Consider the following 115343-nt stretch of genomic DNA (forward strand, 5'->3'; position numbering starts at 1 on the left):
GCTGAAAAATTTTCTAATACGTATTTACCATTCTCTAAAACTTCATAACCAACTGGGTGTTGCATCCATGCGTTAGTAGCCAATATAAACCAGCCACTTGCCCAAGAGCCCAAAAACACTAAAAATCCTGTAAGAAAATGTAATTTTTGTCCCATTAGTTTTTCGCCAAAAATAAAGAGAGCCAAAAATGAAGATTCTAAGAAAAAAGAGAACATGCCTTCCATGGCCAAGGTTTGACCTATAATACCTCCTGTAAGCTCTGAAAACTTTGCCCAATTAGTACCAAATTGAAATTCCATAGGAATTCCTGTTATAACTCCCATGGTGAAATTAATCGCAAAAATTTTCATTAAGAACTTTGCAGCGTCGTTATACTTTTCTACTTTTTTTCTTAAATACAACCCTTTTAGAAAAACTATAATTAACGATAACCCCATAGTTAATTGGGGGAAAATGTAGTGGAACGTGATAGTAAATGCAAACTGCAACCTATCATAAAATATCATATCTTCCATAGTTCAAATTTATGAAAAGATTTATTGAATTTTGATTAAAGCTTATACCAATTTAGCTTGTTTTACTAACATTTTATGATAAAAAAATAAAAGTCAGCAAGATTGGAAAAGTGTTTATATTAGTTTGCAAATACATTTGTGGTATTAATACATAACAATGAAACAAAAACAAAGTAACAAAGCCTTTTACGATGAGAAATTAAATGTAATTATTGAGTACATTAATAATAATTTAGATAGTAAAATTGACGTAAAAACGCTTGCTGAGATCTCACATTTTTCACCGTTTCATTTTCATCGTATTAGTAGAGCTCTTTTAGGCGAACCCATTGGCGCATATATTTCTAGAACGCGACTAGAAACAGCTGCAAAAATGATTCGATACTCCACTTTAAACATTGAAGCCATTGCCTATAATGTTGGTTTTGAAACACCATCATCATTATCAAAAGCTTTTAAAATTCATTTTGGAATATCGCCTACAGAGTATCGAAAAAATAAATTATTCAATTTTAAAAAATCGAACATTATGAATGCCACATTAAGTATTAAAAAGCCAAAAATTCAAGACATTGAAAACCAACAGTGCTTGTATTATCGAATGCAAGGTGCTTACCAAACACTAGACTATACGGGTGCATGGAAAAAACTTTGGAAACAAGTAAAAGCACAAAAACTATTTACTAAAGGGATACAACATTTTGGATTACCACATGACGACCCGAAAGTTACTGACGAAGATAAAATAAGATACGACGCTTGTTTAATTATACATAAAGATGCTAAGCCTGATGGAGATATTGGTGTAAAAACTCTAAGTGGTGGAAAATTCGCTGTGTTTTTATATCAAGGATCGTATAAGTATTTTGCTGATGTATACAATCATATTTTTAACGAATGGCTTTTAAATACGGATTACGAGCTAAGGGGCGAACCAGTCAGAGAACGCTACATTAGCAACCCAGAGCGTGTTGCGGAAGACAAACTTAAAACAGAGTTTTATATTCCTATTAAATAGCTTACAAGTGTATTTTTGATTAAAAACGTTACTTTAGAGACTTATTTATCAAAAATATGAATAGAGGAAGAATAGCATCAATAGACATTCTGAGAGCAATCACCATGGTTTTAATGATATGGGTAAACGATTTTTGGACACTAAAAAATGTTCCAAAATGGTTGCAACATGCTTCGGCCACTGAAGATTATCTGGGGTTTTCTGATGTTATTTTTCCTCTCTTTTTATTTATTGTTGGCTTAAGCATTCCTTTCGCTATAAAACAACGCCAAAACAAAGGAGACAGTAACGTATCTATTGCAAAACATGTTATAATTAGATCTGTATCGCTTTTAATTATTGGTGTATATATGGTGAATTATCCAAGCGCTCATGTAAGCCTGGGAATTGGAAAATATTGGTGGTGCATTCTTATGGCACTAGCAGTAGTTCTCATTTGGATGCACTGGAAAAAAAGCCCTGTACCAAAAAAATGGCATCCTATTTTACAAGGAATAGGTATTTTAATTCTTATTTACTTAGCTATTATTTACAAGGGTGGTCCAAATGGAGATATTTTGATGAAAACCAAATGGTGGGGTATTTTAGGGCTTATTGGATGGGCCTATTTAATAAATGCTTTGGTATATGTTTTTTCTAAAGGAAACTTATACATCATGTTAGGGTTACTTCTTTTTTTCAATGCATTAGCAGTTTTAGATCATACAGATTTACTTCCTCCACTTAATAAAAACTTAAGCTTCATATCTGTAATATATACAGGTACAATACCAGCATTAACTACAGCAGGAATAATAGCTACTTTACTTTATAAAAAAATATCTGTTAGTCATAACAAATGGGCATTTATATCACTTACTATTATTGGAGTTATGTTTATTAGCTACGGATTATTAACACGACCTATTTGGGGAATTTCTAAAATACAAGGTACACCATCGTGGGTAGCTATATGCTCTGGTATTGGTTTTGTATCTTTTGCAGTTTTATACTTTATTGCAGATATAAAAAAACAGGTGGATTGGGCAAAAATTATTGCACCAGCTGGAACTGCAACCCTTACTTGTTATATGATTCCTTATTTTGCTTATCCTTTAAGAAATATTACAGGCATTAGGCTTCCTGATTCTTTAAACATTGGTGTTATAGGACTCATTGGGTCTTTTGTTTTTGCCTTACTCGTAGTTGCTTTTACAGGTTGGATGGAGAAAAAAGGTTATAAATTAAAACTTTAATTGCACAAATTTACATTCCAATTTCCTTTTCTATTGCCAAATAGTGAGTGGTTTTATTATTATCTTTAATAGGATAGATTTCTATTTCGCAATTATATGGAGTACCATCTTTTTTATAGTTTATAATTTGTTCTTTAAACTGTTTTCCTCTATTCAAATTTTCCCTAATGGCTTTTTTTGTTTGTTCTGAAGAACCCTCTCCTTGTAAAAAATTAGGCTTTTTTCCTTTTGCATGATTAGCGGGGTAACCTGTCATTTTAGTAAACCCTTTATTTACCCATTGAATGTGTTGATTATTATCTGTAAGTACAAGTGCTTCAAAATCTTTCTCTGCAAATATTTTATCAATATCTAATGCCCAACCAAACTTTTCTTTAAATGCTTTTAAAATGCCTAATTCAGTCTCTCTATTGAAGTTTACAGCCTGTTCAGTTAGATGCATTGCATAAATATCCCAACATAATAATGGTCCTCTTAATAATCTTTCTTTGGTTTTCATAGCTTCTTTTTTTTTGGTGCAGTGGTATAAAGAAGCAAGACATTAACTATTAAAACCAGTTTAATAATTAAGAAAAGTATCTTGACTTGGCTTTAAATCGCGAAAGCACTGTTTGTCTATTATAAAGGAAGTATCTGGCTTATAATTAATATTATTTACAGTTGCGCGACAGCTTGTGATTTTAACACAATTCCTTTTTAGCTAGCAAATGCTAAACCTTTATAATAATAAGTCAAAGGTAGTACTTTGATGACTTACAAGCAAATACTATAAATCTTTTTGGTAACGCTCTACCATAGCTTCGCGTGTTTCTGGTGCTTCTTTAGAACCTAATTGATCTTTAAGCATTTGTCCCATTGTTGGGAATTCATCACGATTAATTTTTGAAGACTCGTCCCATAATTTAGAACGCAATAAAGCTTTAGCACAATGTAGAAATACTTCTTCAATAGAAATAACAATACAACTTTTCGGAGGGTTCTTCTCAGTAATAAATAAATTTAAATAATCTTCGTCAGTTGATAAATATGCATTTCCGTTAATGCGCAAAGTCTCATCAATACCAGGTACTAAAAACAGTAATCCAACTTTTCCTGTTTCAACTATATTTGATAAACTATCTACTCTATTATTACCTTTAGAGTCTGGAATAATAATTTCTGAATCGCTTATTACTTTTACAAAGCCTAAAGCTCCACCTCTAGGTGATGCATCGTGCTTTCCCTCTTTACTTGATGAAGATAAAATTAAAAAAGGGCTTTTATTTATAAAGTTTATGGCATGCTTATCTAATTTAGAAAACACTTTATCTTTTGCTCTTCCACTAGCATAGCCGTATAACTCTCTAAGTTGTTTTTCTGTACTAATCTTCATATTGGTAATATATTCTAATTCATAGCTAATTTAATTTAAATATTGGTCAATAATCAAATAAAAATGTATTTCATCAAATATTTATCAAAGCTATAGTATATATTACTTACAATTACACTTAAGCAACCAAATATCAGTCATTTATGAAATCATTAATTTTAATTTTAGCAATATTTTTTATAAGTTTATGCAAAGCACAAACTATTACTGCAGACCATAAACTACACTTTGGTGCAGGAGCTTTAATCTCAGCAACAACTTATACTATAGTTTATACAACTACAAAAAACAAAAAGAAAGCCTTTTGGTATAGTTTAGGAACTTCCGCATTAGCAGGTCTCGCAAAAGAAGTTTACGATAGTGGAAAAGAAAATAATAGATTTAATACAGGTGAACTAGCTGCAACAACCTTAGGAGGTCTTACTGCAAGTACAACAATTAGTTTGTTTGTTGGAAATAACAAAAAAAGGAGGGCTAAAAATGTGGCCTTAGTTAATTAACCAAACGACTAATAATATCTTTTGTTGGTGAAATTTTCTTGGTATGTTCTATACTAGGGCCAGCAACCCAAACCGTTTTATAAGTGGCTTTGGTAGCTGCGTTTTTCGTGGCATTCATTCCAATTGAAAAACGAATCATTTTCACCCATTTTTTGAGTTTCTTATTTTTATTCAAAACAGATTCTAACCAGGTTTGCTTAGTTCCAATTTTCTGAACATAAGGCGTGTTAATAACAGTACATGGCGTACCAGAAATACGTTCAGTCATTACAATATCATCAGCACCATAATCTACACAAGCTTGTTTGTATTCGTCAGTGACACTCGCCTCAATTGATGCAATAAATGGGCTTCCAACCGAAACACCTTCTGCTCCATAATTTATCATTTCATCAATATCTGCTTTACATCCCACACCCCCAGCAGAGATTATTGGAATGTTACAATTGGCAACCAATTCTTTAATTAAACTTTCTGGTGTTGCGTTACCCCTATGCCCTCCAGCCTCATTATTTACTGCTATTACCGCATCGGCTCCTAAACCTTCAACTTTTTTTGCAAACTTTAAATCAACTACATCACAAAACACCTTGATTCCTACTTTATGAGCTTGGTTAATGGTTTCCTCAGGGCTTCCTAAAGAAGTAATAATAAAATCACAGCCTTCCTCACAAATCACACCTAATTGATCTTTATATTTGATATTAGATTTGTTTACAATAAGATTAAAACCAAACGAGCCTCCTTCAATTTTATTAGCATTAAGCTGTCTGATAGCAGCTCTTAACTCTTCAAGAGTTCTATAATTAAGAGCTGGAATACATCCTGCAATTCCACCTTTCATGGCTTCGGTAACCATTGTAACATTTGATACCAAAAACATTGGTGCTTGAATAATAGGGTGCTTAATTTTTAAAAGTTCAGTAAGCTTTGTATTCATCTTAAAAAATTGATTTCAACAAATATAATCAATAATTTATTATGCGCGCATAATAGTTTAAATTAATCAAACTTATAATATCCACATTTTAAATAAGCGCCTTCTGGAAAATTTATAGGGTGATCAATATCATGATATGTCTGTAAAATATTACTGAATTTTCTATTTTGATTTATTAATATTCGATTATTAATATCAAAAAAAGATTGGGCTGTAACTCTTGAAGAACAAGAGGCCAAAACTAATGTGCCTTTATTGGCTGTTAACTTTTCTCCTAAAGCTGCCAACTGTCCGTATTTTTTTTTAGCAAGCTCAATATCAGACTGTTGTTTAGCAAAACTTGGTGGATCAATAACAACAACATCATAAGTTTTACCCTTATTAATAAGCTTGCTTAACTCATCAAAAGCATCACCAGCAATAGTTTTATGCTTACCAGAGTAATTATTCAATTTTCCATTTTGCAATGCAATTTCTAAAGCTTGTTTACTAATATCTAAACTGGTAACTTCATCTGCTCCATTAGACAGGGCATGCACAGAAAACCCTCCAGCGTAAGAAAAAACATCTAACACAGTTTTGCCTAAACTCCAATCGCCTACCTGTTTTCTATTTGCTCGATGATCTAAAAAATAACCTGTTTTATGTCCTTTGATAACATTCGCTGAAAAATTAACACCGTGCTCTACAAATTCAACAATTTCATTTTCTAATACTCCAAAAACTATATCTCCATCCTTTAAATGGTGCCTCTTTGATTGCTGCAATCCTCGACTTAATCGAATAACAATAGTTTTTGCTTTTGAAGTTTTTTGTAGACTGGATATTAATGTTTGCAAATATGGTAACCAAATTTCTGAATATAGTTTTACAACCAAAACCGTATTGTAAACATCTGCAATCAACCCAGGAAAGCCATCATTTTCGCCAAACAATAAGCGATAACCTGTGGTATTAGTTTTTAATAAAGAGAGTCGCTTAGTATAGGCTTCTTTTATTTTACGTTCAAAAAATTCTGCATTGATTTCTATTTTTTCTGAACTACTATGAATCATTTTTATACGAATAGGAGAATTAGGGTCGTATAAACCCAAACCGATAACCTTGTTCTTATTCTTACTAAAAATTATTGCCAAATCGCCAGTTGTCGCACCATTATTAATCTTAACAATATTATTAGAGAACACCCATGGGTGCCCTTTTACAACAAACTGCTCTCCTTTTACATTTAGCTTAACTGCTAGTCGTTTTGGTTGATAATAAGAGTTTATTTTATTAGAAAATTGCATTCTTAATTTTTGTTCATTTTAAAAGGCAAATAATATTATTAATCCAATTCAAATGAAAACGAATTAAATGGTGTTTTACTCCATGCTTTTTCTTGAGTTTCAGGAGAAATAGCAAAAAAAGGAGAGAATGTATAGACCTTCACAGTCTTTTTATCTGGCATGAATTCAAGTATACGAAGCCAACCATTTCCTCCGTTTCCATGCCAACCACCTCCTAATGCCTGTGCGTTAAACGTTATTTGATTAACTTTTTTACCTGAATTATTTGTATCTACTTTATAGGCTACGTGAGCTTTAAAATCGTTTACTCCTCCAATGTGTCCAGAAAAAACCATTTGAATATTTGTAGACGGTTTAACTAATTTCTCCCAAATAGCCTTTCCATAATTTCCATCTGTAATAGGATAATTCTCATTTTCGATATGCTCATTATTTGCATTTAAATACGAATGCGTTAACAAAACCAAAGTATGGTCTTTATAATCCTTCTTTTTAGAAACCTTATTAGCCCATTCTATAACAGCGTTTCTTGGTGCAAACTCTAAATTGAGAAAAAGAAATTTACGCCCATCGGGCGAAATAAATTCAGAAGCTGCATTTTCAATAGTTGGCAAACCATCAATGTTATTTGTAACTTCTCTAAGTAATTTAGCATTTAATATGTTTCGATGCGCAGGGAAATATTTGTTGTAATTAGATTTTCTATTTTCAATATTTTTATAACCAAAATCATGATTACCAGCTGCTAAAATATAAGGTACTTTTCCATCTAATTTGTCAAACGCTTTTGATATAGAAATCCATTGATCTCTACTAGGTTTATTACCGTTCGTTTTATCGGCAACTAATAATTCATTCTGCTCTACCAAATCTCCTGTGCATAAAACCATTTTTATATTTAAAGACTCAATATTTTCTTCAATCCACCCAGTCATTAATTCAAATATTCCCTGATTTCTACCAAACTTCATATAAGTTTGAGGATCTGGCAATAAAACTAACGACCATGAATCTTCATTTGAAAGTTTAGGGGGTGTATAGTTTTCTTGACCACTTATAGTATTCCCTATAAAAAAGGTACACAAAAGCACTAGTAGATACTTTAAATAAGTCATAATTATTTAAGTTTAATTGATGTTGGTAATTTATCCTATAAATATAAGAATGAAATACTATAACAATACATTGCTAGGATAATAACTTAATGAGTTTTGGCAAACTCTTATAAAGAAAATATTACTCCTGCAATCCAGGAATCTCAACTATTTCATTTACATCCTTATCGTAATCGATACCATCTACTTTAAAGCCAAAAAGGTTAAAAAAATCAGTTTCGTATCCTTTTAAATCTCCTATTCTTGGTAAAGTTTCGGTAGTAGCTTGTTTCCAAAGTTCTAAAACCTTCGCCTGAATATCATCACGCATCTCCCAATCATCAACTCTTATTCTACCTGATTCATCTAAAGGCATCTTTTCAGCATATAATCGAGCGTTAAATAAACGCTCAATTTGCTCGATACAGCCTTCGTGAATACCTTCTTCTTTCATTACCTTATACAATAATGAAATATATAATGGAATCACAGGAATAGCAGAACTAGCTTGAGTTACTAATGCCTTATTAACTGATACATAAGCTTCTCCATTTATATCTTTTAAAGTATCTGTAATTTTAAAAGCGGTAGCTTCTAAATCATCTTTTGCACGACCAATAGTCCCTTTTCTATAAACTGCTTCGGTTAAAGAAGGTCCAATATACGAATAGGCAACAGTTTTAAAATCTTCAGATAAAACTTCAGCAGATTTTAAAGCATTAATCCACATTTGCCAATCTTCGCCTCCCATTACGGCAACAGTGTTTTTAATATCGTCCTCTGTACAAGGTTCGATAGAAATTTCTTTAACTTCTCCTGTATGAAAATCTACAGTGTTATCGGTGAATGTGCTACCTATTGGTTTTAAAACCGATTTAAAACGTTCTCCTGTATCTGGATGTTTTCGTACTGGTGAAGCTAAGCTATAAACTAGTAAATCAATTTCTCCTAAATCTTTTTTTATTAAATCGATAGTTTGAGCTTTTATCTCGTTAGAAAAAGCATCTCCATTAATACTTTTTGCATACAAACCATCTTTATGCGCTTGTGCTTCAAAAGCGGCACTATTGTACCAACCTGGGGAAGCAGGGCGACCTTCGCTTGGTGGTTTTTCAAAAAATGCTCCAATAGTAGCAGCATTAGATCCGTAAGCACTAGTAATTCTTGACGCTAAACCAAAACCTGTTGAAGCTCCTATAACTAATACTTTTTTGGGACCGTTTTTTACTGGTCGTTCTTTAATATACTCTATTTGATTTAATACGTTTTGCTCACAACCTTTTGGATGTGATGTTAAACATATAAAGCCTCTTGTTTTTGGTTCAATTATCATAATTTAAATATGTAATGGTCTATTATCAGTGGCTGCTAAAGCCGCTTCTTTAATAGCTTCAGTAAATGTTGGGTGGGCATGAGACATACGCGATACATCTTCAGCAGATGCTCTATATTCCATAGCCACAACTGCTTCAGCAATCATATCTGCAGCACGAGCTCCAACCATATGTACACCTAAAATTTCATCTGTAGTTTTATCAGCTAGAATTTTCACAAACCCATCTAAATCCATACTCGCTCTACTTCTACCTAAAGCGCGCATTGGAAATTGTCCAACTTTATAATCTACACCAGCATCTTTAAGTTCTTCTTCAGATTTTCCAACTGCAGCAACTTCTGGCCATGTATAAACAACCCCAGGAATTAAATTATAATCGATATGTGGTTTTTGTCCAGCTAAAGTTTCCGCAACAAAAACACCTTCTTCTTCTGCTTTGTGAGCTAGCATTGCTCCTTTTATAACATCGCCAATAGCATAAATATTTGAAGCTGAAGTTTGTAAATGCTCATTAACTTCAACTTGTCCTCTATCATTCAATTTTACTCCAGCTACTTCAGCATTTAACCCATCAGTATAAGGGCGACGGCCAACGGATACTAAACAGTAATCCCCTTTAAACTCAACTTCTACTCCTTTTTTATTATCTGCTTTTACAATAACTTCATCTCCTTTTCTTTCAACAGATTTTACTTTATGCGAAGCATTAATTTTAAATTTTTGTTTCTTTAAAACTTTATTTAATTCTTTAGATAAGCCTGCATCCATTGTTGGAATTATTCTGTCCATATATTCAACAACACTAACTTCGGCACCTAACCTTTTATATACTTGTCCAAGCTCTAAACCAATAACACCACCACCAATTACAATTAAGTGTTTAGGAATTTCTTTAAGCTTTAAAGCTTCGGTAGATGTAATTACGCGTTCTTTATCTAATTCAATAAACGGTAAATTTGATGGTTTACTTCCTGTAGCTATTATAGTGTTTTTTGCTTCAATTTCAGTAGTTTCTTTCCCAGAAATTAAAATATGAGTCGCATCTTTAAAAGAGCCTAGACCTTGGTAAACATCTATTTTGTTTTTCTTCATCAAAAAATCGATGCCGCCTGTAGTTTGATCAACCACTGATTGCTTTCGGGCAATCATTTTTTCTAGATTTACTTTTACATCACCAGGAATTTCAATACCATGCTCTTCAAAATGCTTTACAGCATCTTCGTAATGATGAGATGAATCTAAAAGGGCTTTACTTGGAATACAACCAACATTTAAACATGTACCTCCAAGTGTTGAGTATTTTTCAATAATGGCTGTTTTCATGCCTAATTGTGCGCATCGTATTGCTGCAACATATCCACCAGGACCTGAACCTATAACTGCTACATCGTATGAATTCATAAGAATATTTTGTTTTCTATTTTTAAATCGAACACAAAAATACGAATGTTTTATGGGAAGACCATAAAAAACAGAACTCTTAATTTTCTATAAATGCTTAAACTTTTTTTGCAATTAAAGTAAGCTCGGGTTCGTTAATGGTTAATGACTTTACAATATCATTTTCAACTTGAAATGTAATGGAAACAGAAGATACACCATTATATAAAAATCTATTATCGCCAACAGGATTTAAACCTCCTCCAAACTCACCTAACTTACCTAAAGATAACATTTTTCGCATATTCTTTTTAACTGAAAATCCATCCTTCTCTCCTTCTCCATAACGGTAATCTCCAAGGTACTTTTGCATTTTATCTTCTTCTAATTTTGCATAACTTTCTCCACCAGCATTACCCAACTTTTCTAAATATTCAATTAGCTTTTCAGAGTTTTCTATTTGACCTTCTGTCATTTTATCTTTCATTCTTAAACCTGCTCTAGCATGTGTTAACAAGCTAATACCATGTGGACCTAGTGTTTTTTGAATATTTGGTGTCATTTCTATCATAGACTTTACAATATTGAATGCCCCAAGCATAGCATAAGTAAACATTGTTGGTCGCGCCCCTTTGCTAATTAAGTAATTTACAATATCTCGCCTACCAACATGCGAAGCAGCCCCAATTGCAGATTCCCAATCGCCAAAACTCCAATCCCAACTTGCCCGAGCTAGCTCTGTGCGCTTATCTACTAGTTCTTTAACACGATCTAAATCGAAATGTGATTTGCCTACCACTTCGTTTACAATAGCATCATCAATTGATGGGTAACGGTGGAATAGTTTTGGATTTATTTTTTCTGTATTGAATATTTCTTTTGCATAAGAAATATTAGGAATTGAAACTGCTAGTAAACCAAAAACAGAGCTTTTAATAGCTGTTCTTCTTGTAAAGATAGTTTTAGACATGACTTCAAATTTTTCAAAAAAGATACTTTTTTAAAATTAAAAAATAAGAGCCTTTAACATACTGTTATGTTAAATGTTAGCCTAAGGTATAAGTTAAAAGCTAATTCTTTTTTTCAATATCATTTAAAGCCCATTCTAACTCGGTATCAATATTTAGTTTTCTATCATCAATAGTTGGAGTAATTTTAATATCTGGCTTTACACCGTAGCCATCTGGACTTTGCTTTTGTGGTGCCTCAATTTGCATTAAACCCATTCTAACTTTTAGCTTTGATGCTGGCAATTGGTATAGTTTATAAATCCCTGCAACTGTACCATTATAAGCACCTCCAGTTTCTTCTCCTACAAAAATAGCTCGTTTGTTTGCTTTGAGATGAGTTGACAAGATAGAAGAGGCTGAAAACGAATTTCCATTAATTAAAACATATATAATCCCTTTATAATGTAAAGGGTTTGGTTCTTTTACTTTTGAATATTTATTGAATCTATAATATAACTTTCCGTCTTTCTTCTTTGTCTTTAATAAATTATGAGTTAGTATAAATGGCGACAATATACCAGAAACAACTTTTAATCCAATAGAGCTAGTATTACTCATTAGGTATTTAAAAAAAGGCGTTCTGCTATTAACTTCACTTTCAGTAATAAATTGATAGTTCTCATCTGTTAAATATGAATATAAATTATCAATCTCAGAAATGCGCCCACCTCCATTATCTCTTAAATCTAAAATGAAATGTTTTGTCTTTGCAGAATCTAATTTTGTAAAACTTTCTTTATAGAATTCTTTAAAACTACCATTACTAAACCCTCTAATTTTCATATAAGCAACTGTGCTATCTTTTCCTATAAATTTAAGGCTTCTAGTATATTGCTTTACACTAGGCATATAGCCATGTTTATTATTATATTTTCGCCTTTTCTTTGCTTTTAATTTCTTTGCCTTTTTTTCTTCCTTAGTTAATTTTTTAGGCTTAACAACTTTAGTAGAATCTATTAATTCTGATTTTTCTTTTTTATCTTCCTTTTTTAAGCGTTTAAATGTCTTTATGAAAACAGAATCTTCATTCTTAAAAGTAACTTTTAAACTATCAACAAAACCTTTATTTCTGTAATAAAAACTTTTAAAGTTCTTGCCAACAAATCTATTATGTAAGGTGGTATTATAGCCATCAGAAGCAAATTGTGTTTTAAACTCTTCTACTAAATTCGCTGCTAAATCGTTATCAATTTTAACCACTTCACAACCAACAAGTGCAGAGTCTTTACCTCTTGTGTTTTTTACCCAAAGTTTATTCTCTAAATACTCAAAATCTAAATCGTAAAACTCAAATTTTTTCTTTTTTAATAATTTTCTTTCTTTTCGTGTAAATCGTTTGTTAGCTGATCCTACTGAAACATGCCCTTGCCTTACATTAGCTACAACAGGTGCAAGCTCTTTATAAAATACTCTAGATGTCATAGGTTTTTTAATTGAAGCTTTTAAACTATCAAATTTAAAATCTAAATCTTTTTTTGAAGTATATTGATATAATTTAGGGTGGTTTTTTTTAAGTTGTTTATAAAGTTTATCTACATCATTTTGTAAATCTTCAACAGTATGTAAAGATGTAATTTGCTCGTTATAAGTTTTTACACTGCTACAAGATGTAACAACAAGTAAAATAACAAAAACAGAAAGGAGTTTCTTCATTAAAAAAATAATCTTATTAATAAAGCTACTAAAGTAATTGTAATTATTTTAATTTATATTGTATTAATTAATCTTTAACTTTTAAGTAAAATCACGTAGTTTTGTGCCCCATGCAAAAAACCATTAACATACAAAATAAAAAAGCGCGCTTTCTATATGAGATTTTGGATAAGTATACAGCTGGAATAGTGTTAACTGGAACCGAAATCAAGTCTATTCGAAATAGTAAAGCTTCTATAGCTGAAAGCTTTTGTGAGTTTAATGAAAAGGGAGAACTTTTTGTAATTAATGCCACTATTGAAGAATATGCTTTTGGGAATTATTACAACCATAGACCAAAAGCGGAAAGAAAACTTCTTTTAAATAAAAAAGAATTAAAAAAACTTAATAAAGAAGTTCAAAACACTGGGCTAACCATTATTCCGTTGCGTTTGTTTATTAATGAAAAAGGGTTTGCTAAATTAGATATAGCCTTAGCAAAAGGAAAAAAACTATACGACAAGCGCGAAACCATAAAGGACCGCGATAATAAACGTGATTTAGATAGAATTAAAAAGACTTACAAATAGTTTCTGATTATAATCTTTTATATTCATCTAATAAGGATGATATTTTTATTGAATACATGTATAAAGTTTTCTTAAATTTAAGAAAGTCTTAACGCTTCAACCACTTCCAATTTTCTACTTTGTGGCTTTAAAATTTCTAACATGAAAAAATTAATTACATTACTTTTTATCTGCTTATTAATGTTTTCTTCAAATGCACAGGAAACAGCAGAAAAGCCTAAGGATTATTCCAGCAAAGTAGAAACATTAGATAGCACTATTAAAACACTTTATGCTGTTATTTCCGGTGAAAAAGGGGAAGCAAGAGACTGGAAGCTTTTTAAGTATCTGTTTAAACCTGATGCCAAATTAATTCCATCAGGAAAAGATAAAGAAGGTGTTTATAAAATACGATACATGAAACCAGACGATTACATTAAAAGTTCTGGTAAATGGTTAGTAGAAAACGGATTTTTTGAAAAAGAAATACACCGAAAAGTTGATGTTTTTGGTAATATTACTCAAGTATTTAGCACATACGAGTCTTTTAAAAGTGAAACAGATAAAGCCCCTTTTATGCGTGGTATTAATAGCATTCAATTATTGAATGATGGTAAACGTTGGTGGATAATTAATATTTATTGGACACAAGAAACTAAAGAAAACCCTATACCTAACGAATATCTTCCAAAACAATAAAACTCATGACAAATTTTTTAAAATTAAAATCTATAATCTTTTCTTTCTCTATCTCAATTATTACGCTTTTTTCTGGTTTTGCTCAAGAAAAAACAACTCCAATTTTTCAAGATGGAGAAGCTCAAATAGTTGAAGCATTTAATACGCCAGATAAATGGATTCGTCATGATTTATTTGTTGAAACCGAATTTGACACCGATGGTGATGGTAAATTAGATCGTGTGCATGTTAGCGTTACTAGACCATTTCAAACAGATACTGAAGGTTTAAAACTACCAATAATTTACGAGTCTAGCCCATACTATGCTGGAGTTGCTCCTGACGTTGATGGTGTATTTTGGGATGTCAATCATGAATTAGGTGAAACAGCACAAGAGCGTGCACACCCAGAAGTAAAAAGACTAGGTGAAAGACCAATTATATCAAATTCACAAATTAAAACTTGGGTTCCTAGAGGCTATATTGTTGTGCATTCATCATCTCCTGGAACAGGACTATCACAAGGATCTCCTACTGTTGGTGGTGATAACGAATCATTAGCACCTAAAGCTGTTATAGATTGGTTATGCGGACGCGCAAAAGGTTATACTGAACCTTATGGAAATAAAACCGTTGAAGCATTTTGGAGTACAGGTAAAGTTGGTATGACAGGAACATCTTATAATGGAACAATTCCGTTGGCAGCAGCTACCACAGGTGTTGAAGGTTTAGAAGTTATTATTCCAGTGGCGCCAAACACTTCATATTACCACTATTATCGTTCAAACGGATTGGTACGTTCTCCTGGTGGTTATTTAGGTGAAGATATAGATGTGTTATACGATTACATTCATAGCGGCGGAGAAGAGCCTCTTATTCCAAATAGTGATTTTAAAGTTAACGATGCCAATATTCCTAAAGGATATAAATCTAAAAGAGCATACAGCAATGCAAAAATTCGTGATACTGAAATGAAAAACGGTATGGATAGAATTACTGGCGATTATAATGATTTTTGGGCAGGACGCGATTATTTAAATGATATGGGACCTATGAAAGCTGCATTATTAATGTCGCACGGGTTTAACGATTGGAATGTTATGCCAGAGCATAGCTACCGTATTTATAAAAGGGCAAAAGAAATGGGGTTGCCTACTCAAATTTACTATCATCAATTTGGTCATGGTGGACCTCCACCAGTTAGCATGATGAACAAATGGTTTACACATTATTTACACAATGTTGAAAACGGAATTGAAGAAGAGCCAAATAAAGCGTGGATTGTTCGTGAAGGTGATAAAATGAGCAACCCAACGGCATACAAAGATTACCCAAATCCTGAAGCTAAAGACATTGTTTTACATTTAACTTCTGGTGCTCCAAAAGCAGGAGGTTTAACTAATACAAAAGCATTAAAACAAGGTAAAGAGACTTTAATAGATAATTATTCATTTTCTGGTGAAGCGTTGGCAAGAGCAGAGATTACAAATCACCGTTTGTTGTATATAACACCTAAGCTGGAAAAAGATATTCATATTTCTGGTGTTCCGAAAATTACAATCAAATTGGCAAGTAATAAGCCTGCTGCTAATTTATCGGTTTGGCTAGTTTCACTACCATGGGATGAAAGCAGAAGAGCAAAAACTACTGATAACATTATTACTCGTGGTTGGGCAGACCCTCAAAATCATAAATCGATAACTGAAAGCGCTCCTTTAAAACCTGGTAAGTTTTATGAAATGACTTTTAATTTACAACCAGATGATCAAGTTATAAAAGCTGGACAACAAATAGGGTTAATGATTTTTTCTAGCGATAAAGAGTATACTTTGCATCCAAAACCTGGAGCAGAATTAACTATTGATTTGGATGGAACAACATTAACATTGCCTGTTGTTGGTGGTGTTGAAAATTTTGTAAATGCTTTGGGTAAATAGTATTGTTTAAAAAATATCCAATTATTTTAATTTAAATATTTTACTTAGACTATTTAAACTCAAAAGTTGTTATTACCGCTGCATGATCAGATGGGAACATAATTGGATGATAGTCAATAACTTTCGATTCAATTGGCTTTAATGTGCCTTTGTAATAAATATAATCTATTCGGTCCCGCAATCCATATTTTGTTGATGATGTACTTGCTCTAGGAGTCCATGTTAAACCTGGATCTAGTAACGGATTTATATGTAACTCTCTATAACTGTCTTTAAAACCAGCCTTTTCCATAGCTATACTTACCGGCCAGTTAACAGTATAATTAAAATGAATAGATTTAGTTTGGTCTGTCCAATCTAAATGTGAACCAACATTAAAATCACCAACCATAACAACTGGTATATCATTAGTAATTGGCTCAATTTCTTTTAATATTTGTTTCACTTCTGCATGTCTTGTTTTTTTCTCCTCTTTGATTAATTCATCTTCAGGCAGTTTCTTTTCTATTATAGAGTCGCCATAATCTGGCAAATAATGTAACCATGTATCTAAAAACATCAGTTCTTTACTATTTCCAAGATCTAATACTACTCCTCCAAAATTAAAAGGGCGAAATGCTTTAATGGTTTCTTTAATTGGAAAACGACTCATAATACTTAAGTTTGAACTTATTAAATAAAAATGATACCCTAAAGCATCAGCAATAATTTCGCCAGATCCATAAGTTTCAATCAAACCAACAACATCAGGTTGAGCTTCTACAATGGTTTCAATAACTCTTTCTACACCAACATGTTTACCATATCTCCTACCCCCATGCCAAATATTCCAAACCATTGTTCTCATAAGTGTCACAGGTTTTTCTGATGAATCTATTTGTTTAAATCTTTCATAGTCTTCTTTAATAATTTTGTTGTTTTTATAATTGGTACTTATAGAGACTTCATCTAAAAAACCATTAAATGCTGTCCATTGACCTTGAGAACCATATTCCCAATATTGATCTGTACCACCAATTACTGTTCTTTTTTTAGATTTAAATCCTCCTAAACTTGGCGTATTATATATAGCTACATTTTTTCCATCAAAATAAAACCAAACCTCTTCTTTTTCTCTGTTAAAACTAAAAGCTAATTGATGCCAATTACCATCATTTATAGCTTGTCGAGCTGCCGTTGGGTTATATGTGTAAGAATTGTTTCCGTCAGATATATTTACACCCCAAGCACCAGACTCTTGTGAGTATATCATCCAGCCAGAGGTTTTAAAATCACCTTCTTCCTTATTACTAATAATCACAGTGCCTTGTTTGGCATTTTTAATTGTTTTTACCCAAACTTTTACTGTTAGAGAGTTACTTTTAGTATAGTTAGGCGTAGACAAGCTATCTATAACCATAGGCATTCTTAAAACTGCATTTTCAGAAAGATCTAATGCCTTTCCTTTTATCCCTTCAACAAATTGTGGTCGTTGCTGTTGTGTAACGTAAACACTTTCACTGTTTCTTGTTTTGGGGTAATATTTTTCCATATTAGTATCAAATCCAGTGTAAAAATCATCTTGTGCATAACATAATGTAGTTAGCAAACTAAAAATAATCATTGTTTTTGTTTTTGTTTTCATTTTCATTTAGAATATGATTTATAAAAAGATCAATTATATTGAATTTCTTCAAAAAACATTAACACTTAATTCTTATCCTCCAACAACGGCACAAATCGAAACTCACCAAACTCATGTTGTTCAAACTCTTTTTGTCTCTTTCTAATAAAAAGCGTCATAATTTGCACATCATTGCCCACAGGAATAACGAGCCTTCCTCCTATTTTTAACTGCCCTAACAAAGGCTTAGGCACAAACGGTGCACCTGCTGTTACTATTATACTATCAAATGGAGCTTCTTCAGCTAAACCTTTATAACCATCACCAAAAATGAGCTTTTTAGGACGATACCCCAATTTTGGTAAAAACTTACTGGTTTTTTTAAACAATTCTTGTTGGCGCTCAATGCTAAAAACTTTTGCTCCTAACTCACACAACACTGCAGTTTGGTAGCCACTACCTGTACCAATTTCTAAAACTTTATCACCTTTTTTTACTTGTAATAATTCGGTTTGAAAAGCTACCGTATATGGTTGTGATATAGTTTGATCTGCCGCAATAGGAAATGCTTTATCTTGGTAAGCATGGTCTAAAAAACCAGAATCCATAAATAAATGCCTTGGTATATTTCCAATAGCCTTTAAAACAGTTTCGTTGGCTATCCCTTTGTTTACTAAAATGTTAACTAGCTGCTGTCGCAGTCCTTTGTGTTTAAAAGTATCTTTCAATGGTTGGGTTATTTACAAAGCTAAAATTAGTAAACATTTTTAATCAAAAACCATTTTATTAGCAATTTCTTTTAAGTATTAATTAAGCAAAAAAATTAGGCTCAAATAATCAATTTCATATACTAAATATCTTATTTTTGTTGAAAACGTAAAAATATGCTAAACGCTGGTGTACTAGGTGCTGGTCATCTTGGGAAAATTCATTTAAGACTTCTTAATCAATCTAATAAATATAATTTGGTTGGTTTTTATGATGCCGATGCAGATAACGGTAAAAAAGTAGAAGAAGAATTTGGTTATAAATTTTTCAATTCTATTGAAGCCCTTATTGATGCTGTAGATATAGTAGATATTGTAACGCCAACATTATCACATTACGAATGTGCAAAACAAGCAATTGCAAAAGGAAAGCATATTTTTATTGAAAAGCCAATAACTAATACTGTTAAAGAAGCAGAACATATTAGAGAACTTTTAGCTGAGCACGATATTCGTGGGCAAGTGGGGCATGTTGAGCGTTTTAATCCAGCCTTTATCGCTGTAAAAAATGATATTAAATCGCCAATGTTTATCGAAACACATCGGTTGGCAGAGTTTAACCCTCGAGGTACAGACGTTCCCGTAGTATTGGACTTAATGATACATGATATAGATATTATATTGAGCGTTGTTAAATCAAAAGTTAAAAACGTTTCTGCAAGTGGTGTATCTGTTATTAGTGATACTCCAGATATTGCAAATGCTCGTATTGAGTTTGAAAATGGTTGTGTTGCCAATTTAACAGCTAGTAGAATTTCTTTAAAAAGTATGCGTAAAACACGTTTTTTTCAAAAAGACGCTTATATCTCAGTTGATTTTTTAGAGAAGAAATGTGAAGTAGTTAAAATGAAAGATGCTCCGGAAAATCCAGGTGATTTTGATATGATTTTACAAAATGCTGAAGGCATTAAAAAGCAAATCTATTTTGACAATCCTGAAATTGCAAACAATAATGCCATTTTAGATGAATTGGAAACCTTTGCAGATGCTGTTAACAACAACACAACACCAGTTGTAACATTACATGACGGCACTGAAGCATTACGTGTTGCTACACAAATAATTAATTGTTTTAAATAAATAACCTTAATTCCTTCCTTCAAGGGAATTATTAAAAAACATTCAATGAAAAACATCGCAGTAATTGGTGCAGGAACTATGGGAAATGGTATTGCACACACTTTTGCACAAAGTGGATTTAAAGTAAATCTTATAGATATTAGTGAAGCATCACTTAAAAAAGGCATTGAAACCATTACTAAAAATTTAGATAGAATGGTTGCTAAAGAAAAAATTACTGACACAGATAAAAATGAAACATTATCAAATATTTTAACATTTACCAATATTACAGAAGGTGTTAAAAATACGGATTTAGTTGTTGAAGCTGCTACTGAGAATATTGATTTAAAATTAAATATTTTTAAGCAGTTAGATGAAGTCTGTGAAAAGAACACAATTTTAGCTACAAATACCTCATCTATTTCTATAACTCAAATTGCAGCGGTTACATCTAGACCAGAAATGGTTATCGGTATGCACTTCATGAATCCTGTACCAATCATGAAATTAGTCGAAATTATTCGTGGTTATAGCACGAGTGACAGCATTACAAACACCATTATGCAGCTATCAAAAACTTTAGGTAAAGTTCCTGTAGAGGTAAATGATTACCCCGGTTTTGTAGCCAACAGAATATTAATGCCAATGCTAAACGAGTCTATTGAAACATTATATAATGGTGTAGCTGGGGTTGAAGAAATTGATACAGTTATGAAGCTTGGTATGGCACATCCTATGGGGCCATTGCAGCTTGCAGATTTTATAGGTTTAGACGTTTGCTTATCTATTCTAAATGTGATGTATGATGGCTTTAAAAACCCTAAATATGCTCCTTGCCCTTTATTAGTAAATATGGTTCGTGCTGGTAAATTAGGCGTAAAATCTGGCGAAGGTTTTTATGATTATTCGGAAAGTAGAAAAGCAGAAAAAGTTGCGAAACAGTTTGTAAAGTAATTTAAAAAACGTCATTACTAATCACATTTTTATGTGATATAGCAATCTCTTTTTAAATAAACAGATAACTACATCGTAAAAACTCCTCGTAATGACAATTCCGAATAAATCATGGCAAAAATAAAACCTTTTAAAGCGGTAAGACCAACCAGAGCCATAGTAGGTTTAGTTGCTGCTCGCCCATACCAAAGCTACACTGTTAACGAACGAGAATCTCGAATGGATTATAATCCTTATAGCTTCCTTCATATTGTAAATCCAGGCTATAAATACGATCAAGTCATTACTGGCGAAGAGCGATATAAACTGGTTAGAAATCGTTATTTAGAGTTTAAAGAAGATGGCGTTTTTATTCAAGATAAAAAACCTTCATTTTATGTCTACAAAATAGTAAATAGGCATGGTCAAGAATTTAATGGTATTATCGCTGCAACTAGTGCTGAAGATTACGAACAAGATGTTATAAAAAAACACGAAGACACCATAGAAAAGCGTGAAAAAACATTTAAAAGCTATTTGCAAACGGTAGGTTTTAATGCTGAGCCTGTGCTGCTTACATATCCTGATAACAGTGTTATTGCTTCAATAATTAAAGAGACTCAAAAAAACCATGCTGAGTTTGAGTTTACCATGACCTACAGAGATACTCATTATTTATGGAAAATAGATAATGGAAGCACAATTGCATCAATTCAAAATGAATTTGATCAAATGAAAACCATTTACATTGCAGATGGTCATCATAGATCAGCATCCTCTTATTTGTTATATAAAGATGAAAAAATTAAAAATGCAAATCATAATAGTGATGAATCATATAACTTTTTTATGTCTTACCTCATTCCTGAATCAGATTTAGTAATCCAAGAATTCAATCGCTTAGTTAAAGATTTAAATGGTTTAACTAAAGAAGAATTTCTTATTCGTTTAGATAGTTTTTATCGTATTGAAAATAGAGGACCTGTACCATACACACCATCAAAACCACATCATTTTAGCATGTATTTGGATGGTGAATTTTATTCTTTATATTTAAGAAAAACAAGATATAGTTTCAACACAGCGTTAGATAATCTTGATGCTCAATTATTATACAAAACCATACTGCAACCTATTTTGGGTATTAATGATTTACGAGACGATAATCGCATTGAATATGTAAACGGCAGGCACGAAATGATAACGATTAAAAGTAGTGTAGATAACGGTGAATTCAAAGTTGGTTTTGGTATGTGTCCTGCAACTATTAAACAAATGAAACATATTGCAGACGAAGGTTTAAAAATGCCACCTAAGAGCACTTATATATTGCCAAAACTAAGAAGTGGCATAACAATTTATGAGTATTAAAATAATGTATTATGGATGCTATTAAAATTATTTTATTAAATTTTTCTGAAACTCGAAGACGAAGTTTAAAACTCTGGAGAGGAATTCCTAAAGAACATTTAAACTGGAAACCAGACGACAACGCTTTAACAATTATAGAGATGATTAGGCACGTGCTTGAAGCGGAGCATTTATTCCATAAAATAATAGAGAATAGAGGTAATTTAGGCAACTATAAATCTCCTTGGAAAAACTTACCTTATCAAGGTTTGGAACATGAAATTGATTTTTCTAAAACTTATAGAACTAAGTTTATCAATATGATTAAAGCTATAGAAGAATCTGATCTTGAAAAAATAAAGATTGAGAGAAGTGAAGTAAATCAAAGTAAAGTTTTAGGAGATTATTTGAATAGAATAGCTTATCATGAATCTGTACATACAGGGCAATTATTAGATTATTTAAGAACCATTGGTACAGAAAGACCAAGCATTTGGGATTAACAAATATGAGTATACAACAAAATCTAGATCATATAAAATCTACATTACCAGAGCATGTTACATTGGTTGCTGTTTCAAAAACCAAACCCGTTAGCGATTTAATGGAGGCTTATAATGCTGGGCAACGTGTTTTTGGAGAAAACAAAATCCAAGAAATGGTAGAGAAACATGAAGCCATGCCAAAAGATATTGATTGGCATATGATTGGACATGTACAACGCAATAAGGTTAAATATATGGCTTCGTTTGTACGTTTAATTCATGGTGTAGACAATTTTAAATTATTAAAGGAAATAAATAAGCAAGCCAAAAAATATGATAGGGTTATAGATTGTTTGCTTCAAATAAAAATAGCTTCAGAAGATTCTAAATTTGGAATGTCAGTAGAAGAAGCTTCAGAAATTATTCAATCTGAAGATTTTTCAGAATTACAACATATAAAAGTTGTTGGCGTTATGGGAATGGCTACTTTTACTAATGATTTGCATCAAGTAAAAAAAGAATTCACTTTATTAAAAACATCTTTTGAAGATTTAAACATGCTGAAAACTGCAAATTGTGAGCTACAAACTATTTCAATGGGAATGAGTGGTGATTATGAATTAGCTATTGATTGCGGAAGTAACATGGTTCGTGTTGGAAGTAGTATATTTGGCGAACGTAATTACAGCAAGCAGTAAAGAAAACTATACTTTTAACTTTTAACTTTTAACTTTTAACTTTTAACTTTTAACTTTTAACTTTTAACTTTTAACTTTTAACAAATTTACGCAATACTAGACATAGAAACTACTGGAGGGAAGTATAATGAAGAAGGCATCACAGAAATTGCAATCTATAAATATGATGGACATGAAGTTGTCGATCAATTTATAAGTCTTGTAAATCCAGAGCGCGAAATACAACCTTTTGTCGTTAACCTTACTGGTATTAATAGTAACATGCTGCGTCATGCTCCAAAATTTTATGAGGTTGCCAAACGCATTATAGAAATTACCGAAGATTGTATAGTTGTTGCTCACAATGCTCAATTTGATAATAGAATATTAAAAACTGAATTTAAACGATTAGGTTTTGAGTTTGAACGCAAAACACTTTGTACTGTTGAGCTTGCAAAAGATTTAATACCTGGGCAAGCATCTTATAGTTTGGGTAAATTAGTCCGCTCACTTGGTATCCCAGTTACCGATAGGCACCGTGCATCTGGCGATGCATTAGCTACTGTGAAACTATTTAAAATGCTGTTAGATAAAGACACGACTAAAAATATAATTCAACAATCTATTCGCCTAAACCCAAAACACCAGATGGAACCTAGGCACATAGATATTATAGAGCAAATACCTTCAATAACTGGTGTTTATTATATTCATAAAGCTGATGGTGAAATTATATATATAGGTAAGAGTAATAATATAAAAAAACGCATCAATCAGCATTTTACAAATACCAATCAAAAATCAAAAAAAATTCAACAGCAGGTTGCTACAGTAACTTATGAAGCAACTGGTAGTGAATTGGTTGCACTTTTAAAAGAAAGTGAAGAAATTAAGCGTCTTAAACCTATTTACAATAGAGCGCTTAGGCGTAATATTTTTACACATGCCTTATACAGCTTTAAGGATGAAAACAATTATATTAATTTAAAAATTGATATAGCTGATGGTAGAAAAAAATCCATAACTACTTTTAGTAACAGACAAAGTGGAAAAAGTTTTATTACCAAAGCTGTTGAGGATTATGAGCTTTGTCAAAAACTCACAGGGCTTTATAAAACCAAAACCAGTTGTTTTAACTATGATATTAAAACCTGTAATGGAGCTTGTATAAATAAAGAATTACCAGAAGTTTATAATCAACGTGTTGAGGCATTAATCAATAAAAACAGTTACAAAAACAAAAACATGGTTATTATTGATAAAGGTAGAGATATAGATGAGCGTAGTGCCATTCTTATTGAAAATGGTATTTTTAAAGGTTTAGGCTACTTCAATCTAAACTACCAAATAAATAACATTGGGGTGCTTGAATCTATTATAACACCTATGGCAAACAATAGAGACACACAACATATTATACAAAATTACTTGAGGAAAAATAAGCATTTAAAAATTGTTACTCTTAATTAAAGCATGAAAAAACAATACTTCTTTTTATTATTTATTACATCATTTTTATTTTCTTTTTCTCAAACAGATGACAAATTATATAACTATAGAGTTAATCTTAGTGAATTAAAAATGAAAACTTATGAAAAAGATTCGACTGCAAATGCTTTAGTTTTATATGAATATGGTAATAGTTATGTAGAAAAACAAAATTTTAATTTAGTAACAGAAGAAAAGCATAAAATAAAGATATTAAATAGAGAAGGGTTTAAAAATGCTACAATAACAATATACCTTTACAATACAAAAAACAGAAGTGAAAAAGTAAAAGACATTGTTGCTACTACCTATAATCAAACAAATGGCAAGGTAATTAAAACCAAGTTAAATGATAAAGACATTTTTAGAGAAAAATATGATGACAATCGTACTTTAGTAAAATTTACTTTACCAAATATTAAAGAAGGCTCAGTAATAACTTATAGTTATAAATTAATATCACCTTTTATGTTTAATTATAAAAGTTGGAGCTTCCAAAGCGATATCCCAAAACTTTATAGCGAATATAGGGCTAGTATTCCTGGCAATTGGGAATATAACATCAAGCTTGTAGGAACGCAAAAATTATTCATTGATGAATCAGTAGTTAAAAAAAATTGCTTATCTGCAAATGGTGGTTATTCACATTGTTCTTACTCAACCTATGCTATGAAAGATATTCCTGCTTTTATAAAAGAAGATTATATGACTAGTAAGTTTAACTACCTTGCTAGAATTGAGTACGAACTTAAAACATTTAAAGGGTTTGATGGTAGAATTAATAATTATACAAAATCTTGGAAAACTGTAGACAAGGAGTTTAAAACAGATAAAGATATTGGAAGACAGCTTTCAAAATCTGTTAATTTAGAAGAATTTTTAAGCAATAATATTATTAATGAAGTAGATAATTACAAAAAAGCTGATGCCATTTATAAATATGTTCAAGAAAATTATACTTGGAATGGAGAGTATAGAATATTTAAAGATGTATCAGTAAAAGATTTAATTAAAAATAAATCAGGAAATGTCTCCTCTATAAACATTTTGCTACATAATTTATTAAAAGAAGCAAATATTGAGACTAAGCCTGTTTTAGTTTCTACTAGAAATAATGGTTTTCCAACAAAGATTTATCCAGTTATAACTGACTTTAATTATCTAATTGTTCAAGTAATTATTGATAATAAAACATATTTGTTAGATGCTACAGATCGCTATTTAAGCTTTGGCGAAATTCCTTTTAGGTGTTTAAATTCCTATGGCAGGCTTATGGATTTTAAAAAGGGAAGCGAATGGATAGATATTAATCCTAAAGAATTGTCTACAATTCAATACAGATTAAATTTAAACTTGGATGAAAATGCAAACATCACTGGCAAAATTAGTTCTAAAACAACAGGTTATCATGCCCTAAATAAAAGAAAAAAGTATTTTCAGAATAGTGACTCATACATAACGAACTTAGAAGATAAGTTTCCAAACACTGAAATTGTTAATCATGACGTTGTAAAAGGCGGAAAAACTAACCCACAGTTTATTGAATCGTACGATGTAGAATACAGTTTTGATGAAACTGGGGAAAACATATATTTAAATCCATTTTTTATTAAATTCTTTTCTGAAAATCCATTTAAGCTTCAAGAACGGACCTACCCTATTGATTTTGGATACAAAGACTCTTTTTTCTATGTTTTAAAACTCAATTTTGGCGATGAATATACGCTTCTTGAAAAACCTAAAGATTTAAATTTAACTTTACCCAACAATACAGGAAGCATCATATTTAGTAGTATAGTAGAAAATAATTATTTGCAGATTTTATTTAAAATCAATTTTAAAGACTCAATGTATCTACCAGAATATTATCCATATTTAAAAGGTTTTATGAGTAAAATTGTTGATATACAAACTAACTCACTTGTACTACTAAAGAAAAAATAACAAATCTTTTACTACTTTTGAGTTTATGAGTAATTACAAAACAAACAAGTGGAGGTTAAAACTTCAGGAAATTATTTATGAAGCCGATACACCAGCTGGAAAGCTATTTGATGTTGTATTATTAATAACAATTCTGGCTAGTATTATATTAGTTATGCTAGAAAGTGTTGATAGTATTGATAAAAACTTTCATGATTTTTTAAATATTTCTGAATGGGTAATTACTATTTTATTTAGTTTCGAGTACATTGCAAGAATTCTTACAGTTAGAAAACCGCTAAATTATATTTTTAGTTTTTACGGTATTGTAGACTTACTTTCTACTATTCCAAAATACATTTCATTAATTTTTGGAGGTGTACATGCTTTAGCAGCTTTAAGAGCTTTACGCTTATTACGTGTTTTTAGAATATTAAAATTAGCTCGTTATTTAGGTGCATCAAATACTCTTATAACCGCCTTAAAAGCTAGTAAAGCCAAAATAGCCGTATTTCTATTTGCTGTAGTTATTGTTGCAATTATATTAGGAACGATAATGTATTTAGTAGAAGGTGAAGAAAACGGTTTTACCAACATTCCTAAAAGTGTATACTGGTGTATAGTAACATTAACTACTGTTGGATTTGGAGACATTGCACCACAAACACCTCTTGGGCAGTTCATAGCCTCTTTAGTTATGATTTTAGGTTACGGTATTATTGCAGTTCCAACAGGTATTGTTTCGGCAGAATATACCAATCAGAACAAGTCTGATAAAAAAAACGAGCCAAAAAACAATAATACTCCTATACAAATTAACTCTCAATGTTGTTCAAATTGTTTAAACGAAACGCATCGTGATGATGCTGAGTTTTGCTTTAAATGCGGATGTAATTTACACCATGAATAAGTATCTTATTTCTATAGTTGGCCCAACTGCCATTGGCAAAACAGCTCTTAGTATTAAACTCGCTCAACATTTTAATACAGAAATTATTTCAGCAGATTCTAGACAATTTTTCAAAGAGATGCAGATTGGAACCGCCGCTCCTACCAAAGAAGAGCTAACTCAAGCTAAACACCATTTTATTCACCATAAATCTATAAAGAATAGCTATAATGTAGGCGCTTTTGAAAAAGATGCTTTGCAATGTTTAAATACACTTTTTAAAACTAAAAACATTGTTATTATGGTTGGTGGTTCTGGACTATATGTAGATGCTATAAGCAAAGGTTTAGATTATTTTCCTGATATAGATAAAAGTATACGTAAAGACTTAAATAAAAAATTTGAAGAACTAGGTATTTCTGTTTTGCAAAAGCAACTAAAATTGTTAGACACTAAAGCTTATAATTCTATCGCTATTGATAACCCACATCGTGTTATTCGTGCATTAGAAATTTGCATCGGTTCTGGTAAACCTTATTCGTCTTTTTTAAACCAAGGAAAAGCTAATAGAAATTTTAAAACTATTACGGTTGGACTTACAGCTGAAAGAGACATTATTTACAACCGTATTAATCAGCGTGTTGATATTATGATGCAACAAGGCTTACTAAACGAAGTTAAGACTTTATTACCCTTCCAATCATTAAATGCATTAAATACAGTTGGTTATAAAGAACTTTTTAATTACTTTAATGGTGAGTGGACTTTAGATTTTGCAGTAGCAGAAATTAAAAAAAATACACGCCGTTTTGCTAAACGACAATTAACATGGTTTAAAAAAAACGAGTCCACTTTATGGTTTGATTATAAAACATCAGCTAAAGAAATTATTAAAGATATAGATAACACATTTTAGTAATGCTAATACCAGAAGATACTTTAGATAATCCTGTTTGGTTCTCTTTAACAGATATCCATTTTAATGAAGCCATAGACTATGGAGGTGTGAAATTTTTTCATCCAGATTATGCCCCTTTTGGTGCTTTCATTAATAATACTGATACAAGCAATGCTATTGAAAAACACGCTAAGCTAATTAATGATTTTTTTATTGTTGGCGATAAACCTAAAATGCCAGCTCATTTTAAAGAGCCTATTGAATACATAGGCTTACAAATGATTATTTATAACAAAATAAACTTTCCAATAACTGAAAATATTGTTGAGCTTACAGAATCTCATTACGACAACTTAATAGGTTTAATAAAACTTGTTTACCCAGAATATTTCAAGCCTAAAACTAACGCTTTAGGTCAATATTTTGGAATTTATAAAGATGGTAAATTAGTTGCCATAACTGGCGAACGTATGCAAACTAAGAATTTCATTGAAATTAGCGCTGTAATTACTCATCCTGATTATACTGGTAACGGTTTTGCTAAACAACTCATTGCTCATACTGTAGAAGGCATAATTAAGAAAGGTAAAACCCCTATTTTGCATGTAGATCAAACAAATTTGGGTCCAATTAAGTTATATAAAAAACTTGGGTTTAGCATAAGAAGAAAATTTAGTTTTTGGAAGATTACTATTTAAAATAGATTAAACCAATTATTTATTAAACACTAGAGTAAACATAGTATATTTTCCAGGTTCTGAGCTAACTAGTAAATTACCATCATGTTTTTTAAGTATGTTTTTTGATAAGCTTAAACCAATACCAGATCCATTTTTTTTAGTAGTGTAGAAAGGTATAAAAATTTGATTCATTATCTTTTCTTCTATGCCTTTTCCATTATCGTAAACAGTAATTATTGTTTTATCTAGTTTTACTTCACAATTTAGTTTAATAACAGGGTTTTCAATTCCTTTTAAAGCGTGAATACTATTATTAATTAAGTTAATTATTACTTGCTCTATTAGCTTACTATCAGCTAAAATTGTTGCGTTTGCAGGAATCTGTAATATGCTCAAATTAATATTAGCCGCTTCAATTAGTGGCTTCATCAATAACTGAATTGTAGATAAAAAGCTTTTTACATTAATTTTATGCAATTGTGGTACAGGTATATTAGATATTGTTCTATAATCTTTCACAAAAGCTAACAACCCATCAGAACGTTTTTTAATAGTCGCAGCGGCCATATTAATATCTAATATATCGTCTTTATCTAGTTTAGACAAACTAATAAGTTTTCCATTTTCATCTTCAGTAATAGACTTCATTGTGGAAGCCAACGAGCTAACAGGTGTGAAAGAATTAAGCATTTCATGAGCCAAAATCCTTATAACATTATGCCATGCTTCTATTTCTTTTTGTTCGATTTCTGATCGTATATCTTGAAAAGTAATAATTAAATAAGGCTCATTGAGTAATTGTATTTCAATTACTTCTAGCGACAGTTGTTTTCTTTCTATTTCATCTCCAAAATCAACCAAAACCTTCCCTCCATTGGCAATGCTTTTAATTTTTTCAACTAACCACGGAACTTGATTTGCAAATCTGTGCCAGTACTTATGTTTAGGTAACTTAAGTATTTCACTAGCAGCTTTATTTAAAAATAAAATTTCCTCGCTAGATAGCTCTTGATATAGATCTTCTTTCTTAATAGAAACTATCCCTAAGTTTACATGCTCTATAATATATTTAAAATACTTATACTGTGCTTCTTTTTCTATTTTGTTTCTTTTAAAAATTTTAATTATTAAATTAAAATCGTCAAAAACTTTTGCAAAAGAGTCTCCTTTTTTTGAAGGTGAAAAATATACCGAGTAGTCTTCGTTCTTTAAAGCATCTAAAAATTTTACGAGAGAATAGTTTGTATTATTTACATACTTTATTAAAAAAATAACTTGTACAGTAATTAATAAACCTGTTCCAACAGTGCTAAACCAAAGTGCTTTATTGAAAAAATATGAAAACAGAACACAAAGAAATAAAATTATTAAAATGCGTATTACTACTTGTAGTGTAAATTTTTTAATCAATTTTAAAAATATTATAAATTAAACTTTTCTAACCTTCGATAAAGCGCAGCTCTTGTTAAACCCAATTCTTTTGAGGCTTTAGATATATTTCCATCATACTTTTCAATTGCCTTTTTAACCAATAGTTTTTCTATTTCTTGCAAATTTAAATTTCCATAGTCACTAATATTTGCTGTATTAGCTGTATTATCTGTTTCAATATTTGATAGGTTAAAGTCTGAAGGTTTAATAACATTATCGTCACACATAATAACACCACGCTCAATAGTGTGTTGAATTTCTCTAATATTTCCTGGCCAATTATGTGTTTTTAAAACGCTTAGTGCTTCATCTGTAATTGTTAAATGGGATTTTTGATACTTCTCTTTAAACATATTTAAATAATGAATAACAAAATCTGAAATATCTTCGGGTCTATCTCTTAATGGAGGAATTTCAATCTCTACAGTATTAATTCTAAACAATAAATCCTGCCTAAATTTTCCTTCAGAAACCCACTGATTTAAAGGTGCATTTGTTGCAAATAATAATCTTGCGTTAAAAGGCCTTTCAATACCTTCGCCTAATCGCGATACTTTTCTGTCTTGCAGAACGGTTAATAATTTTGATTGTAAATTATAAGGAAGGTTTCCTATTTCATCTAAAAAAAGGGTACCATTTTCAGCCATTTCAAAACGCCCAGGTTTATCTTCATAAGCATCAGTAAATGCTCCTTTTTTGTGTCCAAAGAGTTCACTTTCAAAAAGAGATTCTGATAAAGCTCCTAAATCTACATGAATAAATGGTGCGTTTTTATTTGATGAGCGCTTATGTATTTCTCTTGCTAAATGTTGTTTTCCTGTACCGTTTTCACCTAATATTAAAATATTTGCATCAGTATTACTAACCTTTTTAACCACATCCATAACCTTAGTCATAGCACTAGAGTTACCAATTACTGGTCCAAATCTTATATCGTCGTTTTCCAATAAAGCCTTGTTAGTATGCTTTAAAATAGATACTTGCTTATTAGATTTACTTAATTCTAAACCTGCATGTACCGTAGCTAAAAACTTTTCGTTACTCCATGGTTTTAATATAAAATCAAAAGCGCCATTCTTAATAGCATTTACTGCTAACTCTACTTCACCGTAAGCAGTCATTAGTACAACTACCATTTTGGGTTTTATATTTAAAATATGCTTTAACCAATACATACCTTCCTTACCATCATTAAAACCTATTCTATAATTCATATCCAACACAATCATATCTATGTGTTCTTTTGAAATAAGCTGATTAATTTCTTTCGGGCTATTCCTTGTAATTATATTAGTGTAATATTTTTTAAGCAATAATTTAGCAGAAAGTAAAACATCTTCGTCATCATCAATAATTAAAATTGTTGCTGGATTTTTTATCATTTGTATAATCCTAATTAAGTTTTGTCTAATGTACAAAATGTTCACTATCGAACAATGTTTTGTTCGATAGTGAACACTTTTAAAATTCTGCTCAAAACCTAAAGCAATGATTATCAATATTTTAACAAAATAAAAATATTTGGCACCAGCATTGAGTATTACACTTCAAAATTCATCAATCAAAAAACGATCAGTAAAAACAATCATTATCAATCAATATAAAAATCAGACAATAACATGGTAGCATTAATTATAGAAATAACAGCTTTTATTACAGACATAGTTTTATCAATCTTGGTTTAAATTTAATCGTTATGCAACAAATTGGAATGGATAAAAGAGTAGAAAAAAAGAAATGGACGCAAACTAAAAAGTTATATATAGCAGGAACCATTGTTTTTTTAATCCTTGCTTTTTTTGGCTTTAAAGCTATTAACAAAAAAACATATAAAGTTAATGCTTCAAAAATATCAGTGAAAAAAGTTATTGAAGGAAATTTTCAAGACATGATTTTAATTGATGGCGATGTAGAACCTATTAATTTGGTTCTAGTAAACACCCTCGAAGGTGGTACTGTAGAAGAAATATTTATTGAAGATGGTATTAGCGTTGAAAAAGGTACACCTTTATTACGTTTAAGCAACCCAGCTGTAACGCTTGGATATATGAATCAAGAAACAGCCATTGTTGAGCAAATCAATAATCTAAGAAATTTAAAATTATCTCTTGAAAAAGATCAGCGAGATTTAACAGAATCTCTTATAGATAGTGAGAATAGCTTAGCAGATATTGAACGTAGCTATAAAGTAGATTCTGTGCTGTATACAAAAGATATAGTTGCTAAAAACGATTTTATTGATCGAAAAGAATCTTATAAATACTTAAAAAACAAACGCGATTTAGTAGACAGAAATGTAAAAAAAAGCAGACAGGATAACAAAATTCAAATACATCAAATAAATAAATCTATAGGAATGATGCAACGTAACTTAGAGATGATTCATGATAATATTGATAAAATGTTAGTTCGTGCCCCGGTTTCTGGAATGTTATCATCTTTTGACCCAGTAATTGGCGAATCGTATGGCAATAACCAAACCGTTGCAAAAATAGATGTTCAGTCTGGTTTTAAAATTAAAGGGCAAGTTGACGAATATTATTTAAGTATGGTTAAGCCTGGTCAATTAGCACGTTTCTCTTTTGATGGTGAGCTGATTGATTTGAAAGTAAAAAAAGTGTTACCAGAAGTGGTAAGCAGGCGTTTTGAAATCGAATTAGTTTTTGTAAATACACCTCCAAAAGCAATAACCATTGGTCAATCGCTTCAAGTAAGGCTAGAATTGTCAAAAGCACAAAAATCTTTAATGATACCAAGAGGTAGCTATTTTCAATCATCAGGTGGGCAATATGTATATGTCTTGGATGGAAATGGAGAAGCCAATAAACGATATATAAAATTAGGCAGTAAAAATCCTAGTTATTACCAAGTATTAGAAGGATTAAACGTTGGTGACGAATTTATTTCTTCTTCTTATGACGACTTTAAAAATTATGAATCAATCAAAATCAATTAAAAACTAAAAACCATGATTAAACTAAATCAATTAACTAAAGTTTACAGAACAGACGAAATAGAATCTACAGCATTAAATGAAGTATCTTTTGAAATAGAAAAAGGAGAGTTCGTATCTATAATGGGGCCTTCAGGATGTGGAAAATCAACACTTTTAAACATCTTAGGGCTATTAGATAAACCTGAGAGCGGAAGTTATGAGTTTTTAGGCAACGAAGTTGCTCACTTAAATGAGAAAGGGCGTTCAGATATTCGTAAAAAGAATATTGGTTTCATTTTTCAAAATTTTAATTTAATTGATGAGTTAACTGTCTTTGAAAATATCGAGCTTCCTCTACTCTATAACAAAGTGCCAGCTCCTGAGCGAAAACAAAGAGTAAATGAAATTATTGATAAGATTGGAATCTCACACAGATCATCACATTTCCCTCAACAACTATCTGGTGGACAACAACAACGTGTTGCTGTTGCAAGAGCATTAATTAATAGACCTCCATTAATTTTGGCTGATGAACCAACAGGAAATCTAGATAGCTCGCATGGTAACGAAGTTATGGAGCTATTATGCGAACTACACGAAGCTGGAACCACTATAATAATGGTAACACACTCTGCACATGATGCGAGTTATTCTGGAAGGATAATTAATTTACTCGATGGTCAAGTTGTATCAGAAAGTAAAAATAAAATAGCTAAAGCTATTGTGTAATTTTAAATATAGAAATCATGATTAAAAATTATATAAAAGTAGCTTTTAGAAGCTTAAATAAAAATAGAGTCTATGCTATTATAAACATTTTAGGGTTGGCTTTAGGACTTACTGTTACCATTCTAGTTTTTCTTTTTATTAATGATGAAACAAGCTACGAGAAGCATTGGGATGGATACGAGCGTATATATAGAACTGGAATTAAAGCAGACATGATGGGGCAAAAAATGAATGCGCCAGTTTCTTGTAGCCCTATGGCTAATGCGTTTAGAACCGAGTTTACTGATGTAGAAACAGCAACACGTATTCAAACTATTAACCAAGAAATTTTAATGCGTCATGAACAAAACAAAGTTTATATACAAAAAGGAGTAAGAGCCGATAGTACTTTTTTTAAAGTATTTAATTATGAATTTGTTCACGGTGATGCCGAAACTGCATTAAAAGAAGACAATGCTCTTGTGTTAACTGAAGAATCTGCCCGAAAATTATTTGGCGATAAAAATGCCATAGGTGAAGTTGTAAATTATGACAATAGACAAGATTATATTGTAAGAGGTATAGTTAAAGAACCTAAAGGACATGCTCACTTTCAATTTGATATGTTTTTAGCAGATCCTCAAATTCGAAATGTATGGATGAATAATGGTTGGTATACATACGTAAAATTAAAAGAAGGGGCTAATTTTAGTGCCTTTGAAGCAGAAATGAAGCGTAATTTTATGAAAAAAATTGCGCCAGATGTAGAACGCTACATGAAAATTACTGTTGAAGAATTTCTATCACAAGGGAATGCCTTCGAGTATCAATTACAGCCTCTAAAAGATATTCACCTTCATTCACAAATGGATTTTGAAATAAAGCAAAACGGAAACATTATATACATTTATGTATTTATAGGCATCGCCTTATTAGTTATCTTAATTGCTGGAATAAATTTCATGAATTTATCTACCGCTAGGTCTGGAAAAAGAGCAAAGGAAGTTGGAGTAAGAAAGGTTACTGGAGCTTCAAGAAAAATGCTAATCGCTCAGTTTTTAACAGAATCTGTTATCCAAAGTTTTATTGCATTATTTCTAGCCTTTATACTAGTAGAACTTTTCCTTCCTGGTTTTAATAATATTATGGAAACCAACCTTACACTTTTTAATGATTATATTGGAAAAACTGTTTTATTCGCATTATTAGTAACCCTAATTTATGGGTTATTTGCAGGAAGTTATCCTGCATTTTTCTTATCAGCGTTTCAACCAATTGCAGTACTAAAAGGAGATCTCACTAAAACTAAAGGCGGAGCATTATTAAGAAAAGTACTTGTAGTTATACAATTTACAGCATCAACAATATTAATTATTGGTATGATAATTATTTTTAAACAGATTTCATTTTTACATAATAAAGATATTGGCTTTAACGGAGAGCAGGTAATAGTAGTTCCGCTTCAAACAGATGCTATGACACAGAACTTTAGAAATTACAAAGATATATTTCTAAAGAATAGTAATGTTTTAAGTGTTACAAGAGCATCTTACTATCCTGGAGATAATCCAAACCAAAACATGTACGCCTTAGAAGGGAATGAAGAACAATTACCGCTATGGAATATGGAAGTTGATTATGATTTCATGAAAACTTTAGATATTGAGCTTCTCGAAGGACGCAAATTTGACAGGGAAAAGGAGTCAGATTCTGTTCCATACTATATATTAAATGAAACTGCTGTAAAAAACTTAAACATTGAAAATGCAGTAGGAAGACGTTTAGGCAGGTACACAGGAAATGACGGAGGCTTAGAATATGGCAATATAATAGGAATTGTTAAAGATTTTCACATAGAAGGCTTTAATCAACCCATTCGCCCAATGATACTCACTATAGAAAATTTTGTTTGGTTTGCTTCTTTTAAAATTGCAAAGAATGACATGAATGCTACTATCGATTATATTGAAACTGAATGGAACAAATTAGAGCCATCACATCCTTTTAGATATAAGTTTTTAGATCAAAAATTTGGAGCATTATTAAGACAACAAGAAAACTTTGGCACCATGTTTTTATTCCTAACTATACTTGCCATAATAATATCTGCAATGGGATTATACGGTTTAGCTTCATATACAGCTGAGCAACGTACAAAAGAAATAGGTATAAGAAAGGTTTTAGGCTCTTCTGTGCCTCAAATTATGAATATGCTTACCAAAGACTTTATTAGATTAGTATTAATTGCAAATATCTTTGCATGGCCTATCACCTATTTACTTGCCAAAAATTGGTTAACAAATTTCTCATATCAAATAGATATGCCATTATTACCATATTTCTTTGCTACTTTTTTAGCTCTAATAATAGCATTGATTACAGTAAGTTCTCAAGCATATTTAGCGGCAAATTCAGATCCTGTAGATGCCTTGAAGTATGAATAATTATAAATTAATCAACCAAAACCAAAAAGCCCTTGAAAGTTTTCAAGGGCTTTTTAATATATAAAAATCAAGTTTTAAAATAAAGTAATCTGTCCTTCATCATCAGTTTCTAAATCATTTGGTTTGCTTTCAGAATTATTTTCATCTGTATTTGTTTCAGTATCGTTAACAGAAACTTCAGTTTCATCTACTACTTCCAATTCATCTGCATGAACTTCTTTTGGTGCTTCAAAAGGAATTGGATCTAATAAATTGATTTGATTTACTTTGTCTTTTGTAAGTTGGTTTCCTAAGGCACTTATTCCTTTAACGTTAATAAATTCTTCAAGATTAACTTCTAAATTATCTTTTCTATCCTTACCACGCTCTTTAGCATAAACTATTTCTGCCATAGGTTTCCAATCGGTTGAAACAATTTCTAATTGTGAGTTTGAATGATCAGAAATAAAGGATTCTTCTCTTCCTTCATTCTCAATTAAAAAACGCTTAACGTAATACATCTCTTTTTCACCATTAAAATAAATAGCCGAAATTGGCTTTTTTGGCACCCACTTTTCCATAACAATCATATCGTTGTCAAAATGCATAGTTACTTCTGGCGTTACAGTTTTAACCATTCCAGATTGGGTTATTATCAAGAGTTTGTCTTCTCCTCTAAACTCGCCAACTAACTCTCCTCTACCATCAACATTTAAACGCTGAACTGCATCGTCAAACCAAATTTTGCGAGGTTTTAGTGTAGAAACTCCTTTTTCTTTTAATTCAACACGCTTAATAGAGTATTTAGTAACCAAATTTCCTTTTGAAGTACGTCCTTTAATTAATATATCAGCAAAATCAATATCCCATTTTAGTTTTTTAATACTGCCTGCTTGTCTCAAATTAACAGTTACAACTTCGGCCTCACCATTTGGGTTTGCAGAGAAATAAAGAACAACTGAGCTTTTATTTCCATTAGTTAAGTCGTAATCCTTATCACGTGTAATACTGGTAACTGCAAATCGTTTTATATATGATGGTCCTCCCTTTCCGTCACGATAAATCATATTATAAATAGTACGCTTGTCTTTCTTTTTAAACACAGCAACGTGAATAATATCTTTACCAATAAAGGTTTTAGTACCAACTTTGGTAACCATCATTTTACCATCTTTAGTAAATACAATAATGTCATCAATATCGCTACAATCGCAAACATATTCGTCACGTCGTAATGAAGTACCTATAAAACCTTCTTCTCTATTTACGTAAAGTTTCGTGTTACGGATAACAACTTTAGTTGCATCAACATCATCAAAGATTCTAATCTCAGTTTTACGTTCACGTCCTTTCCCGTAATCCTTTTTCAATCTTGTAAAATAAGCGATAGCATAATCTATAAGGTTTGCTAAATGGTGTTTTATTTCGGCTATTTGATCTTCTAAAGCATCAATTTTTTGCTGAGCTTTATCAATATCAAATTTTGATATACGCTTAATTCGGATTTCGGTTAATCGTACTATATCATCTTCTGTAACAGCACGTTTTAAATGTTTTATATGCGGCTGAAGCCCCTTATCAATAGCATTAATAACTCCTTCCCAAGTTTCCTCTTCTTCTATATCACGATAAATTCTATTTTCAATAAAAATACGTTCTAATGATGCGAAATGCCATTGTTCTTCATGCTCTTTTAGCTTAATTTCTAATTCTTGCTTTAAAAGTTGTACAGTATTATCTGTAGAGCGACGCAACATTTCTGTAACTCCTACAAATAATGGTTTATTATCTTCAATAACGCAGCCTAAAGGAGAAATAGACGACTCACAACTTGTAAAAGCATACAATGCATCAATAGTTTTATCTGGTGATAAACCAGAAGGAAGGTGGATTAATATTTCAACCTCAGCGGCGGTATTATCTTCAATTTTTTTAACCTTGATTTTACCTTTATCATTAGCTTTTAAAATAGAATCTATAAGTGATGATGTAGTGGTTGCGTAAGGAATTTCGGTAATCGCCAATGTGTTTTTATCAACTTGTGCTATTTTTGCGCGAACACGCACCTTACCCCCTCTTAAACCATCATTATAGTTTGAAAAATCGGCTATACCAGCAGTTGGAAAATCTGGCAAAATAGTAAATCGCTTACCCTGTAAATGCTTTATTGAAGCATCAATAAGTTCAATAAAATTATGAGGCAATATTTTAGTAGATAACCCAACAGCAATTCCTTCTCCTCCTTGTGCCAAAAGCAATGGAAACATAACTGGAAGATTAACAGGTTCTTTACGCCTTCCATCGTATGAAGCTTGCCATTCGGTTATTTTTGGGTTGTAAACAACATCTAAACCAAATTTTGAGATACGTGCTTCTATATAACGTGATGCTGCTGCTCTATCTCCTGTTAATATGTTTCCCCAGTTTCCTTGTGTATCAATTAATAAATCTTTCTGGCCAATCTGTACCATTGCATCTGCAATACTTGCATCTCCATGAGGGTGATATTGCATGGTATGGCCAACTATGTTTGCTACTTTGTTATAACGTCCATCATCTAAATCTTTCATAGAGTGCATAATACGACGCTGTACTGGTTTAAAACCATCTTCTATGGCAGGAACAGCACGTTCTAATATAACATACGATGCATAGTCTAAAAACCAATCTTTATACATACCAGTAACTCTGGTTATGGTTTCTTGGGGTTGTTCGTCTTGTTCGTTGGTTAAATCGTCGTTCTCTTCTTCTATCATGCTGTATTAGGCTTTCTCTGCTTCAATTAAATCTAATTCTACTTTTAGATTTTCAATAATAAATTCTTGTCGTGTTGGTGTGTTTTTTCCCATATAAAAAGATAATAACTCTTCAATAGACATATTATCATCTAGCATTATGGGGTCTAAACGAATATCTTCGCCAATAAAATGTTTAAACTCATCTGGTGATATTTCACCTAGTCCTTTAAATCGTGTAATCTCTGGCTTAGGTTTTAATTTTTCAATAGCATTAACGCGCTCTTCTTCAGAATAGCAATAAATAGTTTCCTTTTTATTTCTTACTCTAAACAGAGGGGTTTGTAAAATATACAAATGGCCTTCTTTAATCACTTCTGGAAAAAATTGAAGAAAAAATGTAATCAACAACAAGCGAATGTGCATACCATCTACATCGGCATCGGTTGCTATTACAACATTATTATAGCGTAAGTCTTCTAAAGATTCTTCAATGTTTAAAGCCGCTTGTAATAAATTAAATTCTTCGTTTTCGTAAACAATTTTTTTTGTTAAACCGTAACAATTCAAAGGCTTTCCTTTTAAGCTAAATACAGCTTGTGTATTTACATCACGTGATTTAGTAATACTTCCCGATGCAGAATCTCCCTCGGTAATAAATAAAGTAGTTTCTAAATTACGTTCGTTTTTAGTATCTCCAAAATGCACACGACAATCACGTAACTTTTTATTGTGTAGACTTGCTTTTTTTGCTCTATCTTTAGCCAGTTTACGAATGCCCGATAACTCTTTACGTTCTCGCTCAGCTTGAAGTATCTTTCGTTGAATTTTTTCGGCAGTATCAGCGTTTTTATGTAAATAATTATCTAAATATGTTTTTACAAAATCGTTAATATAAGTTCTTACTGTTGGCAAATCGCCTCCCATATCGGTTGAACCTAATTTGGTTTTGGTTTGACTCTCAAAAACTGGTTCCATTACTTTTATGGCAATGGCACTTACTACTGATTTTCGAATATCTGAAGCGTCATAGTTTTTACCAAAATATTCTCTAATCGTTTTAACCAAAGATTCTCGAAATGCATTTAAATGCGTTCCCCCTTGTGTTGTATTCTGTCCATTAACAAACGAATGGTATTCTTCACTATACTGCGTTTTACTGTGAGTTAAAGCTATTTCGATATCATCGCCTCGTAAATGTATAATGGGATATAACCTATCTGATTCATTAATATTTTCACTTAATAAATCTTTTAATCCATTTTCGCTAAAATATTTTTCGCCATTAAAAACTATAGTTAAACCTGGGTTCAAATACACATAGTTTTTAAGCATTTTAACGATATATTCGTTTCTGTACTTATAATTTTTAAAGATAATATCATCTGGAATGAACGATACTTTGGTCCCTTTTCTACGAGATGTATCATCCAGTAAATCTTGATTCATCAAATTACCTTGCTCAAATTCTGCAGAAGCGCTTTTACTATCTCGCGTAGATTCTACACGAAAATAAGATGACAATGCATTAACCGCTTTGGTACCAACTCCGTTTAATCCTACCGATTTTTTAAAAGCTTTAGAATCGTACTTCCCACCAGTATTCATTTTAGAAACCACATCTACCACTTTCCCTAGAGGAATGCCACGTCCATAATCGCGAACTGTAACTTTAGTACCTTGAATAGAAATTTCGATAGTTTTTCCAGCTCCCATAACATACTCGTCAATAGAATTATCGAGTACTTCTTTTAAAAGGATATAAATACCATCGTCTGGAGACGACCCATCTCCCAATTTACCAATATACATTCCTGGACGCATACGAATATGTTCTTTCCAGTCTAAAGAGCGTATGTTATCTTCGGTATAATTGGATTGTAGAGCCATAGAATAGAGCTAAATTTAATGATAGGATGCTAATATAACACAACGCTATAAAAAATAAAATAGCCTTTACACAAAGTAATTAACAATATAGAATTGTTTTTGTTGAGAACATTAAATCATCAACTATTCTCTTTTTTTAAAGACACTAATAATATGCCAATAATTACTACAAAAGCCCCAATTAATTGTAATGTTGTTAAATATTCATCTAAGAAAATTGTAGCTAAAATGATTGTTGATATGGGACCAACACCAGCTACAATTGCAAAATTTGACGAATTAATCATTTTAATAGACATAGATACTAGATAAGATGGAATTACAGTAGCAAAAACAGCTATTAAAAACCCTAATATATAAACCTCTATAGCATGACCAAAAATACTAGATTCAACAGAAAAATTAAAATGAACAAACACACAAAAACAAGAAACTAACATTGCATAAGATGTAAATTTTATTACTCCAAATTTCGGAATTAACCAACCGCTACCAACTAAATAAGAAGCGTAAGTAATTGCACTTAATAAAATAAAGAATCCGCCTAAATAAGTGTTAGTGCCAGATATAGCAACCTCATCCCAAAATGCAATAATAATGCCTAAGTAAGTTAATATAATCGCTCCTATTTGCAATTTATTGATTTTCTTCTTTAAAAATATTTTATTAAAAATGAGCACGATAGTTGGGTATAAGAAGAGAATAATTCGCTCTAAACTTGCCTTTATATAAGTAAGCCCAACAAAATCAAAATAACTTGCCAAATAGTATCCCACAAAGCCAAAAAACAAAACCCATAAAAAATCATTTTTAGTTGTTTTTACTGAGGAGTTTTTTTTTCTGGATGACAGTGCTATTATTAAATAAAAAGGAAATGAAAATAACATTCGTAACAGTAGTATACTAATGGCATCTACATTGTAGTTATAAGCCAGCTTTACCATAACCGCTTTTGAAGAAAATAAAACTATTCCTAAAACCCCTATTAATACTCCGTAAATAAAAGATTTGGTCACATTCATGAAACGAATATAAACTAGTGAGTTTTAGCTATTACTCGAAACAATATATAATTACGATGTTCAAGTAAAAAGAAGATTAAATAGACTCTGCCTTTTCTTTTAGGAATTGGCTTCTTGTTTTTAAAAGTTTACTCATATACCTTTTTAAAAACAACCAATTTGCTAATTTGCCAAAAATACCATAGGGCGATTCAAAATTAAATTTATCAATCATTATGGTTTCATTTTCGCTTTCGCGGAAGATATGTTCGTGACGAAACGATTTAAAAGCACCAAAAACCATTTCATCTACAAAATAATTAGGTGAATCAAATTCTGTAATTTTTGAGGTTAAATGCTGTACAAAACCTAGATGTTTAGCTTCCCAGCTTACCCATTCTCCTAATTCTATTAAACCAGATATTTTTCCTGCAATAGCTTTTTCATTAGAATGCTTTAAAGATTCTTGATGAGAATCAATATTACGAGCTAAATCGAAGCAAGTTTTAATGTCTGCTTTAATTTCAGTTTCAATCTCTATTAATGGCATTCTAGTCGAATTTAAGAGAACGAAAATATTAAAATTCTTACGATTAAAAAATAGTTAAGAAATTATTAAGTTTTAAACATTGAAAAGAAAGTGCATTACATCACCATCTTTAACGACATAATTCTTTCCTTCTACTCTCATTTTTCCAGCTTCTTTCACCTTTGATTCACTACCAAATGCAACATAATCGTCATAAGCAATAACCTCAGCTCTAATAAAACCTTTCTCAAAATCGGTATGAATTACACCTGCAGCTTGTGGTGCAGTGGCTCCAATATCAATAGTCCAAGCGCGAACCTCTTTAACACCAGCTGTAAAATAAGTTTGTTGATTTAATAATTTATATGCTGAACGTATTAATTTTGCCGAACCTGCTTCATCAAGCCCTATATCTTCAAGAAACATTTGACGCTCTTCATAGTCATCCAATTCATTAATATCTGCTTCTGTGCCAACTGCTAGCACTAAAACCTCAGCGTTTTCGTTTTTTACCGCCTCTTTTACTTGTTTTACATAATCGTTACCTGAAACTGCCGAACCTTCATCTACATTACAAACATACATTACTGGTTTATCAGTAATTAATTGTGATGGTTTTACAAAATCATTATAATCATCTTCAGAAAACTCTAAAGCTCTAACCGATTTTCCTTCTTCTAAACCTGTCTTTAAAATTAATAAAATAGCCTCTTCTTTTTGAGCCTCTTTATTTCCTGTTTTAGCAGCACGCTTAACCTTATCTAGCTTTTTTTCAACTGTCTCTAAGTCTTTAAGCTGTAATTCCATATCAATTGTTTCCTTATCTCGAATTGGGTCAATCGTTAAATCTACATGAGTAATATTTTCGTTATCGAAACAACGTAAAACATGAAGTATGGCATCAGTTTCACGAATATTAGCTAAAAACTGGTTTCCTAAACCTTCTCCTTTACTTGCCCCTTTTACCAAACCAGCGATGTCTACAATTTCTACAGTTGCAGGTTGAACGCGTTCTGGATTCACTAACTCTTCCAATTTTTCTAAACGCGGATCTGGTACATTTACTACACCTATGTTTGGTTCAATAGTACAAAAAGGAAAGTTTGCACTTTGCGCTTTGGCATTAGATAAACAGTTAAATAACGTTGACTTTCCTACGTTTGGTAATCCTACAATTCCGGCTTTCATTGAATTCTTTTTTCTTAATTCCCTAGTAGAAGAGAATCTTTTTTATTTGCGAGTGCAAATATAGTTGTTTGTATTAAGAAATCTATTAGCTATTTCTCAGTTTTAATTTAATATGAAAATAGCATTTCTAATCTATATAAAAAATAATCTATATTTGTTGAAATCTAAATTTAACTTTGTTAATCATTTAGATTGCTTACAAGCTGATTATGAAAAACTTAACAGATTATGATTTATGGGTTTCACTAAAAAGAGGTGACTTAAAAGCATTTTCTACTTTGTTTAAAATTTATTATCCATTATTACATAATTACGGGTTAAAGCTTTCTAATTATAATGAGCAATTAACCGAAGATTGTTTGCAAGAGTTTTTTCTTTATGTTTATGAACACAGAGAAAATTTAGCTGATTTAAATTCGATAAAACCGTATTTATATGTGTCATTTAGGCGGCATTTATTTCGTGAAATAAAAAAAGCTTCAAAAATGATTAACTATGATGAAAAAGAAAACTTTTTTGTCGAAATAAATTTTTCTGCTGAAGATGTTATTATTCAACAAGAAATTGATGCTTTAAAGCAAGAAAATTTAGCTAATCTTTTAAATGAATTACCTAATAGGCAAAAAGAAGTTTTGTACTTAAAATATTATAGCGATTTAAATATTGATGAAATAGCAAAGGTTTTGGAAATAAATTATCAAAGCGTATTAAATTTAGTACACAAAGGCATTAAAAAATTGCGCCAAGACGCATCACTTAATGAGCTTTTAAAAGATATTGTATAAAAAATAAATAAATACTTAAAAAAGAGAGTATATAAAATGTAAATGACTCTTATAATAAGTATAGAAAAGAAGATTTTTGAATAGTCTCTCAGTTTATGGAAAATAGAACATATACAAAAATAGAAGATTTAATAAATGATGCTTCATTTGTTAATTGGGTGCATAAAAAACAAATGGCTGATGTTGATTTTTGGGATAATTGGCTTCGAGAAAACCCAAGTAAAAAACAACTTGTATTTGATGCAAGAGATATTCTCGTTGGTGTTAAGTTTAACAAATCTTATGTTTCTGAGGAAAAAACCCTTGATGCATGGGAAAAATTTGAGCAAAACGTAACTAATACTAATAAAGTTTATAAAATTCCTTTCTATAAAAACATAAAATACCAAAGTATTGCTGCGACTATAGTATTGCTTATTTCTATATCTGCTTTTTATCTAGCAAGCAAGCCCACTACTGTTACCCATAAAACAGCTTATGGAGAAATAATTGATATTACACTTCCAGATAGAACTAAAGTTAAATTAAACTCAAATTCTTCTCTATCTTACAATAATGATGATGTTAGAGAAGTTATTTTAGAAGGCGAAGCGTTTTTTAATGTAGAGAAAAAACCTGCCACAAATGCTAAATTTTTTGTAATAACTGAAGATTTAAAAGTTGAAGTTTACGGTACTTCATTTAATGTAAACAATCGCAATACCAGAACTCAAGTATTTTTAGAAGAAGGAAATATTGCTCTTAAACTAAATAATGGTATACAAAAAAAGATGATTCCTGGAGATTTAGTTTCTTATTCGTATAAAGCAGATAAAATTATTGAAGAAAAAAGAATTCTTAGACCAGAATTACAAACCTCATGGAAAAATGGGTCTTTAATCTTTGATCGTGCTACCTTAGAGACTGCTATGAGTAAAATTGAAGACACCTATGGTATAACAGCTGTTTTTGAAGATGACGCTAGTAAAACTGTATTAATAACTGGTGCTGTCCCTACTCAAGATTTAGAAATTTGTATTAAAACCATCGAGAAATCTGCACAAGTAACTATTGTTAATCAAGATAATAAGTTATACATTAACAAAAATTAGGTTCTAATTTGCGTAAAATGTATTCTAATAAACCTTTGAAAGTAATCTTGACAATGGTCTTGGTTATAATATATAGTTTTGGTTTAAATGCACAGAATACCGAAAATCAAAAAATAAAATTAACACAGTTTTTATCCAAGTTAAGTGAAGAACAACAAGTGTTTTTTACATATGATGTAGACTTACTTGAAAACATTGAAGTTGATACAAATCAATTAAACAATAAAGATTTACAAGTTATAATTGATTATTTAAGGGTAAAAACCAATCTTCATTTCGATAACTTAGGAAATAATTACTATGTAATTTATAATGATAGCGAAAAAGGGAAAGCATCGTTTGAAAAAGCAAAAAAACGCTTAAATGAAACCATTGCTACAATTTCAAATTCAAATGGCTTTACCAATCATGTAATAAGAGGAAAAGTTGTTAATCTACTTAATGAGCCTTTAGTTGAAGCTAACATTATTGAAAATGGTTCCATTAATGGTACTACTACAGACACAAACGGAAACTTTAGTTTAGAGACAAATTCGCTAAACAACCTATTTATTACTGTAAGTTATGTTGGCTACACTTCAAAAGTAATTGCTATTAAAAATGAAAATGATATAACGATTGTATTAGAACAGGGAGAGTCTTTAAACGAAGTTCAAATTGTAGGTTCTAGAAACGCAAATAGGTCAGCTCTAGACACACCCTCGGCAATAGATATTGTTCAATTACAACAAGCAACTAATAGAACTGGGCAAATAGAAATTAATCAAATACTTCAATTTGTTATCCCTTCTTTTAACGCTTCAAAACAATCTGGTGCAGATGGCGCAGATCATATTGTTCCAGCAACATTAAGAGGCTTAGGCCCAGATCAAACCTTAATACTAATCAATGGAAAAAGAAGACATCAGTCATCTTTAATTAATTTGTATGGTACTCGCGGAAGAGGGAATTCAGGAACCGATTTAAACGCCATACCAGCTTCAGCTATAGAAAAAATTGAAATCTTACGTGATGGTGCCTCTGCTCAATATGGCTCAGATGCAATAGCTGGAGTTATGAATATTGTTTTAAAAGACAAAGTAGACACCTTTAATGGAAATATTACCTATGGTTTCAACAATGCTAATGCCAAAGGAAATTTTACAAACCCTACTTCTGGTATAGATGGAAATACTATGAAACTATCTGGTAATTATGGAATGAAGGTTTTTGAAAAAGGGTTTATCAATTTAACAACCGAATACTTATCGAAAGAAAAAACTTTAAGACCAGGAGCAGATTTTAGAGAAAAATATGGCGAAGCTGGTTTGAATGAATATAGTATTTTTATAAATACAGAAATTCCAATAAACAACCATTCAAGTTTCTATGCTTTTGGAGGCTATAGCTATAGAGATTCAGAATCTTATGCCTTTACAAGACCTGCTGATAGTCCTAGAAATGTACTCGAAATTTATCCTAATGGGTTCAACCCATTAATAACAGCAAAAATAAAGGATAACTCTATTTCTACTGGTTTTAGAACTCAATTTAATGGTTGGAACGTAGATATTAATAATACATTTGGTAAAAACAACTTTCATTATTTTATTAAAGAAACACTAAACGCAACTTTGCTTTCTCATTCGCCTACAAGTTTTGATGCTGGTGGGCATATACTAAATCAAAATACTACAGGAGCAGATTTTACAAGGTTTTATAAAAATATTCTTAACGGAATAAATATTGCTTTTGGAACAGAATATAGAATAGAAAATTATAAAATATTTGCTGGAGAAATAGGTTCATATGCAGCTTTTGATATTAACAACAATATAGTTAACCAGAATACTCCAACTAGTGATATAATAATGCTAAATGGTTTCCCGCGCCCTAGAGGGTCTCAAGGGTTTCCGGGATATGCTCCAGAAAATGAAGTAGACCAAACTAGATCTAATCTAGCTGTATATGTAGATACTGAATTCGATTTTACAAATAAATTTATGTTTGGCATTGCAGGGCGTTACGAAAACTATAGCGATTTTGGTAGCACATTTAATATTAAATTATCATCAAGATATAAAGCCAATGACAACTTTAATATAAGGAGCTCATTTAGTTCGGGGTTTAGAGCACCTTCACTAGCTCAAATTTATTACAACTTGAAATTCACAAATTTTATTGGTAGTGAACCATCAGAATCTTTACTAGAATTAAATGATAGTCCAATTACAAGAAGTTTTGGTATTGGAAACTTAATTGAAGAAAAGGCAATTAATGGTAGTTTTGGTTTTACTGCAAAAACTAAAAATTTTAAAGCCGCTGTTGATGCCTATTATGTAAACATAAAAGATAGAATTATATTAACAGGAAACTTTGACGCATCAAATCTTAATTTAAATGTAAACGATGTACAGTTTTTTACTAACGGAGTAAATACAAGCACAATAGGTATAGATGTTATATTAACATGGAAAAAGAACATTATGAACAATAATTTTATAGTGTCCTTTGCTGGAAATGTTAATAGAATGACCATTGATAAAATAAAAAATAAAACTCTAGATGAAGAAACCTTTTTTGGCATACGCGACCAATATTTCTTATTAGCATCTGCTCCAAAAAGTAAGTTTAATTTAAATTTAAACTATTCTAATAAAAAGATTAATACAAACCTAACTCTTACCAGTTTTAGTAAAGTAACACTAGTAGATTGGCAAATCTATCAGCCTTTAATTATTGAAGATCCAAATTCAGAATACATTGACGAAATAGATAGATTGCAAAAGGCAACTGATGTTTATAATTCTAAATTAACTACAGACTTTAATATTGGTTATGCTTTAACTGATAAAATTGCATTAAAATTAGGCGCAAACAATATATTCAACATATACCCAACTGCCCAACAAAATAATTGGACGGATAGTGGCGGATATTGGGATTCTGTACAAATGGGAACAAACGGTTCTTTTTTCTATTCAAATATTTCATATAAGTTTTAAAAATTAAACAATTGATTTTCAGGTTTTTAACTTAAATAATTTTTATGAGTTAAAAAAAAGTTAAGCTTCAACGAGTATATTATAAGGTTTATGTGCTTATAACTTATATAAGTAACTAATTCTTTATAATAACTAAACAATTCTTTTATGAAAAACACAATTCTTTTATTTTTATTAATTTTTAGTGTCTCACTTACTTTTGCACAGCAAGATGTAACTGGAAAAGTTACCGACCAAAACGGTATTGGTGTTCCAGGTGTAAATGTTATAGAAAAAGGCACTACAAATGGAACTACTACAGATTTTGACGGAAACTACACTATAGTTGTAGACAGTAACGGTACTCTAGTATTTAGCTATGTAGGCTATTCAACCAAAGAAGAAGCTGTAAACGGAAGAACTCAAATAAGTGTATCGTTATCTGATGGTGAAGCATTAGCAGAAATTGTACTAGTAGGTTCTCGTACAGCACCAAGAAGTAATGTTGATACACCTTTACCTGTTGATGTTGTTGGAGTTAAAGAATTAACTTCTACAGGTCAAGCTACTTTTGATAAAGCACTACAATATAGAATCCCATCGTTTAATACGGTACAAACACCTGTAAACGATGCAACCTCTTTATTAGATCCTTATGAAATTAGAAACATGGGACCAAGTAGAACATTAATTCTTATTAATGGTAAACGTAAAAATTTAAGTGCTTTATTGTATACACAAACCTCTCCAGGTCGTGGTGAAACTGGTGCAGATATTTCTGCAATTCCAACGGACGCTATTAAACGTGTAGAAATACTACGTGATGGAGCATCTGCACAATATGGATCAGATGCTATTGCTGGTGTAATGAATATTATACTTAAAGATTCTCCTAACAATGGTTCAGCTACTTTAAGAGGAGGAATGACGTCTGAAGGTGATGGCGAAATGTTTGGTATTAGTGTTAACAATGGTAGTACTATTGGAGATGATAAAGGATTCATAAATTATACTATAGACTTTTCGAAAGTAAACTTAGCTAACAGACCAGGCACAGTAAATGCTGCTGGTGAAGCTGCCGATTTTGGAGCTAATATTGCAGATGTAGAAGAATTTTTATCGCGCCGCCCAGATGCAGGAAACATAAATGGGTCTCCAGAAACAGCTGCTTCAAAATTTTTGGTAAATGGTGGTTTTGATTTAAGTGATAATACTCAAATGTATTTTAACGCTGCTTATGTTTATAAAAAAGTAAACAGTTTTGCAAACTACAGAACACCATATTGGAGAACAGTTACAGATTTTCCATATTTAGCAGACTTTTTCCCAGGTAACCACCCAACTAACCCAGGTGGATATGATGGTTATGTACCAACATTTGAAGGTTTATTAAATGATTACAATGGTACAATTGGTATTAAAACTAAAATTAACGAATGGAATGTTGATTTAAGTTATACTACTGGTGGCAATACCCAAACATATAAAGTAAATAATTCTCATAATAGAAACTTAGTATACTCTCCGTCAACATGGGTAGATGCAAATAATAATGGGTCTGTTGATGATGGTGAAATTACTGCAGGTTCTGAATTGTACAGATCTAACAGTGCTCAGTCATTCGATCCAGGAGGTACTCGTTTTACTCATAATGTTGGAAATATAGATATTAACAGAATCCTTTCTGATAAGGTAAGTATTGGTTTTGGTGCTGAGTTTAGAAACGAGGTTTTTGAAGTAATTGAAGGCGGATTAGACTCTTATGACGGTGGTGGTGCCGATTCTTTCTCAGGTAATAGCCCTGAAAATTCAGGAAAATTTAACCGTTATAATATTGGTGGATACTTTTCTTTGGATTATGATGTAAGCGAAGCTTTCTTACTAAGTGGAACAATAAGAACAGAGAACTATTCAGATTTTGGAAACACATTTGTATACAAATTAAGTTCTCGTTTAAAACTAAGCGACAAACTTACAGCAAGAGCTTCTATCTCTTCAGGATTTAGAGCGCCTACATTACATCAAATTTACACTCAAAAAGCACAATATAGTTTTATTCCTGGTCAAGGTATTCAAGTTGGTGGTTTAGTAAACAATGTATCTACTCAAGCTAAATTATTGGGACTTCCAGAATTAGATGCTGAAACATCTAACAACTTTACTATAGGTGTAGGAGGGAAATTAACAAGTACATTAAGTTTTACTGTAGATTATTATAGTATTAATGTTGAAGACAGAATTGTATTAGGTTCTGAGGTTACTCCTCCAAACTCTCCTGCTTTTGCTGGATTATCAGATTTAAGTTTCTTTGCAAATGCATTAGACACTAAAACATCTGGTTTGGATGTCGTTATTAGTCAAAAAAATATTTCACTTGGTTCTGGAGAGTTAGATCTTAACTTATCTGGTAATTACACTATTACAAACGAAAGAGATGGTGCTGTAAAAGATCCAGCATTTTTAGCAGCTGGTCAAACTATTGTAACACCTACTCAAGAAGCTTTATTCTTTACATCTAGACCAAAAACAAAATGGATTTTAGGTGCAAATTATGATATTGGTAAATGGGGATGGTCTCTTAATAACACATACTTTGGAAAAACAACTTTCAAACAACAAGGTATGAGTAATGACTTAAGAACAGAATTTACGCCAAAAATAGTTACAGATTTAGGTATTAACTTTAATGCTAATGATAAATTAACTATTGCATTAAATGTAAACAATTTATTAAATGTGTTACCAGAATGGAGTTTTAAAGCAGAAAATGCTGCTGGACAAGCTATTTTAGCAGATGCTGCACAAGTACAAAATCAATCTAACTTAATTACTTTTAACCAACGTTATTCTCAAATGACATACGATGGTTATCACTTTAGTCAATTAGGAACTATGTTTAACTTATCGTTAAACTATAAATTTTAACAATTTTGAGTAGTTAATTATTAAAAGTGCCGCTTTTTTATAGAGTGGCACTTTTTTTTTATATCTCAAATTACTAACTTGAAATAAAATATAAAGATGAAAATATTAATTATTGGAGGTAACGGCACCATTGGCAGCAAAGTTTCTAATCATTTCTCAAAAAACAATGAAGTAATTATAGCAGGTAGAACTTCAGGCGACATAAAAGTGGATATTGCAGATAGCAAATCAATAAAATCAATGTTTGATAAAACAGGATTAGTAGATGCTGTTATTTGCATTGCTGGAGAGGCAAAATGGGCTCCATTTAATGATCTTACAGAAGACGACTACTACATTGGGTTAAAAAGTAAATTAATGGGTCAAGTTAATCTAGTTCGTATAGGTCAGCATTATTTAAACTCCAATGGTTCTATAACATTATCTACAGGAATATTAGCAGATGATCCTGTTATGAAAACCACTAGTGCAGCTATGGTAAATGGAGGAATACATAGCTTTGCACAAGCCGCTGCTCTTGAAATTCCAATTGGAACTAGACTAAATGTAGTTTCGTTAGGTATGGTAGAAGATGCTTATGAAAAATATAAAGATTATTTTCCTGGTCATAATCCTGTGCCTATGAAAAAAGTGATTAACGCATATGTAAGAAGTGTAGAAGGAAAAACCAACGGTAGCATTATTAAATATTACGAATAAAATACTAAGCCATGCAAAGTCTCTATAGTAATGGTTTTGAAAAAGTTTATGATGAAATGTACCAATCTTTTATTGATTATGACGATGAGTATAAGTTTTACTCTAACTTAATTAATAAACACAAAAAAAGTAATGTCTTAGAGATTGGTTGCGGTTCAGGAAATCTAGCTAAACGTTTTATAAACTCAACATTAGGCTATATCGGTTTAGATTTAAGTGAAGATATGGTTCGTCTTAGTAAATTAAAAAACCCCAGTGGTACATTTATTCAGGGAGATATAACAAAATACGCACTTAAAAAACCTTTAGAATCCACAATCATAACTGGAAGAACTTCAAGTTATCTGTTAAGTAATAAAACAATACATAGTGCTTTAAAAACTATTCACAATAATTTAACTGTTGATGGTATACTGTGTTTTGATTTTATTGATGCCAATAGATTTATTAAAAGTATAAAAGGAGGAAAAAAAGTATATCATGAAGCATACTTTGATAACAAATGCTATTATAGAGAAAGCTATATGAAAGATAATAATTTAGATAATTTCATGTTTAATTGGGATTCGGCTTATTATCAAAAAACAAAATCAGAAACTATAAAACTAACTGAAGATAAGTCTATTGTTAGAGCTTTTACAAAAAACGAATGGGAGCTTTTCCTTTATCTAAATAATTTTGAACTTCTAGAATTCATAGACCGAAAAAGCTATGCTTTTGACACTTATGTAGTAGTTGCAAAAAAAATATAATTCAGGAAACCATTTATTTATATTATGACCTGTTACATCATTTTTACTAATATTTCTTTCATCATTTTTGCGGCTAAAAAAGCTGTCATATTTTGAAAATCTCTATTAGGGTTATATTCCACAATATCTGCTCCTACAACCTCAGCATCTATATTTTGAATTAAACTAATTACTTCTCTTGATGATAAACCACCAGGTTCGTGATGTGATACTCCAGGTGAAAATGCAGGATCGAAAGCGTCCATATCTAAAGAAATATAAAGCGGGTTTTCAAATTTAGATATTGTAGTTAAATCTAAATTTTTCATTTGGTGAATTTCTACACCAAACTTCTCTGCTTGCCCCGCTTGATGAGTATTTAAAGTTCTAATACCAACTTGTACTAATCTAGCAGCAAAATCATTTTCCATAATTCTTGCAAACGGACAAGCGTGAGAATACTTATCCCCTTCATAATTATCATACAAATCTGAATGAGCATCAATATGAAGAATATCCAACTTATGGTATTTCTTATTATAAGCTTTAATTATTGGAAATGTTATGGAGTGATCACCTCCTAATGTAAAAACTTTTGCCTTATCATCTATATGCTTCTTTGTAATACTTTCAATATCAAAATACTCAGTAATTTCAAAATCTCCTTTATCTTTAATAAAATCGTTTTCTATAGTTATTCCGTTTTCAGCAAATAAATTTAAAGAACCACTATGTAAAGCCTTTCTAATTAATGGTGGTGCTAGTTTTGAGCCTTTTTGATATGATGATTTCTCATCAAACTGTATTCCTTGAATAATTATTTTTGTCATTTTATTAATGGCTATTATATTCAAATTACGAATAATTTTGTACTTAGTAAAGATAATCCTAATAAAGCCTATAAACAACAAAACCCAAGTTTTCACTTGGGTTTTGTTTTATAATTTAATACCAATTATCAATTTAACCATCTGGATGCATAAAACGTTGTTTAGCTAACAATTCATCCTCAGTTTCAACAACATCTTCATCAGGTACACAACAATCCACAGGACAAACTGCTGCACATTGTGGCTCATCATGAAATCCTTTACATTCTGTACACTTGTCTGGTACAATGTAATAAATCTCATCACTTACAGGCTCTTGTGCTTCATCAGCATCAACTTCTTCACCATTAGTTAAAACTACGGTACCGTTTAAACTTGTACCGTCTTTGTAGCGCCAATCGTCTGCACCTTCATATATTGCTGTATTTGGACATTCTGGTTCGCAAGCACCACAATTTATACATTCATCTGTTATTATAATTGCCATAGCGTTTTTTCTCTTGAGTTTGCTTAAATTTGCAGACGCAAAAATAAAGCCAAAACCATTCATAACCAAATATAGAATGAATTTAGAACAAAGAATTAACGCTTTTGTGAAATTAGGCGATTTTATAAGTCAATTTTCTAATGAAGCTGTCCAAAAAAAGGATAATGTGAAACATAATGATATATTCTTTGATGGTTTTAAACATCAATTAAAATTAGCCGAAGAGTACAATGGATGGTTTACTCAAGAAAATATAAAATTTGCATTAAGTGGATGGTCAAATTCTTTAACTCTTGAAAATCTATCAAAATGGCTAAAACCTTACCAATTAGATGCTGTTTCTCCTAAAAAAATTGCAATAATTATGGCCGGAAACATACCACTGGTTGGGTTTCATGATTTTTTATCGGTTTTAATTTCTGGGCATAATGTATTGGTTAAGCAATCATCAAACGATAAACACCTACTACCTTATTTAGCTAAATATTTAGAATATGTTGAAAATGATTTTAAAGGAAAAATCAATTTTACTGAAGAGAAAATCGAAAATTTTGATGCTGTTATTGCCACAGGTAGTAATAATACAGCACGTTATTTCGAGTATTATTTTAAAGATAAACCATCAATTATTAGAAACAATAGAAATTCAATTGCAATTATAAATGGTAAAGAGTCAAATGAAGATTTAAAAAACCTTTCAGAAGACATTTTTAGATATTACGGATTAGGCTGCAGAAATGTATCCAAACTTTTTGTGCCAAAAGGCTATAATTTTGATGCTTTTTTTGAAGCAATGTATCATTGGCATCCAATAATTGAAAAAGCTAAATATGCTAACAATTATGACTATAATAAAGCCGTGTATTTAATGAGCGAATTTGATATGCTTGAAAATGGTTTTTTTATGATTAAAGAAGACCAAAGTTATGCATCACCTATTGCAACTTTGTTCTATGAATATTATGATGACATAGAACAACTAAGGAAAAAAACAAAAGTAGAAGCTAACCAAATTCAATGTATAGTTTCAAAAGGATTTTCAGAAAATGAAATTCGATTTGGAGCCACCCAAAAACCACAACTTTGGGATTATGCAGATGATGTAGATTCTATTGCATTTTTATTAGAAATATAGCTTAAAAATTATCAATTTTATAACACATAATCGTCAATTAATTAGCAACTTTGCATCTTAAATTTCACTACAAAATGAAAAAACATAACTTTAGTGCCGGACCATGTATTTTACCTCAAGAAGTTTTACTAAAAGCATCAGAGGCAGTCGTAGACTTTGATAACAGCGGTTTATCGTTAATTGAAATCTCACACAGAAGTAAAGCTTTTGTTGATGTTATGGAAAAAGCCAGAGCACTGGCATTGGAATTACTTGGATTAGAAGGCAAAGGCTATAAAGCACTGTTTTTACAAGGTGGTGCAAGTACCCAATTTTTAATGACTGCTTTAAACCTTTTAGAAAAAAGAGCAGGGTATTTAAATTCAGGAACTTGGTCAGATAAAGCTATTAAAGAAGCCAAAATTTATGATGACATATATGAAGTAGCGTCATCCAAAAATGCAAATTTTAATTATATTCCTAAAGGTTACGATATTCCTTCAGATTATGATTATTTTCATTGCACATCTAACAATACCATTTTTGGAACACAAATGAAATCATTCCCTAAATGTGATATTCCTATGGTATGTGATATGAGTAGTGATATTTTTTCCCGCACACTAGATTTTACTCAATTCGATTTAATTTACGCAGGAGCGCAAAAAAATATGGGACCAGCTGGTACCACTCTTGTTGTAATTAAAGAAGATATTCTTGGTAAAGTATCGAGAAAAATTCCATCAATGATGGATTATAAAACACACATAAGTAAAGGCAGTATGTTTAACACACCTCCTGTTTTTGCCGTATACACATCGATGTTAACCTTAGAGTGGCTAAAAAACCTTGGTGGTATTGCCGCTATTGAAGAAGAAAACGAAAAGAAAGCCCGTTTAATGTATTCTGAAATTGATTTAAACCCATTATTTAAGGGTTATGCTACTAAAGAAGACCGATCTAACATGAATGCAACGTTTACTTTAGAAAACGAAAACCTAAAAGAAACCTTTGAAACGATGTTGAAAGAAGGAGGTATAAATGGTTTAAATGGACATAGAAGTGTTGGTGGTTATAGAGCATCAATGTATAATGCATTACCGTTAGACAGCGTTAAAGCATTAGTAGAAATAATGAGTGAATTAGAAAGTAAAGCATAAAAATTAATTAGTTAATCATCATTAAAAACGAAGTGAAGGTATCTTACCAAAAGATTACGACAGCATACTTCTACTTCTAAGTAATGATAAAAAAATAAAAAATGAAAGTATTAGCAAACGATGGTATTTCTCAAAGTGGAATTGATGCTCTTGAAAAGGGTGGTTATGAGGTCATCACAACAACTGTTGCTCAAGAACAATTAGAAAACTACATCAACGAAAAACAAATAAATGTTTTATTGGTACGTAGTGCAACTACAGTACGTAAAGATTTAATTGATGCCTGCCCAAGTTTAAAGATTATAGGTCGCGGTGGTGTTGGTATGGATAATATTGATGTTGAATATGCTAGAGAAAAAGGGCTTTCTGTTATAAATACTCCAGCTGCTTCATCTCATTCTGTAGCAGAATTGGTATTTGGGCACCTTTACGGATTATCTCGTTTTTTACATAACTCAAACAGAGACATGCCTTTAGAAGGAGATAGTAATTTTAAAGGATTAAAGAAAGCTTATGCTAAAGGTACTGAATTAAGAGGAAAAACTTTAGGCGTTTTAGGTTTTGGACGTATTGGTCAAGCTACTGCAAAAGTAGCCCTTGGCGCTGGTATGAAGGTAATTGCTTTTGATCCATTTTTAGAAAAGGCAAATTTGGAGCTAGAATTTTTTGATGGACAAAAAGTAAATTTTGAAATTCAAACCATTTCTAAAGAGGATGTTTTAAAACAATCAGATTTTATCACATTGCATGTTCCAGCTCAAAAAGATTACGTTATTGATGAAGCTGAGTTTAACATAATGAAAGATGGTGTTATAATAGCCAATGCAGCTCGTGGTGGTGTTGTAAACGAAGTAGCACTTGTAAAAGCTATTGAAAATGGCAAAGTAGCAAGAGCAGCATTAGATGTTTTTGAAAAAGAGCCTAAACCAGAAATTCAATTATTAATGAACCCAGCATTATCCCTAACACCACATACAGGTGCTGCAACTAATGAAGCACAAGATAGAATTGGAACAGAATTAGCGGCACAAATAATTAATATTCTTGGATAGAAAACCTCTTTTAGAATAAAATGTGACCAAATCAATAAATTGGAGTCCTAACTATATGTTGGGACTTTTTTTGTACCTTCAAATCAAATTTTATTAACCCATTTAAATTAAAAAAAATCATGTCAGGAATTTTAGATTTATTAAATAGTGACTTAGGGAAAACAATTATTAGCGGAGTTTCTAACCAAACTAATCAGCCTCAAAATAAAACGCAAGATGTATTAACCATGGCTTTGCCAGTACTAATGCAAGCTATGAAAAGAAATGCTTCAACACCACAAGGTGCCGAGGGCTTACTTGGAGCTTTAAACGGAAAACACGATGGCAGTATTTTAGATAATTTAGGAGGCTTGTTTGGTGGAGGAGTAGATTCAAATGTTCTTGAAGATGGTGGAAAAATATTAGGTCATGTTTTAGGAGGAAAACAACAGCACGTTGAAAATGCTTTAAGCCAAAAGTCTGGAATGGATGCTGGTTCTATAGCACAAATATTAAAAGTTGCTGCTCCTATTTTAATGGGTGTTTTAGGAAAACAATCTAGACAACAACAGGTAAGTAGTCCAAGTGGTATAGAAGGGTTATTAGGAGGGTTACTTGGTGGTAATTCAAAACAACAAGAGCAAAGTTTTTTAGAATCTATTTTAGATGCTGATGGAGATGGTAGCGTTATTGATGATGTTGCAGGAATGGTATTAGGAGGTAATAAAAAGAAAGGCGGACTTGGTGGATTATTAGGTGGTCTTTTTGGAGGAAAATAAACAACTTTAAATTATAAGTTCAAAATGTCAAACCATATGGTTTGGCATTTTTTTATTAAAAATATTTAAAATCAGACTGTTACAAGGCAGGTTTTTTGTATTTTTAATAAAAAAACTTTAGTTATGAAAACGTTTGTATACTTACTACTTGTATTAGGTTTCCTAATTGGATGCAATACATCAAAACAAATTTCGTCAAATAGCAATAACAATGAGGAGCAAAACAAAATGGTATCTAATGATACTGTTAAAATTGCTAATGATGATTTAGAGTACGAAATTATTATTATTGAGCCCGGTTTTAATTTCTGGCTAACTAGCAGAGCAAGACCAGAAGGTTATTATTCGCAACAGTTTTTAGAAAATAGAAATTATCAATTTGTAATAGAATGGAATCAAAGAGTACTACAGCCTAATCGCTTTAACTCTAACCTATATGAAATGCAAATTGATTACCAACCAGGAATAGATTACGGGTATGATGTAAATTATAAATTGTATAACTACTTTATTTACTTTCAGTTAACCTACAATCAAAGATTAGGTAATTTTGTTCCTAGAATTTAAATCTCTTTTAACTATTTTTGCAATCAAATAGTTTTTTGTGAAGAAATTAAAAGAGCGTTGGGGAATTGAAAATAATTGGCAAATTATTATTATTCTAATTGTATTTGCTGTTACAGGCTCTACTGCATCTTATATAGGTAAACCTATTTTAAATTATTTGAACATTTCTAACGAAAATTTTGGAGCATTTGGATACTGGACTATTCGCATAGTTGTTCTTTTTATAATGTATCAATTTATGCTTGTTTTTTTTGGCTGGATTTTTGGTCAGTACAAGTTTTTTTGGAACTTTGAAAAAAAGATGCTTCGTAGAATTGGTTTTAAACGTTTTTTCGATTAATGCAGCATATAAAAGAACATATTATTTTTAGGCTTTGCACACTATTTATAGCTGCATTGCTTTTAGTACCAATTGCTGTAAAATTTGCTCATATTTTTGAGCATCATAACCATATTGTTTGCAAAGGAGATAACTCAACGCATATTCACCAAGTAGATTTAGAATGCGAGTTTTATAAATTTAAGCTTAATAAGAATTTTACTTACTCGCTTTTCAACGTAGATTTGTTTTTAGAAAAAAGTGAGGCTCAACAAATCATTTCTCAGTATCATTTTTTAAGTGAATATCAACGTTTACAAACTTCACTTCGCGGACCTCCCGTTTTAATTTAATATTTTTTATCAATTCTGGATAAACATATTCAGAATCTAAACTATTAAATTAATAGATTTTCGCATTTTTCGAAAATCTCAATTACACTTATTAATGAAATTATTTTTAAATACATTGCTATTAATAGCAGTCACTAGTCTATATAGCCAAAATACAATAAAAGGAACAGTTATAGACGCAGATACAAAGCAAGGTTTAGCTCTTGTAAATATTTATTTAACCGACATAGAAAAAGGAACTTACACAAATGAACAAGGCTTTTTTTCTATTGAAAATTTACCCTCCGGAACATACAATATAGTCGTTTCAATTATTGGGTATGGAACTAAGTCTCTTGATGTTACAATTCCAATAAAGGATAATATTAGTATTAGTTTATCCCCATCCGCTATAGAAATGGAAGATATTATCATATCTACTCCATTCCACAAACTACAAAGCGATAACGTGATGAAAGTAGAACGGAAAACCATAAAAGATTTAAAGTCTAGTGGTAGCGTAACATTAGCAGATGGTATTACTAATATTGCTGGTGTTGAAAGTATAACTACAGGGTTAGGTATAGGCAAACCTGTAATTAGGGGTTTAAGCTCTAATCGTGTATTAGTATATACGCAAGGAGTTCGATTAGAAAATCAACAATTTGGGGCAGAACATGGTTTAGGTATAAGCAATTCTGGTATTGAAAGTGTTGAAGTCATTAAAGGCCCTGCATCCCTACTTTATGGGAGTGATGCCCTTGGAGGTATCTTATATTTAAACCCAGAACGATTTGCAAATAGCAATTCTTCATCAGGAGATTTAAGTGCAACTTATTATAGTAATACCCAAGGTTTTAGTACTAATGCAGGTTATAAATCTTCCGTAAATAATTTTAAATTTTTATTTAGAGGGAATTTAACTGAACATTCTGATTATAATACAAAAAGTTATCGTGTAACTAATACAAGGTTTAGAGAGCAAGACTTTAAAGCAGGTATTGGCTATCAAAACAATGCATTTAAAACTGATTTTAGATATAATGTAAATAATTCTAAATTAGGAATTCCTGAGGAAATTGGTGAGCAGTCAAAAAACAAAACACCTTTATTACCATTTCAAAACATAACAAATCATGTGTTTAGTTCGAAAACATCTATGTTTTTTAATGGCTCAAAATTAGATGTTAATTTAGGATACATTTATAATGATAGAAAAGAGTTTGAAGAACATCATGACCATGATGAAGATGAGCATGAAGATGAAGAGCATGAAGATGAAGAGCATGAAGATGAGCATGAAGAGGATGAAATTTTAGAAGCTGCATTACACATGAAATTGAAAACGTTTAATTATGATGTTAAATATAGCTTACCTAAACTAGGCAAATTTGAAACTATTGTTGGTATTCAAGGCATGAATCAAATCAATTCAAATTATGGAGAAGAACAATTAATTCCAGATGCTACAACCAATGATTTTGGGATATTAGCAACATCTCATATCCACTTTGAAAAAGTAGATATTCAACTTGGTGCACGTTATGATAATCGAAACATCGATGTTTTAAATGGAATTAATAGAACATTTAACAGCTATAATGGAGCTTTTGGAATAAAAAAGAGTATTACACAAAATATTACAGCCAGAATAAACTTAGCTACTGGTTTTAGGGCACCAAACTTATCTGAACTAACATCTGATGGGACTCATGAAGGTACTAATCGATACGAAATAGGAAATAATGATTTAAAAAGCGAGCAAAACTTTCAAACTGATATCGCTTTAGAATTTAAAAACGAGCATTTTGAGGTTTTTGCCAATGGTTTTTACAACAATATAAACAATTATATTTTTCTTTCTCCTGATGGTAATATTATTGATAACACTCCTGTTTATTTGTATTTACAAAGTGATGCTAAGCTTTATGGTGGTGAATTTGGATTGCATTTACACCCACATCCCTTAGATTGGTTACATTTTGAGTCGAGTTTTGAAACGGTTACTGGGAAACAAAAAAATGATGATTATTTACCTCTTATTCCAGCAAACTCAATAAGCAATATTATAAGAGTAGAATTTGATAATGATTGGATAAAAAAGGGCTATGCGTTTGCTAAATTAAAATCTACATTTAAGCAAAATAACATTAGTGCTTTTGAAACAAATACTCAAGGGTATAACCTATTAAGTGCAGGTATTGGCGGAAGCTTTTCAGTTTTTAATAACGAGTTAAGCATCGCGTTATCTGGAAATAATTTAACTAATAAATCTTACATAAATCATTTATCACGTTTAAAACCTGATGGAATTTTTAATATGGGAAGAAACATTAATCTAGAATTAACATATAACTTATAGTCAAAAAAAAGCCTTTCAAATTTGAAAGGCTTTTTTTATTTCCTAATATTTTTGTTATTCATTCCCCACTTCAACCTCAACTACAATTGGTTTTTCTTCTTTTTTAAATACATAGGTTAAAAACCACATAATAGTAAACGTAGGGATAATGTCAAAACCTGGAATGGCTTCTTCAATAAAAGATACCACACCAGCAATTTTTCCTTTAGTCCCTTTATACATTTTGCTTATTAAATAAGCAGATGCTGGAGCCCAAATTATATCTATAAAGGTAACCATGCCAATAACATCAAATAATATACTTAAAGCAAGTTTTTTATTTTTACTTAAATTTTCTAAATTCATAAGTGTTTATTTATAAACAATATAACGCAATAAACATACCAAAATTACTTTCCAATTAATTTTAAAAACTCATTTCTAGTTTCAATTTTCTCAAACTGCCCTCTAAATCCAGAAGTTGTTGTAATAGAATTTTGTTTTTGTACACCACGCATCATCATACACATATGTGAAGCCTCAATAACTACAGCAACACCTTGAGGTTTTAAAGTATCATTAATACAATCTAAAACTTGTTCTGTTAATCTTTCTTGTACCTGTAAGCGTCTTGCAAACACGTCTACAATTCTAGGTAATTTACTCAAGCCAACTATATGCCCATTTGGTATGTATGCAATATGGGCTTTCCCAAAAAACGGCAAAATATGATGCTCACAAAGCGAATACAATTCAATATCCTTAACAATAACCATCTCATTGTAAGACTCCTTAAACATGGCACCTTTAAGAATTTCAACTGGATCTTGATGATATCCTTGTGTTAAAAACTGCATAGCTTTTGCGGCACGTTCTGGTGTTTTTAACAAACCATCTCTATCTGTATTTTCACCTAAATCTTCAATAATATTCTTATATCTATCCTTAACATCATCTGTTACTTGTATATTATACTCTTCAACCTTTTTATATGGCATTTTTTAACTTTAATAGTTTAAATAAAAATAGGCAAAAAATATTAGACGTTCTATTCTAACTATAATTTCAAAAAAATGTTAACAATTACTTCGGTTTTTTAACGTTTAGTTATGATTATTACATTTTCAACAACTGTAGTTTTGTTAAAAGTGTAACATTTACTGATAAAACTGGTCTTTGATTTATCAACCAAAGAAAACTAAACTAACTTTAATGAGGCAATTAACTGCGCTCTGCTTTATTTTATTATTCTCTTTTTTAACCTATTCACAGGATAAAAAAACTCTAAACATTGTAAGAACAAACAAAGCACCAAAAATTGATGCAATCTTAAACGACAACGCATGGAAAAATGTAGATGAGGCTAAAGATTTTACTCAATTTAGACCAGAAATGGGTGTTGCAGAAAGAGCACATCAAAAAACAATTGTTAAGATAACTTATGATGACAATGCCATTTATGTTGCTGCATATTTAAAAGATAAACCCGAAAATATTCAAAAACAATTTACAAGTCGAGATAATTTTGGGCAATCAGATTTTTTTGGTGTTGTATTAAATCCAAATAATGATGCACAAAATGATACAGAATTTTTTGTTTTTAGTTCTGGCACTCAAGCTGATGCTATTGCTTCTCCTAGTATTGAAGATGGTGAAGACTTTGGTTGGAATGCAGTTTGGGACAGTGCTGTAAAAATTGTTGATGATGGTTGGATTGTTGAAATGAAAATACCATATAGAGCACTTCGATTTTCCAACGATGATGTTCAAACATGGGGCTTACAATTTCATAGACGTTTTAGGATAGACAACTCGCAATATTCGTGGAATCCCATTGATAGATCAAAGGGTAACATTGGAATTTATCATGGAGAATTAACAGGTATTAAAAATATTAAGCCCCCAACTAGACTAAGTTTCTATCCATTTGTATCTGGAATATCTACATCTTTTGATGGCGAGCATGAAACAGATTTAAACGTAGGTCTAGATGTTAAATATGGCATCACAGAAAACTTTACATTAGATGCTACTCTAATACCCGATTTTAGTCAAGCAGCGTTTGATAATGTAACATTAAACCTTGGTCCATTTGAACAAACTTTTAGTGAACAGCGCCAATTTTTCAAAGAAGGGGTTGACCTATTTAATAAGGGTGATTTGTTTTTTTCAAGACGTATTGGTAGTTCGCCAATTGAACAAGAAAGTATTGAAGACGAACTAATCAGTAACAATAATATTAATGAAGAAATTATAGATAACCCAAGTACAGTTAAAACGCTAAATGCTGTAAAAATTTCTGGGCGTACTAAAAAAGGGTTAGGAGTTGGTTTTTTTAATGCCGTAACAGAAAAAACAGAGGCAAGAATTAAAACTACTGAGTATATTCGAGATCAAACTACTCAAACCATAACAGATAGCATTATTTCGTATAGAAATAGAGTTACAGAATCGTTAGCCAATTATAATATTTTGGTAATCGATCAGCAATTCAACGGGAATTCATCAGTAAGCCTTATTAACACCAACGTTACAAGAAACGGAAGCTATAGAGATGCCAATGTTACAGGGCTTTTAGCAGACATTTCTAATAAGAGAAACACTTACAATGTTAGAGGTCAGGTAAAAATGAGCAATGTCAATTTAAGAGAAGGGAACAGTACTGGCTTAAGTTCTTTTTTTATGATTAGAAAAACGCATGGTAAGTTTAGATATAGTTTCGACCATAGTTTTGCTGATGAAGAATATGATATTAACGATTTAGGGTTAAACAATAGAAACAACTTTAATAACTTTGGTGTTGATGCTTCTTATCAAATATTCGAACCAACAGAGAAATTAAATAGCTTTCGCATTAATACATGGGTAAACTATCGCAGATTGTATAACCCAAGTACGTTTACAGGAACAAACTTTGGTATTCGTTTCAATGCACAAACAAAAAAACTTATGTGGTTTGGTGCTAGAATTAATTTTGAACCTGGTAAGCAATATGATTATTTTGAGCCAAGAGATTTTGAAAACAAACGTTTTTTTATTTATAAAAATGTTGGATTTATTAGTACTTGGCTAGAAACTAATCAAAATAAAACATTTTCTATTGAAACAAGTATAGGAACTTTTACTCTTTTTGATAAGGAACGAGATTTATTTGGTTATAGTTTTGAAATTGAACCTACCTTAAGACTAAATGATAAGTTTAGAATCTCTTATGAGTTAGAATATGAAAACAATAAAGGAAGTCGAGGCTTTGTTGATAATATCAATGACGATATTATATTTGGTGAGCGCGATGTTGTTTCTATCGAAAATGGTCTGTCTGGGGCATATAATTTTAATCCGTTGCATGCATTAAGTTTAACTTTTAGAAACTTTTGGAGTACTGTAAATTATGATTATGACCTATTTGCACTTGAAAGTGATGGCCGTTTATCAACATCCGATGGTTATAATACTGATAGCTTAGAAGAAAGTCCAAATATTAATTTTAATACCTGGAATTTAGATTTGCGTTATTCGTGGCAATTTGCACCAGGTAGTCAATTAACGGCTCTATATAGAAACTCTCTATTTAATTCAGATTCAGCATCTACAGACGACTATTTTAATAGTCTAAGCACTTTATTTGATCAGCCGATACAGCACGTATTTTCGTTGAAGCTTCAATATTTTATTGACTATAATAATTTAAAGAACGTATTCAAGAAGAAAAGTAATAGTTAATCATTGTCTATAAATCTATAAAGTAGTATTTTCATTGTCTAATTATTTTTTATGATTAAAGCGAATAATGTCCATAAATACTTCAACGATTTACATGTTTTAAAAGGTGTAAATATTCATGTAAAAAAAGGTGAGATTGTATCTATAGTTGGTGCTTCTGGTGCTGGAAAAACAACACTATTGCAACTTTTAGGAACCTTAGATAGAGCCTCTTCAAAAGAAGATTTTAATATTACAATAAACAGCACTAATATTAATACACTAAATGATAAAACTTTAGCTAAGTTTAGAAACGAGCATATTGGTTTTATTTTTCAGTTTCATCAATTATTACCAGAATTTACAGCTTTAGAAAACGTATGCTTACCAGCGTTTATAAAGGGAACTAAAAAATCTGATGCCGAAAAACGCGCCAAGGAACTTTTAGATTTTTTAGGACTGTCTCATCGTTACGACCATAAGCCAAATGAACTTTCTGGTGGTGAACAACAACGTGTTGCCGTTGCGAGAGCTTTAATAAACAATCCTGATTTAATTTTTGCTGATGAGCCTTCTGGTAATCTTGATAGTGAATCTGCTGAAACATTACATAGTCTCTTTTTTAAGCTTCGAGAAGAGTTTGGGCAAACGTTTGTAATTGTTACGCATAACGAAGAACTTGCAAATTTAGCCGATAGAAAATTAACCATGGTAGATGGAAAAATTGTTTGATAAGAAAAAAATTATTAAAAAAATATCTTATCTTTTTATTTTAACTGCTCTATGAGTTTTAGCACTTTTTCGAGCGGCTTCAAGAATTTCCATAACAATCATATTATTTTCTAGTGAAGATAAATTAAATGGTTTCAAAACTACATCTTTATTAATAACTGCAGCCAATAACGAAAAAGGATCATTGAAAGGAGGTTTCCTATAATCTAATTTGAATGATTCCTCTTCATAGCCACTATATCCTTCCGAAATACGAATTCGAAAATCTTTATCATTATCCTGATAAATAACACCGTTAACACCATAAATTTCCATGTCCTTTCTTCCTATTGGCCAATTCCATGAAGCTTGAATTATAGCAGTTGAATTATTATAAGTTAAAATTATAGTCGCATCATCATCAACTTCAGGGTTATTTTCTGGCTGCTGCTGCTGGGTTATAGCAGTAACAGATATTGGCTTTTTACCATCATGCAACCAAGTTACAAGGTTAGCACCATAACACCCAAAATCCATAATAGCACCTCCTCCATTTTGAATTGGGTCAATTAACCATTCAAGAAATTCACTATTTACGCCTATTCTTTTTGGTCCTTTATGCCCATCTCTAACTATTACTTTTCTTAGCTCACCAACTTTACCAGATTTTAAAACTTCATAAGCCTTGTGGTTTGTCGGATACCAGGTAGTTTCATAATTGGTAAGTAAATGTATATTATACTTTTTAGCAAGTTTTTCCATTTTTTTAGCATGTTTCAAACTTACTGCCAACGGTTTTTCTACCATAACATGAATTCCTAACGGAGCACATATCTCAACTACTTTTAAATGTCCATAAATTGAATTAAAGGCTGTAACTGCATCTGGTTTTTTAACAGAAATCATTTCCTCAATAGTATTATAAACTATGTCCATTGAATAATTATACATTTTTGAATACCTTTCAGCTAAATCTCTATTAGGCTCTACAATACCAATAATTTGAATATCTCCAATATTTTCTCTTCCTAAAATTTGGTGAACATGACTATGCGATAACCCTACAATTCCAATTTTAATTGCAGTTTTTTGAGCTACAATTTTTGAAGAACATAAAAGAAGTAATAAAAACAGAGAATTAACTAATAAGCTTTTTGTTTTAATAATCATTATAAGTTTATATTTGATTGAATGTACAATTGACAACGTATTTCGCTAAGTTAAAGAATTAAATTTTTCACATTGAATAAAAAAGAGCTTAAAGAGTTTTTAGATACTAAAGTAGTGCAATACAATAACCCTAGGTTTATTGAAAGCGATCCTATTAAAATACCTCATCAATTTAATACAAAAGAAGATATTGAAATTGCTGGATTTTTAACAGCAACAATAGCTTGGGGGAATCGCAAAAGCATTATTAATAATGCAACTAGGTTAATGGGTTTACTTGATAATGCGCCCTACGATTTTGTTTTAAACCATACTGAAACAGATTTAGCAAAACTACAATCTTTTGTACATCGCACATTTAATGGCAATGATTGTATTCAATTTATAAAGTGCCTAAGGCACATTTATTTAAATCACTCTGGTTTAGAGCCTTTGTTCAATAAACACGCCGAAACCAATTCACTACAAAAATCTATTTCAAATTTCAAACTCGTTTTTTTTGAAATTGAGCATTTAAACCGTACTCAAAAGCATGTGAGCGATCCTCTAAAAAACTCAGCTGCTAAACGCATTAATATGTTTTTACGTTGGATGGTTAGAAATGATAATACTGGTGTTGATTTTGGTATTTGGGAGAGTCTCTCTCCTGCTCAATTATCTTGTCCTTTAGATGTACATTCTGGAAATGTTGCCAGAAAATTGGGGCTTTTAAAAAGAAAACAAAATGATGCTAAAGCACTACTAGAGTTAGATACTGCACTTCGTAAGCTGGATGCAAAAGACCCTGTTAAATATGATTTTGCGCTATTTGGTTTAGGTGTGTTCGAAGGCTTTTAGTTTGCGTTAGTGATTGAAACGGCATCCTTTTGCTTTTTTGCAAAAGATATAGTGTAAAGCGCGACCCTTTTGGGTAACGCCATAAAAAAACGATTGACAAACTAATAGTTCATCAATCGTTAATATTATATTACAATTTAAAAGCAATTAGCCTTTTAGCCATGCTTTTCGCAATGCTTTTTGTTCATCGGTAGCATTTTCATTTGGTAAAATACCTTTTCCAGTTGTATACGTTTTAGTTGTTTTTGTTTTAATAACAACTTCTTCTTCTCCTCTATTTAAAACAACCTCTATCTCTTTTCCTGGTTTCCAAGAAAACACCTCTTGTAAAATAGTATTGGCATTTTGCAATGTTAATGCAGTGCCGTTAATAGTTTTTATAACGTCGTTAGGCTGTGCACCATTGTCTGCCCAAAAACTGTTTTTCAATACCATATCTGTAAAAAATATAGTCCCTTTTTGTCCATCTCCACTAACTATTGGTGCACCATTCATTAATATATAATTGGTCTCTACTTTACCCTCTCCAATTTTTAATCCTACTTTTTCGAAAAACTCATTATAGTTTATTGGTATATCACCAATTACATGATCGTTAAAAAAGGTTCTTAGTGATGGATATGTCATAGCTACAATTTCGTCTATAATTTTGTCATCATCAAACGGTTTATTTTTTCCATATTTATTTGATAATTCTTTCATTAAAGATAAAATACCTCGATTACCATTACTTTCTTCGCGCATTAAAATATCTATGCACATCCCAATTAAAGCGCCTTTTTGATAAACGTTTATATATTGATCTTTATATGGTGCTTTTAAAACATTTTCGCTCATGATAGTAAAACTCATGGCGTCGTTCATTTGAGAGGCAGCTTGAATTTTACCCATCATTTTATTATAAAAAGAGGTCTCATCTACTAACCCTTCGCTAATTTGAAATAAAGAGGCAAAATATTCAGTAACGCCCTCATACATCCATAAATGCTTAGAGAATGTTGGGTTGTTATAATCAAAATAATGCACATCTTCAGAGTGCACACTTAGTGGAGTTACAATATGAAAAAACTCATGAGATACAACATCAATCATACCTTCATCAAGAGCTTCTTTGGACATTGACTCTGGCATAACAACTACAGTTGATGTATGATGCTCTAAAGCTCCAAAACCTTTTGGAGAAGTTTCTTTTCCATCAGATAAGTACAAATAAATGTCGTAACGTGGTGTTGTATTAACATCTCCTAAATAAGCCTTTTGAGCTTTCATCATATTATAAATCGTTTCTTTTAACGATTTAGCTGAATGCACCTTGTTTGGTGAGTATACGCTCAAAACTATTTTAATATCGCCTACTAAAAACTCTTCAACATCCATATTTCCATACATCATTGGATTATCTGTAATGTCAAAATATCTAGGGGCAAAATAACTTGTTATTGTGTTTTTACCATCCTCAGTTTGCTTAGAACCGATATTTTGTAATGCAGATGTGCGCGCTAAATCAGTTTTGGCTGTGACATCTAATTTGTATTGATTATTTTTTAGTGAATCAAAATATCCAATAAAACCATGTAAATTCAATACATAATTATTTTCTTCAATATTAGTTCCCGATGGTGAAAACGGAGTTTCTTTGCCTATACCTCCTTCAGCTTCAATATCAAAAGTATCATTTACTAAATAAGTTATTTTATCAAGTTCAGTAGCATTAGCAATCGTCCAAGAATTGTCATCAACTTTAGTAGCTACCATTTCGTTTCCTTTATAATCAAAAGCTTTGAAATCATCAACATAACTTCCAAAATTACTTACTGAATAAGTTCCTTGAACAACTTTTGGTAGTCGATATGTTACCGTTTCAACTGTAAAACGCCCTGGGTTTATGGTAACTGGTGCTTTATCGTCTACGACATTATTTAAATCTATTGCTGTTTCAATTGGTAAGCTTGTTGCTAAATCGTTAACATTATTTTTTGTTGAACCACAACTTGCTAATAAAATACCTGCAAATAATGCAGTTAGTGTTCTATTCTTCATCTCTTTATAAATCTATGTTCTGTTTATTGACGCCGAAAATACCATTATGTTACGACGTCCATTCTTAAGATTCTGTTAAAAAAAGAGGATTTATGTATATTCGTCGCATGCAAAAACCCCTAATAAGTATATTAACACCTTTTAAAAACACAGAAGCGTTTTTAGAAGATTGCCTAAATTCTATTTTGAAACAAACTTATAGCAATTGGGAATTACTGATTGTTGACGATTCTTCTAGTGATTCTAGTAACAAAATAGTTCAATCATTTTCTAAAAAAGATAGTAGAATCATCCTTTTAAAGAATTCTGGAAATGGTATTATTGATGCCTTAAAACTAGCTTTTAAAAAAAGTAAAGGCGAGTTTATTACAAGAATGGATAGTGATGATGTAATGCGGCCTAACAAGTTAGAAGTGTTAGCAAATAAGCTTTTAGCTCACGGAAAAAAACATGTTGCCATAGGTTTGGTTAATTATTTTTCCGAGGAAGGTATAAAAAGTGGTTATAAAAGTTATGAAACTTGGCTGAATGGCTTAACTAAAACTGGTAAAAATTATTCTGAGATTTATAAAGAGTGTGTGATTCCTTCTCCTTGTTGGATGATTCACAGAACAGATTTAATAGCTTGTGATGCTTTTAATCCAAACACCTACCCTGAAGATTACGATTTAGCTTTCAGGTTTTATAAATATAATTACAAATGTATCTCATGTAATGAAGTAATACATGACTGGCGCGATTATAGTTCGCGAACTTCAAGGACACATATACATTATGCCGAAAATCATTTTATAGATTTAAAACTCCACTATTTTTTAGAGCTAGATTACAACACAAACAAAAAGCTTGTGGTATGGGGAGCAGGAAACAAAGGAAAAACTATTGCTAAAAAACTGATTAAAGAAAATATCTCATTTGAATGGATTTGCGATAACCCAAACAAAATTGGACGTGATATTTACGGAAAAATGCTACATTCCTTTAGTTTTTTAGCAACCATTAAAAACCCACAAAGCATAATAACAGTAGCTAATAAAAGTGCCCAAAAAGAGATTAAAGCTTATATGAATAAATTGCAAATGAAGCCTGTTAATGATTATATTTTCTTTTGTTAATTAGCTATAAGCATATTTAAAAATTCATTTGCATTTTCTATATTAGCACAATCTAAAAACGCTATGCAGTTTAAACACCCAGAACTTCTTTACGCACTATTTTTACTGCTAATTCCTATTATTGTTCATTTATTTCAACTCAGAAAGTTTAAAAAAGTAGCTTTTACCAATGTGGCATTTTTAAAAGAAGCAACACTTAAAACACGTAAAAACTCTCAAATAAAAAAATGGTTAGTGTTATGTACAAGGTTGCTGCTATTAGCTTCTATTATATTTGCTTTTGCACAACCATTTACTTCAAAAATTGATGCAATAAATATAAAAAAAGAAACCGTTATTTACTTAGATAACTCTTTTAGTATGCAAGCTAAAGGTAATAAAGGAGAGCTATTAAAACGTGCTGTTCAAGACATTATAAACAACGTGCCAGAGAACGAAAACATCTCATTATTTACAAACGATGCTGTTTATAAAAACACAACCATTAAAGCTATAAAAAATGATTTGTTACAGCTAGATTATACAGCAAATACTTTAACCATAGAAGCAGCATTATTAAAAAGTAATACATTGTTAAAAAATAAAACTAATAGTTTAAACAACATAGTTTTTGTTTCTGATTTTCAATATAATACAAGTGACTTAACTATTAAAAATGATTCATTAGTAAATCTACATTTTGTTAAGTTACAACCAGTAAATTCAAATAACATTTCTATAGATAGCACTTATATTTCTAATATATCGCCAACAAATATTGAGCTTACTGTACAATTAAAGAAAAACGGAGAAAAAATTGAAAGTGTTCCAGTGTCATTATTCAATAATGATAATTTAATTGCTAAAACTTCAGTAGAGCTTAATGATAAAGCTTCTACTATATTTACACTTCCTACCTATAATTCCATTAAAGGAAAAATTGTTATTGATGATATAAACTTGAGGTTTGATAATAGCCTGTATTTTAGCATTAGTAGTGAATCAAAGATTAATGTGTTGTCTATTAATGAAAATGACGATTCATTTTTAAAACGGATATACAATACTGTTGAGTTTAATTACACATCAACTTCAACAAATCAGTTAAACTACAATCTTATAGATAATCAGCACATCATTATATTAAATGAATTAAGTTCTATTCCAAACGCATTAATTTCTACAATTAAAGCTTTTACAAATCAAGGTGGGTCTCTAATTATTATTCCTTCAACAGGCATTACAAAATCATCTTATGATGCCTTACTTTTAAACTATAATACCTCATTTAACAATTTAATAGAAACTAAAAAACAAATTACAAATATAAATTACTCACATCCTTTATATAGCAAAGATGTATTTGAAAAACAAGTGAGTAATTTTCAATATCCAAAAGTAAATAGCTTTTACAATGTGTCTTCAAGTGGTGCCTCAGCAGTTTTGAGCTATGAAGATGACAAAGCATTTTTGTATCAAAATAAAAACACTTTTATATTTTCAACAGCTTTAAATAGTGATAATTCAAACTTTAAAAATTCTCCTTTAATAGTTCCAACATTTTATAATATAGCTAAATCTAGTTTTAAAATCCCACAATTGTATTACACTATTGGAGAAGAAAACAGATTTGATGTTGATACTCAATTACAACAAGATGATATTTTATCATTAGTAAATAACTATATAAATATTATCCCTAAACAACAATATTTTAATAACAAAGTGATTATAAACACCTCAGAAAATCCGTTATTATCTGGTACTTATTCAATAAAAAACAGAACCATTGATATTGCAAACGTTAGCTACAATTACAATAGAAATGAAAGCCGTTTAGTTTACAATAATCTTTCAAACTTAAAAGATATTTCAGTAAGTGATTCTGTTACTAAAATTTTTGACACTATAAAAAGTGACTCAAAAATTAATGCCTTATGGAAATGGTTTGTTATTTTTGCACTAGCGTTATTGATTATTGAAATGCTCATCTTAAAATATTTTAAATGAACATACTTATAAAGTCTGCTACAATCATAGATTCTAAAAGTGAGTTTCACAACACAACTCAAGATTTATTAATTGAAAAAGGTGTAATTTCAAAAGTTGGAAAAAACCTAAAAAATCCAAAAAATTATCGAGAAATAAAATTAGACAACCTACACATATCTCAAGGTTGGTTTGATAGTAGTGTGTGTTTTGGAGAACCTGGTTTTGAAGAGCGTGATACTATTGCTAACGGGCTTAAGACTGCTGCTAGTTCTGGTTTTACTGGTATAGCTATGAATGCTAATACAAACCCTGTAATAGATTCTAATTCTGACATAACATTTGTAAACTCAAAATCAGCCAACAATGCAGTGTCTTTATTACCAATTGGTGCGCTTACTGTAAATAGCAAAGGTGAAGATTTAGCAGAACTATTTGACATGAATAATGCTGGATCCGTTGCTTTTTACGATTATAAAAAGCCTGTATCAAACCCAAATTTAATGAAGATTGCGTTGCAATATGCTAGTAATTTTGGCGGCTTGGTTTGCTCATTTCCTCAAGAAAATAAAATTTCTGGTCAGGGTGTTATGAATGAAAACATAACAAGTACTTCTTTAGGCTTAAAAGGGAATCCTGCCTTAGCAGAAGAATTACAGATAGTTCGAGATTTATTTTTACTAGAATATACAGGAGGAAAATTACATATTCCAACTATTTCGACTGCAAAGTCGGTTGAATTAATTAGAGACGCTAAAAAGAAAAAGCTAGATGTAAGTTGTAGCGTTGCCATACATAATTTGTATTTTACTGATGATACTTTAACAGATTTCAATACATATTTTAAAGTATTACCTCCATTACGGGTACAGCAAGATGTTGATGCTTTAATTGAAGGTATAAAAGACGGCACAATAGATATGGTCACTAGTGACCACAACCCAATAGATATTGAGCAAAAGAAAGTGGAGTTTGATCATGCAGACTATGGTACTATTGGGCTCGAATCTGCTTTTGGAGCTTTACAAAATATATTTACAACTAAAAAAACAATTGAAATTTTAATCAAAGGAAAGTCTCGTTTTGGGTTAGACCAAACTCCAATTAATATTGGAAACACGGTAAATATTACACTTTTTAATCCAGATTCAAAATATACTTTTACTAAGAACGACATTATTTCGAAATCTAAAAATACCATCTTTGAAAACGAAAATTTAAAAGGAAAAGTTTATGGTATTATTTCGAATAATAAAGTTTCTATAAACTCTTAATTATGACAAAACAAGATATTGAAGAAGGCAAAAGCTTAGCCATTGTTGGCTATTTAGCAATTATAGGTATTATCATTGCATATTTTTTAAATAACGATAAAAAAAACCCTTTTACCAGTTTTCATATAAGACAATCTATTGGCTTATGGCTCATGTTTCATTTACTTGGTTTTGTTGCTACCTCTTTTGATAGTTGGGGTGTAAGCTCCGGTTTTTACTTGTTTTTTTGTGTACTTTTTATCTATGGGTTAATTGGAGCCATTAGTGGCAAAGCTCAAACCATACCTCTATTGGGCGAGTTATTTCAAAAATGGTTTAGTAATATAGGCAGATAAATGATAAATACTTCACTCTCTTTACAACACATAATTCGTAAATCTACTTTAACAGAAAATGCACCATTATTAATTATGATGCACGGTTATGGTAGTGATGAAAATGATTTGTTTTCATTTGCTAACGAACTGCCAGAAGAATTGTTTATCATTTCTGTAAAAGCACCTAACCCTATGCACCCTTACGGTAATGCTTGGTATGCAATTAATTTTGATGCAGAAAAAGGTAAATGGAATGATAATGAGCAAGCCAAAGAATCGCTAGATTTAATCGCTACTTTTATAAATGAAGCTGTAAGCAACTACCCTGTAAACAAAAACAATGTTTCTCTTTTAGGGTTTAGCCAAGGTTCAATTTTAAGTTATGCTGTTGCATTAACTTATCCAGAAAAAGTAAAGAATATTATAGCACTTAGTGGTTATATTAATCATGATATTCTTCCTCAAGATATAAAACAAAAAGATTTTTCTAATTTAGATTTTTATAGTTCTCATGGAAGTGTCGATCAAGTTATTCCTGTAGATTGGGCTAGACAAAACTCGCCTTTTTTAAACTCATTAAATATTAAAAACACCTATTCGGAATTCCCTGTTGGTCATGGAGTAGCTCCACAAAATTTTTACGAATTTAAAGATTGGTTGAGTAAACGAATTTAATTAACTATCTAATTCCTTGAAGATTCTCTTACTATAAGTTTGTGACGTAAACTTATAGCGTTTGTTTCTTGTAAGTTAATATTCCCTTTTATTTGATTAATAATACTCTCACCAGCCAAAAGTCCCATATTATAACCAGGATACTCTATGGTGCTCAATGTTGGTGTAACTAATACAGATATTGGATCATTATTAAAACCAACAATTTTTAAGTCTTCTGGGATATTATAATTTTCTTTTTTTAATTCCTTTATACAATGAGCTGCAAATGAATCGGCCAAAATAAATAAACCATCTACAGGCTCATCCATATTCTTTATATAACCAAGGACATCACTAGTGTTTTTTGGTTCCATAGTAGTTTCAAAAATACAATCAGTACTAAACTTATATTTGTTAGCTTTCAATGCTTTTTTATAACCCAAAACCCGATCGGCATAAACATTTCTTTTTAGATTTCCAGTAATGACTATTATATTCTTACATCCTTGTTGTATCAAATGGTCGGTAGCATCGTAACCAGCTTGAACATTATCAATAACAATGGTCGGGCAATTTGGTAATACATGAACCCGATCCATAAAAATTAATGGTATTTTAGATTTAATAAATGGCGTGAAATGATCGTAGTTTTCAGTATTGAAAGCCAAGGAAACCAAGATAGCATCAATCCCGCTATTATAAAGTGTTTTAGCATTTAGCTTTTCCTTTTCCATCGATTCTAAAGATTGGCTAATAATTAAATTATAACCTGCTTCATTGGCGACCTTTTCTACACCAGCCAAAAGTGTAGACATAAAATATGAATCTAATTTTGGTATAATTACCCCTATTGTATTAGATTTTTGTGTACGTAAATTAACAGCAAACTTATTTACTTTATATCCCAATTCATTAGCCTTCAAAACAACCTTGTCTTTAGTTTTTTTACTAATTGAAGGATGGTTGTTCAAACTTCTACTAATAGTTCCTGGTGAAACATTTAGTTCTTTAGCCAAATCATATATGGTTATTTTTTTCTCCACGCCTTATAAAAATTTCGTAACAAATTTATAGTAATATTATTAAGTAATTATAGTTTTTACAAAAAATCCGTGCAACAAATCAAAACAATAATAAGTAAAAATAAAGTATAAAATCTTTATTTTTAAACTATTCATATTAAAAAACAACCAAAAAGCTACACTTTTTAATAAAAATTATATTTATAAATATATTATTTCGTTAAATTAATGCAATCGGTTGCGTAAATTATTCATATCATATATATTTGTTATCTTAATAACGTATTAAGGCAAATATTGAATTGATATTATGTACAAATCAATTTCAACTTTGTTAAATAAACTATCAGCAATTAAATCAAATGAGATTAAAACTATTATTTTCTATTTTGCCTTTTCTCTTTTTTAATTGTTCTGAAGAGTTACTTAGGTTTTCAGTAAACTCTGGAAACTATGATCGGTCTGATTGCCCAGTTTCCACACCACTCCCATCACTAGAGTTTGATCATAAAAAAATACAATTAGTAGAATTAGTTGGTACTACTATAAAACCGGTTCCTTTTCAATTTGATAGAAATACAAACAACCTTTGGTTTATATTAGATGGATTAACGCCCAAAGAAACCGTTAGGCATTTTGCAATAGTAGAAAGCAAGGAGAAAATCGAAAATCAGCAAATTCAAATTAGTAAAGAAAAAGGTGCTTTTCAATTTAAGTATAAAGAGCAGCCCATTTTAAATTATCAATTCGGAATGGTTTATCCACCAAAAGGCGTAGATGAGGCTTATAAAAAGTCTGGATTTTTACATCCCGTCTTTTCACCAGAAGGTGAAATATTAACTAGAATCCAAGCACCAGACCATTACCATCATTATGGAATTTGGGGTCCATGGACGAAAACTAACATTAATGGCAGATCAGTTGATTTTTGGAACTTAGGAAAGAAGCAAGGAACTGTTTTATTTAAATCTTTTTTAAACGAAGTTCAAGGAGATGTTTATAGTAGTTTTATCGCATTACAAGAGCATCTAGATTTTAAAGCTGTAGAAAAAAACAGAACTGCAATAAATGAAGAATTGGAAGTAAAAGTTTGGAATATTGAATCTGAAAATAAATTTTGGTTGGTTGATTACACTACAAAAATTAAAAGCCCTCTTGATTCAGGTATTCTTCTTGATGCCTATCGCTATGGTGGTGGAATAGGGTTTAGAGCTACTGAAAAATGGCATAAAAACAATGCTTCTGTATTAACCTCAGCAGGTAAAGATCGTTTGTCTGCTGATGGAAGTTCTGCCAAATGGGTAATAATTGAAGGTGAATCTAAAACTAAAAAAGGTCGAAGTGGTATCTTATTCATGGGGTTTCCAGATAATAAGGAATTCCCAGAGCCTATGAGAGTTTGGCCAGTAGATGCTAATGATGGAAGAGGTGATATGTTTTTTGAATTTTGCCCAATTCGTCATGTAGAATGGAAAATAGAAAGTAAAAAGCAATATAGTTTAAATTACCGCTTGCTTATTTTTGATGGTGAAATTACAGCTGAACAAGCTGAAATACACTGGCAAGGATTTGCTAACCCACCAAACACAACGATAATATCTAATAAAATAAAAAAATGAAAAAAATACTCATATCCATTTTCTGCATATTTACTCTAACCAATATACACGCTAATAATGAAGTAATAAAGAAAGTCTTAATATTTACAAAAAATGGATTGTCATTAAATGGAAAAAAAGGATATGTTCATGAAAATATCCCAAACAGCATTAAAGCTTTGCAAGAAATTTGTAAACTCGAAAAAATAGAAACCGTTGCAAGTGAAGATGCATCACTGTTTACAGATGAGACCTTAGCTCAATTTGACGCTATTATCTTTTCAAATGCCAATAACGAAGTTTTTGATACCGAAGAGCAAAAGCAGGCCTTTCAAAGATATATTAGAAATGGTGGTGGTTTTATTGGTATTCATTCTGCAAATGCAGTAGAAAGAGGTTGGCCGTGGTATTGGGCTCTAATTGGTGGAAAGTTTGTGAGACATGCTCCTCACCAAGAGTTTGACGTAATAGTAACAAACCCCAGTCACCCATCAACAGAGTTTTTAGGCAAGAAATGGACAGTAAATGACGAGTGCTACTATTCAAATAATTTAAATCCAGATATAAATGTATTACTTTCAGCAGATATGACAACTGTTGAAGACAAAAAGAAGTCAGAATATCCTAATAACATTTTTGGAAACTACTTTCCAATATGTTGGTCTCACGAATTCGAAGGTGGTCGTCAATGGTATACAGCATTAGGTCATGATTCAGAAATGTATGATGATCCTATATTTAGGAAGCATCTAAAAGGAGGCATTTTATGGGTACTTAATAAAAAATAATTTAATATAAATATGGCATTTAAAATTTAAATAAATAACACATGGAACGTAGAAATTTTATAAAGAAGACAGTAACTGGCGGCGCAGCAACACTATTGGCACCAACAATATTACCTTCAAATGTATTTGGACAAACTATTGCTAATAGAAAAGTTAATGTTGGCCAAATTGGATGTGGAAGAATTGCAAGAGACCATGATATGCCTGGAGTTATGCAATATGACAATGCTAGAATGATAGCTGTTTGTGATGTTGATAGTAATAGAGCAAAAGATGCCAAGGTATTAGTACAAAAATATTATGCTAAAAAAACTGGGAGCGATAAAACCGTAGACGTCAAAGTATATGAAGATTATAAAGACCTACTAATGAATCCAGAAATTGATGCAGTTGTTATTAGTACTCCAGATCATTGGCATTCGCAACCTGCCATTGAAGCTGCGTTAGCTGGTAAAGATGTATATCTTCAAAAGCCAACATCTTTAACCTTAGAAGAAGGTAGAATATTAGTAGATATTATAAAAAAGAAAGGAACAATTCTTCAAGTAGGAACACAACAAAGAGCAATGCCGCAATTTAGAATTGCTGCTGAATTGGTCAGAAATGGCAGAATTGGAAAAATCCATACGGTTAAAATTGGTTTACCTGGTGACCCAGCTGGACCAGTAGCTCCTAAAATGCCTATACCAACCAATTTAAACTATGATATGTGGTTAGGCTCTACTCCCGAAATTCCTTATACAGAAATTGGAGTGCATCCACAAAAAGGTTACGGCAGACCAGGTTGGCTAAGACAGGAGCAGTTTGGGTCTGGAATGATTACAGGATGGGGACAGCATCATTATGATTCTGCTGCATGGGGAATGGATACTGAGTTAACAGGGCCTATTTCTGTTGAATCAATTGCAGAATTTCCTAAATCGGGTCTGTGGAATGTACACGGAGATTTTATGGCTAAAGCTGAATATGCAAATGGTATTACTATGTACACTAGTGGAGGTTATACCAATGGTATAAAGTATATTGGAGATGATGGCTGGATTTTTGTTTCTAGAGGTAGTTATACGGCATCAGCTTCTGATCCAGTATCAAAGGATAAAAGTTCAAAGGCATTGAATGCTAGTAATCCAAGTATTTTAAAGTCTGTAATTGGTCCAAATGAAATTCATCTAAAAAAAATTGATGAGCAGCATGGCGATTGGTTAAATAGTATAGAAAGTAGAAAAGACCCTATTTCTGATGTAGAAAAAGGTCATAGAGCCTGTAGTATTTGCTTAATTACTCATATTTCAATGAAATTAGGTCGAAAATTACACTGGAATCCTGAAAAGGAAATATTTGTTAATGATGCTGAAGCCAATAATATGCTTAAACGTTCACAACGTTTTCCTTATGGAGTAAACAGTATTAAGGGACTATAGACCAAAATTGTTTTTTGTAGCGGTAATAGCTTTCATAAATTAAATTCAATAAATATATTTTCAATGAAGTATTTAGCAGTTATATATAGCCTCTTTTTTGTTGCTTGCATAGGCAAATCTGAAAATAAAGAAACACCTAAAGAAAGTGACAACAATAAAGGTAAAATTACTTTAATGACATTAAATCCTGGACATTTTCATGCCGCATTAGTTCAAAAATCGATGTATAAACAAGTAAATAATAATGTTTATGTATATGCGCCAAAAGGACCAGATATTAAAGACCATCTTGCACGTATAGAAGGTTTTAATACTAGAGAAGAAAACCCAACACAATGGGTAGAAAATGTTTATGAAGGCAATGACTACCTACAAAAAATGATGTCTGAAAAACCTGGAAATGTTATGGTAGTTTCTGGTAAGAATAATAAAAAAATAGAATACATTAAAGCAGCTATTGATGCAGGAATTCATGTATATGCCGATAAGCCAATGGTTATAAATCCTGAAGGGTTTAAGGTTTTAGAAAACATTTTTAAAACTGCTGCTGAGAAAGGTTTATTGGTTTATGATATCATGACAGAACGTTTTGAGATTACTACAATACTACAGCGTGAGCTTTCTATGAACACTAGTGTTTTTGGAACATTAGTAGATGGCACTCCTGAAAAACCCGCTATAACTAAAGAAAGTGTACATCATTTTTTTAAATACGTTTCTGGTAAACCTTTAAAAAGACCAGATTGGTTTTTTGATACTAAGCAACGTGGAGAAGGATTAAATGATGTATCTACGCATTTGGTAGATTTAGTGCAATGGGAAGCTTTTCCTAATGTTATATTGAAAAAATCTGACATTAAAATTATTAATGCTAAACATTGGACAACTAGTCTATCAAAAAAAATGTTTAAAAAAGTAACCGGTGCCGATAAATTTCCAGATTTTTTAAAAAAAGACTTGGATGGAGAATTACTTAGTATAAACTGTAACGGTTCTATAATTTATAAAATAAAAGGAAAAATAGCTAAGACATCTGTTATATGGAATTTTCAAGCCCCAGAAGGAACAGGAGATACTCATTATAGTATAATGAGAGGAACCAAATGCGATTTAATTATAAAGCAAGGTGCAGAAGAAAATTACAAGCCAAAATTATATATTAAAATGAATGCTAATGAAGACGAATCTAAGTTTGAAGAAAACTTAAAAACTGCTATTAGTACAACTATCAATCAAAAATATTCAGGAGTAAAACTAGAAAGGCTTGATAATAAAACCTGGTTTTTAGATATTCCTCAAGAATACAAAATTGGTCACGAGCAACATTTTGAACAGGTTACAACAAACTTCTTAAAATATCTAAAAGAAGACAACATGCCTGCTTGGGAAATTCCAAATATGATTGTTAAGTATTACACTACTTCTGAAGCGTTTAAATTTGCAAATAAAAATTAGTAATCTAAATCTTTTATTGAAGCTATAACATATTAATTTATCACTAATCTAAATCCTTCTCCATGAATATTAAGTATTTCTACTTTTTCATCTAATTTTAAATACTTACGTAATTTAGCAATATAAACATCCATACTACGAGAAGTAAAGTAATTATCGTCTCTCCATATTTTAGTAAGTGCTAGTTCACGCGGCATTAAATCATTTTCATGCAAGGCTAATAAACGCAATAATTCGTTTTCTTTAGGTGATAGTTTTATTGGGTCTCCACCATCAAAACGTAAAAAACGTAACTTGGAATTTAAATCGAAGCTTCCAATTTTAAATTCAAATTGTTTACTATCAGAAATAGTTTCAGTAGCTTTACGTTGCATTATAGCTTTTATTTTCATTAAAAGCACTTCGCTATCAAAAGGTTTATTTAAATAATCATCTGCTCCTACTTTATAACCTTTTAAAACATCTTCTTTCATTGCTTTAGCTGTCAAAAATACTATTGGTACATCAGTGTTTTTTTCCCTTATTTCTTTAGCTAAAGTAAAACCGTCTTTATAAGGCATCATAACATCAAGAATGCATAAATCGAAATCGTCCTTTTTAAACTTTTCGAAACCTTCCATACCATTTTTAGCATGAACAACATCGTAATCGTTCATTATTAAATAATCTTTAAGAACAGTTCCAAAATTTGGATCGTCTTCTACTAATAAAATTCTCTTTTTTTGCTCTTCCATGTTTATGTTATTATAGGAAGCTTTATTATAAATGTGCTCCCTTTTCCTTTTTCACTTTCAACCGTTACATAACCTTGATGGTCATCTACTATACGTTTTACATAAGCTAAGCCCAACCCGTGACCTTTAACATTATGTATGTTTCCTGTATGTTCTCTATAAAATTTTTCGAACACACGCTTTAAGGCAGCTTTACTCATTCCGCTACCATGATCTTTTATTTTTAATAAAATATTGGTTCCAATATTTTCTGTAATAACTTCAATTTTTAAAATATCTGGAGAATATTTAATAGCATTATCCAGAATATTAACGATAACATTAGTAAAGTGCATTTCACTTGCTAAAACTGACGATTTCTCAGCATTTAGGTATGTTTCAATCGTTCCATTTCTATCTTCAATCAAAAGCTGCACATGTGTTAATGCATCTTCGATTAAGTCGTGCAACTCAACTCTATCCTTACTAATATTTAGTTCATTTTTTTCTAGTTTAGATATTCTTAAAACATTTTCAACCTGAGCATGCATTCGTTTGTTTTCTTCTTTTATCATATTAAGATAACGTATAACCTTATCTTTATCTTCAATAATCTTTGGATTTTTTATGGCATCTAAAGCTAAATTTATTGTAGCAATAGGTGTTTTAAACTCATGTGTCATGTTATTAATAAAGTCAGTTTTAATTTGAGATATTTTGCGCTGCTTAACTAATTGATATAAAGCACTTGAATATGCTAAAATAATAACTGATGTAAAAATTATAGATAACAAAATCATACCCATAATAGACGACAAAATAAACTTTTTGTCATCAGGAAAGTTTACTAATAATTTATAGCTACTTTGATTATTTTCATTAGGAAAAATTGGAACTTTAAACGTTGATGCTTCGTCTCTTTCAAATCCATCACTATGCACTTTAGTTGCTAAACCGTTACTATAAATAGCAAACTCAAAATCAATATCAACCTCACCTTCTTTTAATTTATTTTCAAGTAGTTTCTCTATTTCTGCTGATGAAATCCTTTTGTGAACAGGTTTTCTTGACAACATAGCTTTAAAACTTTTCTCAAGACTGTTTTTTTGAGCTTCAGCGATACTACCACTATTAACAATACTTAGTATTGGGCTTTTTGATAAATCTCTTTCTGAAAACTCTATATCATTAAATACTTGAATTTGAGATTCGCCAAGTATATTTTGAACATTAATACTATCTAAACCAATGTCAAAGAGCGATGAAGACAATTTATAGTTCTCTTCTAAAACTCCACTTCTGTAAATAAGTGTTTCTTTTGTGTTATTATTTTGTTGATAGATAAATAGCTGAGAAACTGCTGCTGAATCACTCTTTTTTTCTTTATCTAATCTTTGATATCTCTGAAAAAGCTTTTCAAATTCATCATCTCCTATTTTATTAGAAACTGCATATAAAGCCCTAGTTACACTAGATTTAAAACGTTTTTCTTCATTATCAACAGAATCCTTAATATAATAAGCTTGAACGAATATGATACCTATAAGGGACAAACTCATTAAAAGTACCAATAGGATGAATATTCTTTTGCTCATCATTCAAAATTAACATTTTAACATTTAGCTCAGATATCATTTAACCTTACATTAACAAAAATGTTAAAGTTTATGGATTAAATGCATTTTTTTAAGATTTCTTCATGCACTTTAACAACTTGTTTTTTTGTGCTTTCGAGTGTAGTATTATCAATAACAAAGTCGGATAGTTTTATTTTATCGTCATCACTCCATTGATTTTTTATAATAGCATTAAGCTTATTTCTTGTGGTATGGTCTCTTTTTAGCAATCGTTCAATTCTCAACTCAAAAGGAGCGATAACTGTAATTACATAGTCGCACTGTTTGTTTCCTCCGTTTTCAAATAGTATAGCAACTTCTTTTATTACGTATGGCGCAACTTGTTTTAATGTCCACTTTTCAAAATGTCTAGCAACTCTAGGGTGTATAATAGCATTCATTTTTTTTAAATAACTGCTATCATTAAAAATAATGTTTGCAATAAATGATTTATTTAATTCTCCATTTACATATGCTTTATTTCCAAAAAGCTGAATAAGTTTTCTTTTAATAACTTTAGATTTATGCATCAATTTTTTAGCTTCTTCATCAGCTATATAAACAGGTATCCCTAGTGCCAAAAATTGTTTAGCTACTGTAGTTTTACCACTACCAATTCCTCCTGTTAATCCAACAATAATCATTCTATTATAATAAATTCAATTTGTTGTTGTCCAATTTTCGCGTGCTTCACCGTTTCTGGAGACTTTGTCAATTCTGGCAACAAAAAAGATTGATTGCTAGTCGTTTTATTAAAATCACATTCTACTTTAAAGTCTTTGACCCCAATTGCTTTAAAATTCTTTAAACTGGTGTAATAAACAACATTTATCGTTTTTGGAAAGTACTTTAACGTTTTGTTATTTGGTCCATTTTTTATACTTACAGGTACTTTTAATGTGCCTTCAGTAAATTTTTCAACGTTTGCTGTTAAATTAATTGTTTTATTGGAAAACTTTAAATCATTACTATTCTCTGGCAAATTCAATTTAACTATTTTGTTTATATCAGATTTAACATTATCCATTTCAACAAGTTCGGTTTCAATATTATTTACCTGTGATGCTAATACATGTGGCCCTATAACTTCTATAGAATCTGGAGTGATTTCATATTGTTCTGCTATATCAAACCCCAAACTAAACTTTATATTACTATTAAAAACCACAGGTACTTTTTTAACCAAATTTGTATCATACCTAAATACTAAAGTGTCAGGAGAAATATTTAGCAATTCAACTTGCTTACCAAATTGTGTACTAGCCAATAAATACGCTTTAGATTTACTCCAAACAAAAGTCGAATCAATTTTAATGACATCTTTAGCAAAATCAATTGTAACCTTTGGTTTATTAAAATAGTAAGTAAGCCATTTAAAACCATGTGTTTTAAGTGTGATATTTAATATAGCACTCGAATCATTAAGAATAACACTTTCCTGTGGTACATTACTTTTATTAATATTAAAGGCAACTGTATTAGTGTATTCTTTTGATAGTTTTGTAAAGATTAAAATGATAAACGCCAAAAACAAAAACAAAAAAAACACATTTATTTTTCTATTTTTAATTGATGAGGATATATCTGATTTTATTTTCTTTCTCATTTTGATTTAAAGAATAATTCTGGAAAATGTATCTCTGGTTTCTTTTTAAATATACCAATAGCAAAAGTAGATTTTAAAAACCCGTATCCATACCCAAAAAACTGAACGCTAATAGCTGCTATAGATAAAAAAGACACAACAATATTTTTTGTTGATACTAAAGCTGCCAAAAAAGCTATTACAAAATACAACATATAAGCTATTAGTCCCCATTTTACTTTAACAAAAAAAAGCAAGACAGATAGTAAAAACCCAATACAAAATAACGTCGGGAACCAATATGTTATTTTTTTAGTTGAAGGATGCCATACGTTTAAAATTGGACGAACTAAACCAAACTTGTGGACTTGCTTATAAAATTTACTCCAAGAAATACGACGTTTATGATACACAAAAGCTTCTGAGATTAACCCAGTCTTAAAACCTAAATTCCATAATCTTATCGATAAATCTGGGTCTTCACCTGGGTGAATACGCCCAAACCCTTTTGAGGCAATAAACGCTTCTTTTGAAATACCCATGTTAAAACTACGTGGTTGAAAGGTATCAATACTCTTTTTATTACCTCGAATGCCTCCAGTAGTAATAATTGATGTCATTGAGAAATTAATAGCCTTTTGAAGGTTTGTAAACGACTTGTGTGCCGCATCTGGACCTCCAAAACAGTCTACATAATTTGTATTTAAGCCTTTTTCAACTTCGTTTAAATAATTGGCTGGTAAAATACAATCGGAATCTAAAATGATAAAATAATTTCCTTTAGCATGTAGCATTCCAAAATTACGAGAATCTCCCGGACCTGAATTCTCTTTGAAATAATATGATATATTAAGCTTACCCTTATAAGCTTCAATAGCTTTTTTTGATGATATGGTTGAGCCATCTTCAACAATTACTATTTCATATTCAGTTGTAGAATCCAACTCAACAAAACTTTGGAGAAGCTCTTCAATTTCGTCAGGACGATTATAAACAGGAATGATAAAAGAAAACCGTAATTGCATACAACAAATGTAACTAATCCAAATAAAAAAGCCATCGTAAAAACGATGGCTCATTTTAATATTTTAATATCATTCTTCTCCAGTAAAAGTACTCATAACGGCATCACTAACTCCCATATTACTAAAACCTCCATCATTATAAAGGTTTTGTAAAGTAACACGCTTTGTTAAATCGCTAAATAATGATACGGTATAGTTTGCACAATCTAATGCCGTAGCATTTCCAAGCGGTGACATTTTATCTGCATAAGCTATAAATCCATCAAATCCTTTTACCCCACTACCAGCTGTAGTTGGCGTTGGAGATTGAGAAATGGTATTAACACGTACTTTTTTATCGCGCCCAAAAAAGTAACCAAAACTACGTGCTACACTTTCTAAGTATGCTTTATTATCAGCCATATCATTATAATCTGGAAACACCCGTTGCGCTGCCATATAAGTTAGAGCTACAATACTCCCCCATTCATTCATAGCATCAGCTTTATAAAGAGTTTGCATTACTTTATGAAAAGACATTGCCGAAACATCGGTTCCTTTTTGCGTCCATGCATAATTTTGGTCTGTATAATGTTTTCCTTTTCTAACATTTATTGACATCCCTATAGAGTGCAAAACAAAGTCTATTTTGCCACCAAGAATTTCCATAGACTGTGCAACCAAATTTTGTAAATCTTCCTCAGATGTGGCATCGGCAGGAATAATTTGAGAACCCGTTTTTTTGGCTAACTCATTAATTTGCCCCATGCGCATTGCTACTGGAGCATTGGTTAACACAAACTGCCCACCTTCTTCATGAACTCGTTCTGCAGTTTTCCAAGCAATTGAGTTAGCGTCTAGTGCTCCAAAAATAATTCCCTTTTTTCCTTTTAATAAATTATATGACATATGTTGATTGGTTTATTTGTGTTCAAAAATACTAATCTTTTAACTTTTCTTAATTAAATAATTCTTTTGCATGGGCAATCGCTGAAGAGGATGTTTCTGTACCGCCAAGCATTTGAGCTATCTCAATAATACGCTCATCATGATTTAGTTTAACTAAATTGGTTTGTGTAGTATCATTTACATCTTCTTTATACACTTTAAAATGCGAGTGCCCTTTGGCAGCAATTTGCGGTAAGTGTGTAATAGAAAATACTTGCATCGATTTACTCATTTGCACCATAATATCGCCCATTTTGTTTGATATTTCTCCAGAAACCCCAGTATCAATCTCATCAAACATAATGGTTGGTAATTGTATGTAATTAGATAATATTGATTTTATAGCTAACATTATTCTTGATAATTCCCCTCCAGAAGCGGCTTTTTTAAGCTCGTTAAAGTTTCCTCCTTTGTTAGCCGAAAATAAAAATGACAATTCGTCTTGTCCGTTTACAAAAAATTGTTCAGTTTTATATAAAACATCCATTTTAAATTGAGCATTAGGCATACCTAAGCTTGCTAAAACAGTTTCTAATTGCTCCTTTAATTGTGGAATAACTTCAGAACGTTTCTTATTAATTTGCTTTGAAATATTTTTAAGTTGACTTGTTTTAGATTTTATTTCAGATTGTTTTTTATCAATAGTAATATCTAAATTTTGTGTAACTGCAACTTTTTCTTCTAAGTCATTTTTAATTTTGATTAATTCTGAAACATCACTAGCAACATGTTTTTGCATTAAACTATGCAATACTTTTAGCTTTGAGTCCACTTCTTCTAGCCTATTTGGATTTGCTTCAAGGTTATCTTGTAATATGTCAATTTCATTAAAAACATCGTCTAAGTCTATTAAGCTGGTATTAACTCTATTGAATAAGTCTTCGTATTTTGAAGAGAATCCAGCGATATTTTGAAGGTTATTTTTAATAGTAGTAAGCGTTGATAAAACACCAATTTGCTCATCATTTAATAATTGATAGGATTCAGAAAGTTTTTCTTTTATCCCTTCAATATTATTTAAAGTTTCGTATTCTTCTTCAAGGGCTTGCTGTTCACCTTCAATTAAATTGGCTTCAACTAATTCATTCAATAAAAACGAATTATAATCATGTTCTTTAATCGCTTCAGCTTGAAAGTTATGTAGTTCTTGTAGTTCCTTTTGAAGTTTTTTATATGCTTTTAATTCTGTAGCATAGCTTTGTAATAATTCATCATTATTAGCCAAAGCATCAATTACCTGAAACTGAAAATCGTTGCTTGTTAATTGCAACGTTTGATGTTGTGAATGAATATCAACTAACCGCTCTCCTAAAAGCTGTAAACTAGCTAAATTTACAGGCGAATCGTTTACAAATGCTCTAGATTTTCCAGAAGGCAAAATTTCTCGTCGTATAATAGTTTGTGTTTCATAATCAAAATCCTCAGCATCAAAAAGTGGCTCTAAATTATAATGTGAAACATCAAAAACAGCTTCAATAATACATTTTTGAGTAGTATCTTTTAAGCTATTCAAATCTGCACGCTTGCCGAGTATTAAAGACAATCCACCTAATAAAATCGATTTCCCAGCACCTGTCTCTCCTGTTATAATTGATAAGCCTCCATTAAAATCGACTTGGAGATTATCAATTAAAGCGTAATTTTTTATTGAAAGTGAAGTTATCAATGGTCTTTAGATAATTATAAATTGTAAAAATAAAGATAGTAAATGTCTTTTACTTGTGCTGTGACATTCAAAATTTAATATTCCTCCATTTAGTAGATTGTGTAGGGGCAATTTTCTGAAGTGTTTCTTTAAGGCTAGAAATATTCACATTTGGTCCACCTGAAAAAACTTGTTCTATTTCATCTGCCTTAGCATCAAAAAATGTACGTAATAAAAAAGAGTTTGGCCTACGACTATTCATGGCTTTAAAACGCATTAAAACATCAGCTATTTGCTCTTTCCCTTCTTTTGCTTTTTCACTCATAATATCCAATCCTTGAATATGGTAGCTATACATCACATCTCTGTATTCTTTAAAAGTTGGAGATAATACATTATCAATTAATGCAAACCTACTTTGTAAACCGTCCTCTACTTTCCAGCCTTTAAAGTTTTCTTGCTGAGAATAATTAGTAATGATTTGTGCTTGTTGATAATAGGAATCACCACCTTTTTCTGAAAAAGAATCGGCATCAAGCGCCAATATCATATAAATATGAAATGCTAATACCGAGACTAAATTAGATTCAAACTGATTAGGGTTGAAAATTAAATTTTGAAACTCTAAATATCTGAATGTAAAATCTTTATCGTTAAAGCTATAAATTGGTGTACTATATGAAGATCCAAAAACTGGTCGTGAAGATTGCACTTGCAGAGTCCCTTGAAAAGCCTCTCCGCTAAAATCGGTAATACTAATTACCATACTACAATTAATGCGCTCTTGATTAGTAAAAGTTTTATTAGTCCATTTAGTATTATTAACAAACTCGTTTAGTTGCTTTTCTAAGGTTTTAAAAATCTGTAAATTTTCGTTACCTGTTTGCAAGGCGTTAACAACAACACTGCAGTTAAGTTCTTGCGAAAATCCTTTAAAACTAAAGCATACCAATAAAATTAATATGATATTACGCATCAATTTGTTTTATAATTTCGTTTAATAAATCTTTAGCAACATCTGCTTTAGACTTTAATTGAAATTCGGTTATTGTTTCATTATTATCAATAAAAGTAACTTTATTGGTTTCGGTTTTAAAACCAGCCCCTTTATCGTTTAACGAATTTAAAACAATTAAATTTAAATTCTTTCTTTTTAGTTTTCCTTTTGCGTTTTCAAGTTCGTTGTTTGTCTCTAAGGCAAAACCTACTAAATATTGCTGTTTTTTAATTTGTCCCAAAGATTGTAAAATATCTTTAGTTTTAGTCAACTCTATGCTTAACGTAGAACTTGCTTTTTTTATTTTTTGAGAAGCAATTTCTTTGGGCTTAAAATCTGCAACAGCCGCAGAAAGTATAGCTACATCAACATCTTCAAAGTATTCATGAGTAGTATTGTACATATCTTGTGCGCTAACTACTGGCACAACTTTAATTAATGAATGTTTTATTTTTTGATGTGTTGGCCCCGTAATTAAAATAACCTGAGCGCCAAGATTAGCGGATGTCTTAGCTATTTCGAACCCCATTTTACCACTCGAATGGTTTCCAATAAAGCGAACAGGGTCGATAGCTTCATAAGTTGGTCCTGCTGTAATTAGTATTTTCTTCCCGCGAAGCGGAAGCTTATCTAAAATGTCGTTTTCAACAAAAGTAACAATATCTTCGGGCTCTGCCATTCTTCCTTCACCAACTAAACCACTAGCTAACTCTCCACTTGTAGCAGGAATCATTATATTTCCAAAAGCATTAAGTTTTTCAAAAGACTTAAGTGTTGATGGATGTTTGTACATATCCAAATCCATTGCCGGTGCAAAATACACAGGACATTTTGCTGATAAATAAGTAGCCAAAAGCAAATTATCACAAACACCATTTGCCATTTTTGATAATGAGTTTGCCGTTGCTGGTGCAACAATAAAAACATCAGCCCAAAGACCTAAATCTACGTGATTATTCCATACAGCGTTATCATCATCTTCGTTTGTAAAAGATGAATGCACTGGATTTTTTGAAAGTGTGGATAATGTTAGTGGTGTAATAAAATCTTTTGCAGATGGCGTCATTACAACTTTTACGTTTGCGCCCGATTTTACAAACAACCTTACTAATGAAGCCGTTTTATAAGCGGCAATACCACCACTAATTCCTAATAGTATATTCTTGCCGCTTAGAATACTCATAATAATTTTATTCCTGAGAATCTTCTTCTGTATTTCTGTGATAAATTTTATCTGTTAACCATTCCTGAACTGCTAATGCATGTGGCTTTGGTAACTTTTCATAAAATTTAGAAACTTCAATTTGCTCTTTGTTTTCAAAAATTTCTTCAAGACTATCATTGTAAGTTGCAAATTCTTCTAACTTATCAATAAGTTCTTTTTTAATTTCTGAATTAATTTGTTCAGCGCGTCTTGCTATAATAGAAATTGATTCATAGATATTTTCTGTTGGCTCATCTATTTGATTTCTATCGTAAGTTACTGTATTAACCGGAGCGTTGGTTTTTTTTAAATCCATTGACATAATTTATTAACTTTTAGTGCTGTAATTTTTTAATGTTTCATCAATCTCTATAGCCATATTATCAATAGCTTCAATATGCTTTGAGTTTGTATATTTCTTTTTGAAAGCTTCGTAGTATTCTTTTGCTGTTTTTAGTCTAGCTTCTTTTTTATATTCTACACTGTTTATCCCTAGCTTATAAGCAGAATCAAATCTATAGAACAAAGCATCTTCACGTAATGTAGATCCTGGAAAATCGAAAATAAAATTATCAAACGATTTTATAGCAGCCTCAAGTTCAATAGAAGTGTATGCAATTTTATTGTATTGCTTAGCAATTTCAAATGCTTTTTTTTCTAATTTAAAATCCAACTCTTTAACTAACTCATTAGCCTCTTTACTATATTCAGATTCTGGATATAAATTAATAAAAGCTTGAAGTTTCTCAATAGCTTCGACAGTTTCTTTTTGATCTTTAGAGTAAATAGGCGAAAGCATATAATAGCTTTTGGCACTTAAAAACGAGGCCTCTTCTAATTTTTCACTTTTAGGATAACTTGAAGCAAAACGTTCAAATTGATAACCAGCTACATAATAGTCCTTCATTTTATAAAATGAATTGGAATATAAGAACATTAGTTTCTCAGCTTGAGGTTTCCCTCTATAATTTGGTACAATTTGAGCAAAAAGCTTGTTCGCTTTTGAATATTTACCCTCATTGTACAAAGCCTCTCCCATTTTAAATTTAGGAGCTATCTCTTCGTTTTTTAAAACTTTTTGATACTCGCTACAAGAGCTTAAAATAGTTAGTGTAATTGTAATGTAAAAAAACTTCTTCATAGATTTTAAAACAGAATGCAAAATTAAGTTATTATTATGGATTTTAAAAATATAATTTCTCTGCTAAAATAAATGTTGAATTGCAGTAACAGTAAGGTTTAAGTTATATTTAACATTACTTAAAGTCTTTTACGAATTCTGCTATTTTTTCTTTCAACGGATTTGATGCTGGAACTAATGGTAACCTAACTGTATCTTGACAAAGGTTTAGTGCCTCAAAAACAGCCTTTATTCCTGCTGGATTATTTTCTTCAAAAATATAATTAACAATATCCATGAGCTTAAAATGAATATCATAAGAAGCTTTTGCATTTCCCTTTAGTCCTAAACGTATCATTTCTGAAAAAGCTTTAGGAAAGGCTTGCCCAATAACCGATATAACTCCCGATCCTCCTGCTAAAACAACACTAAGCGCTAAATCATCATCTCCAGAAATCACCAAAAAATCTTCTGTTTTATTCTTTAATAATTGCAAGTATTGAGCAACATTATTACCTGCTTCTTTAACGGCTATTATGTTTTTAAAATCTTTAGATAACCTCAACGTGGTTTCTGGTTCCATGTTTTTTGATGTTCGCCCTGGAACATTATATAAAATAATATCTATAGGGCATGACTCTGCAATAGCTTTAAAATGCTGATACATGCCTTCCTGTGTAGGTTTACTGTAATATGGTGAAACCGATAAAATAGCATCGATATTACTTAGATCGGTTTCCTTTATTTCTTCAATAACCGCCATAGTATTGTTACCTCCTATCCCCAAAACCATTGGTACTCTACCATTATTAGCCTTGGAAATTGTTTGAATTACTTCCTGCTTTTCTTGTTTCGTAATGGTAACACTTTCTCCAGTTGTACCACAAATAACAAGATAATCAGTACCATTTTCAATATTGAAATTAACAATATTTGTTAAGGCTGTATGATCTATACTTAAATCTGATTTAAATGGCGTCACCAATGCCACTCCAGTACCTATAAACTTACTACTCATTTTTAATTTTATTTAATATAGTTAAGTATTTATTTAACTCTTTTTTAAATACGTCAAATTCGTTTAAACTAGTTTTTATTATTAAATCGTTTAAGCGTGCATCTGTTTGCAAAATGCCAATTTTAAATTTCGCTTTTGATGTTGCTGTTAACAATTTTAATTCTAACTCATCTTTAGTATAATAACTAATCAAGGCATCAAAACTTGTATTTAAAAACGATTGCAACTCAATGTTTTTAATGCTGCCATTCCAACCAAAGTCTTTAGGATTAAAACATTCATCCCAAGTGCTTAGGTTGTCTTTTTTATTAGTTGAAAACGCTATAATTTTAAGTCTATTTGGGCGCACATTAATATCATCTGCTAAAGCTCTAAACAGCTCAAAATCATCAACTTCATCAATATTTAAGATAACTCCTAAACTTTCTACCTTATTATCTACAACATTAACTTCGCGTTGCGACAACAGTTTATTTAGGTGTTTTTTATTAGATTTTTCTTTAAAACCTTTTAAAATCATTTATCTTTATACTTTTCGCAAAGGTAGGAAAACTGCATTCAAAAAAATTGGTTATTATATGAGGTTCACACATTTTATTTTTTTGTTAAATTTTTTTATTTTTTTTGGGTGCAAACAAGAAAAATTGCATCTAACAAAAATCCAAGGAGAACAAATTCAAATTACTGATAGTTTATCGTCAAATACAGAAATCGAATCATTTATTAAGCCTTATAGAGATCATATCCAAAAGGATTTAGATAGTGTTTTAGCATATTCTGTTGACTTGTATTCAAAAACTGATGGCGATTTAAACACTGCTGTTGGTAACTTTATGGCAGATGCTGTTTACAGCGAAGCCAATCCTGTTTTTAAGAGCAGAACAGGAAAAGATATTGATATGGTTTTACTAAACTATGGAGGTATTCGGTCTATTTTACCCAAAGGAAATGTTACAAAAAGGACTGCTTTCCAATTAATGCCGTTTGAAAATAGTGTAGTTGTTGTAGCATTGAAAGGTTCTCAAATTGATAGTATTGTTGAATATTTAAAAACAAGAAAAAGAGCCCATCCAATTTCTAAATTTAAACTAGTTCTTGACAAAGATTTTAATGTAATTGAAGCAAAAATTAACGAAAAAAATATTGACAAAAACAAAGTCTACCATGTAGCTACTAATGATTATTTATATAATGGGGGGAGCAATATGACATTTTTTAAAAATAATGATAGTCTATATGTTTTAAATTATAAGATAAGAAATGCCTTAATTGATAAATTCATAAAACTAGATACTATAAACCCCGTTATTGATGATAGGTTTATTCAAATAAAATAATTTGCTCGATGAAACGTAGAAATTTTATACAACAAGCAACCGCTGGTACCGCTTTAGTAACACTAGGAGGTTTAGGATTACAGTCTTTCACTTCTTCTTTAAAGACATCAAAGATTACTATTTTACACACAAACGATGTGCATAGTCATATCGATACTTTTGGTCCAGAAGATGGCAGAAACGCAAACAAAGGCGGTGTTGCTCGTAGAGCTAGTTTAATAGAGTCTATTAGAAAAGAAAACCCCAATACATTATTGCTTGATGCTGGCGATATTTTTCAAGGTACGCCTTACTTTAATTATTATGGAGGAGAACTTGAATTTAAGTTAATGAGCAAACTCAAATATGATGCAGCCACCATTGGTAATCATGATTTTGACAATGGTATCGAAGGTCTCTATACTCAACTACCTCATGCTCAATTTGATTTCATATCTGCAAATTATGATTTTTCAAATACTATTATGGACACGCATGTAAAACCTTATAAAGTATTTAAAAAAGGGGGCATAAAAATTGGTGTTTTTGGATTAGGAATAGAGTTAAACGGATTAGTTGATCCTTCCATGTTTAAAGAGACTAAATATTTAGATCCTATTGAAATATCTCAAGATATGACAAGAATTCTTAAAGAAGAAGAACAATGTGATCTAATAATCTGCTTATCCCATTTAGGGTATAATTACAGAAATAGTGAAACAAAAATTAGTGATTTAAAACTTGCAGCTGCAACAAAAAATATTGACTTAATTATTGGTGGACATACTCATACTTTTTTAAAGAAACCAACTATTGTTAAAAATGTTGAAAACAAAAATGTACTAGTTAATCAAGTTGGTTGCTATGGCATTAACCTTGGTAAAATTGATTTTTATTTAGACTCAAATAAAAATAAAACTGCCGATGGAACATCAATAATAGTTTAAGCAAAAATATTATCAGAATTATAACTATTCTGGGGTTTATCAAGAATTCTGGCGCTTTTATTTTCTTCCATAACATAATTTAATAAAAGATAAATACCAATTGCATAAATAACCCTTTCTAGCATAACAAAACTCCAACTGTAAACATAATACAAACTAACATAGTTTAGAATAGTTGAAAATACTAAGCATAGAGCAACCAATAAAAAAAGTATTGAGGGCTTTGTATCATTAGCTAAATATTTTCCAAAAGCTAAAAATATTAAGAGTATTAACGAAATGTTTTTAACTCCAAACAAGAACACCTCCAAACTATCTGGCACAATTGCCTTTAATATACCATATAACGTATATAAAAAATAAGCATTTATTAAAAAAACTACTATTAAGTATGTACCAACCACTTTATCAACCTCAAAAAACTTAAATTTAGAAATTGCAATACCTATTAAACATATATAACTTAAAAAATAAAAAGTACTAGAAGCCTTAATAAAAATATCATTTTCAAAAAAAGCCAACGAAGCATCTCCTAAAAAAGAAAATATAAAAAAAGAAATAACAGGAAGGCTTAACGATTTATTTTTTACGAAAAAAAAGATTAAAAAAACAGGAATGAATAACGCCTTAGTAGTTTGTAAAGCTAAAACATCTTCGCTATAAGTTCCTAAAATAGTAACCGTAATAAGAAGTAATAATGCGCCAAAAAAAACCTTATTAAAGCTAAGTAGAAGTAAATCTTTCATGGTATTTTTATAAGTAGGTTGAAAACAAATATATAAAAAAAATTAATTACAGCGTCAAAATCACGCTTTTCATCGATTATTTTGTTAGTATTTAGCTTTTTAGCGATAAAGATGTAGTTACAAAAAACAGTTATATTAGTTGTCTATATACTATTTAATTAATTTTATTTATAAGAATATGAAAAAGCACATTCCATTAGCATTACGAATAATTGTTGCAATTATTTTAATTCAAACACTCCGATTCAAATTCACTGCGCACCCAGATAGTGTATATATTTTTGAAACCGTTGGATTAGAACCTTTTGGAAGAATTGGCATAGGCGTTTTAGAACTTATAGCCGGTATATTATTATTGATTCCTAAAACTGTATGGCTTGGAGCATCTATAACAATTGGTGTTATTTCTGGTGCTATTTTTATGCATTTAACTAAACTTGGTATTGATATAAATAATGATGGAGGCATTTTATTCTTTACAGCTGTAGCAACTTTTGTACTCTCTGCAATAATTCTTTATATATACAGAAAAGATATTCCTTTTATAAATAAATAAAAATATAATTATTCTTCTATTATCATTTCTTCAACTGGTTCTTCAACCAATTTAGATTGTTGGTACAAGAAATAGAATGCTAATACAAATAAAGAAACAGAAATAAAGTTAAGTATATTTTGGTGTGCTACATACAAATAAGCCACATTAATAACTTCACTAAAAACAATACATAAAGCTCCAAAAAATAAGAACAAAGACTTCTTATTATCTTTATAGAAGTAATTTAGAAGAGATACTGATAATAACAAAAGCATAATAATGTTATATGTAATCTCCAATAAATATTCATTTGTCATTTCTAAAAATGGGCTTACCGCTTCTTGTAAAATATATGCTATATAAGTATTTAACCCCATTAGCACTATTATATGAATCTTGAAATTTTTTATAACATGAATTCCACAAACAGATCTACATATCTCAATTAAAAGAAAAGCGTATGACAACATACTTAAAGTATTTCCTATAAAATAATAATAAAGATAAGGAACAAAGTCAATGGTAAAAAACGCTAATTCTGACAACGAATAACATACCAAAAACAACCCAAAAAACAGTGTTTTGGGTTTAATTGTAATATAATAAAGTAATGCAATTAATGGGAATATAGTCGAGCTAAAGCTAGATGCCATCAACTCATTTCCATTAAATTGAAAAACAATAAAAAGGACATAAGCTAATACAATTAAACCAATCAAGACTTTCGACTTGTACATAACAGCAATTTACAGTTAGGGTACAAATATAAAAATATTTTACAATTAAGCGATAAAAAAATACATTTTATCGATAAAAATTAATTTTATTGTATTTTTTGTAAGAATTGATACTCATTTATTATAACAATATCTAGCTTTTCTGCTTTTTGCTTTTTACTAGGTCCCATATTTGTTCCTGCAACTATAAAACTTGTTTTTGAAGAAATAGAACTGCTTACCTTACCACCGTTATCTTCTATAAGCTTTTTTAAATCATTTCTTGATATTGATTCGAAGACACCAGTTACTACAATTGATTGTCCTTGTAAAATATTTGTCTGACCAATAAGTTGATCTGCAGACATTTCTAACTGAACTCCAAATTGTTTCAATCTATCTAATATTAATATGTTTTTTTCTTCTTTGAAAAAAGACAACACACTTTCTGCAATTTTAACACCTATTTCGTCAACATTTACTAAATCTTCACCTGATGCCATGGCTATCGCATCAATGCTTTTATAATGCTTAGCTAATTTTTTGGCCACAGTTTCTCCAACAAACCTAATACCTAAAGCAAACAGAACACGTTCAAATGGAATTTGCTTAGAAGCTTCAATGCCCAAAACTAAGTTTTCTGCACTTTTTTCTGCCATACGCTCTAAAGGCATCACCTGCTCTTTTGTTAATTCATATAAATCAGAGTAATTATTAATTAGGCCTTCATTAACTAAAAGCGCGACAGTTTCTCCTCCTAAACCATCTATATCCATTGCTTTTCTAGATATAAAATGTTGAATGCGTCCTATTATCTGAGGGTTACATCCATTATAATTTGGGCAATAATGCTGAGCTTCTCCTTCTTGTCTTACTAATTCGGTATTACATTCTGGGCAATTTGTTATATATAGTGTTGGATTAGAAAACGAGTCTCGTTTAGTAAAATCTACAGCAATAATTTTAGGGATAATCTCTCCTCCTTTTTCTACAAACACCTCATCACCTACTCTAATATCTAATTTTTCTATTTGATCTGCATTATGTAATGATGCACGTTTTACAGTTGTTCCTGCCAACTCAACAGGTTCTAAATTAGCAACAGGGGTTATGGCTCCTGTTCTACCAACTTGATATGTTATATTGTTTAATTTAGTTGAAACCTGTTCAGCTTTAAACTTATATGCCATTGCCCAACGAGGTGCTTTTGCAGTATACCCCAATTCTTCTTGTTGTTGCAAATTATTTACTTTAATAACAACACCATCGGTTTCATATGGCAAATTGTGTCGGTGCACATTCCAGTATTCTACAAATTCTAAAACCTCATCAATAGAACTAACCAATTTTGCAGCATCTGGCACTTTAAAACCCCACTGTCTTGCTTTTTCTAAACTCTCATATTGTGTGCGAATTCCTAAATTAGAACCCGTAAGATTGTACAATAGACATTCTAAAGGCCGTTTTGCAACTTCAGCACTGTCTTGTAATTTCAAACTACCAGATGCTGTATTTCTAGGATTTCTATAAGGTTCTTCGCCTAGCTCAATGCGCTCTTCATTCATTTTATTAAACCCGTCAAATGGCAAAACTATTTCTCCTCGAATATCAAATTTTGGTAGATAATCGCCTTTTAACTGCAAGGGCACTGATTTTATGGTTTTTATATTAGCAGTAACATTATCTCCTTGAAAACCATCCCCTCGTGTTACAGCTCTTACCAATAATCCATTTTCATACGTCAAACTTATAGAGGCTCCATCATATTTTAACTCACAGGTATATTTAATATCACCATCTACTAACTTTTTGATACGTGCCTCCCAATCTTGCAAATCTTCTTTTGAGTACGAATTATCTAATGAGTACATACGATGTTCGTGCACAATAGTTTCAAAATTTTTAGTAATAGCACCTCCAACACGTTGAGTAGGTGAATTAGTATCAAAAAATTCAGGATGCTTAGCTTCGAGTTCTTGCAACTCTTTCAATTTTATATCGAAATCATAATCTGAAATTGTGGGATTATCAAGAACGTAATAATTGTAATTGTGTTCTCTAAGTTCGTTACGTAGGTTTTCTATATGTTGTTGAATGTTACTCATTAGCAATTTCTCCTTTTATCATTCTATCTTTTTTAAAGATATCTAGTTTTAATTCTATGTTTTTAAAGCGTTTCTCTTTTAGTAGCTGAATCATGCTGTTTCCAAGATATTCATTGATTTCAAAAAACAGCATACCTTTATCATTCAATGTAGTTCTTGCAAAATCCGAAATAGTATTATAGAATAATAATGGATTCTCGTCTTTTACAAATAACGCCAAATGAGGTTCATTGCTTAATACATTATCTTTCATTAGCTGCTTTTCTTGCTCTCTAACGTATGGAGGGTTAGATACAATAATATCAAATTTTTGCAATGCAGAAACATATTCATCACAACTCACATTCAATATATCAGCTTTAACAAATTTAACTTCAACAGCATTTAATTCTGCATTTTGTTTAGCTATTTTTAGTGCTTCTTTACTTATATCTAAAGCATAAACTTTAGCATTTGGTATATTTTTGGCTAAAGCAATAGCGATACAACCACTACCAGTGCCAATATCTAAAATTCTGAATTCTGATTTTTGATCTCTTAACTCCGAAATCACCCACTCTACTAATTCTTCTGTTTCTGGTCGTGGTATTAAAACATGATTATTCACTTTAAACTGTAATCCATAAAATTCAGTTTCACCTAAAATATACTGAATAGGCTCTTCTTGTTTTAAACGATTTAAAGCATCAATGATAATGTTTTGGTTTTCAATTTTAAAATCTGGTTCCATAGCTAATTTTAATCTCGATACATTATAAAACGAATCAATCAGCATAAAAAAAAAGCTATCTATTTCTTCTTTTTCATAAAAGGAATCTAACGCTTTATGAAATGTGTTTTGAATATCCTTTAATTTCATCTATTCAAATTGTTTTTTATTTGACAGATGTAATTCACATAAAAACGTATCTAATAGTATTGCAATTAAAGTAATGCTCATATCATAAATCTTTTATCATCCAAACACCGCAAGAATAGTGTCCTGTATTTCCTAAAGCACCTTTTAAATGTTTAAAGCCATAACTTTCGTAAATATGAATGGCAGCTTTAAGTTGCGATGCCGATTCTAAATAGCACTGTTTATAACCCATTTTTTTTGCAGCTTCCATGCATTTTTCAAACATAAGCTTACCGTAACCTTTCCCTCGTACTTCTGGCGAAAAATACATTTTTTGTATTTCACAAACATCACTCTCAAAATCCTTTAAAGGTTTAATGCCACCACCACCTAGTATGCTACCATTATTATCAATAACATAATAGACTTCGTTTAGATTTTGGTAAGACTCATACATCTTTGGCGTTTCATTATCTGTATATGCTGTACCTTCTAACGGAATTTTAAACTCATGGAAACATGCTCTGATAATAGCTTCGATTTGAGCATTATCTTCAGGCTTAATTTCTCGAATAACTATAGTATCTTTACTCACTTTAAAATAATAATTTTATGCAAGTGAAGATACTTAAATATAAAAAAAGCAAAGTGAAGAGTTTTATTATTTTATCAACAATATTGTTTACTTTTTTAGGGTGTTCGGTTAAAGAAAAACCTGTGTTTTTAAATGTTGAAAACATTAAGGTTATTGAATCTACTTCTAGGTATGTAACATTTACTGCTGATGCTTTGTTTTTAAACCCAAATGATATTGGTGGTGAATTAAAAACTGAAGAAATTAAAGTATTTGTTAATGACACTGAAATGGCTTCTGTTTCAACCGAAAGTTTTAAAGTGCCAGCAAAAAAAGAATTCTCCATTCCTTTAAAAGCCAATATTCCAACTGACAGTATTTTTAGTAACAAAAACCTTGGCGGGTTAATAGGTAGTTTGTTTAGCAAAAAACTTAAAGTACAATATAAAGGCGACATAATATATAAGGTATTAGGGTTTTCGTACACCTATAATGTAGATAAAACTGAAAATGTAAAGATTAAATTATAGCATTGAACAACCACGAGACATATATAAAACGCTGCTTAGAAATTGCTGAAAACGGATTAGGAACAACAAGACCAAACCCTATGGTTGGTTCAGTAATTATTCACAACAACAGTATAATTGGCGAAGGTTACACTAGTAAATACGGTGAAAACCATGCCGAAGTAAATGCCATAAATTCTGTTTCGGATAAATCATTGTTAAAAGAAGCAACTCTTTATGTGACTTTAGAACCTTGCTCTCATTTTGGAAAAACACCTCCTTGCAGCGATTTAATCATCAAACACCAAATACCAAATGTGGTAGTTGGTTGTATTGATGACAATGTTAAAGTAGCAGGAAAAGGCATCGAAAAACTTAAAAATGCTGGTTGTAATGTTATTGTTGGGGTTTTAGAAAATAAATGTAAAAGTCACCACAAACGCTTTTTTACATTTCATAATAAAAAACGTCCTTATATTATTTTAAAATGGGCAGAAACTCTAGATGGATTTATTGCTCCAGAAACTAAAGATGAACAAAAACCAGTTTGGATTACTAATGAATGCTCTCGACAACTAGTCCATAAATGGCGTACCGAAGAACAAGCTATTTTAGTTGGAACTAATACTGTTTTAAATGATAACCCAAGCTTAACTTCACGGAGTTGGATTGGACAAAACCCAATAAGAGTTGTTATTGATAAAGACAATAAACTATCGAAAGGTTATACTGTATTTAATAATGAAGCTGAAACAATTATTATTAATAAAAACATCATTGATTTTTCAACCCATATAGCAAAACAAATTTGTGGCGTTTTGTTTCAAAAAAGCATAAACTCTATAATTATTGAGGGAGGCACAAAAACACTTCAAACTTTTATAGATGAAAACCTTTGGGATGAAGCTCGTGTATTTACAGGAAACAATTCATTTAATACCGGTATTAAAGCTCCTAAGTTTAATAGAGTCGCTTTATCTGAAGAAAAGATAAAAACTGACACTCTCAAATTTTACAAAAATGATTAAAACCATAATTTTCGATTTTGGTAATGTTTTTATTGATTTAGACCTAGAAGAAGCTTTACAGTACGCTCTTAAAACGTTTAAAATTGAATCTATTTCAGATGAAATGATAGCCTTTAATAGTTTATACGAACAAGGATTAGTCTCTACTGATGAATTTCTTGAATTTTATACTGAAAATTTCCCAAAATTATCAAAAGAAGAGCTCATTAAAGTTTGGAACTATATGCTTAAAGATTTTCCTGAACATAGATTAGCTTTTTTAAAAGAGCTTAAAGCATCTTCAAAATACAAACTCATTTTATTAAGCAACACAAACGAGCTTCATATAAATTGGATAAAACAGCATGTTTTGTTTTACAATGATTTTAAAAATTGCTTTGATGCCTTTTATTTATCTCACGAAATTCATTTAGTAAAACCAAACAAAAATATTTTCGAATATGTTTTAAACGAAAACAGATTAAAGGGAAATGAATGTTTGTTTATTGATGATAATAAAGACAATATAAGTACCGCTGAATCTTTAGCAATTAAAACTTGGCACATCAATCCGAAAACAGAAGATGTAGCACATCTTTTTAATATTAAAAATCATTTGTTTGACTGAAAGAGATACTTATAAAACTATTAGTAAATCAACTGAATCTATTTTATTTAAAGATAAAAACAGTAAGTTTTTTGGTTACGCCTTTCCTGTAACTACAGAAGATGATGTTAAATTTTACATAAAAAAACTAAAGAAAGAACATCACGCAGCAAGACACTGGTGCTACGCATACCAGATAGGAAAAGAAAAAACAATCTATCGTGCTAATGATGATGGCGAACCAAACAATTCAGCTGGTATGCCAATATATGGTCAAATACAATCTTATAATGTTACTAATATATTAATTGTAGTAGTACGTTATTTTGGCGGTGTTAAATTAGGCGTTGGCGGTTTAATTAATGCTTACAAAACAACTGCACAATTAACTTTGGACGCTTCCAATATTTTAAAAAAAACAATTAATGTAGATTACTTAATTACGTTTGATTATAAAAATATGAATACGGTAATGCGTATTATTAAAGAGAAAAGCTTAAATATTATTAATCAAAAATTAGAGATGGATTGTCAAATCACAATTTCGGTAAGAAAAAAAGAAGCCAATCAAATTTTTGAAATTTTTAATCATTTATTCGAAATCGACATCAAACCAATATAAATTATAGTTTAATTGTCTCTAAAATATACTCTGGAGCTCTAACTGGTCTATTCGTTTTCATATCAATAAAAACTAAAGTAGTTTCAGCAGTTGTTAAAACATCTCCTTCCTCATTAGTAATTTCATACTCAAATTCAATCTTAGCTGTTGGTGCTTTTTTTAGTTGAGTTTTTACATTAATTACATCATCATAACATGCTGATTTTTTATAGTTTATATTCAAAGAAACTACCGGTAACATAATTCCGTTTTCTTCCATGGTCTTATACGAAATTCCTTGTTTACGTAACCACTCAATACGCCCCATTTCAAGATATAATGCATAATTGCCGTGATATACTACTCCCATTTGGTCAGTTTCACCATATCTCACTCTTATTTGTATTTCGTCGAATTTCATAGGGATTATTAAATATTTTTTTGTAGTTTCGGCTAGAGCTTAAACATGAGGAAAAATTTCTAAAAATTCAATAGTAAATCATTTTTTTTTTAAGAATTTTGTTCACATATTTGCCAAACCAAGAGGGGAAATGAAAATATCAATTTTCATTTTAAAGACTAACTAACAAAACTACAAAAATTAACAATGAGTATAACTGCGCAATCGGTATGGAATAATTGTCTCGAATTTATAAAGGATAACATCCAACCGCAAGCATACAAAACTTGGTTCGAGCCAATAAAAGCAGTTAAACTTACTGATAATGCTTTAAGCATTCAAGTACCTAGTAAATTCTTTTACGAATGGCTTGAAGAGCACTATGTAAAAATCCTTAAAGTATCACTTACTAAAGAATTAGGAGAAAAAGCCAAGCTTGTTTACATTATTAAAATGGAAAACACTTATGGCAACAAGCAACCATTTACAGAAAAAATACCAAGCTCTAACAGAGGTTCCGTAAAAGCTCAAGATGTTGATATTCCCTTAAACAATAAAAGTCCAGAGTTGCGAAATCCGTTTGTTATTCCTGGAATTAGAAATGTAAAGATTGAATCTCAACTTAACCCAAATTATAGCTTTGAAAACTTTTTGGAAGGTGATTCTAATCGCTTAGCTAGAAGTGCTGGATTAGCTGTTGCTGCTAAACCCGGTGGAACATCATTTAATCCATTACTAATTTTTGGAGGTGTTGGCTTAGGTAAAACCCATTTAGCTCATGCTATAGGTGTTGACATTAAGGACAAATATCCAGAAAAAACAGTTTTATATATTTCTGCTGAAAAATTTACACAACAATATATAGACTCTGTAAAAAAGAATAATAGGAATGATTTTATTCATTTTTATCAAATAATTGATGTTTTAATCATTGATGATGTACAATTCCTTTCAGGAAAATCTGGAACTCAAGATGTTTTCTTCCATATATTTAATCATTTACATCAAAACGGAAAGCAGGTTATTTTAACAAGTGACAAAGCTCCAGTTGACATGCAAGATATTGAGCAACGCTTGTTATCTCGTTTTAAATGGGGGCTTTCTGCAGAGTTACAAAATCCAGATTTTGAAACTAGAGTTTCAATATTAAAAAACAAACTTTATAGAGATGGTGTTGAAATGCCAGAAGATATTGTAGAGTATGTTGCTAAAAACATCAAAACAAATGTTAGAGAATTAGAAGGTGCTATTATATCGTTAATTGCACAATCTTCATTCAATAAAAAAGAAATTACCATTGAGCTTGCTAAACAAATAGTTGAGAAATTTGTTAAAAACACAAAACGCGAAGTATCGATTGATTATATTCAAAAAATTGTGTCTGATTATTTCCAAATGGATGTTGACACACTACAATCAAAAACTAGAAAACGCCATATTGTACAAGCAAGACAACTAGCCATGTTTTTTGCTAAAAAGTTTACTAAAGCATCCTTAGCTAGTATTGGCTCACAAATAGGTAAACGCGATCATGCTACAGTATTACATGCTTGTAAAACAGTAGACAATTTATCTTCAACTGATAAACAATTCAGAAAATATGTTGAAGATATCACTAAAAAACTTTCGGTTTAAATTTAAAACAAACTCCTAATTATTATTTTAGGGCTCACAAAAAACTATTATGACTAAAATTCTCATGGTCTGTTTGGGTAATATATGTCGTTCACCATTAGCCGAAGGTATTATGCGTTCTAAATTAACAAGTGATGATGTTATAGTAGATTCTGCAGGAACAGCAAACTACCATATTGGAAACTCTCCCGATAAACGATCAGTTAGTGTAGCAAAAAAATATGGTATAAATATTTCTCATTTAAAAGGACGTCAATTTAATATATCAGATTTTGATGCATTTGACATGATCTATGCTATGGACGAATCTAATTTTAAGAACGTGATTGCTTTAGCTAGAAATGACGAAGATATTACTAAAGTAAAACTTATTTTAAATGAAGTTTACCCAAATCAAAACTACAATGTACCAGACCCATATTACGGTGGTGATGAAGGTTTTGAAGATGTTTACAAAATGCTTGACGAAGCTTGCAACATCATTTCAGAAAAATTACATTAAAATAAATTAAATATTATATTTTAGTATTTTACATATTTAAATACTTTAGAAAACCTATATGAGTCCTGCTTTTGGAAAATTATATCTTATACCAACAACATTAGGAAACAATGCACCTCTTGAAGTTTTACCAATGTCTGTAAAGAAAGTAATTGAACAAATAAATACTTACATTGTTGAAAATGAAAAAACAGCACGGCGTTTTATAAAAAAGATTAGCTCAGGAAAATCGCAAGCTGCTTTGGAGATGTTTCATTTAAATAAATTTACTGACGCAAGTGAATTACCTGAGTTTTTAGAGCCCTGTTTAAAAGGTATAAACGTTGGGTTATTATCAGAAGCTGGTTGCCCTGGTATTGCAGATCCTGGTGCAGATGTTGTAAAATTAGCGCATCAAAAAAATATAAAAGTAATACCTCTCGTAGGCCCTTCTTCTATTTTAATGGCATTAATGAGTTCTGGTATGAATGGACAAAACTTTGCTTTTAGTGGGTATTTGCCAATTGATAAAGGAGAAAGAAAAAAAGAAATAAAACGTTTAGAACGCTTATCATTTGAAAATAATCAATCACAAATTTTTATTGAAACACCATACCGAAATAATAAAATGATTGAAGATTTAAGCAATATCTTAGAAAACAATACTGATGTTTGTGTTGCTTGCGATATTACTTTAGCTACAGAGTTTATAAAAACTCAAACTGCAAATGAATGGAAAAAAAATATGGTAGACTTTCATAAAAGACCTACCATATTTATTATTCATAAAAGCTAAATTTGACTATATAGCTTTGGCTTCTCTATTTGGTTTCACAAAAGATGTATCATATCCCGAAAAACGTTTCATATAATACTGTATTGTAGTTCCGTAACCATCTGTGAAATTATCTAAACCGTAGCTTCTTAAATATTTTTTAACACTACCCGGTCCTGCTAAATGTGCCGCAGCTAAAATACCTGATTCTGTTACAACAGTACCGTTAATACGTTTACCAACAAAGTTTTTAATATCTCGTCGTAAAATCCATTTGTTACGTGCCGAATTTGCAATAAAAGCTTTCTCTTGAAGTACTGGGTTTTTCAAAAAATTAGCAGGGTTATTAATACCAATCATTTTTAATGTTGATGCACCAAATTGATATTTACCTAAATACCCGAAAGTGTTTACAGAAAAATAATCTCCTCCCGATTCTTTAAAAGCTAAAGCTTCTTTAAATCCTACAAATGATTTTCCTAGGTAAGGAGAAAATGACTTATTAACATCGCTAGAAGCTAAAACATCGTCATTAATATTAGTATCTAAACTTACAGTGTAGTTTAAAACCAAACCTTTAGTTGAATACTTACCTAAATTTATCGTTTCATCAGATGAAAACGAACTATACAATAGAATACATATTGTAAGCGTCAGGGTTAAGTAACTTGCAATACTTTTTCTCATAATTTTTAAATTTCTTCAGTGCAAAATTTCATTTAAATACACTTGAAAATTTGAGCGTGCAAAATTAGGCTTTTTTTTAATTATATCAAAATTAATCGTTTATGTGCAATTTTTAGTAGTATAATAGATGAAATACACAGCCATTTTTATTGAATTCTATAGCTGGAAAAGGCACCTTTAAAACATTAAAAATATTAAAAACGGATTTCAAAAAACGTGAATTTGTCCTAATTTTATTCAAATTTACATCAAAACTTAAATAAAACTGACGTTGCCTATTAATATTTGTTAACATAGTATTGTCAACATCTTTAATGCCCGTTAACATCCCGTCAGCGCTATAACCTACGGCTACATTAAGCCATTTAGGGATTTTACTTTTTTTAAAAAAAGCATGTAAATTAGCACTTAACCAATAGGTTTGCCCATTATAATCTTTCAAAATTTGCTCTAAAAACCCATTTCCTAATTTGTCTGGGTTCTGCATAGCATATTTTGTTTGATGAAAAGAAAATTTCAAATTGATACGTTGCTCGTTCCAAAGTAATTCTTGACCAATATACAAACCTGTTCCGGCAGCGTTTGAAGCGATATCCCCCCAAGAGAAGCCCCATTCTTCTGAAAAACCGTCCAAAATTTCGACAGCTGTAAGGAAACCAAACCCCAAAGTTGAGCCGTAAATTAATTGGTCTTTTTTGCTTACTCCACTCCAATTTAAAACCTCTGCTCCAAACTTACCAACTTGATACGAAGTAAATACATGCCCCATCTTATCCATTTGAAGCCATTCTTTATTATCATTAATTGTATGGAATTTTGAACGTTCAAAATCTGAATACCATAATTGATTTAACCCAATTAATGTTATACCAGCTAAAGAAGCTTCAGTAATAACAACAGAGTTTCTTCTAGACTTATTTAATGTATCACTTGGTGTTAGAAAAAAATCAAGCTTAGTTTGAGAAAAGGAAAATGATGATATTAAAACAAGTATTGATAAATATTTAAGCTTATTAAACACCACTACCTTCTTATACCTTTGTTATTTATCCAGCGTATGTATTCTTGCTTATTTCTGTTATGCTGAGATAAGGTTTTTGCAAATTTATGATAGCCAAAATTTTCAACATTAACTACAAAGTAGTAGTAGCTATGTTTTTCATAATTTAAAACAGCATCGATTGACGATACATCGGGCATTGCTATTAAACCCGGTGGTAAACCAGCATACTTATATGTATTATATGGAGAATCAATTTCTAAATCTTTATATAATACCCGTTTAATAGTTTGGGAAAAATCGCCAGTTTTTTTCTTTAAAGCATAAATAACAGTTGGGTCTGCTTGTAATGGCATTCTTTTTTTAAGTCTATTTACATAAACACCTGCAACACGAGGTCTTTCATCTACTTTTGCCGTTTCTTTTTGAACTATAGATGCTAGGGCAATAACTTCGCTATCCGATAAACCAATTGCCTTTGCTTTTTCAAGCCTCGCGTCACTCCAGAAGCGATTATACTCTTTTAACATACGGTTTGTGAATTTTTCTGCAGAAGTATTCCAGAAAAACTCATAACTATTAGGGATATACATACCTAAGGCTGTTTCCTCTTTAAAACTATTTTCAGACAAAAAAACCTTGTCTTCCATAGCTTTTATAAGCGATATACTATCTGCTTCAATTTGAGAAGCAATACGACCTGCTAATTTTGCAATGGTTTCTTGATTGTTAAATGATACTTTAACAGGTATGTTATTACTTCTAATTGAATTAATAATATCGTTATTACTCATTCCTTTATTAATTACGTAACGCCCTCCTTTTATGTTATTAACATATTTTTTTTGCTCAGCTAAAGCATCAAACTTATCGATATCTAATAAAAGAGGTTCTAATTGTTTACGCACATCATTGTAAGTATCTGTTGATTTAATATAAATATAAGCTGAATCATTATTAAACTTAGTGTTTGGACTAAACATGGTATCATAAACATAATATGCAAAATAAGCTGCAACAGCTAACCCAATAAACACAATAGCAAGAAGTATTTTTTTTATATACATTTTAGTTATTTATAAGCTGGAATAAATATTCATTTTTATAAGAACTATTTACATAGTTCCAATCTTTTTTCAATCCTATTTCTTTAAACCCTTGATTAGAAAACAATTTTATACTCGCTTCGTTTTCTTCAGAAATATTACAATATAATTGATGTAAGTTTAAATGTGTAAAGCAATAATTTATAAGTAACTGTAATGCCTCACTTCCATTTCCCTTATTTCTTTCTGCAGCATCTTTAATTAAAATACCAATACCAGCTCTACTGTTTTTAAAATCGAAATCGAAAATATCAATCATTCCCAAAGGTTCTTCACTATAACTAGAAATGACTAGTCTTAATTGTTTTACTTCAAAAATATCTTTTTGAGAATGCTCTAAATACTGCTTTATTAAAAACTTTGAATACGGCGTTTGTGTATTGCTAATTTCCCATATAGATTCGTCGTTTTCAATTATATGAATAAACTCTAAATCTTCAGGTTCCAAAGCACGCAAGTATATATTTTTGCCTCTTAAGGTTATCATATGCTACCTTGATATACTATTTTTGCTGGTCCAATTAACCAAACATTATTAAATGTACCATTTTGGGACTGAAAAGCTACTTGTAAATCTCCTCCTTGAGTTTTTAAAGTAATTAAGTTTTTTTCTGTTTCTCCTATATAATGCATTGCTAACGCTACTGCAGTAACACCAGTGCCGCAAGATAAGGTTTCATCTTCTACCCCTCTTTCGTAAGTTCTTACTTTAAATTCAGTATCTGAAAGTTTTTTTACAAAATTCACATTACTTCCAACAGCATTATAAGGTGCTCCATATCGTATTTTGGCGCCCAAAGTTTTTATGTCAAAATCTGTAATTTGCTCCTCAAATTGTATATGGTGTGGAGAACCTGTGTCTAAAAAAACATGATTATCATGTTTTTCAACAGTATTTACATCTGCCATCTGTAGCTTTACAACACCTTCTTTAATAGAAGCATAATGCTTACCATCAATAGCTAAAAAATCGGCATCATCCTTTATAATTCCCAATTGTTTAGCAAAAGCAACAGCACACCTTCCTCCGTTACCGCAAAAGCTCTGACTACCATCAGCATTGTAATACACCATTTCAAAATCTAGTGTATCGTGGTTTTCTATTAAGATAAGCCCGTCTGCTCCTACCCCAAAACGTCTATCACATAAAAAAGAGATGTGCTCGATATCTTTTTTGTCAAATGTTTGTTGACGATTATCAATCATCACAAAATCATTTCCAGTTCCTTGATATTTATAAAATGTTTGTTGCATAATTCAAAAGACAAATATATAAATATTAAATCGGTTTTTTGATTGTTAAACAGCCGTTAAAGTAGACGTTAAAAATCGTTAAAATTGATTTGCAAGTTCAATAAATTTTTAATTTTAGTCGTTAATAAATAAAACTTAAATACTGAAAAAAAATGAAAAAGATTTTGACACTTGTACTGGTTTCGGCATTAGGTGGCATTTTAACCCTAAGTGCATATAAATTATTTTTAGAACCAGAACAAAAACTAGTTGTTACATCAAACAATACTACACCTACTTTTTTGCCAACAAATAATATTGGCGCCCCATTAAAAGCTTACGAAAATTCAGATTTTACAACTGCTGCAGAAAATACAGTTAACGCAGTTGTTCATGTAAAAAATGTATCGCTTAGTGGTGGACAAATGACTATGCAAGATTTGTTTTTTGGAAGAAATCCTCAACAAAAGCAGTTAGGCACTGGTTCTGGAGTTATAGTAGACCCAAGTGGTTATATTATAACTAACAACCACGTTATTAAAAACTCTCAAGAATTATCAGTAACCTTAAATAATAATAAAACATATAAAGCTGAAATAATTGGCACAGATTCAGAAACCGATATTGCTGTTTTAAAAATTAATGCAGATGAAGATTTACCTGTTGTTAATTTTGGTGATTCTGATCAAGCAAAAATTGGTGAATGGGTTTTAGCTGTTGGTAATCCTTTTAATTTAACATCAACAGTAACAGCTGGTATTATTAGTGCAAAATCTAGAAGTTTAGATCCAACAGGGAGAAATGCGCACTCATTTATCCAAACTGATGCTGCTGTAAATCCAGGTAATTCTGGGGGTGCTTTAGTAAATACAAATGGAGAGCTTATAGGAATTAATACTGCTATAACTTCGCAAACCGGTTCTTATGTTGGGTATTCGTTTGCAGTGCCAAGCAATATTGCTAGAAAAATATATATGGACATTTTAGAGTATGGTAACACACAAAATGGCGTTTTAGGTATTACTGCTGGGGTTTTAAATAGTGCATCTGCTGAAGAATTTGGAGTTGATGATACCGAGGGTGTTTTTGTTAATGATGTTACAAAAAAATCTGGAGCAGAAAAAGCAGGGATCAAAAAAGGTGATATTATAAAACAATTAGACCATATAGAGATTTCAAAATTTGAAGACTTAAAAGGTTACTTAAAAACAAAACGTCCTAACGATGTAGTTAATGTAAAACTGCTTAGAAATGATGAGCTGCTTACAATTCCTGTTACTATTTCTAAAACAGACATCTTTTCTGTTAAGTTTATGAATATGGAATTCAGAGATTTATCAACCTCTATTAAAGAAAAATATGAAATACCAAACGGTGTACAAGTTTCAAAAACGAATAACAAATATTTATATTCAAATTTAGGGATTACAGAAGGTTATATTATTACAGAAATAAATAACAAAAAAATTGAGTCTATTCAAGACATTTCAAAATTAAAAGAAAAATATGGTGACGATTTTGTGGAAAATCTTGAGCAATTAGCATATATAAACACACGTTTAGAAAAAAAGGAAGTTATTTTCAAATAAGATCCTTTACCAAATATCAATAAAAATAGCCTCTTGAAGCTTATCAGTTTTAAGAGGTTATTTTTTTATGCAAATACGCTACGAAAACGTTTGAAATATAGTACTTTTGCCAAAATTTTTAACACACAACTAAACATTTAAACAATGCCTTTTAGTAAAAATTATGAAAAAGAGTTGGCTTTTCAAGCAGACCGCCGAAGAGCAACCGTAGAATTTATCAAAATTGTAAGTGATCTTTGGTACGACAAATCTATCGAATTAGTGATTTTTAGAAATCAACTGATTGATAGAAATGTTAGTCAAATTTTAAACCTACATAATTATGCTGGTAAATTTGTACAAAAACCTATTTCAATTTTTGATTCGGTAGAAATCGCTCAAGCCATTAAAGCGTTAGATATTCCACCTGCAAAACTTGATATTGGGAAGTTAACTTACGAGTTTCATTTAGATGACAACAAACACAGCAATGCGACAGCTTTTGTTGCTAGCAAATTAAAAGATGCTAGTAAAAATGGGGATATTACACCTAAAGATGTGGTACTTTATGGGTTTGGTCGTATTGGTCGTTTAGTTGCTCGAGAACTCATGACGCGCACAGGAAAAGGCAGTCAGCTTCGATTAAGAGCTATTGTTACTCGTGGGGCTATTGATGAAACTATTTTAGAAAAAAGAGCATCATTACTGCGTAATGACTCTGTTCATGGTGATTTTCCTGGAACCGTTTCAATAGATATTAAAAAGAAAGCTTTAATAATTAATGGAACCACCGTTAATATTATTTCTGCAAATGCTCCAGAAGATATTGATTATACAAAATATGGCATAAACAATGCGTTAGTAATTGATAATACTGGTGCTTTTAGAGATAAAGAGGCTTTAAGTAGGCATCTAAAATCTAAAGGTGCAGATAAAGTATTACTTACCGCACCAGGAAAAGGTGTACCAAATATTGTATATGGTGTAAATCATTTAGAAAATGATCCTGACAAAGTAGACATTTTTTCGGCAGCATCATGTACAACAAATGCCATTACTCCTATTTTAAAAGCTATCGAAGATTCTTTTGGTATTAAAAGTGGCCATTTAGAAACAATTCATGCCTATACAAACGATCAAAATTTAGTCGATAATTTTCACAAGAAGTATCGTCGTGGACGTGCAGCTGCATTAAACATGGTTATTACAGAAACTGGTGCTGGCGCTGCAGTAACCAAGGCACTACCTAGTTTTGAAGGCAAATTAACATCAAACGCGATTCGTGTTCCTGTGCCAAACGGATCATTAGCTATTTTAAATTTAGAAATTGAAAATACGACGTCCTTAAACGGTATTAACACTATTTTAAAGAAATATGCTTTAGAAGGTGATTTAGTTGAACAAATAAAATATGAATTAAGTGATGAGCTAGTATCTAGTGATATTGTTGGTAGCTCAGCGCCTTCAATTTATGATAGTAAAGCAACTATTGTACGTGCAGATGGAAAAAATGTATTGTTATATATTTGGTATGATAATGAATATGGTTACAGCCATCAAGTTATAAGGTTAGCAAAATATATTGCCAAAGTTAGACGTTATACATATTATTAAAATAACTAAAATCTAAATTGAAATATTAATCGTATATATAAAAGCCTCACCTAGTGAGGCTTTTTCTTAAATATAACTGTATTAATAAACAATATTTTATAACTTCGTAAAACCAAATACAACCATTTTAAACCAATCGTAAATGAATCCTATTAAGCAAG

General features: G+C 30.9%; 108 protein-coding genes and 1 riboswitch (2 of these 109 running past the window's edge). Of the genes, 58 read left to right on the forward strand and 50 right to left on the reverse strand.

Annotated elements, in window-relative coordinates:
• A protein-coding gene (locus M3P09_RS12825; protein ID WP_099563149.1) for a cytochrome ubiquinol oxidase subunit I crosses the window boundary here: on the reverse strand, window positions 1–515 show its beginning. The gene continues 817 nt to the left of window position 1, outside the view; only the first 515 of its 1332 coding nucleotides appear in the window; the start codon lies at window positions 513–515; its stop codon lies off the left edge, out of view.
• A gap of 157 nt (window positions 516–672) precedes the next feature.
• Between M3P09_RS12825 and M3P09_RS12830 the strand changes: the two genes are divergently transcribed.
• Together M3P09_RS12830 and M3P09_RS12835 are read left to right on the forward strand one after the other, a co-directional pair.
• Window positions 673–1533 carry an AraC family transcriptional regulator gene (locus M3P09_RS12830; protein WP_249973447.1) on the forward strand — a complete coding sequence of 287 codons (861 nt, stop codon included), beginning with the start codon at window positions 673–675 and terminating at the stop codon, window positions 1531–1533.
• A 56-nt stretch (window positions 1534–1589) separates the two neighbouring features.
• On the forward strand, window positions 1590–2768 hold the full coding sequence (locus M3P09_RS12835; protein WP_249973448.1) for a heparan-alpha-glucosaminide N-acetyltransferase domain-containing protein: 1179 nt from the start codon (window positions 1590–1592) through the stop codon (window positions 2766–2768).
• Between the two features lie 10 nt (window positions 2769–2778).
• On the opposite strand, the gene M3P09_RS12840 is transcribed toward M3P09_RS12835, so the two are convergent.
• Together M3P09_RS12840 and M3P09_RS12845 are read right to left on the reverse strand one after the other, a co-directional pair.
• Window positions 2779–3267 carry a PAS domain-containing protein gene (locus tag M3P09_RS12840; protein WP_249973449.1) on the reverse strand — a complete coding sequence of 163 codons (489 nt, stop codon included), beginning with the start codon at window positions 3265–3267 and terminating at the stop codon, window positions 2779–2781.
• A 108-nt stretch (window positions 3268–3375) separates the two neighbouring features.
• Window positions 3376–3504, reverse strand: a riboswitch (cobalamin riboswitch).
• A 30-nt stretch (window positions 3505–3534) separates the two neighbouring features.
• Window positions 3535–4140 carry a pyridoxamine 5'-phosphate oxidase family protein gene (locus M3P09_RS12845; RefSeq protein WP_249973450.1) on the reverse strand — a complete coding sequence of 202 codons (606 nt, stop codon included), beginning with the start codon at window positions 4138–4140 and terminating at the stop codon, window positions 3535–3537.
• A 143-nt stretch (window positions 4141–4283) separates the two neighbouring features.
• On the opposite strand from M3P09_RS12845, the gene M3P09_RS12850 reads away from it, so the two are divergent.
• Window positions 4284–4640: a hypothetical protein gene (locus tag M3P09_RS12850; RefSeq protein ID WP_249973451.1), complete on the forward strand. Its 357-nt coding sequence runs from the start codon at window positions 4284–4286 to the stop codon at window positions 4638–4640.
• Here the strand turns inward: M3P09_RS12850 and M3P09_RS12855 are convergent.
• The 7 genes from M3P09_RS12855 to M3P09_RS12885 form a co-directional block, all read right to left on the reverse strand.
• Window positions 4633–5580: an NAD(P)H-dependent flavin oxidoreductase gene (locus M3P09_RS12855; RefSeq protein ID WP_249973452.1), complete on the reverse strand. Its 948-nt coding sequence runs from the start codon at window positions 5578–5580 to the stop codon at window positions 4633–4635. The genes M3P09_RS12850 and M3P09_RS12855 overlap by 8 nt on opposite strands.
• Before the next feature lie 62 nt (window positions 5581–5642).
• The gene (locus M3P09_RS12860; protein WP_249973453.1) at window positions 5643–6869 is read right to left on the reverse strand and encodes a class I SAM-dependent rRNA methyltransferase; all 1227 of its coding nucleotides are present in this window, start codon (window positions 6867–6869) and stop codon (window positions 5643–5645) included.
• 38 nt (window positions 6870–6907) lie between these two features.
• Window positions 6908–7984: a metallophosphoesterase gene (locus M3P09_RS12865; protein WP_249973454.1), complete on the reverse strand. Its 1077-nt coding sequence runs from the start codon at window positions 7982–7984 to the stop codon at window positions 6908–6910.
• 121 nt (window positions 7985–8105) lie between these two features.
• The gene (gene fabV / locus M3P09_RS12870; RefSeq protein WP_249973455.1) at window positions 8106–9296 is read right to left on the reverse strand and encodes an enoyl-ACP reductase FabV; all 1191 of its coding nucleotides are present in this window, start codon (window positions 9294–9296) and stop codon (window positions 8106–8108) included.
• Between the two features lie 3 nt (window positions 9297–9299).
• The gene (gene lpdA / locus M3P09_RS12875; RefSeq protein WP_249973456.1) at window positions 9300–10700 is read right to left on the reverse strand and encodes a dihydrolipoyl dehydrogenase; all 1401 of its coding nucleotides are present in this window, start codon (window positions 10698–10700) and stop codon (window positions 9300–9302) included.
• Between the two features lie 97 nt (window positions 10701–10797).
• Window positions 10798–11649 (reverse strand): hypothetical protein, encoded by an 852-nt coding sequence (locus M3P09_RS12880; RefSeq protein WP_249973457.1) that lies wholly within the window; start codon window positions 11647–11649, stop codon window positions 10798–10800.
• Window positions 11650–11749: 100 nt separating this feature from the next.
• Window positions 11750–13342 (reverse strand): S41 family peptidase, encoded by a 1593-nt coding sequence (locus tag M3P09_RS12885; protein WP_249973458.1) that lies wholly within the window; start codon window positions 13340–13342, stop codon window positions 11750–11752.
• A 110-nt stretch (window positions 13343–13452) separates the two neighbouring features.
• Between M3P09_RS12885 and smpB the strand changes: the two genes are divergently transcribed.
• The 3 genes from smpB to M3P09_RS12900 all read left to right on the forward strand — a co-directional run bounded on the left by smpB (window position 13453) and on the right by M3P09_RS12900 (window position 16505).
• Window positions 13453–13911: an SsrA-binding protein SmpB gene (gene smpB / locus M3P09_RS12890; RefSeq protein WP_249973459.1), complete on the forward strand. Its 459-nt coding sequence runs from the start codon at window positions 13453–13455 to the stop codon at window positions 13909–13911.
• A gap of 141 nt (window positions 13912–14052) precedes the next feature.
• The gene (locus M3P09_RS12895; RefSeq protein ID WP_099563162.1) at window positions 14053–14589 is read left to right on the forward strand and encodes a hypothetical protein; all 537 of its coding nucleotides are present in this window, start codon (window positions 14053–14055) and stop codon (window positions 14587–14589) included.
• Window positions 14590–14594: 5 nt separating this feature from the next.
• Window positions 14595–16505, forward strand: coding sequence for a Xaa-Pro dipeptidyl-peptidase (locus M3P09_RS12900; protein ID WP_249973460.1), 1911 nt, complete (start codon window positions 14595–14597; stop codon window positions 16503–16505).
• Window positions 16506–16554: 49 nt separating this feature from the next.
• On the opposite strand, the gene M3P09_RS12905 is transcribed toward M3P09_RS12900, so the two are convergent.
• Window positions 16555–18129 (reverse strand): endonuclease/exonuclease/phosphatase family protein, encoded by a 1575-nt coding sequence (locus M3P09_RS12905; protein ID WP_249973461.1) that lies wholly within the window; start codon window positions 18127–18129, stop codon window positions 16555–16557.
• Between the two features lie 65 nt (window positions 18130–18194).
• Window positions 18195–18836, reverse strand: coding sequence for a protein-L-isoaspartate(D-aspartate) O-methyltransferase (locus M3P09_RS12910; RefSeq protein WP_249973462.1), 642 nt, complete (start codon window positions 18834–18836; stop codon window positions 18195–18197).
• Window positions 18837–18992: 156 nt separating this feature from the next.
• Here M3P09_RS12910 and M3P09_RS12915 point away from each other — a divergent pair, with 156 nt between their 5' ends.
• From M3P09_RS12915 to M3P09_RS12960, 10 genes are all read left to right on the forward strand, one after another.
• The gene (locus tag M3P09_RS12915) at window positions 18993–19955 is read left to right on the forward strand and encodes a Gfo/Idh/MocA family protein (RefSeq protein WP_099563166.1); all 963 of its coding nucleotides are present in this window, start codon (window positions 18993–18995) and stop codon (window positions 19953–19955) included.
• Window positions 19956–20000: 45 nt separating this feature from the next.
• Window positions 20001–20891 (forward strand): 3-hydroxyacyl-CoA dehydrogenase family protein, encoded by an 891-nt coding sequence (locus tag M3P09_RS12920; RefSeq protein ID WP_099563167.1) that lies wholly within the window; start codon window positions 20001–20003, stop codon window positions 20889–20891.
• Between the two features lie 111 nt (window positions 20892–21002).
• Entirely contained in the window at window positions 21003–22241 is a 1239-nt protein-coding gene (locus tag M3P09_RS12925; protein WP_249973463.1) for a DUF1015 domain-containing protein, read from the forward strand.
• 11 nt (window positions 22242–22252) lie between these two features.
• A complete protein-coding gene (locus M3P09_RS12930) occupies window positions 22253–22723 on the forward strand; it encodes a DinB family protein (protein ID WP_249973464.1) in 471 nt (156 codons plus the stop codon).
• Window positions 22724–22728: 5 nt separating this feature from the next.
• The gene (locus M3P09_RS12935) at window positions 22729–23403 is read left to right on the forward strand and encodes a YggS family pyridoxal phosphate-dependent enzyme (RefSeq protein ID WP_249973465.1); all 675 of its coding nucleotides are present in this window, start codon (window positions 22729–22731) and stop codon (window positions 23401–23403) included.
• An 84-nt stretch (window positions 23404–23487) separates the two neighbouring features.
• Window positions 23488–24852: an exonuclease domain-containing protein gene (locus M3P09_RS12940; RefSeq protein ID WP_249973529.1), complete on the forward strand. Its 1365-nt coding sequence runs from the start codon at window positions 23488–23490 to the stop codon at window positions 24850–24852.
• A 3-nt stretch (window positions 24853–24855) separates the two neighbouring features.
• Window positions 24856–26814 carry a DUF3857 domain-containing protein gene (locus M3P09_RS12945; protein WP_249973466.1) on the forward strand — a complete coding sequence of 653 codons (1959 nt, stop codon included), beginning with the start codon at window positions 24856–24858 and terminating at the stop codon, window positions 26812–26814.
• Between the two features lie 25 nt (window positions 26815–26839).
• Complete coding sequence (locus M3P09_RS12950) at window positions 26840–27703, forward strand: ion transporter (RefSeq protein ID WP_099563173.1); 864 nt, start codon at window positions 26840–26842, stop codon at window positions 27701–27703.
• Window positions 27654–28598: a tRNA (adenosine(37)-N6)-dimethylallyltransferase MiaA gene (miaA, locus tag M3P09_RS12955; RefSeq protein WP_249973467.1), complete on the forward strand. Its 945-nt coding sequence runs from the start codon at window positions 27654–27656 to the stop codon at window positions 28596–28598. Before M3P09_RS12950 ends, miaA begins: the two co-directional genes overlap by 50 nt.
• Before the next feature lie 2 nt (window positions 28599–28600).
• Window positions 28601–29278: a GNAT family N-acetyltransferase gene (locus M3P09_RS12960; RefSeq protein ID WP_249973468.1), complete on the forward strand. Its 678-nt coding sequence runs from the start codon at window positions 28601–28603 to the stop codon at window positions 29276–29278.
• Window positions 29279–29293: 15 nt separating this feature from the next.
• On the opposite strand, the gene M3P09_RS12965 is transcribed toward M3P09_RS12960, so the two are convergent.
• Window positions 29294–30670 (reverse strand): sensor histidine kinase, encoded by a 1377-nt coding sequence (locus tag M3P09_RS12965; RefSeq protein WP_249973469.1) that lies wholly within the window; start codon window positions 30668–30670, stop codon window positions 29294–29296.
• Between the two features lie 11 nt (window positions 30671–30681).
• Complete coding sequence (locus M3P09_RS12970; RefSeq protein WP_249973470.1) at window positions 30682–32073, reverse strand: sigma-54-dependent transcriptional regulator; 1392 nt, start codon at window positions 32071–32073, stop codon at window positions 30682–30684.
• A 314-nt stretch (window positions 32074–32387) separates the two neighbouring features.
• On the opposite strand from M3P09_RS12970, the gene M3P09_RS12975 reads away from it, so the two are divergent.
• Genes M3P09_RS12975 through M3P09_RS12985 form a run of 3 tightly spaced genes read left to right on the forward strand, consistent with a single transcriptional unit; the run spans window position 32388 to window position 36778 of the window.
• On the forward strand, window positions 32388–33647 hold the full coding sequence (locus tag M3P09_RS12975) for an efflux RND transporter periplasmic adaptor subunit (RefSeq protein WP_099563178.1): 1260 nt from the start codon (window positions 32388–32390) through the stop codon (window positions 33645–33647).
• Window positions 33648–33659: 12 nt separating this feature from the next.
• On the forward strand, window positions 33660–34355 hold the full coding sequence (locus tag M3P09_RS12980; RefSeq protein ID WP_099563179.1) for an ABC transporter ATP-binding protein: 696 nt from the start codon (window positions 33660–33662) through the stop codon (window positions 34353–34355).
• A gap of 17 nt (window positions 34356–34372) precedes the next feature.
• Entirely contained in the window at window positions 34373–36778 is a 2406-nt protein-coding gene (locus tag M3P09_RS12985) for an ABC transporter permease (protein ID WP_099563180.1), read from the forward strand.
• A 74-nt stretch (window positions 36779–36852) separates the two neighbouring features.
• Here the strand turns inward: M3P09_RS12985 and M3P09_RS12990 are convergent, their stop codons facing one another.
• The 5 genes from M3P09_RS12990 to ychF form a co-directional block, all read right to left on the reverse strand.
• Window positions 36853–39513, reverse strand: coding sequence for a DNA gyrase/topoisomerase IV subunit A (locus tag M3P09_RS12990; protein ID WP_249973471.1), 2661 nt, complete (start codon window positions 39511–39513; stop codon window positions 36853–36855).
• A 6-nt stretch (window positions 39514–39519) separates the two neighbouring features.
• The gene (locus M3P09_RS12995; protein ID WP_099563182.1) at window positions 39520–41382 is read right to left on the reverse strand and encodes a DNA topoisomerase IV subunit B; all 1863 of its coding nucleotides are present in this window, start codon (window positions 41380–41382) and stop codon (window positions 39520–39522) included.
• A gap of 119 nt (window positions 41383–41501) precedes the next feature.
• The gene (locus M3P09_RS13000; RefSeq protein WP_099563183.1) at window positions 41502–42404 is read right to left on the reverse strand and encodes a DMT family transporter; all 903 of its coding nucleotides are present in this window, start codon (window positions 42402–42404) and stop codon (window positions 41502–41504) included.
• A gap of 76 nt (window positions 42405–42480) precedes the next feature.
• Entirely contained in the window at window positions 42481–42933 is a 453-nt protein-coding gene (locus M3P09_RS13005) for an SRPBCC family protein (protein ID WP_099563184.1), read from the reverse strand.
• A gap of 72 nt (window positions 42934–43005) precedes the next feature.
• On the reverse strand, window positions 43006–44100 hold the full coding sequence (ychF, locus tag M3P09_RS13010) for a redox-regulated ATPase YchF (RefSeq protein WP_249973472.1): 1095 nt from the start codon (window positions 44098–44100) through the stop codon (window positions 43006–43008).
• 209 nt (window positions 44101–44309) lie between these two features.
• Between ychF and M3P09_RS13015 the strand changes: the two genes are divergently transcribed.
• The 6 genes from M3P09_RS13015 (at window position 44310) to M3P09_RS13040 (ending at window position 53315) form a co-directional block, all read left to right on the forward strand.
• Complete coding sequence (locus M3P09_RS13015; protein WP_099563187.1) at window positions 44310–44885, forward strand: RNA polymerase sigma factor; 576 nt, start codon at window positions 44310–44312, stop codon at window positions 44883–44885.
• Between the two features lie 95 nt (window positions 44886–44980).
• Window positions 44981–45976: a FecR family protein gene (locus M3P09_RS13020; protein WP_249973473.1), complete on the forward strand. Its 996-nt coding sequence runs from the start codon at window positions 44981–44983 to the stop codon at window positions 45974–45976.
• A gap of 53 nt (window positions 45977–46029) precedes the next feature.
• On the forward strand, window positions 46030–48960 hold the full coding sequence (locus M3P09_RS13025; RefSeq protein ID WP_249973474.1) for a TonB-dependent receptor: 2931 nt from the start codon (window positions 46030–46032) through the stop codon (window positions 48958–48960).
• A 147-nt stretch (window positions 48961–49107) separates the two neighbouring features.
• Entirely contained in the window at window positions 49108–51864 is a 2757-nt protein-coding gene (locus M3P09_RS13030; RefSeq protein ID WP_099563190.1) for a TonB-dependent receptor, read from the forward strand.
• 96 nt (window positions 51865–51960) lie between these two features.
• Window positions 51961–52563, forward strand: coding sequence for a short chain dehydrogenase (locus M3P09_RS13035; RefSeq protein WP_249973475.1), 603 nt, complete (start codon window positions 51961–51963; stop codon window positions 52561–52563).
• A gap of 11 nt (window positions 52564–52574) precedes the next feature.
• Window positions 52575–53315 (forward strand): class I SAM-dependent methyltransferase, encoded by a 741-nt coding sequence (locus M3P09_RS13040; protein WP_249973476.1) that lies wholly within the window; start codon window positions 52575–52577, stop codon window positions 53313–53315.
• Window positions 53316–53347: 32 nt separating this feature from the next.
• On the opposite strand, the gene speB is transcribed toward M3P09_RS13040, so the two are convergent.
• Both speB and M3P09_RS13050 read right to left on the reverse strand, forming a co-directional pair.
• Window positions 53348–54124, reverse strand: coding sequence for an agmatinase (gene speB / locus M3P09_RS13045; protein WP_249973477.1), 777 nt, complete (start codon window positions 54122–54124; stop codon window positions 53348–53350).
• Window positions 54125–54257: 133 nt separating this feature from the next.
• A complete protein-coding gene (locus M3P09_RS13050; RefSeq protein ID WP_099563268.1) occupies window positions 54258–54611 on the reverse strand; it encodes a 4Fe-4S dicluster domain-containing protein in 354 nt (117 codons plus the stop codon).
• A 76-nt stretch (window positions 54612–54687) separates the two neighbouring features.
• On the opposite strand from M3P09_RS13050, the gene M3P09_RS13055 reads away from it, so the two are divergent.
• From M3P09_RS13055 to M3P09_RS13090, 8 genes are all read left to right on the forward strand, one after another.
• Window positions 54688–55746 carry an acyl-CoA reductase gene (locus M3P09_RS13055; RefSeq protein ID WP_249973478.1) on the forward strand — a complete coding sequence of 353 codons (1059 nt, stop codon included), beginning with the start codon at window positions 54688–54690 and terminating at the stop codon, window positions 55744–55746.
• A 74-nt stretch (window positions 55747–55820) separates the two neighbouring features.
• Window positions 55821–56885, forward strand: a complete 1065-nt coding sequence (gene serC / locus M3P09_RS13060; protein WP_099563195.1) for a 3-phosphoserine/phosphohydroxythreonine transaminase — start codon at window positions 55821–55823, stop codon at window positions 56883–56885.
• 101 nt (window positions 56886–56986) lie between these two features.
• Complete coding sequence (locus M3P09_RS13065; RefSeq protein ID WP_099563196.1) at window positions 56987–57937, forward strand: D-2-hydroxyacid dehydrogenase; 951 nt, start codon at window positions 56987–56989, stop codon at window positions 57935–57937.
• Between the two features lie 119 nt (window positions 57938–58056).
• Window positions 58057–58695 (forward strand): DUF937 domain-containing protein, encoded by a 639-nt coding sequence (locus M3P09_RS13070; RefSeq protein ID WP_099563197.1) that lies wholly within the window; start codon window positions 58057–58059, stop codon window positions 58693–58695.
• A 123-nt stretch (window positions 58696–58818) separates the two neighbouring features.
• Complete coding sequence (locus tag M3P09_RS13075; RefSeq protein WP_099563198.1) at window positions 58819–59262, forward strand: DUF6146 family protein; 444 nt, start codon at window positions 58819–58821, stop codon at window positions 59260–59262.
• Window positions 59263–59299: 37 nt separating this feature from the next.
• A complete protein-coding gene (locus M3P09_RS13080; RefSeq protein ID WP_099563199.1) occupies window positions 59300–59602 on the forward strand; it encodes a DUF6787 family protein in 303 nt (100 codons plus the stop codon).
• Window positions 59602–59934 carry a hypothetical protein gene (locus tag M3P09_RS13085; protein ID WP_099563200.1) on the forward strand — a complete coding sequence of 111 codons (333 nt, stop codon included), beginning with the start codon at window positions 59602–59604 and terminating at the stop codon, window positions 59932–59934. The genes M3P09_RS13080 and M3P09_RS13085 overlap by 1 nt, the downstream gene beginning before the upstream one ends.
• 94 nt (window positions 59935–60028) lie before the next feature.
• Complete coding sequence (locus M3P09_RS13090; protein WP_249973479.1) at window positions 60029–62275, forward strand: TonB-dependent receptor; 2247 nt, start codon at window positions 60029–60031, stop codon at window positions 62273–62275.
• Between the two features lie 54 nt (window positions 62276–62329).
• Here the strand turns inward: M3P09_RS13090 and M3P09_RS13095 are convergent, their stop codons facing one another.
• Entirely contained in the window at window positions 62330–62620 is a 291-nt protein-coding gene (locus M3P09_RS13095; protein ID WP_099563202.1) for a hypothetical protein, read from the reverse strand.
• 44 nt (window positions 62621–62664) lie between these two features.
• Window positions 62665–63252 carry a GTP cyclohydrolase I FolE gene (gene folE, locus M3P09_RS13100; protein WP_249973480.1) on the reverse strand — a complete coding sequence of 196 codons (588 nt, stop codon included), beginning with the start codon at window positions 63250–63252 and terminating at the stop codon, window positions 62665–62667.
• Window positions 63253–63466: 214 nt separating this feature from the next.
• Here folE and M3P09_RS13105 point away from each other — a divergent pair, with 214 nt between their 5' ends.
• Window positions 63467–65977 carry a DUF5916 domain-containing protein gene (locus M3P09_RS13105; RefSeq protein ID WP_249973481.1) on the forward strand — a complete coding sequence of 837 codons (2511 nt, stop codon included), beginning with the start codon at window positions 63467–63469 and terminating at the stop codon, window positions 65975–65977.
• 51 nt (window positions 65978–66028) lie between these two features.
• Complete coding sequence (locus M3P09_RS13110; protein WP_249973482.1) at window positions 66029–66688, forward strand: ABC transporter ATP-binding protein; 660 nt, start codon at window positions 66029–66031, stop codon at window positions 66686–66688.
• 27 nt (window positions 66689–66715) lie between these two features.
• Here the strand turns inward: M3P09_RS13110 and M3P09_RS13115 are convergent, their stop codons facing one another.
• Window positions 66716–67837: a Gfo/Idh/MocA family protein gene (locus M3P09_RS13115; RefSeq protein ID WP_249973483.1), complete on the reverse strand. Its 1122-nt coding sequence runs from the start codon at window positions 67835–67837 to the stop codon at window positions 66716–66718.
• Between the two features lie 72 nt (window positions 67838–67909).
• Here M3P09_RS13115 and M3P09_RS13120 point away from each other — a divergent pair, with 72 nt between their 5' ends.
• A complete protein-coding gene (locus M3P09_RS13120; RefSeq protein ID WP_099563207.1) occupies window positions 67910–68674 on the forward strand; it encodes a TIGR02757 family protein in 765 nt (254 codons plus the stop codon).
• A gap of 147 nt (window positions 68675–68821) precedes the next feature.
• On the opposite strand, the gene M3P09_RS13125 is transcribed toward M3P09_RS13120, so the two are convergent.
• Complete coding sequence (locus M3P09_RS13125; RefSeq protein ID WP_099563208.1) at window positions 68822–70714, reverse strand: M61 family metallopeptidase; 1893 nt, start codon at window positions 70712–70714, stop codon at window positions 68822–68824.
• Window positions 70715–70821: 107 nt separating this feature from the next.
• Between M3P09_RS13125 and M3P09_RS13130 the strand changes: the two genes are divergently transcribed.
• The 5 genes from M3P09_RS13130 to M3P09_RS13150 all read left to right on the forward strand — a co-directional run bounded on the left by M3P09_RS13130 (window position 70822) and on the right by M3P09_RS13150 (window position 76063).
• Window positions 70822–71829: a glycosyltransferase family 2 protein gene (locus tag M3P09_RS13130; RefSeq protein WP_099563209.1), complete on the forward strand. Its 1008-nt coding sequence runs from the start codon at window positions 70822–70824 to the stop codon at window positions 71827–71829.
• A gap of 63 nt (window positions 71830–71892) precedes the next feature.
• Window positions 71893–73818, forward strand: a complete 1926-nt coding sequence (locus M3P09_RS13135; protein ID WP_249973484.1) for a vWA domain-containing protein — start codon at window positions 71893–71895, stop codon at window positions 73816–73818.
• Entirely contained in the window at window positions 73815–75071 is a 1257-nt protein-coding gene (locus M3P09_RS13140) for a dihydroorotase (protein ID WP_249973485.1), read from the forward strand. Before M3P09_RS13135 ends, M3P09_RS13140 begins: the two co-directional genes overlap by 4 nt.
• Before the next feature lie 2 nt (window positions 75072–75073).
• Entirely contained in the window at window positions 75074–75406 is a 333-nt protein-coding gene (locus tag M3P09_RS13145) for a hypothetical protein (RefSeq protein WP_249973486.1), read from the forward strand.
• The gene (locus tag M3P09_RS13150) at window positions 75407–76063 is read left to right on the forward strand and encodes an alpha/beta hydrolase (protein ID WP_249973487.1); all 657 of its coding nucleotides are present in this window, start codon (window positions 75407–75409) and stop codon (window positions 76061–76063) included.
• An 8-nt stretch (window positions 76064–76071) separates the two neighbouring features.
• Here the strand turns inward: M3P09_RS13150 and M3P09_RS13155 are convergent, their stop codons facing one another.
• Complete coding sequence (locus M3P09_RS13155) at window positions 76072–77088, reverse strand: LacI family DNA-binding transcriptional regulator (RefSeq protein WP_249973488.1); 1017 nt, start codon at window positions 77086–77088, stop codon at window positions 76072–76074.
• 341 nt (window positions 77089–77429) lie between these two features.
• Here M3P09_RS13155 and M3P09_RS13160 point away from each other — a divergent pair, with 341 nt between their 5' ends.
• The 4 genes from M3P09_RS13160 to M3P09_RS13175 all read left to right on the forward strand — a co-directional run bounded on the left by M3P09_RS13160 (window position 77430) and on the right by M3P09_RS13175 (window position 82329).
• A complete protein-coding gene (locus tag M3P09_RS13160; RefSeq protein ID WP_249973489.1) occupies window positions 77430–78686 on the forward strand; it encodes a DUF6807 domain-containing protein in 1257 nt (418 codons plus the stop codon).
• A complete protein-coding gene (locus M3P09_RS13165) occupies window positions 78683–79453 on the forward strand; it encodes a ThuA domain-containing protein (protein ID WP_249973490.1) in 771 nt (256 codons plus the stop codon). The genes M3P09_RS13160 and M3P09_RS13165 overlap by 4 nt, the downstream gene beginning before the upstream one ends.
• 41 nt (window positions 79454–79494) lie before the next feature.
• The gene (locus tag M3P09_RS13170) at window positions 79495–80874 is read left to right on the forward strand and encodes a Gfo/Idh/MocA family protein (protein ID WP_249973491.1); all 1380 of its coding nucleotides are present in this window, start codon (window positions 79495–79497) and stop codon (window positions 80872–80874) included.
• Window positions 80875–80937: 63 nt separating this feature from the next.
• Complete coding sequence (locus M3P09_RS13175; protein WP_249973492.1) at window positions 80938–82329, forward strand: putative oxidoreductase C-terminal domain-containing protein; 1392 nt, start codon at window positions 80938–80940, stop codon at window positions 82327–82329.
• Window positions 82330–82361: 32 nt separating this feature from the next.
• Here the strand turns inward: M3P09_RS13175 and M3P09_RS13180 are convergent, their stop codons facing one another.
• From M3P09_RS13180 to M3P09_RS13240, 13 genes are all read right to left on the reverse strand, one after another.
• Entirely contained in the window at window positions 82362–83063 is a 702-nt protein-coding gene (locus M3P09_RS13180) for a response regulator transcription factor (RefSeq protein ID WP_099563219.1), read from the reverse strand.
• A 2-nt stretch (window positions 83064–83065) separates the two neighbouring features.
• Entirely contained in the window at window positions 83066–84640 is a 1575-nt protein-coding gene (locus tag M3P09_RS13185; RefSeq protein ID WP_347709811.1) for a sensor histidine kinase, read from the reverse strand.
• 74 nt (window positions 84641–84714) lie between these two features.
• Complete coding sequence (gene coaE, locus M3P09_RS13190) at window positions 84715–85302, reverse strand: dephospho-CoA kinase (RefSeq protein ID WP_249973493.1); 588 nt, start codon at window positions 85300–85302, stop codon at window positions 84715–84717.
• Window positions 85299–86264 carry a YbbR-like domain-containing protein gene (locus tag M3P09_RS13195; RefSeq protein ID WP_249973494.1) on the reverse strand — a complete coding sequence of 322 codons (966 nt, stop codon included), beginning with the start codon at window positions 86262–86264 and terminating at the stop codon, window positions 85299–85301. The genes coaE and M3P09_RS13195 overlap by 4 nt, the downstream gene beginning before the upstream one ends.
• Entirely contained in the window at window positions 86261–87268 is a 1008-nt protein-coding gene (locus M3P09_RS13200) for a glycosyltransferase family 2 protein (RefSeq protein WP_249973530.1), read from the reverse strand. Before M3P09_RS13200 ends, M3P09_RS13195 begins: the two co-directional genes overlap by 4 nt.
• A gap of 69 nt (window positions 87269–87337) precedes the next feature.
• A complete protein-coding gene (locus M3P09_RS13205; protein WP_099563224.1) occupies window positions 87338–88156 on the reverse strand; it encodes an enoyl-ACP reductase FabI in 819 nt (272 codons plus the stop codon).
• A 49-nt stretch (window positions 88157–88205) separates the two neighbouring features.
• Window positions 88206–89861: a DNA repair protein RecN gene (recN, locus tag M3P09_RS13210; protein WP_249973495.1), complete on the reverse strand. Its 1656-nt coding sequence runs from the start codon at window positions 89859–89861 to the stop codon at window positions 88206–88208.
• Window positions 89862–89928: 67 nt separating this feature from the next.
• Entirely contained in the window at window positions 89929–90816 is an 888-nt protein-coding gene (gene porD, locus M3P09_RS13215) for a type IX secretion system protein PorD (RefSeq protein ID WP_249973496.1), read from the reverse strand.
• Window positions 90809–92020 (reverse strand): bifunctional phosphopantothenoylcysteine decarboxylase/phosphopantothenate--cysteine ligase CoaBC, encoded by a 1212-nt coding sequence (gene coaBC, locus M3P09_RS13220; RefSeq protein WP_249973497.1) that lies wholly within the window; start codon window positions 92018–92020, stop codon window positions 90809–90811. The genes porD and coaBC overlap by 8 nt, the downstream gene beginning before the upstream one ends.
• Window positions 92021–92027: 7 nt before the next feature.
• Window positions 92028–92357 carry a DNA-directed RNA polymerase subunit omega gene (locus M3P09_RS13225; RefSeq protein ID WP_034040273.1) on the reverse strand — a complete coding sequence of 110 codons (330 nt, stop codon included), beginning with the start codon at window positions 92355–92357 and terminating at the stop codon, window positions 92028–92030.
• Window positions 92358–92369: 12 nt separating this feature from the next.
• Window positions 92370–93182: an outer membrane protein assembly factor BamD gene (locus M3P09_RS13230; RefSeq protein ID WP_099563228.1), complete on the reverse strand. Its 813-nt coding sequence runs from the start codon at window positions 93180–93182 to the stop codon at window positions 92370–92372.
• Window positions 93183–93297: 115 nt separating this feature from the next.
• Window positions 93298–94179 carry a 4-hydroxy-tetrahydrodipicolinate synthase gene (gene dapA / locus M3P09_RS13235; protein ID WP_249973498.1) on the reverse strand — a complete coding sequence of 294 codons (882 nt, stop codon included), beginning with the start codon at window positions 94177–94179 and terminating at the stop codon, window positions 93298–93300.
• The gene (locus M3P09_RS13240) at window positions 94172–94699 is read right to left on the reverse strand and encodes a DUF6913 domain-containing protein (protein ID WP_249973499.1); all 528 of its coding nucleotides are present in this window, start codon (window positions 94697–94699) and stop codon (window positions 94172–94174) included. The genes dapA and M3P09_RS13240 overlap by 8 nt, the downstream gene beginning before the upstream one ends.
• A 124-nt stretch (window positions 94700–94823) precedes the next feature.
• On the opposite strand from M3P09_RS13240, the gene M3P09_RS13245 reads away from it, so the two are divergent.
• Window positions 94824–95516, forward strand: coding sequence for a 5'-nucleotidase C-terminal domain-containing protein (locus M3P09_RS13245; RefSeq protein WP_347709812.1), 693 nt, complete (start codon window positions 94824–94826; stop codon window positions 95514–95516).
• 8 nt (window positions 95517–95524) lie between these two features.
• On the forward strand, window positions 95525–96442 hold the full coding sequence (locus tag M3P09_RS13250) for a bifunctional metallophosphatase/5'-nucleotidase (RefSeq protein ID WP_249973500.1): 918 nt from the start codon (window positions 95525–95527) through the stop codon (window positions 96440–96442).
• Here the strand turns inward: M3P09_RS13250 and M3P09_RS13255 are convergent.
• On the reverse strand, window positions 96439–97188 hold the full coding sequence (locus M3P09_RS13255; RefSeq protein WP_249973501.1) for a hypothetical protein: 750 nt from the start codon (window positions 97186–97188) through the stop codon (window positions 96439–96441). The two genes, M3P09_RS13250 and M3P09_RS13255, sit on opposite strands and share 4 nt — an antisense overlap.
• Window positions 97189–97366: 178 nt before the next feature.
• Here M3P09_RS13255 and M3P09_RS13260 point away from each other — a divergent pair, with 178 nt between their 5' ends.
• Window positions 97367–97744 (forward strand): DoxX family membrane protein, encoded by a 378-nt coding sequence (locus tag M3P09_RS13260; RefSeq protein ID WP_099563234.1) that lies wholly within the window; start codon window positions 97367–97369, stop codon window positions 97742–97744.
• Between the two features lie 8 nt (window positions 97745–97752).
• Here M3P09_RS13260 and M3P09_RS13265 read toward each other — a convergent pair whose 3' ends face one another.
• From M3P09_RS13265 to M3P09_RS13280, 4 genes are all read right to left on the reverse strand, one after another.
• Complete coding sequence (locus M3P09_RS13265; protein WP_099563235.1) at window positions 97753–98463, reverse strand: hypothetical protein; 711 nt, start codon at window positions 98461–98463, stop codon at window positions 97753–97755.
• An 86-nt stretch (window positions 98464–98549) separates the two neighbouring features.
• The gene (gene ligA / locus M3P09_RS13270) at window positions 98550–100547 is read right to left on the reverse strand and encodes an NAD-dependent DNA ligase LigA (protein WP_249973502.1); all 1998 of its coding nucleotides are present in this window, start codon (window positions 100545–100547) and stop codon (window positions 98550–98552) included.
• Complete coding sequence (prmC, locus tag M3P09_RS13275) at window positions 100540–101406, reverse strand: peptide chain release factor N(5)-glutamine methyltransferase (RefSeq protein WP_249973503.1); 867 nt, start codon at window positions 101404–101406, stop codon at window positions 100540–100542. The genes ligA and prmC overlap by 8 nt, the downstream gene beginning before the upstream one ends.
• A gap of 82 nt (window positions 101407–101488) precedes the next feature.
• The gene (locus M3P09_RS13280; RefSeq protein WP_249973504.1) at window positions 101489–101980 is read right to left on the reverse strand and encodes a GNAT family N-acetyltransferase; all 492 of its coding nucleotides are present in this window, start codon (window positions 101978–101980) and stop codon (window positions 101489–101491) included.
• Window positions 101981–102033: 53 nt separating this feature from the next.
• Here M3P09_RS13280 and M3P09_RS13285 point away from each other — a divergent pair, with 53 nt between their 5' ends.
• Genes M3P09_RS13285 through M3P09_RS13300 form a run of 4 tightly spaced genes read left to right on the forward strand, consistent with a single transcriptional unit; the run spans window position 102034 to window position 104704 of the window.
• Entirely contained in the window at window positions 102034–102489 is a 456-nt protein-coding gene (locus M3P09_RS13285; RefSeq protein WP_249973505.1) for an LEA type 2 family protein, read from the forward strand.
• A 2-nt stretch (window positions 102490–102491) separates the two neighbouring features.
• A complete protein-coding gene (gene ribD / locus M3P09_RS13290) occupies window positions 102492–103496 on the forward strand; it encodes a bifunctional diaminohydroxyphosphoribosylaminopyrimidine deaminase/5-amino-6-(5-phosphoribosylamino)uracil reductase RibD (protein ID WP_249973506.1) in 1005 nt (334 codons plus the stop codon).
• A complete protein-coding gene (locus M3P09_RS13295) occupies window positions 103489–104103 on the forward strand; it encodes an HAD family hydrolase (RefSeq protein ID WP_249973507.1) in 615 nt (204 codons plus the stop codon). Before ribD ends, M3P09_RS13295 begins: the two co-directional genes overlap by 8 nt.
• Window positions 104096–104704: an IMPACT family protein gene (locus M3P09_RS13300; RefSeq protein WP_249973508.1), complete on the forward strand. Its 609-nt coding sequence runs from the start codon at window positions 104096–104098 to the stop codon at window positions 104702–104704. Before M3P09_RS13295 ends, M3P09_RS13300 begins: the two co-directional genes overlap by 8 nt.
• Window position 104705: 1 nt before the next feature.
• On the opposite strand, the gene M3P09_RS13305 is transcribed toward M3P09_RS13300, so the two are convergent.
• Window positions 104706–105104, reverse strand: coding sequence for an acyl-CoA thioesterase (locus tag M3P09_RS13305; RefSeq protein WP_249973509.1), 399 nt, complete (start codon window positions 105102–105104; stop codon window positions 104706–104708).
• Between the two features lie 186 nt (window positions 105105–105290).
• On the opposite strand from M3P09_RS13305, the gene dnaA reads away from it, so the two are divergent.
• From dnaA to M3P09_RS13320, 3 genes are read left to right on the forward strand one after another with little or no spacing between them, the layout of a single operon-like run.
• Window positions 105291–106718, forward strand: coding sequence for a chromosomal replication initiator protein DnaA (gene dnaA, locus M3P09_RS13310; RefSeq protein ID WP_249973510.1), 1428 nt, complete (start codon window positions 105291–105293; stop codon window positions 106716–106718).
• Between the two features lie 49 nt (window positions 106719–106767).
• Window positions 106768–107220, forward strand: a complete 453-nt coding sequence (locus tag M3P09_RS13315; RefSeq protein ID WP_249973511.1) for a low molecular weight protein-tyrosine-phosphatase — start codon at window positions 106768–106770, stop codon at window positions 107218–107220.
• Between the two features lie 58 nt (window positions 107221–107278).
• Window positions 107279–107995, forward strand: a complete 717-nt coding sequence (locus tag M3P09_RS13320; RefSeq protein ID WP_249973512.1) for an SAM-dependent methyltransferase — start codon at window positions 107279–107281, stop codon at window positions 107993–107995.
• A gap of 6 nt (window positions 107996–108001) precedes the next feature.
• On the opposite strand, the gene M3P09_RS13325 is transcribed toward M3P09_RS13320, so the two are convergent.
• From M3P09_RS13325 to dapF, 5 genes are all read right to left on the reverse strand, one after another.
• Entirely contained in the window at window positions 108002–108661 is a 660-nt protein-coding gene (locus M3P09_RS13325; protein WP_249973513.1) for a peptidoglycan-binding protein LysM, read from the reverse strand.
• Between the two features lie 112 nt (window positions 108662–108773).
• Window positions 108774–109682, reverse strand: a complete 909-nt coding sequence (locus M3P09_RS13330) for a DUF2279 domain-containing protein (protein WP_249973514.1) — start codon at window positions 109680–109682, stop codon at window positions 108774–108776.
• Window positions 109683–109684: 2 nt separating this feature from the next.
• A complete protein-coding gene (gene mltG, locus M3P09_RS13335; RefSeq protein ID WP_249973515.1) occupies window positions 109685–110728 on the reverse strand; it encodes an endolytic transglycosylase MltG in 1044 nt (347 codons plus the stop codon).
• 1 nt (window position 110729) lies between these two features.
• Window positions 110730–111254, reverse strand: a complete 525-nt coding sequence (locus M3P09_RS13340) for a GNAT family N-acetyltransferase (protein ID WP_249973516.1) — start codon at window positions 111252–111254, stop codon at window positions 110730–110732.
• The gene (gene dapF, locus M3P09_RS13345) at window positions 111251–112021 is read right to left on the reverse strand and encodes a diaminopimelate epimerase (RefSeq protein ID WP_249973517.1); all 771 of its coding nucleotides are present in this window, start codon (window positions 112019–112021) and stop codon (window positions 111251–111253) included. The genes M3P09_RS13340 and dapF overlap by 4 nt, the downstream gene beginning before the upstream one ends.
• A 152-nt stretch (window positions 112022–112173) precedes the next feature.
• Between dapF and M3P09_RS13350 the strand changes: the two genes are divergently transcribed.
• From M3P09_RS13350 to M3P09_RS13360, 3 genes are all read left to right on the forward strand, one after another.
• Window positions 112174–113589, forward strand: coding sequence for a trypsin-like peptidase domain-containing protein (locus tag M3P09_RS13350; RefSeq protein ID WP_249973518.1), 1416 nt, complete (start codon window positions 112174–112176; stop codon window positions 113587–113589).
• Between the two features lie 144 nt (window positions 113590–113733).
• On the forward strand, window positions 113734–115182 hold the full coding sequence (locus M3P09_RS13355) for a glyceraldehyde-3-phosphate dehydrogenase (RefSeq protein WP_249973519.1): 1449 nt from the start codon (window positions 113734–113736) through the stop codon (window positions 115180–115182).
• A gap of 142 nt (window positions 115183–115324) precedes the next feature.
• Window positions 115325–115343, forward strand: the 5' end (the start) of a protein-coding gene (locus M3P09_RS13360) for a tRNA (guanine-N1)-methyltransferase (protein WP_249973520.1). It continues 602 nt past the right edge of the window; 19 of the gene's 621 nt are visible here — the first part of the coding sequence; its start codon is at window positions 115325–115327; its stop codon lies off the right edge, out of view.

This window comes from Jejuia spongiicola (genome assembly GCF_023502325.1).
In the GTDB taxonomy this organism is placed as follows: domain Bacteria; phylum Bacteroidota; class Bacteroidia; order Flavobacteriales; family Flavobacteriaceae; genus Wocania_A; species Wocania_A spongiicola.

Excerpts from the sequence above, each read along its gene's own strand:
- M3P09_RS12930 (WP_249973464.1), top strand. The coding sequence starts at position 22,253 with ATGGATGCTATTAAAATTATTTTATTAAATTTTTCTGAAACTCGAAGA.
- M3P09_RS12885 (WP_249973458.1), bottom strand. The coding sequence starts at position 13,342 with ATGAAGAAACTCCTTTCTGTTTTTGTTATTTTACTTGTTGTTACATCT.
- M3P09_RS12895 (WP_099563162.1), top strand. The coding sequence starts at position 14,053 with ATGAAAAAATTAATTACATTACTTTTTATCTGCTTATTAATGTTTTCT.
- M3P09_RS13255 (WP_249973501.1), bottom strand. The coding sequence starts at position 97,188 with ATGAAAGATTTACTTCTACTTAGCTTTAATAAGGTTTTTTTTGGCGCA.
- M3P09_RS13040 (WP_249973476.1), top strand. The coding sequence starts at position 52,575 with ATGCAAAGTCTCTATAGTAATGGTTTTGAAAAAGTTTATGATGAAATG.
- M3P09_RS13240 (WP_249973499.1), bottom strand. The coding sequence starts at position 94,699 with ATGATTTTAAAAGGTTTTAAAGAAAAATCTAATAAAAAACACCTAAAT.
- coaE (WP_249973493.1), bottom strand. The coding sequence starts at position 85,302 with ATGATTATTGTTGGATTAACAGGAGGAATTGGTAGTGGTAAAACTACA.
- M3P09_RS13110 (WP_249973482.1), top strand. The coding sequence starts at position 66,029 with ATGATTAAAGCGAATAATGTCCATAAATACTTCAACGATTTACATGTT.
- M3P09_RS13035 (WP_249973475.1), top strand. The coding sequence starts at position 51,961 with ATGAAAATATTAATTATTGGAGGTAACGGCACCATTGGCAGCAAAGTT.
- serC (WP_099563195.1), top strand. The coding sequence starts at position 55,821 with ATGAAAAAACATAACTTTAGTGCCGGACCATGTATTTTACCTCAAGAA.
- M3P09_RS13090 (WP_249973479.1), top strand. The coding sequence starts at position 60,029 with ATGAAATTATTTTTAAATACATTGCTATTAATAGCAGTCACTAGTCTA.
- M3P09_RS13115 (WP_249973483.1), bottom strand. The coding sequence starts at position 67,837 with ATGATTATTAAAACAAAAAGCTTATTAGTTAATTCTCTGTTTTTATTA.
- M3P09_RS13305 (WP_249973509.1), bottom strand. The coding sequence starts at position 105,104 with ATGAAATTCGACGAAATACAAATAAGAGTGAGATATGGTGAAACTGAC.
- M3P09_RS12970 (WP_249973470.1), bottom strand. The coding sequence starts at position 32,073 with ATGATAAAAAATCCAGCAACAATTTTAATTATTGATGATGACGAAGAT.
- M3P09_RS13065 (WP_099563196.1), top strand. The coding sequence starts at position 56,987 with ATGAAAGTATTAGCAAACGATGGTATTTCTCAAAGTGGAATTGATGCT.
- M3P09_RS12980 (WP_099563179.1), top strand. The coding sequence starts at position 33,660 with ATGATTAAACTAAATCAATTAACTAAAGTTTACAGAACAGACGAAATA.
- smpB (WP_249973459.1), top strand. The coding sequence starts at position 13,453 with ATGCAAAAAACCATTAACATACAAAATAAAAAAGCGCGCTTTCTATAT.
- M3P09_RS13135 (WP_249973484.1), top strand. The coding sequence starts at position 71,893 with ATGCAGTTTAAACACCCAGAACTTCTTTACGCACTATTTTTACTGCTA.
- lpdA (WP_249973456.1), bottom strand. The coding sequence starts at position 10,700 with ATGAATTCATACGATGTAGCAGTTATAGGTTCAGGTCCTGGTGGATAT.
- M3P09_RS12920 (WP_099563167.1), top strand. The coding sequence starts at position 20,001 with ATGAAAAACATCGCAGTAATTGGTGCAGGAACTATGGGAAATGGTATT.
- M3P09_RS12960 (WP_249973468.1), top strand. The coding sequence starts at position 28,601 with ATGCTAATACCAGAAGATACTTTAGATAATCCTGTTTGGTTCTCTTTA.
- M3P09_RS13185 (WP_347709811.1), bottom strand. The coding sequence starts at position 84,640 with ATGATGAGCAAAAGAATATTCATCCTATTGGTACTTTTAATGAGTTTG.
- M3P09_RS12860 (WP_249973453.1), bottom strand. The coding sequence starts at position 6,869 with ATGCAATTTTCTAATAAAATAAACTCTTATTATCAACCAAAACGACTA.
- M3P09_RS12935 (WP_249973465.1), top strand. The coding sequence starts at position 22,729 with ATGAGTATACAACAAAATCTAGATCATATAAAATCTACATTACCAGAG.
- folE (WP_249973480.1), bottom strand. The coding sequence starts at position 63,252 with ATGCCATATAAAAAGGTTGAAGAGTATAATATACAAGTAACAGATGAT.
- M3P09_RS13030 (WP_099563190.1), top strand. The coding sequence starts at position 49,108 with ATGAAAAACACAATTCTTTTATTTTTATTAATTTTTAGTGTCTCACTT.
- miaA (WP_249973467.1), top strand. The coding sequence starts at position 27,654 with ATGATGCTGAGTTTTGCTTTAAATGCGGATGTAATTTACACCATGAAT.
- M3P09_RS13295 (WP_249973507.1), top strand. The coding sequence starts at position 103,489 with ATGATTAAAACCATAATTTTCGATTTTGGTAATGTTTTTATTGATTTA.
- M3P09_RS13160 (WP_249973489.1), top strand. The coding sequence starts at position 77,430 with ATGAGATTAAAACTATTATTTTCTATTTTGCCTTTTCTCTTTTTTAAT.
- M3P09_RS13105 (WP_249973481.1), top strand. The coding sequence starts at position 63,467 with ATGAGGCAATTAACTGCGCTCTGCTTTATTTTATTATTCTCTTTTTTA.
- dapA (WP_249973498.1), bottom strand. The coding sequence starts at position 94,179 with ATGAGTAGTAAGTTTATAGGTACTGGAGTGGCATTGGTGACGCCATTT.
- M3P09_RS12990 (WP_249973471.1), bottom strand. The coding sequence starts at position 39,513 with ATGATAGAAGAAGAGAACGACGATTTAACCAACGAACAAGACGAACAA.
- M3P09_RS13015 (WP_099563187.1), top strand. The coding sequence starts at position 44,310 with ATGAAAAACTTAACAGATTATGATTTATGGGTTTCACTAAAAAGAGGT.
- M3P09_RS13355 (WP_249973519.1), top strand. The coding sequence starts at position 113,734 with ATGCCTTTTAGTAAAAATTATGAAAAAGAGTTGGCTTTTCAAGCAGAC.
- M3P09_RS12925 (WP_249973463.1), top strand. The coding sequence starts at position 21,003 with ATGGCAAAAATAAAACCTTTTAAAGCGGTAAGACCAACCAGAGCCATA.
- M3P09_RS12995 (WP_099563182.1), bottom strand. The coding sequence starts at position 41,382 with ATGGCTCTACAATCCAATTATACCGAAGATAACATACGCTCTTTAGAC.
- M3P09_RS13005 (WP_099563184.1), bottom strand. The coding sequence starts at position 42,933 with ATGCCATTAATAGAGATTGAAACTGAAATTAAAGCAGACATTAAAACT.
- M3P09_RS13265 (WP_099563235.1), bottom strand. The coding sequence starts at position 98,463 with ATGTACAAGTCGAAAGTCTTGATTGGTTTAATTGTATTAGCTTATGTC.
- M3P09_RS13020 (WP_249973473.1), top strand. The coding sequence starts at position 44,981 with ATGGAAAATAGAACATATACAAAAATAGAAGATTTAATAAATGATGCT.
- dapF (WP_249973517.1), bottom strand. The coding sequence starts at position 112,021 with ATGCAACAAACATTTTATAAATATCAAGGAACTGGAAATGATTTTGTG.
- M3P09_RS13170 (WP_249973491.1), top strand. The coding sequence starts at position 79,495 with ATGGAACGTAGAAATTTTATAAAGAAGACAGTAACTGGCGGCGCAGCA.
- M3P09_RS13250 (WP_249973500.1), top strand. The coding sequence starts at position 95,525 with ATGAAACGTAGAAATTTTATACAACAAGCAACCGCTGGTACCGCTTTA.
- M3P09_RS12845 (WP_249973450.1), bottom strand. The coding sequence starts at position 4,140 with ATGAAGATTAGTACAGAAAAACAACTTAGAGAGTTATACGGCTATGCT.
- M3P09_RS12855 (WP_249973452.1), bottom strand. The coding sequence starts at position 5,580 with ATGAATACAAAGCTTACTGAACTTTTAAAAATTAAGCACCCTATTATT.
- M3P09_RS13350 (WP_249973518.1), top strand. The coding sequence starts at position 112,174 with ATGAAAAAGATTTTGACACTTGTACTGGTTTCGGCATTAGGTGGCATT.
- M3P09_RS13025 (WP_249973474.1), top strand. The coding sequence starts at position 46,030 with ATGGTCTTGGTTATAATATATAGTTTTGGTTTAAATGCACAGAATACC.
- M3P09_RS12835 (WP_249973448.1), top strand. The coding sequence starts at position 1,590 with ATGAATAGAGGAAGAATAGCATCAATAGACATTCTGAGAGCAATCACC.
- speB (WP_249973477.1), bottom strand. The coding sequence starts at position 54,124 with ATGACAAAAATAATTATTCAAGGAATACAGTTTGATGAGAAATCATCA.
- dnaA (WP_249973510.1), top strand. The coding sequence starts at position 105,291 with ATGAGTATAACTGCGCAATCGGTATGGAATAATTGTCTCGAATTTATA.
- M3P09_RS13180 (WP_099563219.1), bottom strand. The coding sequence starts at position 83,063 with ATGGAAGAGCAAAAAAAGAGAATTTTATTAGTAGAAGACGATCCAAAT.
- M3P09_RS13320 (WP_249973512.1), top strand. The coding sequence starts at position 107,279 with ATGAGTCCTGCTTTTGGAAAATTATATCTTATACCAACAACATTAGGA.
- M3P09_RS13000 (WP_099563183.1), bottom strand. The coding sequence starts at position 42,404 with ATGAATGTGACCAAATCTTTTATTTACGGAGTATTAATAGGGGTTTTA.
- ychF (WP_249973472.1), bottom strand. The coding sequence starts at position 44,100 with ATGAAAGCCGGAATTGTAGGATTACCAAACGTAGGAAAGTCAACGTTA.
- M3P09_RS13230 (WP_099563228.1), bottom strand. The coding sequence starts at position 93,182 with ATGAAGAAGTTTTTTTACATTACAATTACACTAACTATTTTAAGCTCT.
- M3P09_RS13130 (WP_099563209.1), top strand. The coding sequence starts at position 70,822 with ATGCAAAAACCCCTAATAAGTATATTAACACCTTTTAAAAACACAGAA.
- fabV (WP_249973455.1), bottom strand. The coding sequence starts at position 9,296 with ATGATAATTGAACCAAAAACAAGAGGCTTTATATGTTTAACATCACAT.
- M3P09_RS13195 (WP_249973494.1), bottom strand. The coding sequence starts at position 86,264 with ATGAGAAAGAAAATAAAATCAGATATATCCTCATCAATTAAAAATAGA.
- M3P09_RS13125 (WP_099563208.1), bottom strand. The coding sequence starts at position 70,714 with ATGAAGAATAGAACACTAACTGCATTATTTGCAGGTATTTTATTAGCA.
- M3P09_RS13225 (WP_034040273.1), bottom strand. The coding sequence starts at position 92,357 with ATGGATTTAAAAAAAACCAACGCTCCGGTTAATACAGTAACTTACGAT.
- M3P09_RS13260 (WP_099563234.1), top strand. The coding sequence starts at position 97,367 with ATGAAAAAGCACATTCCATTAGCATTACGAATAATTGTTGCAATTATT.
- M3P09_RS13200 (WP_249973530.1), bottom strand. The coding sequence starts at position 87,268 with ATGCAATTACGGTTTTCTTTTATCATTCCTGTTTATAATCGTCCTGAC.
- M3P09_RS13175 (WP_249973492.1), top strand. The coding sequence starts at position 80,938 with ATGAAGTATTTAGCAGTTATATATAGCCTCTTTTTTGTTGCTTGCATA.
- M3P09_RS12850 (WP_249973451.1), top strand. The coding sequence starts at position 4,284 with ATGAAATCATTAATTTTAATTTTAGCAATATTTTTTATAAGTTTATGC.
- M3P09_RS13150 (WP_249973487.1), top strand. The coding sequence starts at position 75,407 with ATGATAAATACTTCACTCTCTTTACAACACATAATTCGTAAATCTACT.
- M3P09_RS13085 (WP_099563200.1), top strand. The coding sequence starts at position 59,602 with ATGCAGCATATAAAAGAACATATTATTTTTAGGCTTTGCACACTATTT.
- M3P09_RS13205 (WP_099563224.1), bottom strand. The coding sequence starts at position 88,156 with ATGTCATATAATTTATTAAAAGGAAAAAAGGGAATTATTTTTGGAGCA.
- M3P09_RS12840 (WP_249973449.1), bottom strand. The coding sequence starts at position 3,267 with ATGAAAACCAAAGAAAGATTATTAAGAGGACCATTATTATGTTGGGAT.
- M3P09_RS13325 (WP_249973513.1), bottom strand. The coding sequence starts at position 108,661 with ATGAGAAAAAGTATTGCAAGTTACTTAACCCTGACGCTTACAATATGT.
- M3P09_RS13075 (WP_099563198.1), top strand. The coding sequence starts at position 58,819 with ATGAAAACGTTTGTATACTTACTACTTGTATTAGGTTTCCTAATTGGA.
- M3P09_RS12900 (WP_249973460.1), top strand. The coding sequence starts at position 14,595 with ATGACAAATTTTTTAAAATTAAAATCTATAATCTTTTCTTTCTCTATC.
- M3P09_RS12950 (WP_099563173.1), top strand. The coding sequence starts at position 26,840 with ATGAGTAATTACAAAACAAACAAGTGGAGGTTAAAACTTCAGGAAATT.
- M3P09_RS13095 (WP_099563202.1), bottom strand. The coding sequence starts at position 62,620 with ATGAATTTAGAAAATTTAAGTAAAAATAAAAAACTTGCTTTAAGTATA.
- M3P09_RS12985 (WP_099563180.1), top strand. The coding sequence starts at position 34,373 with ATGATTAAAAATTATATAAAAGTAGCTTTTAGAAGCTTAAATAAAAAT.
- M3P09_RS12975 (WP_099563178.1), top strand. The coding sequence starts at position 32,388 with ATGCAACAAATTGGAATGGATAAAAGAGTAGAAAAAAAGAAATGGACG.
- M3P09_RS13070 (WP_099563197.1), top strand. The coding sequence starts at position 58,057 with ATGTCAGGAATTTTAGATTTATTAAATAGTGACTTAGGGAAAACAATT.
- M3P09_RS13315 (WP_249973511.1), top strand. The coding sequence starts at position 106,768 with ATGACTAAAATTCTCATGGTCTGTTTGGGTAATATATGTCGTTCACCA.
- M3P09_RS13165 (WP_249973490.1), top strand. The coding sequence starts at position 78,683 with ATGAAAAAAATACTCATATCCATTTTCTGCATATTTACTCTAACCAAT.
- mltG (WP_249973515.1), bottom strand. The coding sequence starts at position 110,728 with ATGTATATAAAAAAAATACTTCTTGCTATTGTGTTTATTGGGTTAGCT.
- M3P09_RS12880 (WP_249973457.1), bottom strand. The coding sequence starts at position 11,649 with ATGTCTAAAACTATCTTTACAAGAAGAACAGCTATTAAAAGCTCTGTT.
- M3P09_RS13140 (WP_249973485.1), top strand. The coding sequence starts at position 73,815 with ATGAACATACTTATAAAGTCTGCTACAATCATAGATTCTAAAAGTGAG.
- M3P09_RS12830 (WP_249973447.1), top strand. The coding sequence starts at position 673 with ATGAAACAAAAACAAAGTAACAAAGCCTTTTACGATGAGAAATTAAAT.
- M3P09_RS12945 (WP_249973466.1), top strand. The coding sequence starts at position 24,856 with ATGAAAAAACAATACTTCTTTTTATTATTTATTACATCATTTTTATTT.
- M3P09_RS13145 (WP_249973486.1), top strand. The coding sequence starts at position 75,074 with ATGACAAAACAAGATATTGAAGAAGGCAAAAGCTTAGCCATTGTTGGC.
- M3P09_RS13055 (WP_249973478.1), top strand. The coding sequence starts at position 54,688 with ATGAATTTAGAACAAAGAATTAACGCTTTTGTGAAATTAGGCGATTTT.
- prmC (WP_249973503.1), bottom strand. The coding sequence starts at position 101,406 with ATGAAATTAAAGGATATTCAAAACACATTTCATAAAGCGTTAGATTCC.
- ligA (WP_249973502.1), bottom strand. The coding sequence starts at position 100,547 with ATGAGTAACATTCAACAACATATAGAAAACCTACGTAACGAACTTAGA.
- porD (WP_249973496.1), bottom strand. The coding sequence starts at position 90,816 with ATGCGTAATATCATATTAATTTTATTGGTATGCTTTAGTTTTAAAGGA.
- M3P09_RS12905 (WP_249973461.1), bottom strand. The coding sequence starts at position 18,129 with ATGAAAACAAAAACAAAAACAATGATTATTTTTAGTTTGCTAACTACA.
- M3P09_RS13340 (WP_249973516.1), bottom strand. The coding sequence starts at position 111,254 with ATGATAACCTTAAGAGGCAAAAATATATACTTGCGTGCTTTGGAACCT.
- M3P09_RS13050 (WP_099563268.1), bottom strand. The coding sequence starts at position 54,611 with ATGGCAATTATAATAACAGATGAATGTATAAATTGTGGTGCTTGCGAA.
- coaBC (WP_249973497.1), bottom strand. The coding sequence starts at position 92,020 with ATGAGTATTCTAAGCGGCAAGAATATACTATTAGGAATTAGTGGTGGT.
- M3P09_RS12915 (WP_099563166.1), top strand. The coding sequence starts at position 18,993 with ATGCTAAACGCTGGTGTACTAGGTGCTGGTCATCTTGGGAAAATTCAT.
- M3P09_RS12865 (WP_249973454.1), bottom strand. The coding sequence starts at position 7,984 with ATGACTTATTTAAAGTATCTACTAGTGCTTTTGTGTACCTTTTTTATA.